The sequence below is a fragment of the Pseudomonas sp. 2835 genome, from assembly GCF_050435905.1.
GTDB lineage: Bacteria > Pseudomonadota > Gammaproteobacteria > Pseudomonadales > Pseudomonadaceae > Aquipseudomonas.
This window is the reverse complement of the sequence record NZ_JBNDLE010000021.1, coordinates 1-91,127: the sequence shown is the minus strand read 5'-3', so window position 1 is coordinate 91,127 and position 91,127 is coordinate 1. Positions and strand designations below refer to the sequence as shown.

Below are 91,127 nucleotides of genomic sequence, written 5' to 3'. Positions count from 1 at the left end.
CGTAGGTGCCTGTAGGGGCGGTGCGCAGCACCTTCGGCGGCAGCCGAAGACGCGAGATGTAGACTTGCGAAGCAAGTCGTAGGCCGCGATGCCCCTGGAAGGTGCCGTAGTGAGGGGACCCGAAGCGCAGCGTAGGGCCGTATGCAGGAGCAAGCGGTTTTGCCTACTTTTTCCCAAGAGAAAAGTAGGCCGCCGTAAAGGCGGAAGGGGCCGGCAGCCGCACCACAACGAATGGATAAGCTCGCGACCGCGACCGGTCCCTCACACACAACAAAAAGCCCCACCCGAAGGTGAGGCCCTTGTCTCGCAATCTTGTTTACAGGAACACAAACTTGGCAATGAAGATCGCCGTCAGCACCCACAGGCTTGCCGAGATCTCCTTGTAGCGCCCGGTTCCGGCCTTGAGCACCACATAGGTGATAAAGCCCAGGGCGATGCCGTCGGCGACCGAGAAGGTCAGCGGCATCATGATCGCGGTGACGATCGCCGGGATGCTGTCGGTGGCTTCATCCCAGTTGATGTGCGCCATGCTGCCCATCATCAGCATCGCCACGTAGATCAGCGCGCCAGCTGTGGCGTAGGCAGGAATCATCCCGGCCAGCGGGGCGAAGAACATCGCAGCGATGAAGAACAGGCCGACCACCACCGCCGTCAGCCCTGTACGGCCACCGGCGGCGACACCTGCCGCACTTTCTACATAACTGGTCACTGGCGGTACGCCGACCACGGCACCGAACACGCTCGAGGCGCTGTCTGCTTTAAGCGCCCGCGACAGGTTTTCGATGCGCCCGTCGGCATTCACCAGATTCGCCCGTTGTGCCACGCCCATCAGGGTGCCGGCGGTATCGAACATGTGCACGAAGAGGAAGGCAAACACCACGGCGATCATGCTGACGTTGAACACCCCGGCGACATCCATGGCCATCCAGGTCGGCGCCAGACTCGGCGGCAGCGAGAACAAGCCGCCGTACTCGACCAGGCCCAGCCCCCAGCCGGCGAGGGTGACGCTGATGATGCTGATCAGGATCGCGCCGAACACCCGGTGGTAGCTGAGCACTGCGATCATCAAAAAGCAGATCGCCGCCAGCAGCGGGCCGGGCTCGTGCAACGAGCCGAGCTTGATCAGGGTCGCCGGGCTGTCGACGACAATCCCTGCGGTTTTAAGACCGATCAGTCCGAGGAACAATCCGACGCCGGCACCCATGGCATGGCGCAGGCTGACTGGAATGCTGTTAAGCAGCCATTCGCGCACCCGCGACAAGGTCAGCAGCATGAACAGCACCCCGGAGACGAACACCGCGCCCAGCGCAGCTTCCCAGGTGTAGCCCATGGTCCCGACCACGGTGTAGGTAAAGAAGGCGTTCAGGCCCATGCCCGGTGCCAGGCCGACCGGCCAGTTGGCGTACAGGCCCATCAACAGGCAGCCGAGGGCGGCAGCGATGCAGGTGGCGACGAACGCCGCGCCGTGATCGATGCCGGCATCGGCCATGATGTTGGGGTTGACGAAGATGATGTAGGCCATGGTGATGAAGGTGGTCAACCCGGCGATCATCTCGGTTTTGACGGTGGTGCCATGTAGCTTGAGTTTGAAAATCCGCTCCAGCCAGCTCGTTTCGAGCGGTGGGGCAAGATCCAGCGTAGGGGCGTCGGATTTGCGGCTTTCCACAGCGTGTACTCCTCAAGTCTTTTCTTGTTTTCCAGAACCAGTCCTGCGCACGCACTGGGGGGCTCTGTGAGGCGGATGGGATGGCAGGCCACCGGACCGTTTGTTGACTTCTGGGTCAGGAAGTTGCACGGATGGATTATGCGTTTGTATACAAAGAATGCAAATAATGTTTTCGTTGTTGTGGCCAGATAATTTGCAGGGGTAGCTATAAAGGCTATCGGCACCTGCAGAAATCCCTGCGGCTGTGTACAATGTGCCAATACCTTAATCGTTTAATTTTCTTACCAGGACTTGCCATCGCCCCACTGGCTGGTATTACAGTCAGGGTCCGACTGGCGGATCTCCGTGCTCGAGTGCCCATGAACGAACAGCTGCAACCTCTCAAGAAACCAGTGCGCACCGGCAAGGCCGGTCGTAGCGGAACCCAGGACGATATCGTCTACGCGCACATTTTCGAGGCTATCCTCGAGCAGCGTCTGGCGCCGGGTACCAAGTTGAGCGAGGAAGCCCTGGGCGAGATCTTCGGCGTCAGCCGCACCATCATCCGTCGCGCGCTGTCGCGCCTGGCCCACGAAAGCGTGGTGCTGCTGCGGCCCAACCGCGGTGCGGTCGTGGCCAGCCCGACGGTCGAAGAGGCCCGCCAGGTGTTCTTCTCGCGGCGCATGGTCGAGCGCGCCATCACCGAGCTTGCGGTCGAGCACGCCACCGCCGAGCAACTCAACGAACTGCGCCAGATGGTCCGCGAGGAGCGCGACAGCTTCTCCCGTGGCGATCGCGGTGCCGGTATTCGCCTGTCCGGCGAGTTCCACCTGAAACTGGCGGAAGCGGCGGGCAATGCGCCCTTGATCAGCTTCCAGCGCAGCCTGGTATCGCAGACCTCGTTGATCATCGCCCAGTACGAAAGCGGCAACCGCTCGCACTGCTCCTACGACGAGCACATGCAACTGATCGACGCCATCGAGGCCCGTGACGTCAACCAGGCGGTGAGCCTGATGATGCACCACATGGACCACATCGACAGCAAGCTCAACCTCGACGAAGACAGCGCTTCGGATGACCTGCACGCGGTGTTCTCGCACCTGCTGCAAACCAAGAAGCGTGGTGGGGTTGCACCGCTCAAGGGTTGAAGGCCAGTAACATCAAATCGCGGGGCAAGCCCGCTCCCACAGAGCTCCTGTGGGAGCGGGCTTGCCCCGCGATGCGTTTCAGGCCACTGGCAGGTTATCCAGCCTCTGCTAGATTCTCACCTGATCCACCGCAAACCTTCATCAAGCAGTTGGGCTTGCGCGCTACGCGTAGAACTTCAACTACTTGAGGACAGGTATATGTCGATGCCCCTGAGCAAGCGCATGGGTGCTGAACTGATCGGGACGTTCTGGCTGGTGGTGGGTGGCTGCGGCAGTGCGGTGATCGCCGCCTCGTTCCCTATCGGCATCGGCCTGGTCGGGGTGGCCATGGCCTTCGGCCTGACCGTACTGACCATGGCATTCGCCATCGGCCACATTTCCGGATGCCACCTGAACCCCGCGGTGTCGCTCGGGCTGGTGGTGGGTGGGCGGTTTCCGCTCAAGGACCTGCTGCCCTACGTCATTGCCCAGGTGATCGGGGCGATTCTCGGTGCGGCGGTAATCTACTTCATTGCCAGCGGCAAGGCCGGTTTCGAGTTGTCGGCGGGGCTTGCGTCCAACGGCTATGCCGATCACTCTCCCGGTGGCTACTCATTGGCGGCAGGTTTTGCCAGCGAAGTGGTGATGACCGCGATGTTCATCCTGATCATCATGGGCGCCACCGACAGCCGTGCCCCGGCGGGCTTTGCGCCGATTGCCATCGGCCTGGCCCTGACCCTGATCCACCTGATATCGATTCCGGTCACCAACACTTCGGTGAACCCTGCGCGCAGCACCGGGCCGGCGCTATTTGTCGGTGGCTGGGCGCTGCAGCAGCTGTGGCTGTTCTGGGTGGCGCCGCTGATCGGGGCGGTGATCGGCGGCGCGCTGTACAAGGGGCTGTTCCGCGAGCCTTAGCGCTGATGCACGCAGCGCCCGGCAGCGAAGGTCTGCTTGACGGTGCGGTCATCGCCCAGGGTCATCAGCACGAACAGCGTCTCGTCGATGCTGTTCGACTGTTGGATGCGATAGTCCATCAGCGCCGTGGCCTTGTAGTCGAGGACCACGAAGTCGGCATCGTTGCCCGGTTGCAGGCTGCCGATACGATCGTCCAGGCTCAGTGCTCGAGCGCCGCCCAGGGTTGCCAGGTACAGTGACTTGAACGGGCTCAGGCGCGCGCCCTGCAACTGCATGACCTTGTAGGCTTCGTTCAGGGTGTTGAGCAGCGAGAAGCTGGTGCCGGCGCCGACGTCGGTGCCCAGGCCCACCTTGACCTTGAATTTCTCGGCCTGCGGCAGGTTGAACAGGCCGCTGCCGAGGAACAGGTTGGAGGTCGGGCAGAAGGCCACGGCCGAGCCGGTCTCGGCCAGGCGCTGGCATTCGTCGTCGCACAGGTGCACGCCGTGGGCGAACACCGAGCGTTGGCCGAGCAGCTTGTAGTGATCGTAGACGTCGAGGTAGCCCTTGCGTTCCGGGAAAAGCGCCTTGACCCAGTCGATTTCCTTGAGGTTTTCGCTCAGGTGGGTGTGCATGTACAGGTCGGGGTATTCGCCCAGCAACTGGCCGGCCAGGGTCAGTTGCTCCGGGGTGCTGGTTGGTGCAAAACGCGGGGTCACTGCGTAGTGCAGGCGGCCCTTGCCATGCCAGCGCTCGATCAGCGCCTTGCTCTCGACGTAGCCGGATTCGGCGGTGTCGGTCAGGTAGTCCGGGGCGTTGCGGTCCATCATCACCTTGCCGGCGATCATCCGCAGGTCCAGGCGCTCGGCTTCTTCGAAGAAGGCATTGACCGATTCCGGGTGCACGCTGCCGAACACCAGGGCGGTGGTGGTGCCGTTGCGCAGTAGTTCCTCGACGAAGATTTTCGCGACCTTGTCGGCATGCGCCTTGTCGGCGAACTGCTTCTCGCAGGGGAAGGTGTAGGTGTTGAGCCAGTCCAGCAACTGCTCACCGTAGGAACCGATCATGCCGGTCTGCGGGAAATGGATATGGGTGTCGATAAAGCCCGGGGTGATCAGGGCATCCTGGTAATGCTCGACCTCGATGTCGGCGGCCAGGGTCGGCAACAGGTCGCGGGCATGGCCCAGGGCGCTGATCTTGCCGTTGTCGATTAGCAGCAGGCCGTCTTCGAAATACTCATAGGAGGCTTCGACGCCCACGTCGGCAGGGTCGGCGATGCTGTGCAGGATGGCGGCACGGTAGGCTTTGCGGGTTGCGCTCATAGGGCTCTCGTCATATGGCTTGGCTGCGCCGTGATGGCGGCAGCAATTGGGCAATGGGGCCGGCGTTGGCAGCGTTGTTGTGCTGGCCAAAGCTTGCGTTGTAGGTGGCAATGATTTCTGCGGCGATCGACACGGCAATCTCGATCGGCAGCTTGCCCTTGACCTCGGCGATACCCATCGGGCAACGCATGCGCTGCAGGCGCTCCTCGGCAAAGCCGCGCTCACGCAGGCGGTGCTCGAACTTGACGCGTTTGGTCTTCGAGCCGATCAGGCCGAACCAGGTGAAGTCATTGCGCTTGAGGATCGCTGCGGTCAGTTCCAGATCCAGTTGATGGTTATGGGTCATGACGATGCAGTAGCTGCCAGCGGGCAGCTCATCGACTTCATCCACCGGCTCTTCACTGACGATCTTGCTGACCCCGGCGGGAATGCGCTCGGGGAATTCCTGCTCGCGCGAATCAATCCAGCGCACCTTGCAGGGCAGGGCGGCGAGCAAGGGTACCAGAGCGCGGCCGACATGGCCTGCGCCGAACACGGCAATCTGCGCCTGTACCTGGCCCATCGGCTCGAACAGCAGCACGGTGGCACCGCCGCAGCACTGGCCGAGGCTGGCGCCGAGACTGAAGCGTTCCAGGTGCGGCGCTTCACGGCGCTCGGCGAGCATCTGCCGGGCGATGTGCATGGCCTTGTATTCCAGGTGGCCGCCGCCGATGGTGTCGAACAGTTGCTCGGCGCTGACGACCATTTTCGAGCCGGCGTTGCGCGGCGTCGAGCCGCGCTCTTCGATGATCGTCACCAGTACGCAGGGCTCGCCGCGGGACTGCAGGTCGGACAGGGCGTTGATCCAGGTGTGCATGTTCAGTTACCTATGTGGTGCCTGTTCTGGCCTCATCGCTGGCAAGCCAGCTCCCACAGGTCCGGTGTACACAGATCCTGTGGGAGCTGGCTTGCCAGCGATAGCGGACTCACGGTGTCACTGTCTCAACCTCGGCAGCAGCCTGTTGCGCCGCCAGCGCCTTGCGCATCTGCTCGCAACCCCAGAGCACCCGCTCCGGCGTCGCCGGCGCATCGATCAGCGGATGCACGCGGTAGTCGCCAAGGCTCGCCACGGCATCCTTGATCGCACACCAGGCGGCGATGCCGAGCATGAACGGCGGCTCGCCCACGGCCTTGGAATGGAACACCGTGTCTTCCGGGTTCTTGCGGTTTTCCACCAGCTTGACGCGCAGATCCACCGGCATGTCGGCCACCGCCGGGATCTTGTAGCTGGCCGGGCCGTTGGTCATCAGCTTGCCCTTGGCGTTCCACACCAGCTCTTCGGTGGTCAGCCAGCCCATGCCCTGGATAAAACCGCCCTCGACCTGGCCGATGTCGATGGCCGGGTTCAGCGAGGCGCCGACGTCGTGCAGGATGTCGGTGCGCAGCATCTTGTACTCGCCGGTCAGGGTGTCGACGATCACTTCGGCGCAGGCCGCGCCAAAGGCGAAGTAGTAGAACGGTCGGCCACGCGCCTGGCTGCGGTCGTAGTAGATCTTCGGGGTCTTGTAGAAACCGGTGCTCGACAGCGACACCTGGGCGAAATACGCCTGCTGTACCAGCGCTTCGAAGCTGAGGATTTCATCGCGCACGCGCACATGACCGTTGCGGAACTCGACGTCCTCTTCGCTGACCTTGTACTGGCGCGCGGCAAATTCGGTCAGGCGCTGCTTGAGGATCTCGGCGGCATTCTGCGCTGCCTTGCCGTTCAGGTCGGCGCCGCTGGAGGCCGCGGTCGGCGAGGTGTTGGGCACCTTGTCGGTGTTGGTCGCGGTGATCTGGATGCGCTGAAAATCCACCTGGAACACTTCGGCCACCACCTGCGCGACCTTGGTGTTCAGGCCCTGGCCCATTTCGGTGCCACCGTGGTTCAGGTGAATGCTGCCATCGGTATAAATATGCACCAGGGCGCCGGCCTGGTTGAGGAAGCTGGCGGTGAACGAGATGCCGAATTTTACCGGGGTCAGCGCCAGGCCTTTCTTGAGGATCGGGCTGTTGGCGTTGAAGCGGCGGATCGATTCGCGGCGCTCGGCATAGTCACTGCTGGCTTCGAGCTCGGCGGTGATCTCTTCGAGCATGTTGTGCTCGACGGTCTGGTAGTAGTGGGTGACGTTGCGCTCGGTCTTGCCGTAGTAGTTGGCCTTGCGCACTGCCAGCGGGTCAAGGGCCAGGTGGCGGGCGATATGGTCCATGACCTCTTCGATGGCGACCATGCCTTGCGGGCCGCCGAAGCCACGGTAGGCAGTATTGGAGGCGGTATTGGTCTTGCAGCGGTGGCCGTGGATGGTGGCATCGCCGAGGTAATAGGCGTTGTCGGCGTGGAACATTGCACGGTCGACGATCGAGGCCGAGAGGTCCGGCGAGCAGCCGCAGTTGCCGGCCAGGTCGAAATTGATGCCATGCAGGCGGCCGTTGTCATCGAAACCGACGTCGTACTCGATATAGAACGGGTGGCGCTTGCCGGTCATCAGCATGTCCTCGACCCGTGGCAGGCGCATCTTGGTCGGTTGGCCGGTGAGGTGGGCGATGACCGCGCACAGGCAGGCGGGGCTGGCCGCCTGGGTTTCCTTGCCGCCAAAACCGCCGCCCATGCGACGCATGTCGACGACGATGTTGTTCATCGGCACGTCGAGCACTTCGGCCACCAGCTTCTGCACTTCGGTGGGGTTCTGGGTCGAGCAGTAGACGATCATCCCGCCGTCTTCGGTGGGCATCACCGAGGAGATCTGGGTTTCCAGGTAGAAGTGCTCCTGGCCGCCGATGTGCAGGGTGCCTTGCAGGCGGTGCGGGGCGCTGGCCAGGGCGCTGACCGAATCGCCGCGCTGGTGGGTGTGGCTGTCGAGCACGAAGTGCTTCTTGCGCAGCGCCTCGACCACGTCCAGCACCGGCTCCAGGTCTTCGTACTCGATGATCGCGGCCATGGCCGCGCGGCGCGCGGTATCCAGGTCACGGGCAGCGACGGCAACCACCGGCTGGCCGACGAATTCGACGGTGTCGATCGCCAGTAGCGGGTCGCCGGGCAGCAGCGGGCCGATGTCCTTGAGGCCCGGCACATCTTCATGGGTGATGGCGATGCGCACGCCCTCGAAGGCGTAACAGGGGCGGGTGTCGATGCTCAACACCCGGGCGTGGGCGCGATCTGACAGGCGCGCATACACATGCAGCTGGTTGGGAAATTCCAGACGGTCATCGATGTACACCGCTTCGCCGGACACATGTTTGTCGGCACTGTCGTGCTTGAGGCTGCGGCCGACTCCGGTGGTCAGGTCCTGGCTGAACAGTTCTGCCATTTCGGCCTGGCTTTTGGCGACGTGATGGTTAGACATAAGCGGTCACCCGAGTTTCGATGTGCGGCGTTTGCAGTTCGATGAAGTATTTGCGCAGCAGGTTCTGCGCGCTGAGCAGGCGGTACTCCTTGCTCGCGCGAAAATCCGAGAGCGGCGTGAAGTCCTCGGCCAGGGCCTGGCAGGCGCGTTCGACGCTGGCCTGGTTCCAGGCCTTGCCGACCAGCGCCGCTTCGCAGGCGCGGGCGCGCTTGGGGATCGCCGCCATGCCGCCGAAGGCGATGCGCGCCGCCGCGACAACACCGTTCTCGATACGCAGGTTGAACGCCGCGCAGACTGCCGAGATGTCGTCGTCCAGGCGCTTGGACACCTTGTAGGCGCGAAACGCCCAGTCGGCGCGGGCCCGTGGCACGATGATCTTCTCGATGAACTCACTTTCCTGGCGCGCCGTGATGCGGTAATCGATGAAGTAGTCTTCCAGGGCCAGGGTGCGGGTGTTGTCACCTTTGCGCAGGACGATCTGCGCATCCAGGGCAATCAGCAGGGGCGGCGAGTCGCCGATTGGCGAGGCATTGCCGATGTTGCCGCCCAGGGTGCCCTGGTTGCGGATCTGCAGCGAGGCGAAGCGGTGCAGCAGCTCGCCGAAGTCCGGGTATTCGCGGCTCAGGGCGTCGTAGCAGTCGGTCAGCGGCGTGGCCGCGCCGATTTCCAGGTGCTCGGCTTGAGTGTCGATGCGCTTGAGTTCGGCGACGTTGCCGACATAGATCATCACCGGCAGGGTCTTGTGGAACTGGGTGACTTCCAGCGCCAGGTCGGTGCCGCCGGCGAGCAAGCGGGCTTCGGGGTGCGAGCCGTACAGCTCGGCCAGGTCGGCCACGGTCAGCGGCACCAGGCAGCGCTTGTCGCCGCTGTTGAGCTCGCCGGTTTCGCTCGGGGCGATGGCGTTGAGGCGGGCGATGGTCTGGGCTTCGCTGCTATCGAACTGATCAGGCCTGGCCTGGCAGCAGGACTGCTCGGCAGCGGCGAGGATAGGCCGGTAACCGGTGCAACGGCAAAGGTTGCCGGCCAGGGCTTCCTGGGCTTTGTGCAAATCGGGTGCATCGCTGTTCTTTTGCAGGGCGAACAGCGACATGACAAAGCCCGGAGTACAGAAGCCGCATTGCGAGCCGTGGCAATCGGCCATGGCCTGCTGCACGCTGTGCAGCTTGCCCTGGTGCTTGAGGCCTTCGACGCTGATCAACTGTTTGCCGTGCAGCGAGGAGACAAAAGTCAGGCAGGAGTTGAGACTGCGGTAGCGAATGTGCTCGCGGCCGTCCTCGCCCTGGGCCAGCTCGCCGACCACTACGGTGCAAGCGCCACAATCGCCGCTGGCGCAGCCTTCCTTGGTACCGGACTTGCCCAGGTGTTCACGAAGATACTCAAGCACGGTCAGGTTGGGGTCCAGGGCATGCTCACTGCGCAGCTCCTGGTTAAGTAGAAACTGGATCACGGGAAGGCCTCACAAGCGACTTATTGTTGTTGAGCGGACTGTAAGCAGACTTGATTTTTAGGTCAACAATTTTCTGACCTTTGGGTCAGGAAATTTCTCGTGGCGCTTCCGCCCTTTCACAGGTGCTCTGTTATGAGCATAGTTGGCCCTGCGTGATCCGAATCTTTTGCGCCAATCGTGCCAACTTCTGCTGCATGGCCACTGCGCGGCGCGGGGGCAAGTGCGCTACAATTCGGCGCTTGTGCACAGTTCAATGATTTTGAAGGAAAACCATGACGTTCAAGGCGCCGGACAGCCTCTCCGAGCAAATTGCCCATTACCTGGCCGAGCGGATCATCCGCGGCGAGCTCAAGCCCGCCGAGCGGATCCAGGAGCAGAAGGTCACCCAGGCATTGAATGTCAGCCGTGGGTCGGTGCGCGAGGCGCTGCTGATCCTCGAACGCCGCCACCTGGTGACCATCCTGCCGCGTCGTGGCGCCCATGTGACCGAGCTCAATGAGCATAATGTGCGCAGCCTGTGCACGCTGATGGGTGAGTTGTACAACCTGCTCGGCAATGCCGTGGCCCTGAACTGGCGTAACGATGGCGACCTGCTGCCGTTCCTCAAGATCCAGCAGCGCCTGACCGGCGCGTTCGAGCGCCAGGACATCCGCGCCTTCGTCGACGAAAGCTTCGCGGTGATGCGCGCCGCCTATCCGTTTGCCAACAACCCCTACCTGCAGGAAACCGTCGAGAACCTGCAGCCGGCCATGAGTCGTACCTATTACCTGGCGCTGGACCAGCGCAAGGCCAACATGAACGACTTCCTGGTGCTGTTTGCCAACCTGCTCGAAGCTGTGGTGGCCCGAGACCAGCTGCGCATCCGCACGGTGCTGGCCGAGTACTGCCAGCGCAGCTGCGAGCTGGTGCTGGCGGCGCTGGCGACTGCCTGAGCATGCGCTTAAAGTGCATTCGCCTGGCCGGGTTCAAGTCGTTCGTCGACCCGACCACGGTCAACTTCCCCAGCAACATGGCCGCCGTGGTTGGCCCCAATGGCTGCGGCAAGTCCAACATCATCGATGCGGTGCGCTGGGTGATGGGCGAAAGTTCGGCAAAAAACCTGCGTGGCGAGTCGATGACCGACGTCATCTTCAATGGCTCGACCAGCCGCAAGCCGGTGAGCCAGGCCAGCATCGAACTGGTCTTCGACAACTCCGACAGTACCCTGGTCGGTGAATACGCGGCGTATGCGGAAATCTCCATTCGCCGCAAGGTGACCCGCGACGGGCAGAACACCTATTACCTCAACGGCGCCAAATGCCGGCGCCGGGACATTACCGATATCTTCCTCGGCACCGGCCTGGGCCCGCGCAGTTATTCGATCATCGAGCAGGGGATGATCTCCAAGCTGATCGAAGCCAAGCCCGAAGACCTGCGCAATTTCATCGAAGAAGCGGCGGGCATCTCCAAGTACAAGGAGCGCCGGCGCGAGACCGAGAACCGCATCCGCCGTACCCACGAGAACCTCGAACGCCTGACCGACCTGCGCGAAGAGCTTGAGCGCCAGCTCGAACGCCTGCACCGCCAGGCCCAGGCGGCCGAGAAGTACAAGGAATATAAAGCCGAGGAACGTCAGCTCAAGGCGCAACTGGCCGCGCTGCGCTGGCAGGCCCTGAACGATCAGGTGGCCCAGCGCGAAGCGGTGATCGGTGACCAGGAAGTGGCCTTCGAGGCCCTGGTGGCCGAACAGCGCAATGCTGATGCCAGCATCGAGCGCCTGCGTGATGGCCATCATGAGCTGTCCGAGCGCTTCAACCTGGTGCAGGGGCGTTTCTATTCGGTTGGCGGCGATATCGCCCGGGTCGAGCAGAGCATCCAGCACGGCCAGCAGCGCTTGCGCCAGTTGCAGGATGACTTCAAGGAAGCCGAGCGCGCGCGTCTGGAGACCGAGTCGCACCTGGGCCACGACCGCACCATGCTCGCCACCCTGGGCGAAGAGCTGCAGATGCTCGAACCCGAGCAGGAACTGACCCTGGCTGCCGCCGAAGAGGCCGCCGCCACCCTGGAAGACGCCGAAACCACCATGCACGGCTGGCAGGAGCAGTGGGACAGCTTCAACACCCGCTCGGCCGAGCCGCGGCGCCAGGCCGAAGTGCAGCAGGCGCGCATCCAGCAGCTGGAAACCAGCCTCGAGCGCCTGGCCGAGCGCCAGCGCAAGCTCGGCGAAGAGCGCGACCAGCTCAGCGCCGACCCGGAAGACGCAGCCATCCTTGAGCTGGGTGAGCAGGTGGCGACCAGCGAGTTGCTGCTCGAAGAACTTCAGATAGAAGAGCTGCAGGTGGTCGAGCAGCTCGAAGCCCTGCGCGAAGAGCTACAGCAGGCGGTGCAGGCCCAGCAGCAAGCCCAGGGTGAATTGCAGCGCCTGGGCGGCCGCCTGGCCTCACTCGAAGCCTTGCAACAGGCAGCGCTCGACCCCGGCACCGGCACCGCGCAATGGCTGCGCGAGCAGGGTCTGGACCAGCGTCCGCGCCTGGCCGAAGGCTTGCGCGTTGAGCCGGGTTGGGAGCTTGCGGTGGAAACCGTACTGGGCGCCGATCTGCAGGCGGTGCTGGTCGACGATTTCAGCGCCCTGGACCTGGGCGCCTTCGAGCAGGGCGAGCTGCGCCTGCTCGACAGCCGTGGCGAAGGATTGCGCATTGCCGGTAGCCTGCTCGACAAGGTCGAGGGACGCATCGATCTGGCGCCCTGGCTCGGCCAGGTCAAACCGGTCGAGAGCCTCGAACAGGCTCTGGCCTTGCGTGCTCAACTGGCTGATGGGCAAAGCCTGATCAGCCGCGACGGTTACTGGGTTGGCCGGCACTTTTTGCGCGTCAGCCGTGCCAGCGACGCCCAGGGCGGCGTGCTCGCCCGTGGCCAGGAGCTGGAGCGCCTGGGCCAGGAGCTGCAAGCGCATGAAGCGGCGCTGGAACTGCTGGAAACCAGATTGCAGGAACTGCGCGAGCAGCAACAAGAACTGGAAGAGCGCCGTGAGCAATTGCGTCGCCGCGCCCAGGACGAAGCCCGTCAGCAAAGCGAGCTCAACGCCAGGCTCTCGGCCGGCAAGGCTCGCGCTGAGCAGTTGAGCTTGCGCCGTCGCCGGCTGGAAGAAGAGCTTGCCGAGCTGCTCGAACAGCGCAGCCTCGAACACGAAAACCTTGGCGAGTCGCGCCTGCAACTGCAGGAAGCCCTCGATCTGATGGCCCAGGACACCGAGCAGCGCGAATTGCTGCTGGCCCAGCGCGACAGCCTGCGCGAGCGCCTCGACCGGGTGCGCCAGGAGGCCCGCCAGCACAAGGATCACGGCCATCAGTTGGCCGTACGCCTGGGTTCGCTGCGCGCCCAGCATGATTCCACCCGCCAGGCCCTGGAGCGCCTGGAGCTGCAATCGGAGCGCCTGAGCGAGAAGCGCGAACAGCTCACTCTGAACCTGGAGGAGGGCGAGGCGCCGCTGGAAGAGCTGCGCCTCAAGCTTGAAGAGCTGCTGGAAAAGCGCATGAGCGTCGACGACGAGATGCGACAGGCACGCCTGCACATGGACGAAGCCGACCGCGAGCTGCGTGACGCCGAAAAACGCCGCACCCAGGCCGAACAGCAATCGCAGCTGCTGCGTGGCCAGCTCGAGCAGCACCGCCTGGAGTGGCAAGGCTTGAGCGTGCGGCGCAAGACTTTGCAGGAGCAACTGCATGCCGACGGTTACGATCTGGACGGAGTGCTGGCGACTCTGGGCGAGCAGGCCAGCGAGCAGGAAGCCGAACAGGAGCTCGAGCGCATCGATGCGCGCATCCAACGCCTGGGCGCGATCAACCTGGCGGCCATCGACGAGTACCAGCAGCAGTCCGAACGCAAGCGCTACCTGGATGCCCAGGACGCCGATCTGGTCGAAGCCCTGGACACCCTCGAGAACGTCATTCGCAAGATCGACAAGGAAACCCGCAACCGCTTCAAGGATACCTTTGATCAGATAAATGCCGGATTACAGGCACTTTTCCCAAAAGTTTTCGGTGGCGGCAGCGCTTATCTGGAACTGACGGGCGAAGATCTACTCGATACAGGGGTGACAATCATGGCGCGGCCACCGGGCAAGAAGAACAGCACCATTCACCTGCTCTCGGGCGGTGAGAAAGCGCTGACCGCCCTGGCCCTGGTATTTGCCATTTTCAAGTTGAACCCGGCACCGTTCTGCATGCTCGATGAAGTCGATGCGCCACTGGACGATGCCAACGTCGGGCGTTACGCCCGGCTGGTGAAAGAGATGAGCCAGACGGTGCAGTTCATCTACATCACCCACAACAAGATCGCCATGGAGATGGCCGATCAACTGATGGGCGTGACCATGCATGAACCGGGTTGTTCACGGCTGGTGGCGGTGGATGTGGAGGAGGCGATGGCCATGGTCGACGCCTGATTCGAGGCAATAAGGCGCGAACTTGCGGTAAATGGCCCTGTCAGTTGCGACAGACGGTGTAAAGTTATCTTTGGTCGTGCTAGCTTAATGTCACTTATTTTTTTGCGTGGGTAAAACGCCTGTCAGAACATAGAGTTGGCGCCACGTTTTAAAGGGGTTTAAACCCTTTATTTTTCAGCATTTTTTACAGAGGCACGGGATTACATGGAAATCGGTCTGCGCGAGTGGCTGATCGTCATCGGCATTATTGTCATTGCCGGTATTCTTTTCGACGGCTGGCGCCGCATGCGCGGCGGCAAGGGCAAGTTGAAATTCCGTCTGGACCGCAGCTTTTCCAACCTGCCGGACGATGACAGCACACCTGAAGTGATCGGCGAGCCACGCGTGCTCGACACCCACAAGGAGCCGGCGCTGGACGAGCACGACCTGCCGTCGATGAGTGCCGGGCGTGACCGTGAGCGTGAACCCAAGGTTGGCAAGAACAAGCGCAACAAGCGCGGCAACGAGCCCCAGCAGGGCGACCTGAACCTGGCCGCCGAGCCGCGAGAGCCTGATCTGTTCGGCAATGCAGACGATGACTTCCCGGACGAAAGCCCGAAAACCAGCGGCTATGGTTCGATTGCCGACAAAGACCTGCCGCCGGTTGAAGAAGTGCTGGTGATCAGCGTGATTTCCCGCGATGAAGGCGGCTTCAAAGGCCCGGCATTGCTGCAGAACATTCTCGAAAGCGGCCTGCGTTTCGGTGAAATGGACATCTTCCACCGTCACGAAAGCATGGCCGGTAATGGCGAAGTGCTGTTCTCGATGGCCAACGCGGTCAAGCCAGGCGTGTTCGACCTCGACGACATCGATCACTTCAGCACCCGCGCGGTGAGCTTCTTCCTCGGCCTGCCAGGCCCGCGTCATCCCAAGCAGGCCTTCGACGTGATGGTGGCGGCAGCGCGCAAGCTGGCCCACGAACTCAATGGCGAGCTCAAGGATGACCAGCGCAGCGTGATGACCGCGCAGACCATCGAGCATTACCGCCAGCGAATCGTCGAGTTCGAGCGCCGTGCGCTGACCCAGAAGCGCTAAGAGCATCGCCGGCAAGGCCGGCTCCCACTGTGGGAGCCGGCCTTGCCGGCGATGAAGACGCAACCGATAGTAGAGACATGCCCCAAAGAGCAGCCAAGGCTGCTCTTTTGCTTTGCAAGAGACGACACACCATGACCGCCGAATCCCGAATCCTTGAACTGCGTGCCGAACTCGACCAGCACAACTATCGCTACTACGTGCTTGATGAGCCGAGCGTGCCGGACGCCGAATACGACCGCCTGTTCAATGAACTCAAGACCCTGGAAGCCGAACACCCGGATCTTGTGACTGCTGACTCGCCGACCCAGCGCGTCGGTGGTTCGGCGCTGTCGGCGTTCAGCCAGGTGCGTCATGAGGTGCCGATGCTCAGCCTCGGTAACGCTTTTGAAGAAAACGACCTGCGCGAGTTCGATCGTCGCGTGGTGGAGGGCTTGGACCTGCCGACCGCTGATCTGCTGGGCGATGGTGAGGCAGTCGATTACAGCTGCGAACCCAAGCTCGACGGCCTGGCAGTCAGCCTGCTGTACCGTGATGGGCAGCTGGTGCAGGGTGCCACCCGTGGCGACGGCACCACCGGCGAAGACATCAGTGTCAACGTGCGCACCGTGCGCAACATTCCGCTCAAGTTGCAGGGCGAGGGCTGGCCGGCGGTGCTGGAAGTGCGCGGCGAAGTGTTCATGTCCAAGGCCGGTTTCGAACGCCTGAACCAGGCGCAGATCGAAGTCGGCGGCAAGACCTTCGCCAACCCGCGCAACGCCGCTGCCGGCAGCCTGCGTCAGCTTGATTCGAAGATCACCGCCAGCCGTCCGCTGGAATTCTGCTGCTACGGCGTCGGCCAGGTGTCGGCGCAGATCGCCGACACCCATATCGGCACCCTGGAGCAGCTCAAGGCCTGGGGCATGCCGATCAGCCGCGAGCTGCGCCATGCCGCCGGCGTCGCTGAGTGCCTGGAGTATTACCGCGATATCGGCGCCCGGCGCAACGACCTGCCTTACGAGATCGATGGCGTGGTGTTCAAGGTCAACAGCCTGGCTTCCCAGCGCGAACTGGGTTTCCGTGCCCGAGAACCACGCTGGGCGATTGCCCACAAGTTCCCGGCCATGGAAGAGCTGACCGAAGTGCTGGATGTCGAGTTCCAGGTCGGCCGTACTGGCGCGGTAACCCCCGTCGCCCGGCTCAAGCCGGTCAAGGTGGCGGGCGTGACGGTGTCCAACGCCACCTTGCACAACATGGACGAGGTGGCGCGCCTGGGCCTGATGATCGGTGACACGGTGATCATCCGCCGTGCTGGCGATGTGATCCCGCAGGTGATGCAGGTGGTCACCGAGCGCCGTCCCGAAGACGCCCGCCCGGTGCATATTCCTACCGAGTGCCCGGTATGCGGCTCGCAGGTCGAGCGCACCCAGCTGGTCAAGCGCAGCAAGGGCAAAGAGACCGTCAGCGAGGGCGCTGTGTACCGTTGCGTCGGCCGCCTGGCCTGCGCCGCGCAGCTCAAGCAGGCGATCATCCACTATGTATCGCGCCGGGCCATGGACATCGAAGGCCTGGGCGAGAAGAGCGTCGAGCAACTGGTGGATGAAGGCCTGATCCGTTCGCCAGCCGACCTCTACCAGCTGACGTTCGAGCAGATCGTCGATCTCGAGGGCTTCGCCGAGCTGTCGAGCAAGAACCTGCTGGCGGCGATCGAGGCGAGCAAGCAGCCGGGTCTTGCGCGTTTCATCTATGCGCTGGGCATCCCTGACGTGGGCGAAGAGACCGCCAAGGTCCTGGCGCGCTCGCTGGGTTCGTTGCAGCGGGTCATGGCAGCGTTGCCGCAGGTGCTGACCTACCTGCCGGATATCGGCCTGGAAGTCGCCCACGAGATCCACAGCTTCTTCGAAGATGAACACAACCGCACGGTGATCGCCCAGTTGCTTGAGCGCGGCCTGCAATTGCAAGATGAAGGTGAACTGGGGGCCGAGTTCGCGGCCAGCACCACCCTGGCCGGGCTGATTGCCAAGCTGGATATTCCCTCGGTCGGGCCCACCGGTGCCGAGAAGCTGGTAGCCAAGCTCGACAGCCTGGAAAAAATCATCGCTGCCGACGGCATCGACCTGCGCCAGGCCCTGGCGGCCAAGCCGGCCGAAGCGGTTCGCGCATTCTTCCAGGTGCCTGAGAACGCTGCCCTGGCCCTGGCCATCGAAGCGCAATTGCGCGACTTCGGCATGCACTGGTCGAGCGAGAAGAAAGTCGCCGAAGGCTTGCCTCTGGCCGGCCAGACCTGGGTGCTGACCGGTTCGCTGGAGCGCATGAGCCGCGATGTGGCCAAGGACAAGCTGGAAAGCCTCGGGGCCAAGGTCGCAGGCTCGGTGTCGGCCAAGACCCACTGCGTGGTCGCCGGCCCCGGCGCCGGCTCCAAGCTGGCCAAAGCCAATGAGCTGGGCCTGAAGGTGCTGGATGAAGATGCCTTTGTCAGCTTCCTGGCCGGGCACGGTATCGAGATATAAGCGCGGCACTCGCGGCGATCACCATGGTCTAGTCTTGGCAGGCAGCCAGGAGGGATCGCCATGTACCGTTTTTTCGAACAGCTGGGCGCCAGGATCGCGGCGCCCTTCGTCACCCAGCAACAACGCCCGGATCGGGTCTGGCAATGCCAGTGCGGGCAGTCGGTGTTCTTTCGCAACAGCCAGTGCCTGGCCTGCCAGTCGGCACTGGGCTACTGGCCGTCGGGCAACCGTGTCGCCAGCCTCTTGCCCGGGCCTGCAGAGGGGCTGTGGCTGCTCGATGGCGCGCCTGAAGCCGGACCGCTGCGCCGCTGTGCCAATCTCGATACCCCGGCGGCCTGCAACTGGCTGCTGGCCGGGGAGGAGTCCGAAAGCCTGTGCCTGGCCTGTCGCCTGAACCGCACCATCCCCGACCTTTCCATCACCGACAACCACCCACGCTGGCGCAAGCTGGAAACCGCCAAGCGTCGTCTGACCGCGCAGTTGTTGCACCTGGGCTTGCCGGTGGAGCCGAAAGGCGCGGAGGGCGGCCCGGGCCTGGCCTTTGATTTCATTGGCGTCGATCTTGAGGGCAACGCGCCCATCACCGGCCATGCCAATGGCCTGATCACCCTCGATGTACGCGAGGCCGATGATGACTGGCGCGAGCGGGTGCGGGTGCAACTGCACGAACCCTATCGCACCCTGCTGGGCCATCTGCGCCATGAAGTCGGTCACTACTACTGGGACCGTCTGATTGCGGGCAGCCATTGGCTCGACGGCTTTCGCGACCTCTTTGGAGACGAGCGCGAAAGCTACAGCGAGGCGCTCGACCGTCACTACCAGCTGGGGGCGCCAAGTGATTGGGCGGCTGCCCATGTCAGTGCCTACGCGACCATGCACCCCTGGGAAGACTGGGCCGAAACCTGGGCGCATTACCTGCACATGACCGATGCGGTCGACACCGCGCTGGCATTGGGCATGAATGCCAGTAGCCTGGAGCTGGACTTCCCGCCCTTCACCCGCGAGGACCTGTATCGCCCGGATGACCCCGGGGCAAAAGACTTTCTCGCCTTCATCAATGCCTGGGTCGAGCTGTCAGCGATGCTCAATGAGCTGTCGCGCAGCATGGGGCAGGTGGATTTCTATCCGTTCGTGCTGGGCAAGCCAGTGGTTGCCAAGCTGCACTTTATCCATCTGCGGGTCACCCAGCCAACGCCACCGATGCTCGACCAAGCGGGCGCCGCGCTCCCGTGAAGCAATGCCAAGTCATTGAGTGGTGATGGTTTTTTTAAATTTAGTGGTTGTATCTTGAGTTGATGCCGGTACAATGGCGCGGCTCGTCGCCAGATGAGCATGCGTAATGGTGACCCCATCGGTCCCCCCGCAACGATTACCCGTGAACCTGGTCAGATCCGGAAGGAAGCAGCCACAGCGGGAACATTGTGTGCCGGGGTGTGGCTGGTGGGGTTGCCACCCATCTTGCCTATTGGCGCTCTGTTTTACCTTCTCACCAAACACCTTCCTGATCGCACTGGCCTACCGCTGGGCGTTGCCGGTATTTTCATGCCTGGCGATAAGCTTGTAGTGCCGTGGCTGTCCGACAACCCCGTAGTGTCTTTGACCTGGACCTACAGGGAGAATGTTCATGTCAGCACCCGAGCAAGCACAAGCGTCTTCAGCCCCCACACCGCCCGCGGATTTCTCCGCAGCCAGTTTCAATCTCGAATTCCTTCGCCAACAGCTACCTGCCTGGTTGCGTTCTGCTCCGCCAGCACTGTTGGCAAAGCTGAGTGTCAGCATGCGTGCCTGCGAGGCCAGCCGTGCGGCGCGGGCGCGCTTGCTGGCGCCGCTGCAAACGGTCCAGGCGTTTACCCAAACACGATTCAACGAGGCGTTGCACCGATACTTTGCTTCAAGACTGAGGCCAGTCGGGGACCGCTTCATCCGCACCAGCCAGCAGATTGCTGGCTGGTATCCGTCTGGCTTCGGCTGGTACAGGAAGCGGAACTATATCGAGCAAGGGCTCCTTCAGGCGGCGCTGCACAATTTCACTGCCGCTCAGGAACAGAGTGATAGCACCTTGGTAAGGCTGTCATCGTTTCGGCGTGCGGGTACGCGTGTTCAGGGGGTCGGTGTCCTGGAATTCGTCAGGTTCTGTCGTGAGCTGGATCTGGGCGGCCAGTATCAGAAACACATTGAGTCGGTGTTTGACCCCGACGGGGTCGTCGGTATTCCCCGATCGACACGTGAGCTGTTTCGCGAGTGCGATCGTTACGCCCTGCAGGTCGATGCTCATGTGGCGCTGATGCGTGGCGCAATCAGCGTGGCAATGTATCAGCACATGCTTGGGGTCAGTGAGCTGAAGGCCGGTATCAAGGAACAAGGGGTACCGTTGCAGTACAAGCGCTTGAAGATGGCGGGAATCGAACTCGGGGGCATCACTGTATTCGAGTTCAGGTTTCAGCCGCTGGGGCATCTGGCAGCGATTCAGCGGCCCTGGGGCAGGCTGTTGGTCCACATCCCGGAAGATCCGTTTTCACCGCTCAAGGAATACGCCGGTTGGGACGAGTTCGAGCAGGACCTGGCTGGCAAGCTGTCCAGAGACAGCTATCGGCAATTCTTTTTGCGCTTTGCCCTGCGCCGCCAGTGGCCTGCGTTGCAGGCTCAGCTGCAAAGCCGTTTGTTCGAGCAGCGCAATGGTAAACAGGTGGCGCTCTCCAGCCCATCTTTGGCGCTGGATGCAGTCCTGCGACCGACGGCCTTGTTCGAGGATCTGTTCAACCAGCGCCTGGACCAGCTCAAGGATGACGCGCGTTTTATCGCGGTGCCGACCGCAACACTGGATGCCAGCGAGCGCCAGTCCACCCTGGACAAGGCGCTGGAGCTCGGCCTGGATGTGTTGGGCCTGGCGGCTTTTGTGGTGCCGGGCGTGGGCGAGGTGCTGTTCGGGGTGGTAGCCAGTCAATTAATGAACGAGGTATTCACAGGCCTGGAGGATTGGGCCGAAGGTGATCGTCATGAGGCATTCAATTGCCTGACCCATGTCGTAGGGGAGGTCGCCGGGCTGGCGGCCGGGGCGGTGGTTATCGGTACTGCGGCCACGCTGGTGCGCAACTCGGCGCTGTTCAAGGCGTTGGCGCTGGTGAACAAGGAGGGGGGCGGGCAGCGTCTTTGTCTTCCGGACCTGGCGCCTTATGCCCTTGACCTGGATCCGGCGACCGTGGGCACCGCATCCGAGCAGGGTATTTACCTGGCAGGCGAGCAGCAGGTCGTGCGTATCGAAGAGCGCTTCTATCATGTCGAGCAGGATCCCGGGAGCGGTTCCTGGCGAATTCGCCACCCTGTGCGCAATGGCGCCTGGGCGCCTGCGCTTGAACACAATGGCGAGGGCGCCTGGCGCAGCCGTTTTGACAGCCCGCATCGGTGGCAGGGTAGTCAGTACCTGTTTCGTCGCCTGGGCCCCGGTGTCGACGATTTCAGCGATGAGGAAATAGCCTCTGTCCTGGCAGTCAGCGGCACCGATGAAGCGCAGTTGCGGCAACTGCACGTGCAACAGCGCGCGGCACACGGAGCCCTGATGGATGCTTGTAGCCGTGCGCGCTTGCAGCGCCGTTTGCAGCGTTTCAGTGAACAACTGCAAAGCCCCTCTGCCACGGTCGATGACCAGTTGGCCACGCGTGTGTTGCAGCTGATGTCTTCGCCGGATGATGCGTCGGTCCTGCCGATGCAAATGCACGAGTGGTTGCATGCAAACTGGCGCAGATTTTTCGAGCATTGCCTGGCAATCGAGCAACCGCCGCCCGTTTCACTGGTGGCGCGTGATTTTCCCGGGCTGGGGCGGGCTGTCGTCGAGGAAATCGACGCCAAGGCCAGCAGCGCTGAACGCTTGCGCATGAGCCGTGCCCCGCGTTTGCCGCTGCGCCTGGCCAGGCAGGCGCGGCAAGCCCTGCGTGAGGCACGTCTGGCGCAGGCGCTGGAGGGGTTTTTCTGGCCGCAAATGGCCAATACTGATTGTGACCGGCTACTGCTGCACATGTTGATGCAGGACCCGCGCTGGCCAGCGGCGCTGCAGCTCGGTATCGAAGGGGTGGGCCCGGTCGGGCAAGGCCGAACCCTGATCCGCCGGGGTGACCTGTATGTCGACAGCCAGCACCCGGAGGCGGAGCCCCGCGACCTGCTTGCGCTGGCCTGGGAGCTGGCCGGCCTTGAGGCGCAGGAAGACTTGACCGCAGTGCGTCGTCAGCTTGGGGAGCTAGCCAGCGTGCACCGGCAAATGGCCCGTCGTGTTCTGGGAGAGGTACAGGAGCAGTGGTGGGCGCCGCTGCAGCGCTTTGCCGATGGTCGTCTCGGCTACGCCTTGAGTGGTGGCAGTGCCCGGCTACCGGTGTCGCCCCGCTCTATTGAAGAGGAAATCCTCGAGCTTTACCCTGACTATTCGGCTGAAGATATAGCGGCCTACCTTGAGCCCTATCGCGCTCGCCCGATTGAGGCGCGTGCGGTGTTGCAGCGCCGCCGCGAAGAGCTGCAGAGGCTGCAATCGGTGCTGCAGCGCTGGCAGGGGGCCTCAACGGGTGACGAGCAGGTGCTCAGTCGGCAACAGTTCAGCGAGCGTCTGATCCAGGCCTGGCGTCACCAGTCGCCAAGTATACGCACGCCGCTGGGACGTACCCTGGGTTATCGCCTGGATCTCGGTGGCCTGGCGGTTGGCGAGTTGCCCGGGTTGCGCACCGTAGACCTGCATCATGTGCTGGAGCTGGATATGGCCGGCATGAACCTGGCACAAGTGCCGGCGGAGTTTCTTGCCCACTTTGGCCGGCTTCGCTACCTGGATCTTTCCGGGAACGAGCTGACCGTAATACCTGCCGGTATCGAAAATCGCCTGAGCCTGCAGAATCTGCGCATGAGCAACAACCGAATCGTGCTTGATGCCCGGGATGCCGCGCGAATTGGGCATTTGCTGAATCTGGACAGCCTTCATCTGGAGGGCAACCCCTTGGGCAATCCGCCTGATGTGAGCAGATTGCCCCAGTTACGCATCCTGACCTTGAGCAGCACTGAGATCACCCGCATCCCGGAGGGGCTACATGACCGTCCAAGGCTGGAGTGGGTCGACCTGAGCGACAACCAGATCAGCCAGTTGCCCGAACACTTCCTCGAAGAACCACGCAGCTTTTTGCGCCGGGTCGAGCTGGAAGGCAATTTGCTGTCCGATGAGCAGTATCGACGCTTACGCCGGCTGCAGGCGCCGCCAACGCCAGTTCGGGTTGTGGCTGGTGATGACGCGCAACAGTTCTGGACTGCTCCGGCCTCTGCCAACCGGCAACGAGTCGAGTACTGGCAACGATTGCGCAATGAGCCCCGGGCGAACCCGTTGATGACGGTGCTGGAGCGCCTGGCGCAAACTGTCGAGGCGCAGGAGCAGGTCGAGACGATGCGCGCGCGGGTAGGGGCCCTATTGCACTACGCAATCGAAGGGCCGATGGCCGAAGACTTGTTCAGCTTTGCCAGCGACCCGCAGCAGGGCATCGGTCATCCATTGCTGGCGTTCGAGAACCTGGAAATCAGGGTTCAGGGGTATCGTGCCTTGGTGGAGGCCTTGCAGGAGCATGGGCCCCGGCAGTTGCTGGATTTTGCCCAGGCATCTTTCAATCGCGCTGAACTGCGGCGCTTCGTGATTGACCAGGTGTTGCTGCAACCCGAGCTGTTTGCCCGTCGAGACGAACTGCAGTTGCTCTATCAGCAAGAACTGCATGGACGGCTTGCGTTGCCCAGCGATGCCCGGGACCTGATCCTCTCCGATCTCACCCTTGATGCTGAGCAACTGGATGCGGCAGTGGCTCATGTGCAAGGAGAGTCGGTGCAGGCAGGGTTGCCTCGGTTCATGGTGGCCCAGCCGTACTGGGTCGAGTATCTGCACCAGCGACGTGCGTCGGCATGGCTGGAACTGGACGCCCGCTTTCAGCGGATCAGCGATGGGCAACGCCTGCGTGAGGCTGGAATGCCCGAGGCCGAGCGCCTGCAGCTTGAGCATGGGCGGCAATTGCAACAGGCGATGGATGAAACGGCGCTGATGCTGCGACTGACCCGCGAGGCGTTGGGCTTGTCGGTTGCGCCCGGAGGGTAATGGCTCATGAAGGCGCAGAGGCTGGCTGCATCGATTGCTTTTGCCCCTGGGTGTAGCGCTCGATCATGCGCTGGATCTCCCCGGATGCCTTCATTCGCAGCAAGGCGCGCAAGATACCCTGCACCGGCAAGGCCGGGTCATTGCGCACCAGACAGGCCAGGGCCTGGTCCTCCACCACTGCCAACGGGCGCAACTGCTGTTCAGGGGGGAGTTGGCGGTTGAACCAGTCGAGCGACAGCTGGTTGCTGATGGCGTAGTGGTAACGGCGGGCATGCAACTTGTTCAACACCAGCAGTTGATTGCGGCTGTCCTCGCGATGCAGTTGGCCGCTGGCGAACAAGGGCTCGATGGTCGAGTAGGTGTAGCCAAGCACGGTGCCAACGGCCTGGGGCGCCAACTGCGCGGGCGTCAGCGGCTGCAGCTGCTCTGGCTGGCCGATCAGCCAGTCGCGCTGCTGGAACAGCGGCAGGCTCCACAGGTAGGCATCCGAGGCAGTCTTTAGCCAGGACTGGGCTACATAACAGCGTACATCGATCTCGCCGTTGTTCATGGCCTGCTGCAGGCGCAGGCGCGGTAGTACGTGAAACTCGGGACGATGCCCGACCTCTCGGGCAATACCCAGCATCAATTCATGCAGGATGCCTTCGACCGGCTGCTCCTGCTCCACCCGGATCAGCGGCATGGCCCAGCTTTCGGCCACCGAAAAGCGCAGCACCGGTTGCTGCGCGAAGCTGGCAGTGCTGATCAGCAGCAGTGCACCCACGATTCGCCACATGCTGCATCCTCCTTGATGCCGGCCCGCCTGACAGCTTAGCCGAGATCGGCAGGGTGCAATTTTGCCCCCGCTCCGCTACGATTAGCGGTCTTCAGCTTGCAGTCGCGACGGTTTTCGATGAGTTATCAGGTTCTTGCACGTAAATGGCGTCCGCGCTCGTTCCGCGAAATGGTCGGCCAGACCCATGTGCTCAAGGCCTTGATCAACGCGCTGGACAACCAGCGCCTGCACCATGCCTACCTGTTCACCGGCACCCGCGGCGTGGGCAAGACCACTATCGCGCGGATTATTGCCAAGTGCCTTAACTGCGAAACCGGTATCACCTCGACGCCCTGCGGTACCTGCTCGGTGTGCCGGGAGATCGACGAGGGGCGCTTTGTCGACCTGATCGAGATCGACGCCGCCAGCCGCACCAAGGTCGAAGACACCCGCGAGCTGCTCGACAACGTGCAGTACGCACCGAGCCGCGGGCGTTTCAAGGTCTACCTGATCGACGAAGTGCACATGCTCTCCAGCCATTCGTTCAACGCCTTGCTGAAGACGCTGGAAGAGCCGCCGCCCTACGTCAAGTTCATCCTCGCCACCACCGACCCGCAGAAGCTGCCGGCGACCATCCTCTCGCGTTGCCTGCAGTTCTCGCTGAAGAACATGACCCCCGAGCGGGTGGTAGAACACCTGAGCCATGTGCTCGGTGCCGAAAACGTACCCTTTGAAGACGACGCCCTGTGGCTGCTCGGACGCGCGGCCGATGGCTCGATGCGCGACGCCATGAGCCTGACCGACCAGGCCATCGCCTTTGGTGAAGGCAAGGTGCTGGCCGCGGATGTGCGGGCGATGCTCGGCACCCTCGACCATGGCCAGGTATACGGCGTGCTGCAGGCCCTGCTCGAAGGCGACGCCCGGGCCTTGCTCGAAGCCGTTCGCCATCTGGCCGAACAGGGCCCTGACTGGAATGGCGTGCTGGCCGAAATGCTCAACGTGCTGCACCGCGTGGCTATTGCCCAGGCGCTGCCGGAGGCTGTGGACAACGGTCAGGGCGATCGTGACCGGGTCCTGGCCCTGGCCCAGGCACTGCCGGCCGAAGACGTGCAGTTCTATTACCAGATGGGCCTGATCGGCCGTCGCGACCTGCCCTTGGCACCAGATCCGCGTGGCGGCTTTGAAATGGTCCTGCTGCGCATGCTGGCGTTCCGCCCCGCCGATAGCGACGATGCACCGAAACCGGTGCTAAAGCCAGTGGGGATCAGCCAGGCCACAGCTGATTCAGCGAGTACGGTGGCAGCAGCCCCCCAGGCTGCGCCGGTCGTGGCGGTTGCGCCAGAACCGCCACCTGCCGAACCTGAACCCGCTGTACAGCCTGAGCCTGAGCCTGAACCGCAGGTGGTCCACGCGCCCGAGCCGGTTGTCGATCTGCCCTGGAACGACCCCGTCGGTACTGAGCCTGAGCCCGCGCCGCTCGCCGTCGAGCCGGCTCCCGCGCCTGCGCCGGTTCAGCAGGCCGCGCCGCAGGACGTCCCGCCGCCCGACGATGGCATCGGCTACAGCCCGGCCGGCATGGACCGCGACGACGAACCGCCGCTGGACGAAGATTATTACGAGCCGGAATTGGACCCGGCCAGCTACAGTTATCTGGACGAACTGGCCATCGAGCATGCCCACGAAGTCGACGCACCACCGGCCGAGCCGTTGCCGGCCGCGCAACCGGCGACGGGCCTGGCGCTGAAATGGCTGGAATTGTTCCCGCAGTTGCCGATTTCCGGGATGACCGGCAATATCGCCGCCAACTGTACGCTGATCAGCGCCGAAGGCGACGATTGGCTGCTGCACCTGGACCCGGCCCACAGCGCCCTGTTCAACAGCACTCAGCAGCGGCGACTGAACGATGCGTTGAACCAGCACCTGGGCCGTACGCTCAAACTGACCATCGAGCTGATACGCCCGGAACAGGAAACCCCCGCCCAGGCCGCAGCCCGCAAGCGGGCGGAGCGCCAGGGCCAGGCCGAGGCCTCGATCGAGGATGATCCGCTGATCAAGCAGATGATCCAGCAGTTCGGCGCCATGGTCCGCCACGATACGATTGAACCTGTCGACGCCCCGGTAGCCCAGGGCGAGTAACGGAAAAACAGCAGCGGCCCGGGCCTGACCCACGCCGCACCCCGTAAGCTAATAGTTGAGGTGATCCCCATGATGAAAGGTGGCATGGCCGGCCTGATGAAGCAGGCCCAGCAGATGCAGGAAAAAATGGCCAAGATGCAGGAAGAACTGGCCAACGCCGAAGTAACCGGCCAATCGGGCGCTGGCCTGGTCAGCGTGGTGATGACCGGTCGTCACGACGTCAAGCGCATCAGCCTGGACGACAGCCTGATGCAGGAAGACAAGGAAGTGCTCGAAGACCTGATCGCCGCCGCCGTCAACGACGCGGTGCGCAAGGTCGAAGCCAACAGCCAGGAAAAAATGGGCGGCATGACCGCCGGCATGCAGCTGCCGCCGGGTTTCAAGATGCCGTTCTGAGGCAGTCGCGAAGTACAGAAGCCAGGCTATTGCCTGGCTTTTTTGTGTTCAGTCATAACTCATCAGAAACATCGCCCGGCCTGGCGCGGAGCCTGGAGTTACCCGAGCAGTGGTCTGCACGTATTGCGCGAGCAGAGGGATGCGGTGTGTCACCGGGCCTGCTCCGACCGTACCGCCTGGTTGCCGGGTGCCCAGCATGATTGGGGTGTTGTCGCTACGCAGCAAGCGAATGCCGATGCCGCGTGCACTGGCGTTGCTGGCCAGGCTGATAATGGAAGTCTGGTTGCCCGGGTTGCTGGCATCGCTGACGGTATAGCTGACGTTGAGGCGGCTGCCGCTACTGCCGCCGACACAGTTGAGGCGGATTTCAAGTGGCTGGGGTGCGGTGACCTTGCCAACAGCGTCGAAGAACCCTGCTGGATGATCCCGTAGATTGACGGGGATGGTTTTCGAACCGGGGTCGACGGCGCAGGTGGGATCGGCCGAAACAACCTCTACTCGGGTTTGCACCATCGTCAGCCTGGCGGTATTGGCCTGGGTATACGGCTCAAAGGAATGGCGAATGATTGTCTGCGGGAAGAACAGCACCCCACTGGTTACCGGTCCGGTCTTGATCAACTGCAGTCTGTACCAAGGCGTTACATCGATAGTGCCGAGCGGATGCGTGATCGTGGGGACCGGCCAGCTGAAATAACGACTGGCGTCGGTTTCGGAACCGGTGATCTTGATGCCGATTCCCTCCAGATTGGTTCGATGAATGCCCTCGCCGATGTGGGGGAAACTCTGGGTAAAGCCAGCGCGCTGCCCATGGGCGGCTGAGCAACGGTAGGCCATGCGCGTTGCGTGCCGAATACCGCTGTCATAAATCACCGTGCCTATCGGGTCTGCGGCAGACACCGTCAGTCTCGAGTCTACGGTGATGTAAGCCTCGGACGGACTTGCGCCGGTATGCACGCAACTGGCGGTACTGATTCCGCTGTGCAACAGCAGCAACAATCCTGTCGCGCCGGCGAGGCGCGCGGGTAGAGAACAAAACATGGGCAGGTCTCGACGGTTCAAGGGTGGGCTGGGTTTGCAAGGCAAACGGAGTGAATGTTCTGTGGCGCGGAGTTCGCCGCTTTTTTCGCGGCGGCGGGCAGGGCATAGGTAATTCGGCAGTTGCCTGCCAGGCCGCTGTCCCAGCGCACGATCAACTCACCTGCGTCCTGCAGGCCGCGGGCAAATAATTGGCTGCCCTGGCCCACCGCGCCCAGTTCGTTGCCTTGGCTATCCAGCACTGCGGCACCAAACGGCAACGGCTGGCCATCGGCCTGGCGGGCATGGATGACGGCTGAACGTCCGGAACGGGTCTGGAACACCAGCAAGGCAATGGCGCCGGCGCGCGGAACGGTCTGCTGGCTGCTCGATTGCAGCTCGACATCGGTCGACAAGCCCTTGGGGTCAATGGCAACCGTATTGCGTTGGTAAGGCGTAAGGTTCGGGACGACTGCGTAGCCACTGCTGTCGACCTTCAGCGCGGAAGCCGAGGTCACCCGAGCGCCATCGGCATCTTTGGCCTGAATCAACCCGAAGGTTTCACTCAAGGGTTGCGACAAGGTCATGCCATCGGCGTGGGCGACCATGGCGCCGCGCAGGCCGAGCGAGGCTTGTGAGGTATGCCGGCCCTGACTGATCGATGCACTGAGTTCGGCGGCAGAGCCGCGGTACAGTACGTTGCTGCTCAGCGTATGGTTGTTCAGGCCATCGGAGCGATCCTGGCTGGCGGTGATGCCATAGTCGATCTGCTGATCGGCACTGAGGGCGCCTGTGAGCGTGGCCTGGGCCCGGCTGTTGCCTCGGCCGTCCCTGGAAATACTGCTGCTGAGGCTGCGTGCGCGTTCGCCGCCCAGGGGCAGGGACAAGCTCAGGTAAAAGGTGTTGTCGGCGCGCCCGAAGCGGTCACGTTCCCGCGTGCTGCTGAGGGTGTACCCCAGGGTCTTGTAGTGATTGCTGTAGCCGATCGAATAGTTGATGTCGCTGCCGGCATGGTCCCAGTAGCTCGATGCCGAGGCACTCAGGTGCAACTGTCCATAGTGCTCGGCCAGTGGTTGCGCCAGCGACAGGGTAGTGCGGTTGCGATGACGCTGGTGGCGCTGATCGCCAGCATCGCGCAGGAACTGGCGGCTCAACTGGGCGTCTTCCAGGCCATAAAAGCCGCGGGTCGAATAGCGATAGGTCGCCAGGGCGATTTGGGTGTCGGTTTCGCTCAGGGTCTTTGCGTAGCTCAGGCGCAGGCTCTGGCCTTGCTGGCTACCGAGCCCGGGCAGGTGGGTGCGGGCCTGGGTAAGGTCGGCGCCGAATGCACCGAGCTCAGTGTTCAGGCTGCCACCGAACAAGGCCGAGCCATACCCGGATGCCAGGGTCATGCCGGTGTAGGTGCTGACCAGGTTGTTCAGGCCATATTGCCAGGTACCTTCGACAAATACCGGATCACTGTCCAGTGCCTGGTTACGCAGGGTACCCAGGGTTGCACTGAAGCGGCTGGCGCCCGCGCGCAAGGATAACGGAACAGCGGCGTAAGGCACGGAAAAGCTGTGTTCGCGGCCGTCGGCCTCGGTGACCGTGACCTCCAGATCGCCACCGTAGCCGGTTGCATACAAATCATCGATTTCGAAGGCGCCTGGCGCCACGGTGGTTTCATGCAGGGTTACACCGCGTTGGCGGACCACTACCCGGGCATTACTGCTGGCAATCCCGCGGACTACGGGGGCATAGCCGCGCTGCGAGGCGGGGAGCATACGATTGTCACTGGCCAGGCGTATGCCGGTGAAACTCAAAGAGTCGAACAATTCACCCGAGGTGTAGCTTTCACCCAGGGTCAGTTGCGAGCGCCAGGGCGTGATATCGCGCTGGGCATAGCTGGCAATGCTCTGATAGCGCTGCTGGCCCTGGTCGCTCCAGTTCACCGAACCATCATGGCGCAGGCGCCATGGCCCGATGTTGAGCCCGGCGCCCAGGCCCAGGTAGGTCTGGCGCGAATTGTCCTGGTTGCGGTACCGGGTGCTGTAGGTGTTGAGGTTGTAGTTGAGAAAACCCGCCGTTATGCCCTCATCCCATTGCGCCGGGTCTACTGCTTCACGCGCGCTGCGCTTGATCGCGATTTGCGGTACCGACAGGTACAAGCGTTGGCTGGCAAAATCCAGGCGGCTGCTGGCATCGTCAAGTGCACCGTCCAGGGGGATGCAGGTATCGACGGCAAGCAGTTGCTGTTGCGCCTGCGGGCTGAACTTGCTGGTATTCAGGCCGAGGCGCTCGAGCTGGGCACCATCGAAGCAGGCCAGGGCTTCTTCTTTGCCAGGCCAGGCTTTGAAGTTGAGGTTGAAGCGGCCATGCCAGTTGTCGTTGACCAGCACATCCACGCTGTAAAAACCGGGGCTTGCGACGTTGCGTCGTTCGAAGCGCGAGAGGTCTACCGGCGTGCTGCTACCATTGCCCAGAAACGCCGGTTCAAATTCGACGAGGGCGGGTGAAGGTGTATCGGCCATGGCCTGTACGGGCCATAACATCAAACAGGCAAGGCCAACAGGTAATCGGCTTACTAAAGAAGCTGAGCTTTTTCGATGCGAGCGAAGGTGCAATAACATAATCGTCATTTTCAGAAGTGCCAATAGTAAACCTGGGCCCGCACGAAAACTTCGAGACCGCCCGTAGTGTCGAGGAAAGAGAAGGGCTATGGGCGGGGTTCGATAGCCACAGATAAACTTAGCGGGTGGTTATTGCTATGGCCTGCGCCATAATCATTGATGCTGGTGAAGTTGATGGTGGCGCCTGGATTAATAGGCGCCGAAGTGCTGAAGTGCGCCAGCGAATAAGGTGCAATATAGCCGGTGCCCAAGGACGTGGACTGGCCGTTGAATTCGATTTTTATTCCACCGAGATTGACGAAGTAGGCCGTTGGGTTGCGGCCAACCAGCGAGTGCGGCTTGCCGTCCTGGCCAGGCGCTCGGTGCCAGGTTACCAGCGCAGGTGCGTCCTCGGGCTTGCCTGGCAGGCCTTGTGGACGGTACAGCAGCTTGATGCGGGTACGAAAAGCCAGTTGCAGGACGTTGCTGTCTTTGGCTTTTGGGGGGACTTCTAGCATGTTGAACCAGAATATTGATTCCCGATCACTGGCCATCGGGCTGCCGGTGTGCAACAGGCGAATACTCTGCCCTTGTGCCGCTTCGATACGGGCCAGCACCGGTGTCACGGTGAACGGCACTTGAATGGTCTCGGGCGCTGCGCGGGTATCGCCATCGTCTACCCAGACCTGGACCAGGCTGGGGTCTTTGCCATTGTTGAGGAGGTTGACGGTAGCCTCGCGCTCTTGAGCCGCAAAAATGACGCGGGTACCGGTAATTACAACGCTGGCATGCGCGGGTGCGCTGGCCGCCAGTAGCGCGAGGGCAGCCAGCAGGAAGGAAGAAAAGCGAGTCATGAAAGCGATATCCGACCTGATTGGAGGTAGCAGGCGCGCAGGGCGCGCCTGCTGCTTTATTACGGCAGATTGATCACGTACTGAACGCGGGAGTTGGCGGCACCCGGGGTGACCGTTGCGGCGGAAGCGTAGTACTGGCTGGTGTAGCGCAGGGTCGCAGCGCCATCTACCAGATCTACGGGGACAGTGTTTTGGCCACCGCCTACCCCGCCGATATTGATCGCAATGCCCGCCTGGTTGAGCAGTTGGTACTGCACGCCAGTTGCGCTGTTAGGACCGGCATCCATGTTCAGTCGGCCGTTCTCCACATTGGCGCCGCCCAGGAACTGGATGTCCACCTGGCCGCTGTTGCCAGCGACACAGTTGGTCAGGGAGATCTCGAAGGGGCGAGGTTTGGCAATACTGCCGGCAACAGCGAAATCACTGGTATGCGCCGTGTCCATGCGGACGGTGAAGTCCTGGCCGCCAGGGCCGCCGTTGACGGTACAGGTGGTGCCCGAGATTCTGCCGGTGAAATCGATCAGGCCATCAGTTGCCTGGGCATTGAGGGTGATGCCAGCCAACAGCGGTAAGGACAGTGCAAGAGCGAAAATGCGTTTGTTCATTTAATTTCCAGCCAGATAGATTAAAGTTTTGCGTCGATAAGTAAAATGAGGTGTTGCATAGGCATGTTTACTTGCTTTTGAACGCCGGGAAATTATGCGGTTTATTTGTTTTGCTGGATGTGGGAAGAGGTGTGGAGGTGGCAGAGGTATTTAGCCGGGTGTTGTGCGAATGGGCGTTTATAGGTGGGTGTGCGACAAGAAATGTTAGAAGGGGGTTTTATGCTTAATGCGGCGTAGGTAATATCACTGGTAAGATCAATTAAACTTTAACTTCTTACGATGCTATTCTTAATGTCTGTAAGATTTGACGTTGGTCAGTCAGGCAGGTATAAACCGCCTTCACTTGCATCAAGGCCTTTTCCTATGAGTTTCAGCCCACTTATCCGACAGCTGATTGACGCATTGCGCATCTTGCCTGGCGTCGGACAGAAAACCGCCCAGCGCATGGCCTTGCAGCTACTCGAGCGTGATCGCAGTGGCGGTACCCGGCTGGCCCAGGCCTTGAGCCAGGCCATGGAAGGGGTGGGGCATTGCCGACAGTGCCGGACCCTGACCGAGCAGGAGCTCTGTCCGCAGTGCTCCGACACGCGGCGAGACGACACGCTGCTGTGCGTGGTGGAAGGGCCCATGGATGTCTATGCCGTCGAGCAGACCGGCTATCGTGGCCGTTACTTCGTGCTCAAGGGGCACCTTTCGCCGCTTGATGGCCTGGGCCCGGAAGCTATCGGCATTCCGCAACTGATGGCGAGAATTGAAGAGCAGGGCAGCTTCACCGAAGTGATCCTGGCCACCAACCCGACGGTGGAAGGTGAAGCGACCGCCCACTACATCGCCCAGTTGCTGGCCGACAAAGGTCTGGTCGCTTCCCGCATCGCCCACGGCGTGCCGTTGGGCGGTGAGCTGGAGCTGGTCGATGGTGGCACCCTGGCGCATTCGTTCGCCGGGCGTAAACCCATCTCGCTGTAACCCTGGGTCTTTAATCGCGGGGCAAGCCCGCTCCCACAGAACCTCAGCCTGTAGGAGCGGGCTTGCCCCGCGATGCTGTCAATACTCGCTCAGCGAGAAGTCAGTCAGGCAAAAGGTCGGCACACCCGCCTCATTCAGCCGCTGCGAGCCACCCAGCTCCGGCAGGTCGATGATCGCCGCCGCTTCGAATACCTGCGCGCCCATGCGCCGTACCAGTTTGGTGGCGGCCAGCAGGGTGCCGCCCGTGGCAATCAGGTCATCGAAAATCAGCACCGAGTCGCCTTCGCAAAGGCTGTCGGCGTGCACTTCGAGGAAGGCTTCGCCGTACTCGGTCTGGTAGCCCTCAGCGAGCACGTCGGCCGGCAGCTTGCCTTGCTTGCGAAACAAAATCAGCGGCTTGTTCAATTGGTGGGCGATGATCGAGCCGATCAGAAAGCCGCGCGCATCCATGGCGCCGATATGGCTGAACTCGGTTTCCACGTAGCGTTCGATAAAGGCATCGGCGACATGGCGCAGGCCCCGCGGCGACTGGAACAACGGGGTAATGTCGCGAAAGATCACACCCGGCTTGGGGAAGTCCGGTACCGGGCGGATCAGGGCTTTGAGGTCGAAAGTGTCGCTGGGCATAGGGCGGGTATCCTGAAAACGAATGCCCGCCAGTATACCTGTTATCCGTGGGGTCAGCTTTCCAGCGATCCGCCGGCCAGGGCGCACAGCTGGATCGGGTCAAGGATATGGATTTCCTTGCCTTCGGCCTGGATCAGGCCGTTTTGCTGGAAGCGCGTGAATACCCGCGAGACGGTTTCGACCGCCAGGCCCAGGTAGTTGCCGATCTCGTTGCGCGACATGCTCAGGCGGAACTGGTTGGCCGAGTAACCACGGGCACGGAAACGTGCCGAGAGGTTGACCAGGAAAGTGGCGATGCGCTCATCGGCGGTCTTTTTCGACAGCAGCAGCATCATTTGTTGATCGTCGCGGATCTCGCGGCTCATCACCCGCATCAACTGGCGACGCAGCTGTGGCAGTTGCACCGACAGCTCATCGAGGCGCTCGAAGGGGATTTCGCACACCGAAGTGGTTTCCTGGGCCTGGGCCGACACCGGGTAGGCTTCGGTGTCCATGCCGGACAGGCCGACCAGTTCGCTGGGCAGGTGGAAGCCGGTGATCTGCTCTTCGCCGCTGTCGCTCAGGCTGAAGGTTTTCAGGGCGCCGGAGCGCACCGCATAGACCGAGCCGAAATTGTCGCCCTGGCGGAACAGAAACTCGCCTTTTTTCAGCGGACGCCCGCGTTTGACGATTTCATCCAGTGCATCCATGTCTTCCAAGTTCAATGACAAGGGCAGGCACAGAGGCGCCAGGCTGCAATCCTTGCAATGGGCCTGGTTGTGGGGGCGCAGTTTAACTGGCTCGGACATTTCTTCAATCCTTGTGGGAAAGCACACATAAGCCGTAAGGGTAACCCAGGCTAGGGTGTTTCGGCCAGCTTGGACGATTGTATCGAGGCCAGACGGGACAAGGCTGCGACAAAAAACCTCAGATAACCCGGGAAAACCGCTGGCGATTGTGCAGGTCCAGGTAGGCATCGAACACCATGCACACCGAGCGCACCAGCAGTCGCCCAGCGGGTAGTACTTTGATGCCCTGGTTATCCAGCTCGATCAGACCGTCCTTGTGCATGGCCTGCAGGGCGGGCCACTGGTCCTTGAAGTAACCGCGAAAATCGATGGTGAACGCCTGTTCGATGCTTTCGAAGTCCAGTTCGAAATGGCAGATCAATTGCTGGATCACCGCCCGGCGCAGGCGATCATCGTCATTGCAGATCAAGCCGCGGCTGGTGGCCAGCTGGGCGGTGGACAAGGTGTCCTGGTAGGTGTTGAGGTCGCTGCTGTTCTGGCAATAGAGGTCGCCGATCTGGCTGATGGCCGAAACCCCAAGGCCGATCAGGTCGCAATGGCCGTGGGTAGTGTAGCCCTGGAAGTTGCGCTGCAGGGTCGACTCTTCCTGGGCAATCGCCAGTTCGTCATCCGGCAGGGCGAAGTGGTCCATGCCGATGTACAAGTAACCTGCGGCGGTCAGTTGCTCGATGGTGTTGTGGAGCATTTCCAGCTTTGCCGCCGGGGCTGGCAAATCGGCGCTGTCGATACGCCGCTGGGGCATAAAGCGCTCCGGCAGGTGGGCGTAGTTGAATACCGAAAGGCGGTCCGGTTGCAGCTTGATCACTTCTTCGACGGTACGGGCAAAACCTTCCGGCGTCTGCTTGGGCAGGCCGTAGATCAGGTCGAGGTTGATCGAGCGAAATTGCAGGGTGCGCGCCGCCTCGATGATCGCGCGGGTTTGCTCCAGGCTCTGCAGGCGGTTGATCGCCCGCTGCACAACCGGGTCGAGGTCCTGCACGCCGAGGCTGACGCGGTTGAAGCCCAGCTCACGGAGCAGGCCCATGGTCGACCAGTCGGCCTCGCGCGGGTCGATTTCGATGCCGTAGTCACCGGAGTCGTCATCCAGCAGGTTGAAATGCTGGCGCAGATGGGCCATCAATTGGCGCAGTTCGACATGGCTGAGGAAGGTCGGGGTGCCGCCGCCAAAGTGCAACTGCTCGACGGTCTGCCTGGGGTCCAGGTGGCAGGCGATCAGCTGGATTTCCTGCTCCAGGCGCTGCAGGTAGGGCGCAGCGCGGCCACGGTCCTTGGTGATGACCTTGTTGCATGCACAGTAGTAGCAGATGTTGGCGCAGAACGGCACATGCACATAGATCGACAGTGGGCGAACGGCACGACGGCTGTCACGCAGGGCGTGCAGCAGGTCGAAGGAGCCGACTTCGCTGTGCAGTTGCACCGCAGTCGGGTAGGAGGTGTAGCGTGGGCCGGCCAGGTCGTAGCGGCGAATCAGGTCGGAGTCCCAACGAAGAACGTCGAGCATGCGGGCAGTCCCCAGAAAGAGCAGCAGTGTCCGGAGTCTAGGGAGTGCCGGGCAAACCCGTGTTGATTTGCATCAACGCCGCTTCAGTGGCCCATCAGCCAGTGCTGGTGTGGCCCTGGCAGGGTCCACAGGCCAAAAAGCATCACCAGCACACCGCCGGCGATACGCACCCCTCGCTGGCGCAGCAGGGCGCTGGTGCGTTCGGCGGCAAGGCCGGTGGCCAGCAGCACCGGCCAGGTGCCCAGGCCGAAGGCCAGCATCAGCAGCGCGCTGTCGGCGGCATTGCCCTGGCTCGCGGCCCAAAGCAGGGTGCTGTACACCAGCCCGCACGGCAGCCAGCCCCACAGGGCGCCCAGCAGCAGGGCGCGTGGCAGGCTGGAGACCGGCAGCAGGCGGTTGGCCAGCGGCTGGATATGCCGCCACAGGCCCCGCCCCAGGCCTTCAATGCGGGTCAGGCCACTCCACCAGCCGGCCAGGTACAGGCCCATGCTGATCAGCAGCAGCGCTGCCAGTACGCGCATGGCCGTGGCTACCGGGCTGTTGGCCACGGCCCAGCCGGCCAGGCCGAGCAACAGGCCGGCCAGGGCATAACTGAGGATGCGCCCCAGGTTATAGGCCAGCAGCAGGCGAAAACGCCGGCTGCGTTGCTCCTTGGGGATGGCCAGGGTCAACGCGCCCATCAGCCCGCCGCACATGCCCAGGCAATGGCCGCCGCCGAGCAGACCAAGGATCAACGCCGAGCTGAGCAGGGGCAGAAGTTCAGTCACGGGGTGGCGTACCGTCTTCTGGTTTCTTGCCGTCGGCTTCGTCCATGGCCGCCTGGTGCTGCGGGTCCTGGTCGTCGAACAGGATGCTGTGGGCCGGGCCGTCGAGGTCGTCGTACTGGCCGCTGTCCACCGCCCAGAAGAAAATGTAGATGGCGATGGCGACGATCAGCAGGGCGGCCGGGATCATGATGTAAAGCGCGGGCATGGGGGCTCCTGGTCAGGCCGTCGCGGGGTGCGTGGCGGTGGCTGGCGCATGGCTGGCCGGCAGGCCGCTGACGCGGGTCAGGCGCAGGGCATTGAGGACCACGATCAGCGAACTGACCGACATGCCGACCGCCGCCCAGATTGGCGTGATCCAGCCCAGTGCGGCAAACGGCAGCATGACGCCATTATACGCCGAGGCCCACAGCAGGTTCTCAATAATGATGCGCCGGGTGCGGCGGGCCAGGCTGAAGGCCTGGACCAGGGCGTCCAGGCGGTTGGACAGCAGCACCGCATCGGCGCTGGTCTTGGCCAGGTCGGTGGCCGAACCCATGGCAATGCTGATGTCCGCTGCCGCCAGGATCGGCACATCGTTGACCCCGTCACCGAGCATCAGCACCTTGCGCCCTTGTTGTTGCAGGGCCTTGAGTTTTTCCAGCTTGTCGTCCGGGCGCAGGCCGCCAATGGCCTGGTCGATCTGCAACTCGACGGCCACGCTCTGGACCATCGGCGAGCTGTCGCCGGACAGCAGCAGGGTTTGCCAGCCACGGGCGCGGCAGGCCGCCAGCAAGTCGGCGGCATCGCCGCGCAGGCGGTCGTCGAGGACGAACCAGGCCAGCGGCCCCTGCTGGTCGCCGAGCAGTAGCCATTGCCCAGCTTCGTCCGGCATGGGCGGTGCCTGGGTACCACTGAGGGCGCAGACGAAACCTGCTTCGCCGATGCGCAGCCGCTGCTGGCCAACCGTGCCTTCCAGGCCCAGGCCAGGCATTGCCTGAACTTCGTCGGCAGCCTGGCTGGCACGGCCGAAGGCACGGGCGATGGGGTGTTCGGAGCGGTTTTCGAGGGCGGCGGCGAGCATCAGGCAGCGGTCGGCATCGGTGTCGCGCAAGGGGCGGATTGCCCGCAGGGTCAGGCGCCCTTCGGTGAGGGTGCCGGTCTTGTCGAATATCACCGTGTCGATCTGGTTCAGGCCTTCCAGTACATGGCCACGGGTCAGCAGCAGGCCGAGCTTGTGCAGCGTGCCGGTGGCGGCGGTCAGCGCCGTCGGGGTGGCCAGCGACAGGGCGCAGGGGCAGGTAGCGACCAGCATCGCCAGGACGATCCAGAACGCCCGCGACGGATCGATCTGCCACCACAGCAGGCCGATGGCGGCGGAGGCGATCAGGGTAAACAGCAAGAACCATTGCGAGGCGCGGTCGGCGATTTCCGCCAGGCGCGGTTTTTCCGACTGTGCCCGCTCCAGCAGGCGCACGATCGCCGACAGCCGGGTGTCCTGGCCCAGGGCCTGGACTTCGACGGTCAGCGCGCTCTCGACGTTGAGGGTTCCGGCGGTGACCGCGTCGCCGGCGCTACGGGGTTGCGGCAGGTACTCACCGGTCAGCAGCGATTCGTCGATGCTCGACTGGCCGCTGACGATACGCCCGTCGGCGGGAATTACATGGCCTGGCTGGATCAGCACGCAGTCTTTGAGGCGCAGCTCGCTGAGCAGAATCCGCTCGCTCTGCCCGGCCGCGCCCAGGCGCAGGCACGACGCCGGCAGCAGGTTGACCAGTTGCGCGGTGGCGGCGGCAGTGCGCTCGCGGGCGCGGCGCTCAAGGTAGCGCCCGGCCAGCAGGAACAGGGCAAACATGCCCACGGCGTCGAAGTACAGCTCGCCGCTGCCGGTGATTGCGGTCCAGATCCCGGCGCCGTAGGCCAGGCCGATGGCCAGCGATACCGAGACGTCCATGGTCAGGTGGCGCGTGCGCAGGTCGCGGGCGGCGCCGCGAAAAAACGGTGCGCAGCTGTAGAACACGATCGGCGTGGTAAGGAACATCGCCACCCAGCGCAGGATGGTGTGCAGCTCGGGGCTGAGGTCGATGTTGAATTCCGGCCAGGTGGCCATGGTCGCCATCATCGCCTGGAACCACAGCAGCCCGGCCACGCCCAGTTGGCGCAGGGCCGTGCGGTTTTCGCTGGCCAGTTGCTCGGCGGCGCGATCGGCCTGGTAGGGGTGGGCGGCGTAGCCGATGTGGCGCAGCTCGGCGAGCAGCTTGGACAGCGGCAACTGGCTGTCGGCCCAGCTCACCTGCAGGCGGTGGTTGGACAGATTAAGTCGCGCCTCGGCCACCGCCGGCAGGTTGCGCAGGTGCTTTTCGATCAGCCAGCCACAGGCCGCGCAACTGATGCCTTCGATCAGCAGGGTGGTTTCGGCCAGCTCGCCGCTGTGGCGCACGAAGGGCTTTTGCACATCGGCGCGGTCGTACAGGGCCAGCTCGTCGACCAGTTGCTGGGGCAGGGCATCGGGGTTGGCGCTGGCTTCACTGCGGTGCTGGTAATAGCTTTCCAGGTTGCCGGCGACGATGGCTTCGGCCACCGCCTGGCAGCCCGGACAGCAGAACGCCCGTGGCTGGCCAAGCACCACGGCGGTGAAGTGGCTGCCGGCGGGCACGGGCAGGGCGCAGTGGTAGCAGGGCGTGGGGCTGGTCATGGTGTCAGTCGCAAGGTGTGGTGTTGGGCTTATCGCGGGTCAAGCCCGCTCCCACAGGTGCAGTGAACCTCTGTGGGAGCGGGCTTGGCCCGCGATAAGCAACGACTCATTTCTCGAGGTGTTCAGCCCCTTGCAGCGCCTCGTCACCGAGTACCAGGGTCTTGTCGTGAGCGACTTCTTCTTCCTCGAACAGGCGCCAGACATGCTCATCCTGGCTGCCCAGCAGCTCGACGAAACGCCGGCCCTCGACCTTGTCGCTGAGCTGGCCAAGGTAGCGGCCGGCTTCGCTGTCGCTGCGGGTCAGGACGATCTTGCGGTCCTTCTGCGGCTGGGTCGGCGAGATCAGGTTCAGCTCCAGGGTCTGCGGCTGGCTGTTGCCGGTCAGGCGCAGGTCGACTTCGCCGGTCAGCGCGTCCAGGTGCACGCTGGCCTTGAGGTTGAGGGTCTGGGCCAGCAGCTCGCGGTCCAGCGAGCGGTTGATGCCTTTGCCGGCCTCGTAGTAGTTGTCGTTGACCAGGTTGTCCGGGTTGTTCACCGCGATGGTCACCATGGTCAGGCTGAGGGTCACCGAGGTGGCCAGTACACCGATGATGATCCACGGCCAGAGGTGCTTGTACCAGGGGCTTGCGGCGGTTGCAGAAAGCATGGGCTGAGTCTCTTATCGAATTTGCGGGCCGATGAAACGGCTCTTGGCTTCAACCTGGGAGGCGCTGTCGTCAGCGTCCTTGAGGGTGAAGATGACTTCGTTGGTGGTTGACGGCAGTTGCTCCGGGGCCATCGACAGTTGTACCGGCAGGCTGACGATGTCGCCGGCGGCGACGCGGATTTCCCGTGCGCCCTCAAGCTTGAGGTCTGGCAGGCCACCGGCTTCGAGTACGTAGACGTGGTCACGCTGGTCCTTGTTCATGACCTTCAGGCTGTAGACGTTCTCAATCCGCCCCTGGGCGTTCTCGCGGTACAGCACGCGGTCCTTGCTGACGTCGAAGCCGACCAGCGGACGCATGACGAAGGCGGTAGCCAGCAGGCCGATCATTGCCAGCAGCACCACCGCATAGCCGATCAGGCGTGGGCGCACCATGTGGGTCTTCTGCCCCGACAGGTTGTGCTCGGTGGTATAGCTGATCAGGCCTTTGGGGTAGTTCATCTTGTCCATGATGGTGTCGCAGGCGTCGATGCAGGCGGCGCAGCCAATGCATTCGATCTGCAGGCCGTCGCGGATGTCGATGCCGGTCGGGCACACCTGTACGCACATGGTGCAGTCGATACAGTCACCCAGGCCCTTGGCCTTGTAGTCCAGGTCTTTCTTGCGCGGGCCACGGGTTTCGCCGCGGCGTGGGTCGTAGGAAACGATCAGGGTGTCTTTGTCGAACATCACGCTCTGGAAGCGTGCATACGGGCACATGTATACGCACACCTGCTCGCGCAGCCAGCCGGCGTTGCCGTAGGTGGCCAGGGTGAAAAAACCAACCCAGAAGTAAGCCCAGCCGTCGGCCTGGCCGGTGAAGAATTCGATCACCAGTTCGCGGATCGGCGAGAAGTAGCCGACGAAGGTCATACCGGTGACGAAGCCGATGCTCAGCCACAGGCTGTGCTTGGCCAGCTTGCGCAGGAACTTGTTGCCGCTCATCGGCGCCTTGTCGAGCTTCATGCGCTGGTTGCGGTCACCTTCGGTGACTTTCTCGCACCACATGAAGATCCAGGTCCACACGCTTTGCGGGCAGGTGTAGCCGCACCAGACGCGGCCGGCATAGACGGTGATGAAGAACAGGCCAAAGGCGGCGACGATCAGCAGGCCCGAGAGCAGGATGAAGTCCTGGGGCCAGATGGTGGTGCCGAAGATGTAGAACTTGCGCTCCGGCAGGTTCCACCAGACGGCCTGGTGGCCACCCCAGTTCAGCCAGACCGTACCGAAGTACAACAGGAACAGGACGGCGCCGCCGACCATGCGCAAATTGCGGAACACGCCGGTGAAGGCGCGGGTGTAGATCTTTTCTCGCGAGGCATAGAGATCGACGCTGCTGTTGTCTTTACTGGCAGGCGGGGTGACGTCATGTACCGGAATCTGCTTGCTCATCATTGAGTCCCACGGCAGTGGAGAAGTGCCGCGGCCAGTACATGCCGGCCGCAGTCGGAAGCTTGCTGCTCTAGGGCGCATGATACGCCTGTGTTGCGAGTAGGGGGGAGGGGTGCGACCTTTGGCCGCGTTGGGGAATTGCGGGTAATAGTGTATCGGCCCGTGTCAATTGACGCAGGTCATGGGTCGGGACAGGGTCTATAAAAAAGCCCCGGCAGTTTCACTGACGGGGCTTTGGCTAGCCGGGCGAATTACTTCGCTTCAGCGGTTTTCTCAGGCTGGTGCGACAGGCTGTAGACATAGGCCGCCAGCAGGTGAACCTTGTCGTTGCCCTGGATCGCTTCCTGGGCAGGCATCTGGCCCTGGCGGCCGTAACGGATGGTCTGCTGCAGTTGGGCGAAGCTCGAACCGTAGATGAACGCGGTCGGGTGGGTCAGGTCTGGTGCGCCCATGGCCGGGGTGCCCTTGCCTTCAGGGCCGTGGCAGGCCACGCAGTTGGCGGCAAACAGCTTCTGGCCGTTGGCCGGATCCGCCTTGGCATCCTTGGGCAGGGTGCGGCCATCGAGGTTGGTCAGCACGTAGGCAGCAACGTCGGCAACGCCTTGTTCGCCAATGACTTCGGCCCAGGCCGGCATCACCCCGTGACGACCGCCCATGATGGTGGTCTTGATGGTTTCCGGCTCGCCACCCCAACGCCAGTCGTTGTCGGTGAGGTTGGGGAAGCCGTAGGAGCCCTTGGCGTCGGAGCCGTGGCATACCGCGCAGTTGGAGGCAAACAGGCGACCGCCCATCTTCAGCGCTTGTGGGTCCTTGGCAACTTCTTCAATAGGCATCGACGCGAATTTGGCGAAGATCGGCCCGAACTTGGCGTCCGAGCGGGCCATTTCCTTCTCCCACTCGTGCACGCCGGTCCAGCCGGCCTGGCCGTTGGCAAACTCGGTTTTCTTGTCGTTGTCCAGGTACTGGTAGCCAGGCAGGATGCCTTTCCAGTTACCCAGGCCCGGGTACAGCACCAGATAGCCGAGGGCGAAAACGATGGTGCCGACGAACAGCATGAACCACCATTTTGGCAACGGGTTGTCGTATTCCTCGATGCCGTCGTAGGCGTGGCCCACGGTTTCTTCAGTGGTTTCGCTGCGCTGGCCCTTGCGGGTGGACAGCAGCAGCCAGGTCAGGGCGAAGATGGTGCCCAGACTCAAAACGGTGACGTACAGACTCCAGAAGGTAGTCATTCGTTGTTACTCCTAGACGCTTTCGCTTGCGCTTGCTCGACGTGCTTGCTGGCTTCGGGATCATCCGCGAAGGGCAGCATGGTCGCTTCGTCGAACTCGGACTTGCGCCGAGAACTGAACACCCACAACGCCAGGCCGATAAAGGCCACCATCACCACGACGGTGCCCAGGCCACGAATCATCCCGATATCCATCAATGTCACCGTTTGCTTTTGATGATGGTGCCCAGGCCTTGCAGGTAGGCAACCAGGGCGTCCATTTCAGTCTTGCCCTTGACCGCGTCGCGGGCACCGGCGATGTCTTCATCGGTGTACGGCGTGCCGAGGGTGCGCAGGACTTCCATCTTCTTCACCGTGTCCTTGCCATCGAGCTTGTTCTCCACCAGCCATGGGTAGGCCGGCATCTTCGACTCGGGCACGACGTTGCGCGGGTTGTACAGGTGAGCACGGTGCCAGTCGTCGGAGTAACGACCGCCGACGCGGGCCAGGTCCGGGCCGGTACGCTTGGAACCCCAGAGGAACGGGTGGTCCCAGACGCTTTCACCGGCGACCGAGTAGTGGCCGTAGCGTTCGGTTTCGGCGCGGAACGGACGGATCATCTGCGAGTGGCACTGCACGCAGCCTTCGCGGATATAGATGTCGCGGCCTTCGAGCTCAAGCGCGGTACGCGGCTTCATGCCCTCGACCGGCTTGTTGGTGACGTCCTGAAAGAACAGCGGGACGATCTGGGTCAGGCCGCCGATGCTCACGGCGATGACCATGAAGAAGGCCAGCAGGCCGATGTTCTTCTCGACTACTTCGTGCTTCATCAGTGAGCTCCAACTACAGCGATCTGAGCGGCGGCTTCAGCTTCGGCCGGCTTCGAGGCGCGCACGGTACGCAAGACGTTGTACGCCATCAGCAGCATGCCGGAGGCGAAGAACGCACCGCCCAGGGCGCGGACGATGAAGCCCGGGTGGCTGGCCTGCAGGGCTTCGACGAAGGAGTAGGTGAGGGTGCCGTCGTCGTTGATTGCACGCCACATCAGGCCCTGGGTGATGCCGTTGACCCACATCGAGGAGATGTACAGCACGGTACCGATGGTCGCCAGCCAGAAGTGCGCGTTGATCAGGCCGGTGCTGTGCATTTGCTCGCGGCCGTAGACCTTCGGAATCATGTGGTACAGGGCGCCGATCGAGATCATCGCTACCCAGCCAAGGGCACCGGCGTGTACGTGGCCAACGGTCCAGTCGGTGTAGTGCGACAGCGAGTTGACGGTCTTGATCGCCATCATCGGGCCTTCGAAGGTCGACATGCCGTAGAACGCCAGCGACACCACCAGGAAGCGCAGGATCGGGTCGGTGCGCAGCTTATGCCAGGCGCCCGAGAGGGTCATCATGCCGTTGATCATGCCGCCCCAGCTTGGCGCCAGGAGGATGATCGACATGGCCATGCCCAGCGACTGCGCCCAGTCTGGCAGGGCGGTGTAGTGCAGGTGGTGGGGACCTGCCCAGATGTACAGGGTGATCAGTGCCCAGAAGTGCACGATCGACAGGCGATAGGAGTAGATCGGACGCTCGGCCTGTTTCGGTACGAAGTAGTACATCATGCCGAGGAAGCCGGTGGTCAGGAAGAAGCCTACGGCGTTGTGGCCATACCACCACTGGATCATCGCGTCGGTGGCACCCGAGTACGCCGAGTAGGACTTGAACAGGCTGACCGGCAACGAGGCGTGGTTGACGATGTGCAGCATCGCGGTGACCACGATGAAGGCACCGTAGAACCAGTTACCGACATAAATGTGCTTGGTCTTGCGCTTGACGATGGTGCCGAAGAACACCACGCCATAGGTGACCCAGACAATGGCCAGCAAAATGGCGATCGGCCATTCCAGCTCGGCATATTCCTTGGTCGTGGTGTAGCCCAGCGGCAAGGTAATGAGCGCACCGACGATCACCGCTTGCCAACCCCAGAAGGTGAAGGCCGCGAGGCTGTCGGAAATCAGTCGCGTCTGGCAGGTTCGCTGCACGACATAGTAGGAAGTGGCAAACAGTGCACAACCACCGAAGGCGAAGATCACCAGGTTGGTGTGCAATGGGCGGAGGCGTCCGAAGCTCGTCCACGGCAGGTCCAGGTTCAGCTGGGGCCAGACCAGTTGCGAGGCGATGAAGACACCAAGCCCCATGCCAAGGATCCCCCAGACCACCGTCATGATGGCGAACTGGCGGACGACCTTATAGTTATAAGCAGTCGGACTGATTGCTGTGCTCATTCTAAGGTTCCACGGTTTGGGTGTTTTTATAGGGTAAAAATCGGCGCAAGTATGTATAAACCGTGTGGTTATTGCAACGCGATGGCGCCCGCGCCGATCCTTGCCAAAGCCTGTTCCACGGCGGTTTCGAGCCTTTGTGGCGGGCAAATTGTACACAATTAATTATCAGATATGTGTACCAAAATTTCATTTTTCGTCTATGGCAAAGACTTCTGATGAGTGCTTGCTCAGTACCGCTCATCACGCCATTCGGCGCTTGAGTCGGCCCCATCAGCCTTTGCGCAGAACTGCAGGCGAAAAATGCCCCAAAAAGGTGCAAACACACCGGCTGTTTCAGTCGCTGTGGCAACAAGCTTAGTTGTGATCGAGGGGGGTGCAAGGCGGGGGAAGGGCGGGGTGCGACACTTGGTCGCAAGGGGTGAAGGGAACCGCCGCATCGGGTGCCGATGCGGCGGTTTGAGTCAAGGCTCAGTTACGCAATCGTTTTACTTGGCAGACAGGGTTTCGCCTTGTGCCGGTTCATCCTGGGACAGGCTGTAGACATAGGCGGCCAGCAAGTGAACCTTGTCGTTGCCCTGGATCGCTTCCTGGGCAGGCATCTGACCCTGGCGGCCGTAACGGATGGTCTGCTGCAGTTGGGCGAAACTCGAACCGTAGATGAACGCGGTCGGGTGGGTCAGGTCCGGTGCGCCCATGGCCGGGGTACCCTTGCCATCAGGACCGTGGCAGGCGACGCAGGTGGTGGCGAAGAGTTTCTCGCCATTGGCTGGGTCGGCCTTGGCTTCCTGTGGCAGGGTGCGGCCATTGAGGCTGGTCAGCACGTAGGCGGCAACGTCGGCAACGCCTTGTTCACCAATCACGTCAGCCCAGGCCGGCATCACCCCGTGACGACCGCCCATGATCGAGGCCTTGATGGTCTCCGGCTCGCCGCCCCAGCGCCAGTCTTTGTCGGTGAGGTTGGGGAAACCGTAGGCACCCTTGGCGTCCGAGCCATGGCACACCGCGCAGTTGGAGGCGAACAGACGGCCGCCCATTTTCAGCGCTTGTGGGTCCTTGGCCACTTCTTCCACCGGCATGGCGGCGAACTTGGCAAAGATCGGTCCGAACTTGGCGTCGGCCTTGTTCATTTCCTTTTGCCATTCGTTGGTCTGCGTCCAGCCGTCTTCATAGCCCGGCAGGATGCCTTTCCAGTTGCCCAGGCCCGGGTAGAGGATCAGGTAGCCGACCGAAAACACCAGGGTGCCGACGAACAGCCAGAACCACCACTTGGGCAGCGGGTTGTCGTACTCCTCGATGCCGTCGAAGCTGTGGCCCATGGTCTGGTCGGTGGTGCCTTTGGTTTCGCCCTTGCGGGTGCCCAGCAGCAGCCAGGTCAGGCCGATCAGGCTACCGATGGTCAGTACGCAGATGTACGTACTCCAGAAGGTGGTCATTGCCCGTTACTCCTCGGTTCGGGTTCGTTGGCGGCAGGTGCCAGGCGGTCGTCGGCGAACGGCAGCAGGCTGGCTTCGGCGAATTCACGGTCACGCCGGCCGTTGAACACCCACAGCGACAGGCCAATGAAGGCGATGGCCACCAGCAGCGTGCCCAGGCCTCGCAATTGGCCGATATCCAGTGTGAAGTCCATGGCCCTTACCTCTTGTTCTTGATCGCGGTGCCAAGCACCTGCAGGTAGGCGACCAGCGCGTCCATTTCGGTCTTGCCCTTGAGCGACTCCACCGCACCACTGATGTCGGCATCGGTGTACGGCACGCCGAGGGTGCGCATGGTGCTCAGCTTGGTCTCGGTGTGGCTGCTGTCGACCGGGTTGGCGACCAGCCATGGGTAGGCCGGCATCTTCGACTCGGGCACCACGTTGCGCGGGTTGTACAGGTGCGCACGGTGCCAGTCGTCGGAGTAGCGGCCGCCGACGCGGGCCAGGTCCGGGCCGGTACGCTTGGAGCCCCAGAGGAACGGGTGGTCCCAGACGCTTTCACCGGCTACCGAGTAGTGGCCATAGCGTTCGGTCTCGGCGCGGAACGGACGGATCATCTGCGAGTGGCACTGTACGCAGCCTTCGCGGATGTAGATGTCGCGCCCTTCCAGCTGCAGCGCGGTGTACGGCTTCATGCCTTCCACCGGCTTGTTGGTGACGTCCTGGAAGAACAGCGGAACGATCTGGGTCAGGCCGCCGATGCTGACGGCAAACACCATCAACAGCACCAGCAGGAAGACGTTCTTCTCGATTACTTCGTGTTTCATCAGGGTCTCCTCAGGCCAGCTGCGCGGCGGCAGGGGCGGTCGCGGCCACCGGGGCACGCACGGTGCGCCAGGTGTTGTAGGCCATCAGCAACATGCCGGTGAGGAAGATCGCCCCGCCGACGAAGCGCACGATGAAGCCTGGGTGGCTGGCCACCAGGGTTTCGACGAAGGAGTAGGTCAGCGTGCCGTCTTCGTTGACTGCGCGCCACATCAGGCCCTGGGCGATGCCGTTGACCCACATCGAGGCGATGTAGAGCACGGTGCCGATGGTGGCCAGCCAGAAGTGCGCGTTGATCAGGCCGAGGCTGTACATCTGCTCGCGGCCAAACACTTTCGGGATCATGTGGTACAGGGCGCCGATCGAGATCATCGCTACCCAGCCAAGGGCGCCGGCGTGAACGTGGCCGATGGTCCAGTCGGTGTAGTGCGACAGGGCGTTGACGGTCTTGATCGCCATCATCGGGCCTTCGAAGGTCGACATGCCATAGAACGCCAGCGATACCACGAGGAAGCGCAGGATCGGGTCGCTGCGCAGCTTATGCCAGGCACCGGAGAGGGTCATCATGCCGTTGATCATGCCGCCCCAGCTTGGCGCCAGGAGGATCAGCGACATGATCATGCCCAGCGACTGCGCCCAGTCGGGCAGGGCGGTGTAGTGCAGGTGGTGGGGACCTGCCCAGATGTACAGGGTGATCAGTGCCCAGAAGTGCACGATCGACAGGCGATAGGAATACACCGGACGCTCGGCCTGTTTCGGCACGAAGTAGTACATCATGCCGAGGAAGCCTGCGGTCAGGAAGAAGCCTACGGCGTTGTGGCCGTACCACCACTGGACCATGGCGTCGGTTGCGCCACCGTACAGCGAGTAGGACTTGGTCAGGCTGACCGGAATTTCCAGGTTGTTGACGATGTGCAGGATCGCCACGGTGATGATGAACGCACCGAAGAACCAGTTACCCACATAAATGTGCTTGGTGGTGCGCTTCATCAGGGTGCCGAAGAACACCACGGCATAGGCGACCCAGACAATGGTGATGAGGATGTCGATCGGCCATTCCAGTTCGGCGTATTCCTTGGAACTGGTATAACCCAGCGGCAGGCTGATGGCAGCCAGCAGGATCACCAATTGCCAGGCCCAGAAGGTGAAAGCTGCCAGGCGTGGCGAGAACAGGGTGGTCTGGCAGGTGCGCTGGACCGAGTAGTAGGAGGCGGCGAACAGTGCGCAACCACCGAAGGCGAAGATCACCGCGTTGGTGTGCAGCGGTCGCAGGCGGCCGAAGCTGGTCCAGGGGAGATCGAAGTTGAGCGAAGGCCAGACGAGTTGCGCGGCGAGAAAAACGCCGAGCCCCATCCCGACGATTCCCCACACCACCGTCATAATGGCGAATTGGCGGACCACCTTGTAGTTGTAGGCGGTACTGCTGGTTGTGTTCATGTATGGGTTCCCATCCACGGTTATAGGCAGACTAAACAGCGAGGCAAGCATGAGTAATGGGCAACTGGCCGGTATTGACGGGGATCAATGGGCGCGGCTGGTCAAAAGCCGCGGCTGGCTGTGGAATGCCCCGCAAAATCAGGGGGATGGCCAGCATTGGGGCTGCCTGATCCTGGCTCATGGCGCAGGTGCGCCGATGGATAGCGGGTTCATGGAGGAAATGGCGCAAAGGCTGGCGGAGCAAGGGCTGGGAGTGCTGCGCTTCGAGTTTCCCTACATGGCCCAGCGACGCATCGATGGTGGCAAAAGGCCGCCAAATCCGCAGGCCAAACTGCTTCAATCCTGGCGTGAGGTGTATCAGCAGGTGCGACCATTGGTCACTGGGCCGCTGGCGATCGGCGGCAAGTCCATGGGCGGGCGCATGGCCAGTCTCGTGGCCGACGAACTGGGCGCCGATGCACTGGTGTGCCTGGGCTATCCGTTCTATGCCGCGGGCAAACCGGAAAAGCCGCGGGTGGCGCACCTGGCCGAGTTGCAGACAGCGACCCTGATTGTTCAGGGCGAGCGCGATGCCCTGGGCAATCGGCAGACGGTGGAGGGCTATCAGCTTTCGTCAGCGATCGAGCTGTGCTGGTTGCAGGCGGGGGATCATGACCTGAAGCCGCTGAAGGCTTCCGGGTTCAGCCATGGCGATCATCTGGCGACGGCGGCGCAGCGGATCATAGGTTTTTTGCACTGATGGTAGGAGCGGGCTTGCCCGCAATGACGGCGGTGTGGCCACTCGCTGATCGCGGGGCAAGCCCGCTCCTACAGCGGCTTAACCGCGATACTCGCACAGGTAAGCCGTATCGACCGCTACCTTGAGCTGGAACTTGCTGTCGGCCGGGACATTGAACTGGCTGCCAGCGGTGAAGGTTTCCCAGTTGTCGCTATCAGGCAGTTTGACCGTCAGCGCACCCGAGACCACGTGCATGATTTCGCGCTGGGCAGTGCCGAACTCGTATTCGCCCGGGGCCATTACGCCAACTGTGGCCGGACCTTCAGCGGTGCCGAAAGCGATCGACTTGACCGTGCCATCAAAGTACTCGTTGACTTTAAACATGGGCGACTCCTGAACAGGGGCTAAAAAGGCAGGCCAGTATGCCCAAGGCCCGCAGTGTCGTCATCCGCTTTCAGGTGCCATTGGCCGGCAGTGTCAGGGGCAACAGGCGGGCAGTGTTGCGCGCATCCTCCAGGGCGCGGTGCTGCTGCCCGCTGAACTGCAGGCCGGCCAGCTGCAGCGCGCCGTTGAGGCCCAGCGGGCGCTGCAACTGGCGGGCCTTGGCGAAGCGTTGCTTGAGGTTGATGTGCGGCAAGGTCTGCAGCAGGCTGGCGAGCTGATACTGCTGCCATTCCTGCAGCAGTTGCTTGCGGTCATAGTCGCCCCAGCTGACCCAGGCTTGCAGATGCTTGGCATGATGCCCGAGCCAGCGTTCGAACTGCGTCCAGACCTCGGTAAAGGTTGCCGCCGTGTCGACATTGGCCTGGCTGATGTGGGTGAGTTCACGGCAGAACGGGGTCAGTTGCGGGCGCCGGCGCGGGCGCACGAACCGCTGAAAATGTCCGACTTCGCGGCCCTGGCGATCCACCAGGGTCGCGCCGATTTCGATGATTTCCATCTCCGTGACCGGCCAGCCGCCATCGTCTGTGGTTGCTTCAAGGTCGATCACCAGCCAATGGCCCATAGTAGGCTCCCATGCAAGACTGGGTAGAGCGTAGCCAAACTCGCGTGCGGCGGGTATCCCCTGGCGTTTTGCCTGCTGCGCTTGGCGTAACCGACAGTTGTGCAACGCCCGGAAAACGCCTAGCTTAGGCAGATTCCGGTTCCAACCCGCAAAGAGTGTGTTGCTTTGAGTTCAACGCCCATGCCACAGGCCGTGTCCTTGCTGTTCATGCTTGCCGCGACGTGGCTGGCGCCCTCGGCCTGGGCGGCCGAGGAAATCGAGGTCAAGGTGGGTGCCGCCCATTTCCCGCCCTATACCGTACGGCCCGAGCAGGGCGCCGATACCGGGCTGTTGCCGCAATTGGTCGAGGCGCTCAACAACACCCAGCAACGTTATCGTTTCGTCCTCGTGCCGACTTCGATCCCACGTCGTTTTGGTGATTTCCAGCAAGGTCGCACCGACATGGCGATCTTCGAGAATCCCGAGTGGGGCTGGCAGCAGATCCCCCATGAAAGTGTCGACATGGGTCTGGAAGACGCCGAAGTCTTCGTCGCCCACCGACAGCCCGGCCGCGACCAGCACTACTTCAGCGACCTCAAGGGCAAGCGTCTGGCGCTGTACAGTGGCTATCACTATGCATTCGCCAATTTCAACGCCGACCCCAAGTACCTGGCCGACACCTACCACGCGACCCTGACCTATTCACATGACAGCAACCTGCTGATGGTTCAGCGCGACCGTGCCGATGTGGCGCTGGTTACGCGTTCATATTTCAGTGACTTTCTTGTTCGCAATCCACAAAGCGCCGACCAATTGCTGGCGTCCGACCGGGTCGATCAGGTCTACCATCACTACGCACTGTTGCGCCCGGGCGCGCCGATCAGTGCTGCGGCCTTTGCCAGGTTGTTGCAGTCCCTGCGTGACAACGGCGCGTTGCTGAAAATATTCCAGCCCTATCGCATCAGCGTCAGCGCCGCCAAGGCCGACTAAATTTGCCTGCACAGGCAACGTTCACAAGGGTGAGCCGATCATTCCCTCCGTGAGCCAAGATCATGCCATTCGATTCCGCTTCGCCGACTTTGTCCTTGCCGCGCTGGCGTAGCCTCAGTGCCGATGAAGGTGATTGCCACCTGAGCCTGGTACTAGAAGGCAGCCCGTTGGTGCGTGTGCGCCTGCAACGTGGCGAAACCTTGCAGGTTCAGCTTGAAGATTACGCTCGCGACCGCGCGCAGCAAGCCCTGTGGGCCGTGTGTTACTGGTTGTTCGCCCGCGACCCTGGCTGTCAGCGCCTGACCTGGCAACTGGAGCAGCCGCCGCAGCATGCCTTGAACAGCGGGCTGCTGGTCAGCACGCCGAGCCCGGGCCAGTACCTGTGCGAACGCAGCCTGTTCTGGCAGTTGCCACAACCCTGGCTTGGCCAGCCGTTTGAAGGCGTCTACCCGCAACAGATGCAGATCAGTGACGGCAAGCGTCACCCCCGCCGCGCGCCAAAGCCGCGTGGTGAGGTGTACCGGCGCTTCGATGCGCGCCTGGGCGCCTGGGTATCGTTGCGAACCCTGGAAATCGATCAGGACCTGGAACGTTTCAACCGCTGGCAGAACAACCCGCGGGTGCTCAACTTCTGGCAGGAGGGTGGCAGCCTCGAACAGCATCGTGACTACCTGAGCAAGCTCGACGCCGACCCGCACAGCCTGACTCTGATCGGTTGTTTCGATGACCAGCCGTTCGCCTACTTCGAAGCCTACTGGGCCAAGGAAGACCGCATCGCGCCGTTCTATGCGGTGGACGACTACGATCGCGGCATCCACATGCTGGTGGGCGAAGAGCAGCATCGCGGCCCGCACAAGGTCGCCAGCTGGCTGTCAGCGCTGGTCCACTATCTGTTTCTGGACGACCCGCGCACCCAGCGAGTGGTGGCCGAGCCGCGCGCCGACAACGGCAAGATGATCGGCTACATGCATGACCAGTGTTTTCACTGCGAGAAGGAATTCGACTTTCCACACAAGCGTGCGGCATTGATGATTCTGGGGCGGGAGCGGTTTTTCGAAGGTTGCAAGTTGGCCTGACCTTCAAGCGGCAAGCGGCATCACCAGCCACTTGCCGCTTGAAGCTTGCAGCTTGTCGCTCTCAAGCCCTCTGGCTTGAGACTTTCCGACAATGCACCAGGGCATCGCGAATCATGAAGTTGACCAGGGTTGGCGAGACGCCCAGTTCCTTGGCGATGTCTTTTTGTGGCACGCCGTGCAGACGGTACATTTCGAACGCGTAGCGGGTGCGTTGCGGCAGGTCGTTCAAGGCATCGGCGATGTGTTCAAGGGTCGCGAAGTTGATGTGCGTGGTTTCTGGCGAAGCGCCCTGGATGACCACATTCAGGCCTTCCTCTTCGCTGCCGGAGTACTTCAGCTCCATGGCCTGCTTGCGATAGTGGTCGATGGCCAGGTTGCGCACGATCTGGAACAGGTAGCTAAGCTGGGCCTTGAACGAGGAGGTGATCTGCGGCGCTGAACTGAGCCGGAAGAATGCGTCCTGGACTACATCTTCGGCACGGGAGCGGCAGCCGGTAATGCGCGCAGCAATCTTGACCAGAATGCTGCGGTTGTCGACAAACGCCTGGAGTAACGGTGAATCGCACTTACTTGTGGATGTTTGTTCCGCCATGGAAATCACCTTATCTCTAAGAGGGAAGTGGAGCACTCCTGATTCGGAGGCTTCCTACGACGTGCGACAAACTATTCGTAATGATAATTATTGTCAAATGCGAAAGTTAATAAGTCTCTATGGCTTTTGGTTCTAAGCTTGCGCTTTGTGACCTGCTTCAAACTCCGGCATTTCTTCCCCTCACCAGCGCTGTGCCGGCGGCTTAATTATTTGCCTCGGCTATCCGTTCCACTCTGTACATCCTCGGCTCTGGCAAGGCGCACTTCGCTGCCTGCAAGCATGCCCGGCGCGCCAACCGAGACCTGATTTCACGTACAGACTCTGGCAGGAACCCCCATGACGGACGCCTTCGAACTCCCGGTTACGCTGGTCCAGGCATTGGCCCAACGCGCAGCGCTTAGCCCTGACCGGGTTGCCCTGCGCTTTCTGGCTGAAGACCCGCGCGATGAAGCCGTGCTTTCCTATCGCGACCTCGACCAGCGCGCGCGGACCATTGCCGCCGCCTTGCAGGCGCGCACCGAAGTGGGGGACCGGGCGATCTTGCTGTTCCCCAGCGGCCCGGATTACGTCGCGGCGTTCTTTGGCTGCCTGTATGCCGGGGTGATCGCCGTGCCGGCCTATCCGCCAGAGTCATCGCGCCGTCACCACCAGGAACGCCTGCTGTCGATCATCGACGATGCCGAGCCGCGCCTGCTGCTAACCATCAGTGCCTTGCATGACAGCCTGCAGGCTCTCGAGGTGCTGGCCGAACCTGGCGCGCCCCAACTGCTGGCGGTCGATACCCTGGCGGCGGACCAGGCTGACACCTGGCAGGGGCCGCCCCTGCAAAGCGACGACATCGCCTTCCTGCAGTACACCTCCGGTTCCACCGCATTGCCCAAGGGCGTGCAGGTCAGCCATGGCAACCTGGTGGCCAACGAAGTGCTGATCCGCCAGGGTTTCGGCATTGATGTGAACCCCGACGACGTCATTGTCAGCTGGCTGCCGCTGTACCACGACATGGGCCTGATCGGCGGCCTGCTGCAACCGATCTTCAGTGGCGTGCCGTGCGTGCTGATGGCCCCGGCGTATTTCCTCGCCCGTCCGCAGCGCTGGTTGCAGGCGATCAGCGATCATGGCGGCACCATCAGTGGCGGGCCGGATTTTGCCTATCGGCTGTGCAGCGAACGGGTCAGCGCCGCGGCAATGGCCAGCCTCGACCTGAGTAAATGGCGGGTGGCGTATTCCGGCTCCGAACCGATCCGCCAGGACAGCCTGCAGGCATTCGCCGACAAGTTTGCGGCCTGCGGTTTTGTGCCGGAAAACTTCTTTGCCAGTTACGGCCTGGCCGAAGCCACCTTGTTCGTCAGCGGCAGCACCCGCGGGCAAGGCATTGGCGCGCTGGAGCTGGATAGCCAGGCGCTGGCGCGCAACAGCGCCGAAACGGGCCAGGGCACGGTGCAGATGAGTTGCGGGCGCAGCCAGCCCAGGCATGCCGTGCAGATCGTCGAGCCGCAGCGCCTGACGTTGCTGGCCGACAACCAGGTCGGTGAAATCTGGGCCGCTGGCCCGAGCATCGCCAAGGGTTACTGGCGCAACCCCGAAGCGTCGGCGCGCACCTTCGTCGAGCAGGGCGGGCGCACCTGGCTGCGCACCGGCGACCTGGGCTTTTTGCGCGATGGCGAGCTGTTCGTCACCGGTCGGCTCAAGGACCTGTTGATCGTACGCGGGCACAACCTCTACCCGCAGGACCTGGAAAAGACCCTGGAGCGTGAAGTCGAGGTGCTGCGCAAAGGCCGGGTGGCGGTGTTTGCGGTCGATGACCGCGGCGAGGAGGGCATCGGCGTAGCCGTCGAGATCAGCCGCAACGTACAGAAAATCGTCACCCCGGCGAGCCTGATCAAGACCCTGCGCCAGGTAATCGCCGATGCCTGCCAGCAGGCGCCAGCGGTGGTGTTGCTGCTCAACCCTGGCGCCTTGCCGAAAACCTCCAGCGGCAAACTGCAGCGCTCGGCCTGCCGTTTGCGCATGGATGACGCCAGCCTCGACTGCTATGCGCGTTTTCCCGATCAGCAAGCACAACTGGCAGCCAGTCAGGATGCTTCGGCGACCGGCCTGCAAGCCCGGATTGCCCGCCTGTGGTGCGAGCTGCTGAGCCTTGAGCAGGTAGCCGCTGACGACCACTTCTTCCTGCTTGGCGGCAACTCCATCGCTGCCACCCAGGCCTGCGCGCGGCTGGCGGATGAGCTGGGCCTCGAGCTGGGTGTGCGGGTGCTGTTCGAGGCGCCGACCCTGGCCGACTTCAGCGCAGCAGTGGCGGCGCTGCAAAACGATGGCGGTGTCGTCCGTGGCGCCATTTGCCGCCTCGACCGCGCGCAGGCCCTGCCGCAGTCGCTGGCACAAAACCGCCTGTGGCTGACCTGGCTACTGGAGCCGCACAGTGCGGCATACAACATTCCCGGTGCCCTGCGCCTGCGTGGCGAGCTGGACGAGGGGGCGCTGCAGAGCAGCTTCCAGGCCCTGGTCGTGCGTCACGAAGCCTTGCGCACGGTGTTCGCCGAAGAGGACGGCCAGGCCCTGCAGCGCATCCTGGCGAGCCAGGCGTTTAACCTGCAGCGCCTGGACCTGACTGGCGCCAGCGCGCACGCGGTGCTGGCGCAGCGTGAAGCCGAAGCCCTGCAGCCCTTCGACCTGCAACAGGGCCCGCTGCTGCGCGTGACCCTGGTGCGGCTGGACAGCGAAGACCATCAGCTGTGGGTGACCCTGCACCACATCATCGCCGACGGCTGGTCGATGAACATCCTCATCGACGAATTCTCGCGCCTGTACGCTGCCCATTGCCAGGGCCGACCGGCCCAGTTGCCGGCCTTGAGCCTGGGCTATGCCGACTACGGCAGCTGGCAACGCCAGTGGCTGGCCGAGGGTGAAAGCGCGCGGCAACTGGCGTACTGGAAAGCCCGCCTCGGCGAGCAGCACAGCGTGCTGGACCTGGCCACCGACCGCCCGCGTGCCAATCGCCAAAGCAACGCCGCCGCGCGCCTGAGCGTGCGCCTGCAGCCGACCTTGGCCGAAGCTTTGCGCAGCCTTGCCCGTGCTCATGACGCGACGCTGTTCATGGTTTTGCTGGCAGGTTTGCAGAGCCTGCTGCACCGCTACAGCGGGCAGACCGACATCCGTGTCGGGGTGCCCAACGCCAACCGTCCGCGTCTGGAAACCCAAGGCCTGGTGGGCTTTTTCATCAACACCCAGGTACTGCGCGCAGCGCTTGATTCACGCCTGCCGTTCAACCAGCTGCTGGCCCAGGTGCGCGTGAGCACCCTGGAGGCCCAGGCGCATCAGGACCTGCCGTTCGAACAACTGCTCGAAGCCTTCCCGCAAGCCCGCGAACAGGGCCTGTTCCAGGTCATGTTCAACCATCAGCAGCGCGACCTCGGCGCCTTGCGCCGGCTTCCGGGGTTGCTGGCCGACGAGCTGCCGTGGCACAGCCGTGAAGCCAAGTTCGACCTGCAACTGCACAGTGAAGAAGACCATCAGGGCCGCCTGACCCTGTCGTTCGACTACGCCGTCGAGCTGTTCGATGCCGCGACCGTTGCACGTATCAGCGCACAGCTGGTCGGCTTGCTGGAGCAGGTCTGCGCGCAACCGCAGGTTGCCATCGGCGCGGTGCAACTGCTTGATGCCGACGGCCGCGAGCAATTGCATGCCTGGGGCCAGGCGTCAGCAGCGCCGGCACAACAGTGGCTGGTCGAACAGCTCAACGAACAAGCCCGCCAGACCCCGGAACGCACCGCCCTGGTGTGGCAGGGCGGCAGCCTCGATTACGCCAGCCTGCACCAGCAGGCCAACCGCCTGGCCCATTACCTGCGCGACAAGGGGGTCGGCCCGGATGTGTGCGTGGCCATCGCCGCCGAGCGATCGCCGCAACTGCTGATCGGCCTGCTGGCCATCCTCAAGGCCGGTGGTGCCTATGTGCCGCTGGACGTCGATTACCCGGCCGAGCGCCTGGCCTACATGCTCGCCGACAGCGGTGCCAGCCTGCTGCTGAGCCACAGCGACGTGCTCGAACGCCTGAGCCTGCCAGCGGACGTCAGCGCCATCGCCATGGACCGCCTCAAGCTCGACAGCTGGCCGTGCCAGTCACCGGGCCTGCACCTGCACGGCGATAACCTTGCCTATGTGATCTACACCTCCGGCTCCACCGGTCAGCCCAAAGGCGTCGGTAATACCCACGCCGCGCTGGCCGAACGCCTGCAGTGGATGCAGGACCGCTATCAACTTAACGACAGCGACGTGCTGATGCAGAAGGCGCCGATCAGCTTCGACGTGTCGGTGTGGGAGTGCTTCTGGCCGCTGGTTAACGGTTGCCAACTGTTGCTGGCCGGCCCAGGCGAGCATCGCGACCCGCAACGCATCGCCGAGCTGGTGCGCGAGCATGGCGTGACCACCTTGCATTTCGTCCCGGCCTTGCTCCAGGTGTTTGTCCAGGAGCCGCTGGCCGCGCAGTGCAGCAGCCTGCGCCGGGTGTTCTGCGGCGGCGAAGCGCTGTCGGCGAACCTGCGTGAGCGGGTGCTGCAGGTGCTGCCGCAGGTGGCCCTGCATAACCGTTACGGCCCGACCGAAACCGCCATCAACGTTACCCACTGGCAGTGCAGCGATGCCGACGGCACGCGCTCGCCGATCGGCCGGCCGCTGGCCAACGTGCTGTGCCGGGTGCTCGATGATGAGCTTGAATTGACGCCGCCCGGCGTGCCGGGTGAGTTGTACCTGGGGGGCGCGGGCCTGGCCCGGGGTTACCTGGGGCGGGCGGGGCTTACCGCCGAACGTTTCGTGCCGCAGCCCGATGGCGACGGCCAGCGCCTGTATCGTAGTGGTGACCGGGCGCGCTGGCTGGCTGACCTGGGGGCGCTGGAGTACCTGGGGCGCCTTGATCAGCAGGTCAAGCTGCGCGGCTTTCGGGTCGAGCCCGAAGAGGTCGAGGCTTGCCTGCTTAAACAGCCCGGCGTCGAGCAGGCGCTGGTGATGATTCGCGACACCGCCGCCGGCGCGCAACTGGTCGGTTACTACAGCGGTGTTGAGGCAAGCACGCAATTGCTGGCAGCACTGGCGATGCAGTTGCCCGCCTACATGGTGCCGGCGCAACTGGTGCACCTGGCGCAGATGCCGCTGGGCCCCAGCGGCAAGATCGAGCGCAAGGCATTGCCCGAGCCGCACTGGCAATCGCGTGAGCACATCGAGCCGGGCAGTGCCCTGCAGCAACAGATCGCCGCAATCTGGCGCGAGGTGCTGGGTATCCAGCGGGTCGGTCTGCAGGATGACTTCTTTGCCCTCGGCGGTCATTCGTTGCTGGCCACCCAGATCATTTCCCGCACCCGCCAGGCCTGCAACGTCGAGTTGCCGCTGCGCACGCTGTTCGAGGCCAGCGAGCTGGGTGCCTTTGCCGCTGCGGTCGAGGCGATCCAGCACCGTGGCGCGCGCAACCTGCAGGGCGAGATCCAGCGCATCGACCGTCGCCAGGCGGTGCCGCTGTCCTACTCCCAGCAGCGCATGTGGTTCCTCTGGCAGATGGAGCCCGACAGTCCGGCCTATAACGTCGGCGGCATGGCGCGCCTGAGCGGGGTGCTGGATGTCAGCCGTTTCGAGCAGGCGTTGCAGGCGCTGATCGTGCGCCACGAAACCCTGCGCACCACCTTCCCGAGCATCGACGGCGTGCCGTATCAGTGCGTCGCTGAAGACAGCAACCTGCAGATGAGCTGGCTTGATTTCTCCAGTAACAGCGTGGCGGATCGTCAGCAACGCTTGCAGGCCTTTGCCGATGAGCAGGCGCACCAGCCGTTTGACCTGGAGCGCGGGCCGCTGCTGCGCGCCTGCCTGGTCAAGGCCGGCGAGCGTGAGCACTACTTCGTCCTGACCTTGCACCATATCGTTACCGAAGGCTGGGCCATGGACATCTTTGCCCGCGAACTGGGCGAGTTGTACGAGGCCTTTGTCGACGAGCGCGAGTCGCCATTGCAACCCTTGCCGGTGCAGTACCTGGACTACAGCGTCTGGCAGCGCCAGTGGCTGGAAAACGGCGAGCGCCAGCGCCAGCTCGACTACTGGCGGGCCAAGCTGGGCGATGAGCACCCGGTGCTGGAACTGCCTGCCGACCGCCCGCGTCCGGCGGTGCAAAGCCACCGTGGCGAGCTCTATCGTTTCGACCTGAGCCCGGAGCTGGCAGCGCGAGTGCGCGCCTTCAATGCCGAGCGCGGCCTGACTTTGTTCATGACCATGACCGCCACCCTGGCGGCGCTGCTGTACCGCTACAGCGGCCAGAGCGACCTGCGCATTGGTGCGCCGGTGGCCAACCGCATTCGTCCGGAAAGCGAAGGCCTGATCGGCGCCTTCCTCAACACCCAGGTGCTGCGTTGCCAGCTCAACGGGCAGATGCGCGTCGGCGAGCTGATCGAGCAGGTACGCCAGACTGTGATCGATGGCCAGTCCCATCAGGACCTGCCTTTCGATCAATTGGTCGAGGCCCTGCAGCCGCCCCGCAGCAGTGCCTACAACCCGCTGTTCCAGGTGATGTGCAACGTCCAGCGCTGGGAGTTCCAGCAAAGCCGGGAGCTGGCCGGCATGCAGGTCGAGTACCTGGTCAACGACGCCCGCGCGACCAAGTTCGACCTCAACCTGGAAGTCACCGACCTCGACCGCCGCCTGGGTTGCTGCCTGACTTACAGCCGCGACCTGTTCGACGCGCCGCGCATCGCACAAATGGCCGGCCACTGGCAGAATCTGCTGGTGGCGCTGCTGGGTGATCCCGAGCAGCGCCTGGGCGAGTTGCCGTTGCTGGCGGGGGCAGAGCAACAGGCATTGTGCGACTCGCTCAAGGGCGACAACAGCCTGGCGCTGGATCAGACTCTTCAGCAGCTGTTCAGCGAGCAAGCTGCGCGCCAGCCTGAGGCCCTGGCTCTGACCTTTGCCGGTGAGCATCTGAGCTATGCCGAGCTCGATGCCCGCGCTAACCAGTTGGCCCGGGTGCTGCGCGAGCGCGGCGTCGGCCCGCAGGTGCGTGTCGGCCTGGCCCTGGAGCGTTCGCTGGAACTGGTGGTGGGCTTGCTGGCGATCCTCAAGGCCGGCGGCGCCTATGTGCCGCTCGACCCGCAATACCCGCTGGAGCGCCTGCACTACATGATCGAGGACAGCGGTATCGCCCTGCTGCTGGGCCAGCGTACGCTGTTCGAAGCCCTCGGCGAGTTGCCGGTCAAGGTCGGCCGCTGGTGCCTGGAAGACGACCGTGAAGGCCTCGCCGCGTATAGCCGCGAAGCTTTGCCGTCGCTGACCCTGCCGGCCCATCAGGCCTACCTGATCTACACCTCCGGCTCCACCGGCAAGCCCAAAGGCGTGGTGGTCAGCCATGGCGAAATCGCCATGCACTGCCAGGCGGTGATCGAGCGCTTCGGCATGCGCAGCGACGATTGCGAGCTGCATTTTTATTCGATCAATTTCGACGCAGCCACCGAGCGCCTGCTGGTGCCGCTGCTCTGTGGCGCGCGGGTCGTCCTGCGTGCCCAGGGGCAGTGGGATGCGGAAGAAATCTGCACGCTGATCCGCGAGCAGCAGGTGTCGGTCCTCGGCTTTACCCCAAGCTACGGCAGCCAACTGGCGCAATGGCTGGCCAGCCGCAACGAAGACCTGCCGGTGCGCCTGGTGATCACTGGCGGTGAAGCACTGACCGGCGAGCACCTGCAGCGCATTCGCCAGGCCTTCGCCCCGCAGCAGTTCTTCAACGCCTATGGCCCGACCGAAACCGTGGTCATGCCCCTGGCGAGCCTTGCGCCCGAGCAACTTGAAGCCGGCGCCGGCAGCGTGCCGATCGGCAGTGTGGTCGGTGCGCGCACGGCGTACATCCTCGATGCCGACCTGGCCCTGTTGCCGCAAGGTGGCATTGGCGAGCTGTACGTCGGTGGCGCGGGCCTGGCCCAGGGTTACCACGAGCGCCCGGGCTTGAGCGCCGAGCGTTTTGTCGCTGACCCGTTCAGCGCCAGTGGCGGGCGCCTGTACCGTACCGGCGACCTGGTGCGCCAGCGTGCTGACGGGCTGGTGGAGTATGTCGGGCGTATCGACCATCAGGTGAAGATTCGTGGCTTTCGTATCGAGCTGGGCGAGATCGAAACCCGCCTGCTCGAACACCCGGCGGTGCGCGAGGCCGTGGTGCTGGCCCTGGATATGCCCGGTGGCAAGCAACTGGCGGGTTATCTCGTCTGCGACCAGGCCCTGGCGGATGCCGCCGAACAGGCCGCGTTGCGTGATGCACTGAAGGCGCAACTGCGCCTGCACCTGCCGGACTACATGGTGCCGACTCACCTGGTACTGCTTGAGCAGATGCCGCTGATGGGCAATGGCAAGCTCGACCGCCGCGCCTTGCCGGCGCCGGACCTGGAGCAGGGCCGCCAGCGTTATGAAGCGCCGCGCAGCGAGCTGGAGCAGCAACTGGCGACGATCTGGCGCGAAGTATTGAACGTGCAGCAGGTCGGCCTGCAGGACAACTTCTTCGAACTGGGCGGCGACTCGATCCTGTCGATCCAGGTGGTCAGCCGTGGGCGCCAGGCGGGGTTGCACTTCACCCCGCGCGACCTGTTCCAGCACCAGACCATCCAGACCCTGGCGACCGTGGTCAGCCGCAGCGAAACCAGCCAGATCGACCAGGGCCCGCTGAGCGGCCGCGCGGCGTTGACGCCGATCCAGCACTGGTTCTTCGACAGCGATGTGCCGCAGCCCCAGCATTGGAACCAGGCGGTACTGCTGGCGCCGGCCGAGCGTTTGCACGGCAAGACCCTGGAGCAGGCGTTGCAGCAGTTGCTGCAACAGCATGATGCCCTGCGCTTGCGCTTCACTCAGGCAGGCGGTCAGTGGCACGGCGAATACGCCCAGGCCGACCAGCGCGAGTTGCTCTGGCAGGCTTCGGTAGCCGACTTGGGCGACTGCCAGGCGCTGTACAGCGATGTCCAGCGCAGCCTCGACCTGGCAGACGGGCCGCTGCTGCGCGCCTTGCTGGTCGAAGACGGCGAGGGCGGCCAGCGCCTGTTGCTGGCCATCCATCACCTGGTGGTCGACGGCGTGTCGTGGCGGGTGCTGCTGGAAGATCTGCAAGCGCTGTACCGCGGCCAGCCGCTGGCGGCCAAGACGCGCGCCATGAGCGACTGGGCGGTGCGCCTGCAGGCCTATGCCGGCAGCGATTCGCTGCGTGAGGAGCAAGGCTGGTGGCAAGCGCAACTGAGCAGCGCCAGCCGCGAATTGCCTTGCGATCACCCGCAAGGGGCGAACCTGCACCAGCAGGCCCAGACCCTCAGCGTCCGGCTGGACGCGACCCATACCCGGCAACTGCTGCAGGAAGCGCCCACGGCCTATCGCACCCAGGTCAACGACCTGCTGCTGACCGCCCTGGCTCGCGTGCTATGCCGCTGGAGCGGCGACAGCTCGGTGCTGGTGCAACTGGAAGGCCACGGTCGCGAGAACCTGTTCGAGAACATGGACCTGACCCGCAGTGTCGGCTGGTTCACCAGCGCCTATCCGCTGAGCCTGCGCCCGCATAACGTCGAAGAAGCCGCCGGGCAGGGCGCTTCGATCAAGGCCATCAAGGAGCAATTGCGCTCGGTGCCGCACAAGGGCCTGGGCTACGGTGTGCTGCGCTACCTGGCCGATGCGCCGGTGCGCGAAGCCATGGCAGCGTTGCCCCAGGCGCGTATCACCTTCAACTACCTGGGACAGTTCGACCAGCAGTTCCAGGCCGGCGCGCTGTACCAGCCGGTGGATGAAAGCGTCGGGCTTGCCCATGCGCTGGAGGCGCCGCTGCCCAACTGGCTGAGCGTTGATGGCCAGGTTTACGGAGGTGAGTTGCAGTTGCGCTGGACCTTCAGCCGTGAGCGCTACGACCAGCAGACCATCGAAACCCTGGTCGAGGCCTACCGGCTCGAACTGATCGCCCTGATCGAGCATTGCCTGGCCCCGGGCAACGGCAGCTTCACACCCTCGGACTTCCCGCTGGCGCAACTGAGCCAGGAGCAGATCGATGCCTTGCCGGTCGCCGCTGCACAAATCGAGGACGTCTATCCGCTGACGCCGATGCAGGAGGGCCTGCTGCTGCATACCCTGCTGGAGCCGGGCACCGGCATCTACTACATGCAGGACCGCTACCGGATCAACAGCGCGCTGGACCCGCAGCGCTTTGCCCAGGCCTGGCAAGCGGTGGTCGGCCGTCACGAAGCCTTGCGCGCCTCGTTCTGCTGGAACGCCGGCGAGGCCATGCTGCAGATCATCCACAAGCCCGGGGCGACACCGGTCGACTATCAGGACTGGTCAGCCATCCCTGAAGCCGAACAGGAAGCGCGCCTGCAAGCACTGCACAAGCAGGAGCGCGAAGCCGGTTTCGACTTACTCCGGCAGGCGCCGTTCCAGCTACGCCTGGTGCGGGTGGGTGAGGACCGCTACTGGTTCATGATGAGCAACCACCACATCCTCATCGATGCCTGGTGCCGTTCGCTGCTGATGAATGACTTCTTCGAGATCTACCTGGCCCTGGGCGAGGGCCGTCAGGCGCAACTGCCGGTGCCGCCGCGCTACCGCGACTACATCAGCTGGCTGCAGCATCAGGACCTGGATGAGGCGCGTCAGTGGTGGCGCAACAACCTCGAAGGTTTCGAACGCAGCACCGCAGTGCCCACTGACCGGCCATTGCTGCGTGACCATGCGGTGGAAAATGCCGGGATGGTCGTCGGTGATTGCTACACGCGCCTCGATGTCGCCGATGGCGCCCGCTTGCGCGAGCTGGCCCAGGCCCATCAGTTGACCATCAACACTTTTGCCCAAGCTGCCTGGGCGCTGGTGCTGAGCCGTTACAGCGGTGAACGCGACGTGGTCTTCGGCGTTACCGTGGCCGGCCGGCCGGTGAGCATGCCGCAGATGCAGCGCACGGTCGGGCTGTTCATCAACAGCATCGCCCTGCGGGTGCAGCTGCCGGCTGCGGGCGAGCGCTGCAGCGTGCGCCAGTGGCTGCAAGGCCTGCTGGAGCGCAACATGGAACTGCGCGAGTATGAATACCTGCCGCTGGTGAGCATCCAGGAATGCAGCGAACTGCCCAAGGGCCAGCCGCTGTTCGACAGCCTGTTCGTGTTCGAGAACGCGCCGGTGGAGGTTGCCGTGCTTGACCGAGCGCAGAGCCTCAACGCCAGTTCCGATTCCGGGCGCACCCACACCAACTTCCCGTTAACCGCCGTCTGCTATCCGGGCGATGATCTGGGCCTGCACTTGTCGTTCGACCAGCGCTACTTCGACACTGCCACGGTCGAGCGCTTGCTGGCCGAGTTCAAGCGCCTGCTGCTGGCCCTGGCCGACGGCTTCCAGGGCGAGGTCAGTGAGTTGCCGTTGCTCGGTGAAGCCGAGCGCAGCTTCTTGCTCGACGACTGCAACCGCAGCGAGCAGGCCTACAGCCTTGAGCAAAGCTACGTCGAACTGTTTGAGGCGCGGGTCGCCGCGCATCCGCAACGCACTGCCGCGCGCTGCCTGGAACACTCGCTGAGTTACGTCGAGCTCAACCGCCAGGCCAACCGCCTGGGCCATGCGCTGGTGGCCGCCGGTGTTGCAATCGACCAGCCTGTGGCCCTGCTGGCCGAACGCGACTTGCCGCTGCTGGGCATGATCGTCGGCAGCTTCAAGGCCGGCGCCGGCTACCTGCCGCTGGACCCGGGCCTGCCCGGTGCACGCCTGCAGCGGATCATCGAGCTGAGCCGTACTCCGGTGCTGGTGTGCAGCGCAGCCTGTGCCGAGCAGGGCCGAGCCCTGCTTGACGAGCTCAGCTGTGCCGGGCGGCCGAAGTTGCTGGTCTGGGAGCAGATCCAGGCGGCCGCCGGTCCGGACGGCAACCCGGGTATCTACAGCGGGCCGGACAACCTCGCCTATGTAATCTACACCTCAGGCTCCACCGGCCTGCCCAAGGGGGTGATGGTCGAGCAGCGCGGCATGCTCAACAACCAGCTGAGCAAGGTGCCGTACCTGCAACTGGACGAGCAGGACGTGATTGCCCAGACCGCCTCGCAAAGCTTCGATATCTCGGTCTGGCAGTTCCTTGCCGCGCCGTTGTTCGGTGCCCAGGTGGCCATTGTGCCGAACGCCATTGCCCACGACCCGCAGGGGTTGCTGGCCCACGTGCAGGCAACCGGCATTACCGTACTGGAAAGCGTGCCGTCGCTGATCCAGGGCATGCTGGCCAGCGAGCAGCAACAGCTCGATGGCTTGCGCTGGATGTTGCCGACCGGTGAGGCGATGCCGCCGGAACTGGCCTCGCAATGGCTGCAGCGCTACCCGCAGGTTGGCCTGGTGAATGCCTATGGCCCGGCCGAGTGCTCGGATGACGTGGCGTTCTTCCGCGTCGATGCTGCCTCGACCCGGGGCAGCTACCTGCCGATCGGTACGCCGACCGACAACAACCGTCTGTACCTGATTGGCGACGATCAGCAACTGGTGCCGCTAGGCGCCGTCGGTGAGTTGTGCGTTGCCGGCACCGGCGTCGGCCGTGGCTATGTCGGCGACCCGGTGCGCACTGCGCAAGCCTTCATCCCGCATCCTTTCGGAGCGCCGGGTGAGCGTCTGTATCGCACCGGCGACCTGGCGCGCCGGCGCATCGACGGCGTGCTCGAATACGTCGGGCGTATCGACCATCAGGTGAAGATCCGCGGCTACCGCATCGAGCTGGGCGAGATCGAAGCGCGCCTGCATGAGCAAAGCGAGATTCGCGATGCGGCGGTCGGCGTGCAGGACGGGGTCAATGGCAAGCATCTGGTCGGCTATCTGGTGGCCAGCACTGCGGGTGTCGATACCAGCGTGCTGCTGGAGCAAATCAAGCAGCGCCTGCGTGCCGAGTTGCCGGAGTACATGGTGCCGCTGCACTGGGCCTGGCTCCAGCAACTGCCGCTCAATGCCAACGGCAAGCTCGACCGCAAGGCCTTGCCGGCCATCGACATCGGCGCCCAGCACAGCCAGGCCTACCTGGCGCCGCGCAGCGAACTGGAGAGTACCCTGGCCGGGATCTGGGCCGAGGTGCTCAAGGTCGAGCGGGTCGGGGTGCGCGACAACTTCTTCGAGTTGGGCGGGCATTCGCTGCTGGCCACCCAGATCGCCTCGCGGGTGCAAAAGGTGCTGCAACTGAACGTCCCGCTGCGGGCGATGTTCGAGTGCAGCACGGTCGAGGAGCTGGCGACCTATGTCGAGAGTCTGAAGGCCAGTGAGCTGAGCGACGACAAGGTCGACCGGCTCAGTGACCTGATGGCCGAGCTGGAAGCGCTGTAGGGCTTCAGGCCGTGGTGGGGCTGCTGCGCTGCAGGTCGTGCTTGAGCAAGGCGACTGAGGCGGCCAGCAGTACGGCGTCCTTGATCAGGAAGGACGTTGCCCCGCCCATGGCCGGAAAGCCGCCGGCGCTGTTCTCCCAGCCGCCTGGAGTGGTAACGATCAGGGTCAGGGTGGTGGCGTAGGTGAGCACCGAGCCCAGTGCGCCGATCACCGCCAGGCGTGGTTGCCAGATGCCGGCGAGCAGCGCCGCGCCGATCGCCCATTCCGCAACGCCCAGCGCATAGCTGGCGCCGTGGATGCCGAAGGCCAGGTGCAACCAGTACAGCAGCGGGCTGTTGTCGATCAGCGGGATCAGGGCCTGGGCTTCGTAATCGAACCACTTGGCATAGCCAAAGCCGAAGAAAATCAGGATCAGGCTCCAACGCAGCAGCTGGATGTCGAGGGAGGAACGGATGAAACGATCAAGGTAGGCAGGGCGGGTCATGGCGAGGTCCTGTAGTGGGATGAGGCAGGTATCCTCAAGACGCCGTGACCGCCCTGTTGTTACATCAATCGCTTGCTCAACGCTTGCCGAGAATCTTGCCCAGCATCTCCGGTCGTGGAGCGCCTTGCTGGGTTTGCAGCTGCTGTTGGTCGTCGAGGTAGAAGATCGCCGGTGTCGCTGACAGGCCCAGTTCTTCCATGACTGCGAGGTTGGCGTCGAGCTTGGCCTGGACCGCTTCGGGAACCTTGTCCAGGGCCTTGAGGGTGCTGGCCTTGCCGGCTTTCTCATGTTGCGCGAGAGCCTTGGCCGGGTCTTTGCTGGCCAGCAAGGCGGCCGATTTGCCCGGGCTGTCTTCGCGGATGATGCCGACCATGATGTGGCGCAGTTGCACCTTGCCCGACTCGACCCAGGGCCGCGCCTGCTGCCAGAACATATTGCAGTACGGGCAGTTGGGGTCGCTGAACAGGTAGACGATGCGCGGTGCGTCGGCCTTGCCGTCGGCGATCCAGGCGGTTTTTTCCATCTTCGCCCAGACCTCCTTGGCCAGGGGGGCGTACACCAGTTTTTCCAGCGGCGCCTGGCTCAGGTCCTTGCCCTGTTCGTCGAACAGGCTGCCCACCAGCACATGCTTGCCATCGGCGGTCAGGTACAGCGCCAGGCCGCGGTTCTGGTACTCGGCAGCGTAACCGCGCAGGCCATCGGGGGCGTCGAAGCTGCCTTTGATTTTTGCGCCTTTGGCCTCCAGTTGCTGGATGGCCTTGGGCAGGTCTTCAGCCTGTACCAGTTGGCTGGTCATCAGGCCCAGGGCCAGGGTGAGGGGCAGTTTCAGCAGAGATCGCATGCGACGTTCCTTGTGGGGGATGGGGCGGCAGGCGCGGGCGCGCGCTCGATAGATTGCAGGGCATGGCTGAGGCTGGCCCGCGACAGCTCGCCGAGGTGGCTGCCGACCAGGCGGCCCTCGGCGTTGTAGAACAGGGTGGTGGGCAGGGCCATGGAGCCGACCTTTTGCGCCAATTGGCCGCCGCTGTCGAACAATACGTGGGACAGGTTCAGGCCGGTGGTGGCGAGGAAGGTGACCACGGTCTGCGGCGCCTCGCCCTGGTTGACGAACAGGAAGGTGATGTCCGGGTAATCACCCTGGGCCTGCTGCAACACCGGCATCTCGCGCCGGCAAGGCGGGCACCAGGTGGCCCAGAGGTTGATCACCAGCGGCTTGCCGCGGTAGTCGGTGAGCTCGACGGACTGGCCGCTGGCTTTACGCAGGCTCATTTCCGGCAGTTGGGTGCCCTGGTCATACAGGTGGCTGGCCAGGCTGCCGAGCAGCCAGAACAGGCCGCCACTGAGCAGCCCCCAGCCCAGCGGCCGACGCAGGGCCGGCCGGCGATAACCCAGGCAGAGGGCGCCAATGGCCACCGCCAGCAGGCCAGGCCAGAGCAGAAAACCGCCATCGCGCAGGTCGATGACTTGCAGCAGGTCTTCGCGGTACATCGCCCAGTACTGGATGACAAAGCCCAGGCGTGCACTGAGCAGGCCGAGCAGGAACAGGCCGAACAGCACCGACTCCGGGTTGTCGCCGCCGCGCTTGGCGACGCGCCAACCGACAAGGCTGGCCAGGGCCAGGGCGCAGATCAGCAGCAGGTGGTTCAGGGCCATGGTCAGTGGCCCGAGTGCGACGGTCAGCATCATCCTTGGCTCCGGGTAGCGGCCCAGTGTTGGAGGAAGTTCGCCGCATCGATTTCGCCGGTGATGCGCCGGGCCCGGCGCTCGTTGCCCTCCGGGCCGATCCAGATCAGGCTGGGCGGGCCCGGGACCTGGTAGCGCTGCAGCAACTCGCGACTGGACGGTGCGTCGGCGGTCACATCCAGGCGCAGCAAGCGCACGCCGCCAAGCGCCGCCAGTACGTCGGCGCGGGCGAACACCTGTTTTTCCATGACCTTGCACGACACGCACCAGTCAGCATAGTAGTCGAGCATCACCCACTGGCCCTGGGCCTTGGCCGTCTCCAGCTCGCGCTGCAGCTCGGCCGGCTGGCTGACAGTGGTGAAGGCGTCGCGATGCTCGGCGAGGGTTGCCGGGCCGTTGCCGGCGGTGAACGGCTGCAATGGTTGCCAGGGGTCATTGCCACCGGCCGCCGCGCCGACGATCAACAGGCTGCCCCAGAAACCCAGCAGCAACGACAGTGCCCGTAACGGCCGCAAGGCCTGCAAAGCCGGCCACGCGGCCCAGGCCAGGGCGATCAGCCAGGCGCCGGCAAGGCCCAGCCACAGCGAAGGCTCCAGCACCGCGCGCAAGGTATACAGGGCCATGGCCAGGAACACGAAGCCGAACAGGCCCTTGACCCGGTTCATCCAGGCGCCCGGGCGCGGCAGGTAGCGGTTGCCGAGGGTGACCAGCAACAACAGCGGCAGGCCCATGCCGATGCCGAGGGTGAACAGCACCAGGCCGCCATGCACGGCGTTGCCGCTCTGGGCGATATACAACAGGGCACCGGCCAGCGGTGCGGTCATGCACGGGCCCATCAGCAGGCCCGACAAGGCACCGAGCAAGGCCGCGCCATACAGGTTGCCGCCACGGGTGCCGTGGCCGGCGCGTTCCAGTCGGTCGCGGATCCACACCGGTAGCTGCAGCTCGAAGGCGCCGAACATCGGCAGGGCCAGCAGCACGAACAGCCCGGCCAGGGTGCCCAGCAGCCAGGGTTGCTGCAGCCAGGCCTGAAAGCTTGCCCCCAGCAGCGCGGCAACCACGCCCAGGGCGGCATACACCAGGGCCATGCTCAGCACGTAGACGCTGGCCAGCAACCCGCCACGGCGGGTACTGGCACCGCTGCCCAGTACCAGCCCGGCGAGAATCGGCAGCATCGGCAAGGAGCACGGAGTAAAGGCTAGCAGCAAGCCCAGGCCAAGGAAGGCCAGCAGGCTCCAGGCCAGGCTGGACTGCTGCAGGCCACCGGCCAGGGCCTGGTCGCTGGCCTGCGTAGCGGCGCTGGTACCGCCGAGGCTGACCAGGCTGGTTTGAGGCGGGTAGCACAGCCCGGCGTCGGCGCAGCCCTGCCAGCCCATGCGCAGTTCACCGCTGGCGCTGGCGGGCAGGATCAGCTCCAGTTCGCCACGGTACACCTGGGTTTCACCAAAATACTCATCGCTGTGGGGCAGGGCGGGCGGCAGTTGCGGTTGCTGCTCGGGTGCCAGGCCGTCGAATTTCAGGCGTTTCTGGTACAGGTAATAGCCGTCGGTGATCTGCCAGTGCAGGCGCACCTGTCCCGATTCCAGGCGTTCGCTGCTGAACATGAAGGCCTTGTTGACCGGCAGGAAATCGCTCTGGGCAAAGGGGTTGGCCTGGCTCAGGCCGCTTAGCAGGAACATCAGGGCAAACAGGAAAACGCGCATGTCGAAGCCTTGGCAATGCGATGAGGGGCCCAGCTTGGCCCAGCCCGATTAACCGAAAGTTAACCCGATGGCCAACGGCTGTCGCCAAGGCCGCGACGGCTGTGGCCTGGCGCGGCATAATCCTGGGTTAATCCGCCTGGGCTTGAATAAGGCCTTTTAAGATCGAGACCCCACCATGCACGTACTGCTCTGCGAGGATGATGACCTGATCGCCAGCGGCATCAGCGCCGGCCTGGGCGCCCAGGGCATGACCGTCGACCGGGTGGCCAGCGCCGCTGCGGCCCAGGCCATGCTGCAGGCAGCAGCGTTCGACGTCATGGTGCTCGACCTCGGCCTGCCCGATGAAGACGGCCTCAAGCTGCTGCAGCGCCTGCGCCAGCAAGGCCATGAACTGCCGGTACTGATCCTCACTGCCCGCGATGCGGTCACCGATCGGGTCGATGGCCTGCAGGCCGGCGGCGACGATTACCTGCTCAAGCCGTTCGACCTGCGCGAACTGGCTGCGCGCCTGCACACCTTGCTGCGCCGCGCCGCCGGGCGGGCGGTGAACATCATCGAGCATGGTCCGCTGCGCTACGACCCCAGCAGCCGCGAAACCTGCCTGGGTGGCCGTCCGGTCGACCTGTCGCGGCGCGAACAGGCGCTGTTGCAGGCACTGCTGCACAACCGCGGCCGGGTGCTTTCCAGCGAGCAGCTCAAGGACAGCGTCTACGGCTTCGGCGACGAGGTCGAGAGCAACGCCCTGAACGTGCATATCCATCACTTGCGGCGCAAGCTGGGCAACGGCATCGTCGAAACCGTGCGCGGCCTGGGTTATCGCCTGGGACCGGCGCAATTGCCGGAGGAGCCGCGAGCATGACCCTGCGTTTGCGCCTGACCCTGATCCTGGGCACCGCCTTTATAGTCATCTGGGTGCTGGCCGCGGCGTGGATGCTGCGCGACCTGCGCATGCAGATGATGTTTTCCCTCGACCAGCGCCTGGTGGCCTCGGCGCGTATGGTCGCAGGTCTCGTCGACCAGTTGCCGCAGCCACTGTCGAGCAAGGGCGAGGGTACGCGCCTGAGCGCTGATCAGTTGAGCGTTGACGGCATGGCTTGCCAGGTCAGCTCGCTGCGGGGTGAAATCCTCGCCCGCAGCCACAACAACGAGCAGCCCCTTGATGATCAGCGCAGCGGTTTCCACGACCAGACCATCGACGGCGCCCGCTGGCGCAGTTTTACCTATGCCCATGGCGATGTGCGTATTACCACCGCCGACCGCCACCAGGAGCGCGAGGCCCTCAACCGCTCGATCTTGCTGGCGGCCTCGGCGCCGGTGCTGATGGCCTTGCTCGGCAGCCTCGGCTTGCTGTGGATGGGCGTTGGCAAGGGCCTGGCGCCGCTCAACCGGATGCGTGACGCCTTGCGCCGGCGCAGCCCGGATTCCCTCGAGCCGTTGCAGGTGCGCGGCCTGCCCAGTGAGCTGCAACCCTTGCTGGAAACCCAGAACCAGCTGTTTTTGCGCATCGGCCAGACCATTGAGCGTGAGCGGCGCCTGACCGACGATGCCGCCCATGAGTTACGCAGCCCGCTGACCGCGATCAAGACCCACCTGCAGGTGGCACGGATGACCGACGGCGAGGTGCGCGAGCAGGCCCTTGAGCATGCCGAGCAGGGCGCTGATCGCTTGCACCGGACCCTTGAGCAACTGTTGTTGCTGGCCCGGGTGGAGGGCCGCCTGTCGTTTGAAGACGGCCTGCAATGCAATGCCGAGCAGATCGCCCGCCAGGCAATCCAGGACACCGGCGTCGACAATGCCCGGCGTATCGATCTGCAATTGGCGCCCGGCGCCGCCCAGGTCTACCTCGGCATGCCCACGCCACTGGCGGTCACGGCGCTGCGCAACCTGCTCGACAATGCTCTGCGTCATACCCGCGGCAGCGAACCGGTGGAGCTGGCGGTGCAAATGGACCAGGATCGTGTGGCATTTTTGGTGCGTGATCACGGCCCCGGTATTCCCGAGCAGGATATCGAGCACCTGACCGAGCGCTTCTGGCGCCATAGCCAGAGTGGCGGCTGCGGGTTGGGTCTGGCGATTGTCCAGGCGATCGTCCAGCGCTGCGCCGGCAGCTTGCGCTTTGACAGCCGCAGCGATGGCTTACGGGTGTTATTGCATATTCCGCTGCGTGCAAACCCGTCATGACAGCCCGCTGCAACGCTGCAGATGAAAAAATCCGCAGCGAGGGGCGGCAGCGGCTAAATCCTCAGGGCGCTGGAGCGTTTTTCAAGCGATAACAACCCGCACTCATCTGGCAACAGGCGCGTGACGGGCACATCCGCTTGCTTGCGAGGGTTTTCCCAGATGTCAGTCGCTATCAGCCTTGCCCAGGCGCTGCCGGTGTCTTCAACCGCAGACGCTCCTGAAACACTTTACGCATTCGATGAGTCGCCGTTGCTGGCACGCCAGAGCCAGCAGGAGTCCAATGCCCGTAGTTACCCACGGCGTATTCCCCTGGCGCTTAAACGCGCCCGTGGCATTTATGTCGAAGACGTCGAAGGGCGTCAGTTCATCGACTGCCTGGCCGGTGCCGGCACCCTGGCGCTGGGGCATAACCACCCGGTGGTGATCGAGGCGATCCAGCAGGTGCTGGCTGATGAGCTGCCGTTGCACACCCTGGACCTGACCACGCCGGTCAAGGACCAGTTCGTCCAGGACCTGTTCAGCCTGCTGCCGGAGCAACTGCGCAGCGAAGCGAAGATCCAGTTCTGCGGGCCGACCGGCACCGATGCAGTGGAAGCAGCGCTCAAACTGGTGCGCACCACCACCGGGCGCAACACTGTGCTGTCGTTCCAGGGCGGCTACCACGGCATGTCCCAGGGCGCACTGAGCCTGATGGGCAGCCTGGGGCCGAAAAAGCCGCTGGCCGCCTTGCTGGCCAATGGCGTGCAATTTCTGCCGTACCCTTATGACTACCGCTGCCCCTTCGGGCTGGGCGGCGAAGAGGGCGTGAAGGTCAACCTGCACTACCTGGAAAACCTGCTCAGCGACCCGGAGAGTGGCGTGCAGCTGCCGGCAGCGGTGATCGTCGAAGTGGTCCAGGGCGAAGGCGGGGTGATCCCGGCGGATATCGAATGGCTGCGCGGTGTGCGGCGTATTACTGAAAAAGCCGGTGTGGCGCTGATCGTCGACGAGATCCAGAGTGGTTTTGCCCGAACCGGCAAGATGTTTGCCTTTGAGCATGCAGGCATCACCCCGGATGTGGTGGTGCTGTCCAAGGCCATCGGTGGCAGCCTGCCGCTGGCGGTGGTGGTTTATCGCCAGTGGCTCGACACCTGGCAGCCTGGCGCCCACGCCGGCACCTTCCGCGGTAACCAGATGGCCATGGCTGCAGGTTCGGCGGTGATCAATTACCTCAAGCGACATGACCTGTGCGCTCACGCCCAGGCCATGGGCGAGCGCCTGGTGGCTCACTTGCGCCGCTTGCAGGAGGATTTTCCGCAGTTGGGTGATATCCGTGGGCGTGGCCTGATGCTGGGGGTCGAGTTGGTCGATCCAAAAGGGCAGGTCGATGCCCAAGGGCATCCAGCCGTCTGCCCGCGTCTGGCGCCGCTGGTGCAGCGCGAATGCCTCAAGCGTGGGCTGATTCTGGAGCTGGGCGGGCGTCAGGGCGCAGTGGTGCGTTTCCTGCCGCCGCTGATCATTACTGCTGAGCAGGTTGATGAGGTGGCGGCGCGCTTTGCTCGGGCGGTTGCTGCGGCGGTGGCCAGCCTGTAGGCAGCCTTGGCATGCACAAGCCCGGTGCACTGCACTGGGCTTTTTTTTGGTTCTTCACGGAATTCAGGGTTGGGTTGTTGAGGCTGCGAGTTTATCCATTCAGTGTGGGGCTGCTGCTGGCCCCTTCCGCCTTTACGGCGGCCTACTTTTCTCTTGGGAAGAAGTAGGCAAAACCGCTTGCTCCTGCATACGGCCCTACGCTGCGCTTCGGGTCCCCTCGCTACGGCACCTTCCGGGGCATCGCGGCCTACGACTTGCTTCGCAAGTCTACATCTCGCGTCTTCGGCTGCCGCCGAAGGTGCTGCGCACCGCCCCTACAGGCACCTACGCTCGGCCTCCTGAAGTCGCTTTTCGCGGCGCCTGGAAGTACGTGCATGAACATCAAGATCAAGACCAAACAAGTTGGTGCTCGTTTTATCAGCGGGCTTGTCCCGCTCCTGTGTCAGCGATGTCTCCGGTCCATACACAAGAACAAAAGGGACCCGCCGTAAGGGCGGAAGGGGCCAACAGCGGCGCCACACCGAATGGATAAGCCCGCAACCCAACCCAAGAATCATAGCCCCGGGGATTCCGTGAAGAACCTTTTTTTGCGCTTCAGTCGAAGCTGCGACCCGCGCGCCAGTAGCCCATCAGCGTCAGGGCGCTGCGATCCAGCCCGCGCTCGGTGATCAGGTAGCGACGGATATTCATCACCGCTGCAGACTCGCCGGCGATCCAGGCATAGAAGTCACCGTTGCCGGGTTGAGCCAGTTCCCAGAGGATCTGCCGGTCGATATCGACCTCCTCCAGGGCGACCTTCGCACCTGTGCCCCCTGCGGCTGCCGGCAGGCGCGCCAGCTCGCGGATGGCATGGATCATCGCTTCGCCATGGGTGCAGTGCAGCACTTCGCGTGGCAGCCAGTTCAGTTCGGTGGCGCGGCTGCAGGTCAGGTCGAGGCAATCGGCTTCGCAGGGGACTTCGATGAACGCCTGCACCGGGACTTCGGGCAGGTCTGCGGCCATCTGTTCGAGGATGCCGGCAATCGCCGGCAGGGCGGTCTCATCGCCGATCAGCAGCAGGTTGCGCAGGTTCTTCGGGGGGCGCCATTCGTAGCCGCCGGGGTCGGCGTCGAAGGCCAGGTTCGGGGCAACTATCTGCAAACGGTCACCGATGCGCGCCTGGGTCGCCCAGGTCGATGCCGGGCCGTTGACGCCGTGCAGGACGAAGTCGACATCCACTTCCAGTGCCTCGCGGCGCAGGTCGCGAATGGTGTAGGTGCGCATCGGCGGGCTCTGCTCGGCGCTCAGGCCGCGACGCGCTTGCTGCCAGGAACCTTGCTTGGGCAGGTTCGGGTATTGGCCATCGGCAGAGGGGAAAAAGATCTTGATGCGCTGGTCGGCCGCCAGGGTACGCATCTGCCCGACATCCTCACCGCTGAACACAAAACGGGTGAGTGACGGGCTGAGGGCAATGATGGCTTTGAGCTGGACATCGAACAGCCCGTAGGCACTGGTTCTGGCAGGTTTGCCGACCAGCTTGCGCAGACCGTTGCCCAAGGCGTTGGTCAAGGAGGTGGAGGCTGACATGGGCGGTACCTTTTCCAAGGGAGGTACCTTGAAAACGAAATAGCCGTTCATTGAATTAGCACGGGGCGGCAGTGGTTAAATTTCCCTCTCCAGGATACGTCCTAGCTTGGATAAAGCCTGCTTCATGGCTGATACGGGTAGGACGATGACGATTTCGCGACGAGGATTCATAGCGGGCCTGGCAGTGGCGGGCGCGACCGTGCCAGCCGTCTATTACGCGCACAAGCAACTGACCCATGATCCAGAGGATGACATCGTCACCCCGGGCGAGGCCAGCGTCGAATTGGCTGATGCTGCTGGCCAACAACTGGCCGATCAACTGCGTGGCGTCTGGGACTTGCGCTTGAGCGGCGCCGATGGCGGGCTCGCCGGGCTGCCTGTGGAAGGCTTGCAGATGTACCTGGACGTCGCCGCCAAAGGTCGGGGCTTGCGGGGCTTTGTCGACACCGAAAGGGTTTTGCGTAGCGATGCCCCGGCCGCTTACCGGGTGCTGGGCGACCTGGTCGGGGCGTCCACTGCCACGGTGCGCTGGCGGCTGATGAGCACCCAGGGTGGGCCGGGCTATGAATGCAGCGCCAGCCTGGATGAAGTCTGGGGCAGTTTTGGCAACGCTGGCAGCGGTACCCTCAGTGGCCGCTTGCAACCGCTGGATCGCTCGATGGCCTTGCCCTTGGCCGACAGTCACTTCGTTGCCGTCAAGCGCCTGTTTCCCGAAGCCCGTGAGCGGCTGCCCTACACCCCACAGTTGCAAGCCTGGTTGATCAGCGCCGAGCACCGCTTGTTCCATCAGCTCTGGCATGCGACCCGCGACAAGTGGCATCGGCTGTCTGAAGAAAAACACGGTGCCTTGCGTGGCCTGGGCTGGCAGCCCGGCCCGCGTGACAAGGAACGTGATGCCCGTGGCCCGCGCAAGCATCGCAACGGCTCGGGGGTGGACTTCCTGTTCATGCACCGGCATATGCTGGGTACCGCCCGCTCGATGCAGGACCTGCCGTCATGGACGCACTTCCCGCTGCCGCAACCCAGTGTCGAGCAGAACCGGCGGGGCTTCGCCCGTTATTACGATAACCACGATGGCTACTGCGTGCCGCCCGGCTGGCGGGCACCGGGCGATGAGGCTTATGGCGTATGGGTCTCGGCGATCAAAGCCAGTGAGACGTTCTGCAGTAACTTCCAGGTCTGGGAATCGCAGTACCAGGACCCGCTGTACCTGTCGAAGCTGACCCTCGGTGCATTCGGTTCGGAGCTGGAAATGAACCTGCACGACTGGCTGCACATGTGCTGGGCGTCGGTGCCGCGCGATCCGGTCAACGGTGCGCCGGTGCCGTTTGCCCGTGATCCGGCTGATTTTGCCGGGCGTTGGTTCGGGGCGGAAAACGACTTTCTCGGCGATCCGTTTTCATCCCATGTCAACCCGGTGTTCTGGGGCTTCCATGGCTGGATCGATGATCGTATCGAAGACTGGTACCGTGCCCATGAGCGCTATAACCCGGGGCAGGTACGGCGCCTTGAGGTCAATGGCGTGCAGTGGTTTGCTCCGGGGCGCTGGGTCGAGGTCGATGACCCGTGGTTGGGGCCGGTGACCCATGGTTGCAGCACTACGCCAGGGATGTTCCCGGGCAAATCGGTGGAAATGGATGTCGAGACCATGAAGCTGGCCCTGCGCATTACCTTTGGCGACGACGACAAGATCGGCGACCTGGTGCGCCGGGTGCCGCAGCGGCCCTGGTATGCACGGCATCTGTCGTTGCGCGGGATTGTTTCCTGATTCGTTGTAGTGGGCCTGCTTTGCAGGCCATCGCCGGCAAGGCCGGCTCTTACAGGGTTTGTGCAGGCAGGTCAGCGCATTAGCGAACCACCTGCCATCCGCCACCCAATGCCTTGTACAGTGCCACGCTGCCTTGCAGCCGGGCCAGGCGCAGTTGTACCTGCTGGTCCTGGGCTTGATACAGCGTGCGTTGGGTTTCCAGTACGGTCAGCAGGGTCTCGGCACCCGCCTGGTAGCGGCGCTCGGAGAGGGTGAAAGCGATCTGCGCCTGCTGCACTTCCTCATCCTGCGACTGGCGCTGCTGTTCGACGCCACTGATGCCATTGAGGGCCTTTTCGACATCGGCAAAGCCGTTGATGATGCTGCTGCGGTAATCCTCCAGCAGTTCATCCTGCTTGGCGCGGGCTTTGTCGCGTTCGGCGCGCAAGCGGCCGTTGTTGAAGATCGGCGCAGCCAACCCGGCACTCAAGGTGTAGTAGGGGCTGCGAAGCACCTGGGCAAAGGTGTCGGCGCCCGAGCCCAGGTCGGCGCCCAGGGTCAGGCTCGGCAGCATCGCCGCGCGGGCGACCCGCACGTCTGCCTGGGCGGCGGCCAGGCTGGCTTCGGCGGTGGCGATATCCGGACGGCGGCTAAGCAGCTCGCTGGGCACGCCACTGCCGATTTGCGGCCAGTTCAGGTGGGTGATCGATTCTTCAAAGGCGGGCAGCGCCTGCACCGGCTCGCCGAGCAAGGTCGCCAGGGTGATGCGCGCCTCCTGCAACTGCTGCTCGAACAGTGGCACCTGGCGTTGCTGGCCGGCGACCAGGCTGCGTTGCTGGGCCAGTTCCAGGGCGGTGGCGGAGCCAGATTGGTAGCGGGTTTCGACCAGGCGCAGGACATCCTCGGCATTACTCAGGTTGAGGCGGGCGATACGCACCTGTTCTCGCAGGGCCAGGCTCTGCAGGTAGCTGTTGGCAACGCCGCTGAGCAGGGTCAGCTCGACGGTCTGGCGATCGAAACGGCTGGCATCCAGGTTGAACAGGGCGCTGTCGCGTGTGGCAGTCTTGGCGCCCCAGAAGTCCACTTCATAGCTGGCGCTCAGTCGGGTGCCGAACGAGGTGCTGGTGCGTTCACGACTGCTGGCATCGAGCTGGTCGAAGCCGTTGCCATGCAGCAGGCGTTGGCGTCTGGCATCGAGGCCGAACTTGAGCTCGGGCAACAACGGCGCGCCGGCAATGACCGCCGAAGCCTGGGCCTGGCGAATACGCGCGGCGGCAGCGGCCAGGTCGAAGCTGTTGTGCCTGGCCTGTTCGATCAGTTGATCAAGCGCGGGGCTGGAGAACTGCCGCCACCAGTTCTCGTGGGGCAGCGGGGTGCTGGTCGCCTGACCTTGCCACTGCGCTGGCGCCTGCAGGCCGCTCGAAAGTGTAGGGGCGGTCGACGTGCAGGCGGCAAGCACCAAACTGATCGACAGGAAACTGAGACGGCTGGGCAGGTTCATGGATTATTCGCTGGTAAGGGCTTTGACCGGGTCGAGGCGGGCGGCTTTGCGCGCGGGCATGAAGCCGAACACCACGCCAGTAACCACTGCGCAGGCAAAGGCGCCAAGCACGGCGGGCAAGGAGAAGGCCACGGCAATGTCGGCCAGTAACAGCACCCCGCCGATCAGCAGGGCCAGGGCAATGCCGGTGACCCCGCCGACCATCGACAGCAGCACCGCCTCACTGAGGAACTGACGCAGGATGTCGCGCTGGCGGGCACCTGTGGCCATGCGGATACCGATCTCGCGGGTGCGTTCGCGCACCGTCATCAACATGATGTTCATCACCCCGATACCGCCGACCAGCAGCGAGATCGCGGCGATCGAGCCGAGCATCAGCGATAGCGTGTTCTGGGTACGCGCCTCGGCCTGGATCAGCGCCGCGTCGTTGGTCAGTTCATAGTCGTGCTTGCCGTTGTGAAGCTTGCGCATCAGGCGGTCGATGGCCGCTTCCGTGTCGGCTACGCGCCGTGAGTCGGCAGCGGCGATGGTCACGTACTCCGGATCGCGGCTGCCGAACAGACGGATGGCGGCGGCCGAGTAGGGCACCACGATGCGCTCGTCGCTGTCCTGATCGCCTGAACTTGCGCCTTTGCCGGCGAGAATCCCGACCACCTGGAAGGGCACGTTCTCGACCAGGATGTACTGGCCGATGGGGTCGTTGCCGGCACCGAAGAGTTTCTCCCGCACCTTCTGGCCGATGACGGCCACGGTTGCCGCGCTCTGTTCGTCGGCTTCGGTGAAGAAGCTGCCCTCAACCACCGGCCAGTTGAAGATCTCGGAAAAGTAAGTGTTGTTGCCGCCGACGTAGAACTGCTGGTTGTTGTTGCCGTAGCGCACCATCAGTTTGCTGCCGATCACTGGCATGATCATCTTTACCTGGGGCAGGCTCGCAACCGCGGCGACATCATCGAGGGTTACCACTCCGGCAGGTTCGCGCAGGGTCGGGGCGCTGCCGCTCAGATAGAGGATATTGGAGCCGAAAGCCGCCATCTGCGCCATGACCTGGCGCTTGCTGCCTTCGCCGACTGCCAGCATGACCACCACCGAGGCGACGCCGATGACGATCCCGAGCAGGGTCAGGGCGGTACGGAAGCGGTTGATCCACATGATCCGCCAGGCCGCCTGCAGCGCCTCGACCAGCTCGCCTTTCCAGGCGCCGCTTGCGGTGGCGCCGAGGTTAAGGCGTTGGCGCAGGTCTTCGGCTTGCAGACCGGGGGCGCTGGGGGCGGAGTCAGCAGATTGCTCTGCCGAATCACTGAGCACCAGGCCGTCACGAATCTCGATGATCCGCTTGGCCCGCGCCGCGACTTCGCGGTCGTGGGTAATCAGGATCACCACATGGCCCTGGCTGGCCAGTTCGTCGAGCAGGGCCATGACTTCGGCGCCGCTCTGGCTGTCCAGTGCCCCGGTTGGTTCGTCGGCGAGGATGATGTGCCCGCCGTTCATCAAGGCACGGGCAATCGACACCCGTTGTTGCTGGCCGCCGGACAACTGATGCGGACGGTTGCCGGTACGGCTGGCCAGGCCCAGGCGTTCAAGCAGGGCGGCGGCGCGGGCGTGGCGTTCGGCAGCGGGGGTGCCGGCATAGATCGCCGGCATCTCGACGTTTTCCTGGGCTGAGCCCGAGGCGATCAGGTGATAGCCCTGGAACACGAAACCGAAGGCTTCGCGGCGTAGCCAGGCCAGTTCATCGCTGTCGAGGTCGGCGACGTCCTTGCCGGCGAAGTAATAGTTGCCCGACGTCGGGCGGTCCAGGCAGCCGAGGATGTTCATCAGCGTCGATTTGCCGGAACCGGAGGCGCCGACAATGGCGACGAACTCACCGGGATGGATGGCCAGGCTGATGCCGCGGACCACCTCAACCTTGGGCGTGTCGACGCCACCGTAGGACTTGCGGATGTCGCGCAGTTCGATCAGGGGCGTGGACATTCAACCCCCGCTTGCGGCAGGCACGCCGATCAGCAGGCGATCGCCTTCGGCCAGGCCGTCGAGCACCTGCACCCGCAAGCGGTCGCTGAGGCCAGTACGAACCTGGCGCTGATTGACCTTGCCCTTACTGTCGAGCACCTGAGCAATGCGCAGGTCATTGCCATCGGCGTGATCATCCAGCGCCGCCACCGGCACGGTCAGCACCTTGCTGGCGCGCCCGGCAACGAAAAACACCTGGGTGGTCATTTCTGCCATCAAGGCGTTGTCCGGGTTATCGACATCGAGCAGTACGGTATAGAGCACCACTTTGCTGCTGGCGCCGCTACCACTGGCGCTGGCCGGGCTGCCGCCGCCCTGGCTGGATTGATCCAGAGGCTTGGGCGGCACCGGCAGAATTTGCCGCACACTGCTGGTCCAGCGGCGCTTGCCGCCGGCCAGAGTGGTGAAGTAGGCGCTCATGCCCGGTTTGACATGGCCGATGTCAGCCTCGGACACCTGGGCCCAGACGGTCATTGGCGACAACTTGGCGATGCGCAGGATCAGCGGGGTTTGCTGTTGGGCGTTAAGGGTCTGGCCTTCCCGGGCATCGACGGCGACCACGGTACCGGACATGGGGGCGTAGATACGCGTGTAACCCAGTTCGGCCTCATCGCTGCGCAGGCTCGCCTGGGCCTGGCGAATCTGCGCGCGGTACATGTCGATCCGCGCCTGGGTGACCTTCAACTGGGCCTGGGCGCTTTGCACGTCTTCCTCGCGGGTGGCGCCGCCGGCGGCCAGGTTGCGCTGGCGCTTGAACTGTTGCTCGGCCAGTTGGTACTGAGCCTTCTGCTCATCCAGCTGGGCCTTTAAGTTGTCGATCGAGAAACGCCCGGCATCAAGCTTTGCCTGCTGCGTGGAGGGGTCGATCTCAACCAGCAACTGACCTTCCTTGACCTGATCTCCGACCTCGACGTGCAATTTGCGGATCTGCCCGGAGGCCTGGGCACCTACGTCCACATAGCGTCGGGGCTGCAAGGTGCCCAGGGCCGTGACACTGCTTTCGATGTCGGTACGGGTCACGGTAACGGTGCTCAACGGGTCGCCACCGGCAGGCAGGGTTTTCCAGGCAAGCAGGGCGCCCAGGCTGAGCAGGCCGAGGCCGCAAAACAGCAGGCGACGAGTATTGGATGAGCGTTTCATGCAGGGTTCCAGCCGGATGGAATGGCCCGTGACATCTCACTGCCGAAGCGGCGCGGCAGACACGGGAGGCTCCCAGGTAAACGAGGTGAGGGCCGTGGAATTTACCGGGATCAAGGTCGATCTTGCTGAGAATAATTATAATTTGTATTATTGCATACTGCCATCATTCAGATCCGCTCAACCACGAGTCAGGGAACCCCCGCAGATGTCGCGGCCAGGTGTTGTGTTGGAAAACTACTATCGCGAACTGGTGAGTTTTCTCTGTGCCCGCCTGGGTAACCGGCAGGCAGCTGAAGACGTTGCCCACGATGCCTATATCCGCGTGCTCGAGCGCAGCGGTGAAGACGATATCGAGCATCCCCGGGCGTTCCTCTACCGCACCGCTCTGAATCTTGTGATCGATGGGCATCGACGTGGTTTGCTGCGCCAGTCCGAGCCGCTTGAAGTGCTCGACACTGATGAGCGTTTCTTTTCCCCGGCGCCGTCCCAGAATATGGACCTCAATCAGCGCCTGGACTTGATGCAGCGCGCCCTGGCCGAACTCAGCCAGCCCTGTCGCGAGAGTTTCCTGCTGCGCAAGCTCGATGGCCTGTCGCACCCACAGATCGCCGAGCGTCTGGGTATCTCGCGTAGCCTGGTAGAGAAACACATTGTTAACGCCATGAAACACTGCCGGCTGCGCATGCGCCAATGGGAGTCGCAGTAACCGGTCAACGTGGAAAAAATGTGAAAATTCCGTAATGGCGTTGCTTGATTTATGTCGATTTCCCGACAACTATCAGTAAAGACCCTTTATCTGGCGAAGTGCCCGCCAATAGCCTGCAATTGATGATCTGGCGCAGTATGGTCAAGGAACGTCTCTAACGCTCTCTGCCTTGGTCATAGACGATGCCGAACAAATCGATGCGGATCCTGATTGCCGATGAACACCCGACGCAGCTACTGCAACTGGAACGGATGCTCAATGGCATGGGCTATTACCGTATAGCCCCGGTCGAGAGCTTCGAGGATCTGCAACGCTTGGTACAGAGTGCGCTGCAACCGTTCAACCTGCTGCTGGGCAACATCGACCTGGCCAGCCATGCCGGCGTCGACCTGGAACGGTTCTGCCGGGTCAACCCGCTGATCCAGCACGCCTTGTTGTATGAATCGCAGCACTTGAAGATCCCCTCGATTCCCGACAACCAGCGCCGTGCCGTGAATGTCAGCCTGCCAAAGGTCCCCGACAACGAGACCATCCAGTCCTTCATGCATATCATTGACTCGCCGCAGGTGATCGGGCATTTGCCGGGCATCCCCGAACACACCGGCAGGCAGGCGTATACCCCACGGCGAATGGACTTCGCCCAGATCGCGTTTTGCCGCCAGTCCTGAAGCCGCGCTGGGTGTGGCCGGGCGGCTTTTGCTATCCTCTTGCGTTTGCCCTGGCGCCTGGTGCGCCGGCACTTGATCACTTGCGGATACCTTTATGACGGCCACTGACCCTGCGCGCGCCCTGCAGCTTTCGCGCAGCGACCACAAGACCCTGGGCCTGGCGGCCCTGGGCGGGGCGCTGGAGATCTACGACTTCATCATCTTCGTGTTCTTCGCCCTGACCCTGAGCCAGTTGTTCTTCCCACCGCAGATGCCCGAATGGCTGCGTTTGCTGCAGAGTTTCGGCATCTTCGTTACCGGCTACCTGGCGCGGCCGCTGGGCGGCATCCTGATGGCCCATTTTGCCGACCACCTGGGGCGCAAGCGGGTGTTCAGCCTGAGCATCCTGATGATGGCCTTGCCGTGCCTGCTGATCGGTGTGATGCCGACCTATGCCGATATCGGCTACGCGGCGCCGCTGATCCTGCTGGCGTTGCGCATCCTTCAGGGCGCAGCGGTAGGGGGCGAGGTGCCCAGCGCCTGGACCTTTGTCGCCGAGCACGCCCCGCCCGGGCGCCGCGGCTACGCCCTGGGCTTCCTGCAGGCGGGGCTGACCTTCGGTTACCTGCTCGGTGCCCTGACCGCCACGGCCCTGGCGCAGCTGTTCAGCCCCCAGGAGGTCCTCGATTACGCCTGGCGCTATCCGTTCCTGCTCGGCGGCGTATTCGGCGTCATTGGTGTGTGGTTGCGCCGCTGGTTGAGCGAGACTCCGGTGTTCCTGGCCTTGCGCGAGCGCCGCGAGCAGCCGCCGGCTTTCCCCTTGCGTACTGTGTTGCGTGAGCATCGCCGTGCGCTGATTCCGGCAGCGCTGCTCACCTGCGTACTGACCTCGGCGGTGGTGGTGTTGGTGGTAATCACCCCGACAGTGATGCAGCAACGCTTCGGCATGAGTGCCGGGCACACCTTCGCCTTGAGCAGCATGGGCATCGTCTTCCTCAATATCGGCTGCGTGCTGGCAGGCTTGCTGGTCGACCGTATCGGCGCCTGGCGTGCCTTGATGATCTACAGCCTGCTGCTGCCACTGGGTATTGCCGGCCTCTATGCCAGTCTGGTCGGTGGCTGGGGCTGGATCGGCATGGCCTACGCCTTGGCCGGACTGGCCTGCGGGGTGGTCGGGGTAGTGCCGTCGGTGATGGTCGGGTTGTTCCCGGCGCAGATTCGGGTGTCGGGCATTTCCTTCACCTACAACATTGCCTACGCCTTGTGGGCAAGTACCACTCCGTTGCTGCTGATTGCCCTGATGCCGTGGAGCCCATGGGTGTGCGTGGGCTTCTGTCTGATCATGGGGGCGGTGGGCTTGCTGACGGCGATGTACTTCGGTGCGCGAGAAGCGACTACCTTCGAAGACGAAGCTGTACGCTGCTGAATCGCGGCCATTGAAAAGCCCCCTGGCCACTACGGCGAGGGGGCTTTTTTATTTACCGGCAGACTTACATGTTCGGGTAAGTCGGGCCGCCGGCGCCTTCCGGGGTGACCCAGGTGATGTTCTGCGAAGGGTCCTTGATGTCACAGGTCTTGCAGTGCACGCAGTTCTGGGCGTTGATCTGGAAGCGCTTGCTGCCGTCTTCCTGGCTGACCACTTCGTACACGCCAGCCGGGCAATAACGCTGGGCCGGCTCGTCGTACAGCGGCAGGTTGGTGCCGATCGGGATGCTCGGGTCGGTGAGCTTGAGGTGGCACGGCTGCTCTTCTTCATGGTTGGTGCTGGAGAGGAACACCGAGCTCAGCTTGTCGAAGCTCAGCTTGCCATCCGGTTTTGGATAGTCGATTTTTTTCGAGTCGGCCGCCAGCTTCAGGCAAGCGTAGTCCGGCTTGGTGTCGTGCAGGGTGAACGGCAGCTTGCCGCCGAACCAGTTCTGGTCGACATAGTTGAACGCCGCACCGAAGATCGGACCGAACTTGTGCATGGCCGGGCCGAAGTTGCGGCTGGCGAACAGTTCTTCATGCAGCCAGCTGGCCTTGAATGCCTCGACATAGCTGTTGAGCTGGTCGCCGCCTTCGCTGCCGCCCAGCAGGGCATCGGCCACCGCATCGGCGGCGAGCATGCCGGACTTCATCGCGGTGTGGCTGCCCTTGATCTTGGCAAAGTTCAAGGTGCCCAGGTCGCAACCGATCAGCGCGCCGCCGTTGAAGACCATCTTCGGCAGCGAGTTCAGGCCGCCTTTGCTGATGGCACGGGCGCCGTAGCTGATGCGTTTGCCGCCTTCGAGGTACTTGCTGATCACCGGATGGTGTTTCAGGCGCTGGAACTCGTCGAACGGCGACAGGTAGGCGTTGCTGTAGGACAGATCGACAATCAGACCGACTACTACCTGGTTGTTCTCCAGGTGATAGAGGAACGAGCCGCCGGTGTTCTCGGCGCTCATTACGTCCAGCGGCCAGCCGGCGGTGTGTACCACCAGGCCTTGTTCATGCTTGGCCGGGTCGATTTCCCAAATTTCTTTCAGACCGATGCCGTAGTGCTGGACGTCGGACTCGCTGTCAAGGTTGAAGCGCTTGATCAACTGCTTGCCGATGTGGCCACGGCAGCCTTCGGCGAACAGCGTGTACTTGCCGCGCAGTTCCATGCCCGGGGTGTACAGGCCTTCCTTGGGATTGCCTTCACGGTCGACGCCGAGGTCACCGGTGATGATCCCGCGGACCACACCATTTTCGTCGAACAGCGCTTCCTGGGCGGCGAAGCCCGGGTAGATTTCCACACCCAGGTTCTCGGCCTGCTGGGCCAGCCAGCGGCACAGGTTACCCAGGGAGATAATGTAGTTGCCTTGGTTGTGCATGGTCTTGGGCACGAACAGGTCCGGGACCTTGATCGAGCTGCCAGCATCCTTGAGCACGTAGATGTCGTCGCGTTTGACTTCGGTGTTGAGCGGCGCGCCGAGCTCTTTCCAGTCCGGGAACAGTTCGTTCAGGGCGCGGGGTTCGAACACCGCACCGGAGAGGATGTGGGCGCCGACTTCCGAGCCTTTCTCGACCACGCAGACGCTGATTTCGTTACCGGCTTCGGCGGCCTTCTGCTTCAGTCGGCAGGCGGCGGACAGGCCAGCCGGGCCAGCGCCGACAATGACCACGTCGAATTCCATGTATTCGCGTTCCACAGGTTCTCTCCTACTCAAGGCTCATCGGTTTTTCTTTGTTGGCGGGTGTCAGGCGGTCATTTTTCAGACGCTCGGGCTGTAGCTCGAGCGATGACGGACTACACCGCTTTCTCTTGGCCGCGCATTATATCTACACCACTCGCGGGGTCCAATACAAACGTTTGTTTGAATTTGCCGCAGGCCAGTAAAATCAAAGAAGCGCGGCTTGAAGCTGACCGGTTTGCCGTATTGACCGGATTGGGCGTTACGGTCAAGATACGAGCGGTTTTGCGCTCGCCGTAGGCTGACCGCAGGATGCAGGAGCACCCCTAAAAACCAGGCGAAAAGCAGGGTAGTTACGCCATAACCCGCTTTGTAGTGGAGTTTACACGCCACGACAAATAATGACCCACGGGTTTTGCAACTGACAGGCCGAATCGAGACTGCTGGGTCAGGGTTAAATTCGTGCCCCTGTGATCGTTTTTAGAGGTGCCCTTGTACCCACGCGCAATCGCCGGGTTTGCCCCAGGCGACATTCTTTTCACCGGAGAGTAACGAGGAATCCATGAAGGTTCTTGTAGCTGTCAAACGAGTGGTCGACTATAACGTCAAGGTTCGCGTCAAGGCGGACAACTCCGGCGTCGACCTTGCTAACGTCAAGATGTCCATGAACCCCTTCTGCGAAATCGCCGTAGAAGAAGCCGTACGCCTGAAAGAGAAGGGTGTTGCGAGCGAGATCGTCGTCGTTACCGTCGGCCCGGCCACTGCCCAGGAGCAACTGCGTACTGCCCTGGCACTGGGTGCCGACCGCGCCATCCTGGTCGAATCGGCTGAAGAGCTGACTTCGCTGGCCGTGGCCAAGCTGCTCAAGGCAGTGGTCGACAAAGAACAACCGCAGCTGGTGATCCTTGGCAAGCAAGCCATCGACAGCGACAACAACCAGACTGGCCAGATGCTGGCTGCACTGAGCGGTTACGCCCAGGGCACCTTCGCTTCCAAGGTTGAGGTTGCTGGCGACAAGGTCAACGTCACCCGCGAAATCGACGGCGGCCTGCAGACTGTTGCGCTGAATCTGCCAGCCATCGTCACCACCGACCTGCGCCTGAACGAGCCGCGCTACGCGTCGCTGCCGAACATCATGAAGGCCAAGAAGAAGCCGCTGGAGACCGTTACTCCAGACGCGCTGGGCGTTTCCACCGCCTCTACCAACAAGACCCTGAAAGTCGAAGCGCCGGCTGCCCGCAGCGCCGGTATCAAGGTCAAGTCGGTTGCTGAACTGGTCGAGAAACTGAAGAACGAGGCGAAGGTAATCTAAATGACTATCCTGGTTATCGCTGAACACGAAAACGGTGCCGTTGCCCCGGCCACCCTGAACACTGTTGCTGCTGCCGCCAAGATCGGTGGCGACATCCACGTGCTGGTCGCAGGCCAGAACGTCGGTGGCGTCGCTGAAGCCGCGGCCAAGATCGCTGGCGTTGCCAAGGTCCTGGTTGCCGACAACGCCGCCTACGCTCACCAGCTGCCAGAAAACGTCGCGCCACTGGTAGCCGAGCTGGGCAAGGGCTACAGCCACGTGCTGGCACCTGCCACCTCCAACGGCAAGAACATCCTGCCGCGCGTTGCCGCGCTGCTGGACGTCGACCAGATCTCCGAGATCATCTCGGTTGAATCGGCTGACACCTTCAAGCGTCCGATCTATGCCGGTAACGCCATTGCCACCGTGCAATCGAACGCTGCCGTCAAAGTCATCACCGTGCGTGCCACCGGCTTTGACGCCGTTGCCGCCGAAGGTGGTTCGGCTGCTGTTGAAGCTGTCGCTGCTGCCCACGACGCAGGCAAATCGGCATTCGTTGGCGAAGAGCTGGCCAAGTCCGACCGCCCTGAGCTGACCGCTGCCAAAATCGTCGTTTCCGGCGGTCGCGGCATGCAGAACGGTGACAACTTCAAGCACCTGTACGCCCTGGCCGACAAGCTCGGCGCTGCCGTCGGTGCTTCGCGCGCTGCGGTCGACGCAGGTTTCGTACCCAACGACATGCAGGTCGGTCAGACCGGCAAGATCGTTGCACCACAGCTGTACATCGCCGTCGGTATTTCCGGCGCGATCCAGCACCTGGCCGGCATGAAAGACTCCAAAGTGATCGTTGCGATCAACAAGGACGAAGAAGCGCCGATCTTCCAGGTGGCCGACTACGGCCTGGTGGCTGACCTGTTCGAAGCCATCCCTGAGCTGGAGAAGCTGGTTTAATCCAGCCGCTTCACTTATAAAAGAGCCCGGTCCGTTCGGGCTGTGCAGGCCTGCCTTGCACAGCCCGGCAGATCGGGCTTTTTCATTCTGGCTAGAAAGTTGGGGAGTGGTTGCATGGGATGGCGTGGCCGGATAAACACGGCGCTGGTGTTCGCTGCGGTGCTGATGCCGTTGCAAGCCTGGGCAGTAGGCAAGTGCGAGCGGCTGGTGGCCACCGGCAGCCCTGATGCCCCGCCGTACTCGTGGCGCGATCCGCAAGATCCAAAGCACCTGATGGGGGCTAACGTCGACCTGTTCAGGCAGGTCGCCAGCGAGCTGGGCCTGAAGGTTGAAGTCCTCGACAGCGGCAGCCGCAGCCAGGCGCTGGAAGAGGTGCGCAGCGGGCGCGTCGACCTGCTGATCGATTCACCCTTTGCGGTGGCCGAACTGACCAGCGTCGACTTTGTCCATCCCTCGCTGCTGAGCAACGAATACGTGGTCTGGACTCGCCACGATTCGCCGCTGGTCTATAACACCCTGGCCGATTTGCATGAGCATCAGGGCAGCGTATCGGAAAAGGCGCGCATGACCCCGGAATTTACTGCCTACGCCAAGAGCCAGTTGCAGTTGGCAACTTCGCAGAATCTGACCCAGGCCTTCCAGAAGTTGCTGCTCGGTCAGGTCGACTATGTGCTGGCCGGCCGCTATGCCGGCATGGCCATGGCCCAGACCCTGGGCATGAGCAACGAGCTGATTGCCCGCGGCTTGCCCCTGGACCGCCCAGGGCTGTACCTGGCGCTGTCGCATAATTCGGCATGCAATGACGCCTGGTTGCGCGGACAACTGGCAAAAAAACTGACAGAATTGCCGGCCTCCGGCGTGTCCCAGGCGGTGCTGCAACGTAATGTCGAACGCTGGAAAGCGCAGATGCAGGCGCCGCTGGATGCCCCTAAACAGTAGGAAGATTGCGTGAGAACTCATCCATTATTCGCCGCTCTGGCACTGCTGGCCCTGGCCGGATGTGCCAATGACCCGGCCCCCAATGAACAGTTGCGCCTGTCCGAGCAGGCACTGGAGCAGGCCAAGGCGGTGGGTGCCACCGACGAAGTGGCAGAGCTGAAGCTTGCCGAAGAAAAACTGGCTCGGGCGCGAGTCAACATGACCAGCGAATCCTACCGTGACGCGCGCATGCGCGCCGAGCAGGCCGAGCTGGACGCGCGCCTGGCCGAAGCGCGGGTGCTGACGGTCAAGAGCAAGGAGCAGCTGGACTTGCTGCAGTCGCGGGTCAATCGCCTGCGTAAACAGTTGGGGGAGCAGCGGTGAGTTCGATCAAACCATTGGCAGCACTGTTGTTGGTCGGTGTTGTCGGCCTGCAGGGCTGCGCCAGCCAGCGTAGCGAGACGGCGCTGGACGAGGCCACGGCCAAGTTCCAGACGGTCAAGGACGATTCCAACGTTTTGCGCAGCGCGCCGCGTGACGTGATTCGTGCCGGTGAATCGCTGGCCCGTGCCGAGCGCCTGTCCAGTTATCTCGGGACCGGCGCCGATGTGCGCCATTACGCCTACCTGAGCCAGCGCTACAGCGACATCGCCCGCGAACACAGTAACCTGGTGCTCAACCAGGAACGCCTGGCCAAGCTTGAGCTTGAGCGTCAGCGCCTGCAACTGGCGTTGCGTGAGGCCAAGCTTGCCAGCGTCCAGCAGCAGGGCAAATGGCTGGAAGCGCAGATCGTCAGCCTGGCCACCGAGCAGAGCGACCGGGGGCTGGTCATGACCCTGGGTGACGTGCTGTTCGACACCGGGCATGCGGAGCTTAAAAACTCGGCCAGCCGCACGGTGCTCAAGCTGGTGCAGTTCCTCCAGCTCAACCCCAAGCGCATTATCCGTATCGAGGGTTTTACCGACAGCACGGGCGCGCCCGAGGATAACCTCAAGCTGTCCCGTGACCGGGCTCAGGCGGTAGCGGACATGCTGATCGACCTGGGTGTCGATGAAAAGCGCATCGAAGTCGAGGGCTATGGCGACCAGTATCCGGTCGAGGCCAATGCCTCGGAGCGGGGCAGGGCGCAGAATCGTCGGGTCGAGATCGTCTTTTCCGACGACAAGGGCAAGCTTGGCGCGGCGCGCTGAGTAATAGATGAAGAAACCCGGTGAGTGTTCCTCTCCGGGTTTTTTTATGGCTCTGCAGGGGCTTGGGTTGGGGTTTTGAAGTGCAGGTTTATCCATTCGGTGTGGTGCTGCTGCTGGCCCCTTCCGCCTTTACGGCGGCCTACTTTTCTCTTGGGAAGAAGTAGGCAAAACCGCTTGCTCCTGCATACGGCCCTACGCTGCGCTTCGGGTCCCCTCGCTACGGCACCTTCCGGGGCATCGCGGCCTACGACTTGC

Annotated in this window: 65 protein-coding genes and 1 other RNA gene; 28 read left to right on the top strand and 38 right to left on the bottom strand. The window is 63.2% G+C overall.

Annotated elements, in window-relative coordinates:
* Nucleotides 1-316: 316 nt before the first annotated feature.
* Nucleotides 317-1,666, bottom strand: a complete 1,350-nt coding sequence (locus ABIE20_RS23315; RefSeq protein ID WP_038996292.1) for an NCS2 family permease — start codon at nucleotides 1,664-1,666, stop codon at nucleotides 317-319.
* Between the two features lie 359 nt (nucleotides 1,667-2,025).
* On the opposite strand from ABIE20_RS23315, the gene ABIE20_RS23310 reads away from it, so the two are divergent.
* Together ABIE20_RS23310 and aqpZ are read left to right on the top strand one after the other, a co-directional pair.
* Entirely contained in the window at nucleotides 2,026-2,793 is a 768-nt protein-coding gene (locus ABIE20_RS23310; RefSeq protein ID WP_036994364.1) for a GntR family transcriptional regulator, read from the top strand.
* Nucleotides 2,794-2,991: 198 nt separating this feature from the next.
* Nucleotides 2,992-3,690 (top strand): aquaporin Z, encoded by a 699-nt coding sequence (aqpZ, locus tag ABIE20_RS23305; protein WP_429507609.1) that lies wholly within the window; start codon nucleotides 2,992-2,994, stop codon nucleotides 3,688-3,690.
* On the opposite strand, the gene guaD is transcribed toward aqpZ, so the two are convergent.
* From guaD to xdhA, 4 genes are all read right to left on the bottom strand, one after another.
* Entirely contained in the window at nucleotides 3,687-4,991 is a 1,305-nt protein-coding gene (gene guaD / locus ABIE20_RS23300) for a guanine deaminase (protein WP_429507608.1), read from the bottom strand. The genes aqpZ and guaD overlap by 4 nt on opposite strands.
* 10 nt (nucleotides 4,992-5,001) lie before the next feature.
* Entirely contained in the window at nucleotides 5,002-5,847 is an 846-nt protein-coding gene (gene xdhC, locus ABIE20_RS23295; protein ID WP_429507607.1) for a xanthine dehydrogenase accessory protein XdhC, read from the bottom strand.
* A gap of 109 nt (nucleotides 5,848-5,956) precedes the next feature.
* The gene (gene xdhB, locus ABIE20_RS23290; protein ID WP_429507606.1) at nucleotides 5,957-8,353 is read right to left on the bottom strand and encodes a xanthine dehydrogenase molybdopterin binding subunit; all 2,397 of its coding nucleotides are present in this window, start codon (nucleotides 8,351-8,353) and stop codon (nucleotides 5,957-5,959) included.
* Nucleotides 8,346-9,800: a xanthine dehydrogenase small subunit gene (xdhA, locus tag ABIE20_RS23285; RefSeq protein ID WP_429507604.1), complete on the bottom strand. Its 1,455-nt coding sequence runs from the start codon at nucleotides 9,798-9,800 to the stop codon at nucleotides 8,346-8,348. Before xdhA ends, xdhB begins: the two co-directional genes overlap by 8 nt.
* A 272-nt stretch (nucleotides 9,801-10,072) precedes the next feature.
* Here xdhA and ABIE20_RS23280 point away from each other — a divergent pair, with 272 nt between their 5' ends.
* The 7 genes from ABIE20_RS23280 (at nucleotide 10,073) to ABIE20_RS23250 (ending at nucleotide 23,886) form a co-directional block, all read left to right on the top strand.
* Entirely contained in the window at nucleotides 10,073-10,732 is a 660-nt protein-coding gene (locus ABIE20_RS23280) for a GntR family transcriptional regulator (protein WP_429507602.1), read from the top strand.
* Nucleotides 10,733-10,734: 2 nt separating this feature from the next.
* Nucleotides 10,735-14,223: a chromosome segregation protein SMC gene (smc, locus tag ABIE20_RS23275; protein WP_429507600.1), complete on the top strand. Its 3,489-nt coding sequence runs from the start codon at nucleotides 10,735-10,737 to the stop codon at nucleotides 14,221-14,223.
* A 204-nt stretch (nucleotides 14,224-14,427) separates the two neighbouring features.
* The gene (gene zipA / locus ABIE20_RS23270) at nucleotides 14,428-15,297 is read left to right on the top strand and encodes a cell division protein ZipA (protein ID WP_429507598.1); all 870 of its coding nucleotides are present in this window, start codon (nucleotides 14,428-14,430) and stop codon (nucleotides 15,295-15,297) included.
* A 131-nt stretch (nucleotides 15,298-15,428) separates the two neighbouring features.
* Nucleotides 15,429-17,783, top strand: coding sequence for an NAD-dependent DNA ligase LigA (gene ligA, locus ABIE20_RS23265; RefSeq protein WP_429507597.1), 2,355 nt, complete (start codon nucleotides 15,429-15,431; stop codon nucleotides 17,781-17,783).
* A 60-nt stretch (nucleotides 17,784-17,843) separates the two neighbouring features.
* Entirely contained in the window at nucleotides 17,844-19,016 is a 1,173-nt protein-coding gene (locus ABIE20_RS23260) for a zinc-binding metallopeptidase family protein (protein ID WP_429507596.1), read from the top strand.
* Nucleotides 19,017-19,132: 116 nt separating this feature from the next.
* An RNA gene (gene ffs, locus ABIE20_RS23255) (signal recognition particle sRNA small type) lies at nucleotides 19,133-19,229 on the top strand.
* Nucleotides 19,230-19,401: 172 nt separating this feature from the next.
* Nucleotides 19,402-23,886: a dermonecrotic toxin domain-containing protein gene (locus ABIE20_RS23250; RefSeq protein ID WP_429507594.1), complete on the top strand. Its 4,485-nt coding sequence runs from the start codon at nucleotides 19,402-19,404 to the stop codon at nucleotides 23,884-23,886.
* Between the two features lie 4 nt (nucleotides 23,887-23,890).
* On the opposite strand, the gene ABIE20_RS23245 is transcribed toward ABIE20_RS23250, so the two are convergent.
* Entirely contained in the window at nucleotides 23,891-24,661 is a 771-nt protein-coding gene (locus tag ABIE20_RS23245) for a substrate-binding periplasmic protein (RefSeq protein WP_429507592.1), read from the bottom strand.
* A gap of 117 nt (nucleotides 24,662-24,778) precedes the next feature.
* Here ABIE20_RS23245 and dnaX point away from each other — a divergent pair, with 117 nt between their 5' ends.
* Both dnaX and ABIE20_RS23235 read left to right on the top strand, forming a co-directional pair.
* Nucleotides 24,779-26,776, top strand: coding sequence for a DNA polymerase III subunit gamma/tau (gene dnaX / locus ABIE20_RS23240; protein ID WP_429507590.1), 1,998 nt, complete (start codon nucleotides 24,779-24,781; stop codon nucleotides 26,774-26,776).
* Between the two features lie 69 nt (nucleotides 26,777-26,845).
* The gene (locus tag ABIE20_RS23235; RefSeq protein ID WP_010226011.1) at nucleotides 26,846-27,172 is read left to right on the top strand and encodes a YbaB/EbfC family nucleoid-associated protein; all 327 of its coding nucleotides are present in this window, start codon (nucleotides 26,846-26,848) and stop codon (nucleotides 27,170-27,172) included.
* Nucleotides 27,173-27,220: 48 nt separating this feature from the next.
* Here ABIE20_RS23235 and ABIE20_RS23230 read toward each other — a convergent pair whose 3' ends face one another.
* The 4 genes from ABIE20_RS23230 to ABIE20_RS23215 all read right to left on the bottom strand — a co-directional run bounded on the left by ABIE20_RS23230 (nucleotide 27,221) and on the right by ABIE20_RS23215 (nucleotide 32,233).
* Complete coding sequence (locus ABIE20_RS23230) at nucleotides 27,221-28,210, bottom strand: fimbrial protein (RefSeq protein ID WP_429507588.1); 990 nt, start codon at nucleotides 28,208-28,210, stop codon at nucleotides 27,221-27,223.
* A 17-nt stretch (nucleotides 28,211-28,227) separates the two neighbouring features.
* Nucleotides 28,228-30,696 (bottom strand): fimbria/pilus outer membrane usher protein, encoded by a 2,469-nt coding sequence (locus tag ABIE20_RS23225; protein WP_429507587.1) that lies wholly within the window; start codon nucleotides 30,694-30,696, stop codon nucleotides 28,228-28,230.
* A 185-nt stretch (nucleotides 30,697-30,881) separates the two neighbouring features.
* Nucleotides 30,882-31,628, bottom strand: coding sequence for a fimbria/pilus periplasmic chaperone (locus ABIE20_RS23220; protein WP_429507586.1), 747 nt, complete (start codon nucleotides 31,626-31,628; stop codon nucleotides 30,882-30,884).
* Nucleotides 31,629-31,687: 59 nt separating this feature from the next.
* On the bottom strand, nucleotides 31,688-32,233 hold the full coding sequence (locus ABIE20_RS23215) for a fimbrial protein (protein ID WP_429507584.1): 546 nt from the start codon (nucleotides 32,231-32,233) through the stop codon (nucleotides 31,688-31,690).
* A 363-nt stretch (nucleotides 32,234-32,596) separates the two neighbouring features.
* Here ABIE20_RS23215 and recR point away from each other — a divergent pair, with 363 nt between their 5' ends.
* On the top strand, nucleotides 32,597-33,199 hold the full coding sequence (recR, locus tag ABIE20_RS23210) for a recombination mediator RecR (RefSeq protein WP_429507583.1): 603 nt from the start codon (nucleotides 32,597-32,599) through the stop codon (nucleotides 33,197-33,199).
* A gap of 78 nt (nucleotides 33,200-33,277) precedes the next feature.
* Here the strand turns inward: recR and ABIE20_RS23205 are convergent, their stop codons facing one another.
* The 16 genes from ABIE20_RS23205 to ccoN (ABIE20_RS23130) all read right to left on the bottom strand — a co-directional run bounded on the left by ABIE20_RS23205 (nucleotide 33,278) and on the right by ccoN (ABIE20_RS23130) (nucleotide 48,785).
* Nucleotides 33,278-33,826, bottom strand: coding sequence for an adenine phosphoribosyltransferase (locus ABIE20_RS23205; RefSeq protein ID WP_429507582.1), 549 nt, complete (start codon nucleotides 33,824-33,826; stop codon nucleotides 33,278-33,280).
* A 53-nt stretch (nucleotides 33,827-33,879) separates the two neighbouring features.
* Nucleotides 33,880-34,614 (bottom strand): Crp/Fnr family transcriptional regulator FnrA, encoded by a 735-nt coding sequence (fnrA, locus tag ABIE20_RS23200; RefSeq protein ID WP_010226003.1) that lies wholly within the window; start codon nucleotides 34,612-34,614, stop codon nucleotides 33,880-33,882.
* A 118-nt stretch (nucleotides 34,615-34,732) separates the two neighbouring features.
* Nucleotides 34,733-36,115, bottom strand: coding sequence for an oxygen-independent coproporphyrinogen III oxidase (hemN, locus tag ABIE20_RS23195; RefSeq protein WP_429507580.1), 1,383 nt, complete (start codon nucleotides 36,113-36,115; stop codon nucleotides 34,733-34,735).
* A gap of 83 nt (nucleotides 36,116-36,198) precedes the next feature.
* Entirely contained in the window at nucleotides 36,199-36,882 is a 684-nt protein-coding gene (locus ABIE20_RS23190; protein ID WP_093385427.1) for a sulfite exporter TauE/SafE family protein, read from the bottom strand.
* Nucleotides 36,875-37,087 (bottom strand): cbb3-type cytochrome oxidase assembly protein CcoS, encoded by a 213-nt coding sequence (gene ccoS / locus ABIE20_RS23185; RefSeq protein WP_429507578.1) that lies wholly within the window; start codon nucleotides 37,085-37,087, stop codon nucleotides 36,875-36,877. Before ccoS ends, ABIE20_RS23190 begins: the two co-directional genes overlap by 8 nt.
* A 12-nt stretch (nucleotides 37,088-37,099) precedes the next feature.
* Nucleotides 37,100-39,553: a heavy metal translocating P-type ATPase gene (locus ABIE20_RS23180; protein ID WP_429507577.1), complete on the bottom strand. Its 2,454-nt coding sequence runs from the start codon at nucleotides 39,551-39,553 to the stop codon at nucleotides 37,100-37,102.
* A gap of 106 nt (nucleotides 39,554-39,659) precedes the next feature.
* Nucleotides 39,660-40,199, bottom strand: coding sequence for a FixH family protein (locus ABIE20_RS23175; protein ID WP_429507576.1), 540 nt, complete (start codon nucleotides 40,197-40,199; stop codon nucleotides 39,660-39,662).
* A 12-nt stretch (nucleotides 40,200-40,211) separates the two neighbouring features.
* Nucleotides 40,212-41,627, bottom strand: a complete 1,416-nt coding sequence (ccoG, locus tag ABIE20_RS23170; RefSeq protein WP_429507575.1) for a cytochrome c oxidase accessory protein CcoG — start codon at nucleotides 41,625-41,627, stop codon at nucleotides 40,212-40,214.
* Between the two features lie 251 nt (nucleotides 41,628-41,878).
* The gene (ccoP, locus tag ABIE20_RS23165; protein WP_429507573.1) at nucleotides 41,879-42,859 is read right to left on the bottom strand and encodes a cytochrome-c oxidase, cbb3-type subunit III; all 981 of its coding nucleotides are present in this window, start codon (nucleotides 42,857-42,859) and stop codon (nucleotides 41,879-41,881) included.
* Entirely contained in the window at nucleotides 42,856-43,053 is a 198-nt protein-coding gene (locus tag ABIE20_RS23160; RefSeq protein WP_010225992.1) for a CcoQ/FixQ family Cbb3-type cytochrome c oxidase assembly chaperone, read from the bottom strand. The genes ccoP (ABIE20_RS23165) and ABIE20_RS23160 overlap by 4 nt, the downstream gene beginning before the upstream one ends.
* A gap of 5 nt (nucleotides 43,054-43,058) precedes the next feature.
* Nucleotides 43,059-43,667, bottom strand: coding sequence for a cytochrome-c oxidase, cbb3-type subunit II (gene ccoO / locus ABIE20_RS23155; protein WP_036994387.1), 609 nt, complete (start codon nucleotides 43,665-43,667; stop codon nucleotides 43,059-43,061).
* The gene (gene ccoN, locus ABIE20_RS23150) at nucleotides 43,667-45,109 is read right to left on the bottom strand and encodes a cytochrome-c oxidase, cbb3-type subunit I (RefSeq protein WP_429507571.1); all 1,443 of its coding nucleotides are present in this window, start codon (nucleotides 45,107-45,109) and stop codon (nucleotides 43,667-43,669) included. The genes ccoO (ABIE20_RS23155) and ccoN (ABIE20_RS23150) overlap by 1 nt, the downstream gene beginning before the upstream one ends.
* Nucleotides 45,110-45,594: 485 nt before the next feature.
* Nucleotides 45,595-46,542 (bottom strand): cytochrome-c oxidase, cbb3-type subunit III, encoded by a 948-nt coding sequence (gene ccoP / locus ABIE20_RS23145; protein ID WP_429507569.1) that lies wholly within the window; start codon nucleotides 46,540-46,542, stop codon nucleotides 45,595-45,597.
* On the bottom strand, nucleotides 46,539-46,736 hold the full coding sequence (locus ABIE20_RS23140) for a cbb3-type cytochrome oxidase subunit 3 (protein WP_010225988.1): 198 nt from the start codon (nucleotides 46,734-46,736) through the stop codon (nucleotides 46,539-46,541). Before ABIE20_RS23140 ends, ccoP (ABIE20_RS23145) begins: the two co-directional genes overlap by 4 nt.
* Nucleotides 46,737-46,741: 5 nt before the next feature.
* Entirely contained in the window at nucleotides 46,742-47,350 is a 609-nt protein-coding gene (gene ccoO, locus ABIE20_RS23135; RefSeq protein ID WP_038996265.1) for a cytochrome-c oxidase, cbb3-type subunit II, read from the bottom strand.
* 10 nt (nucleotides 47,351-47,360) lie between these two features.
* On the bottom strand, nucleotides 47,361-48,785 hold the full coding sequence (ccoN, locus tag ABIE20_RS23130; protein ID WP_038996264.1) for a cytochrome-c oxidase, cbb3-type subunit I: 1,425 nt from the start codon (nucleotides 48,783-48,785) through the stop codon (nucleotides 47,361-47,363).
* A 49-nt stretch (nucleotides 48,786-48,834) separates the two neighbouring features.
* Here ccoN (ABIE20_RS23130) and ABIE20_RS23125 point away from each other — a divergent pair, with 49 nt between their 5' ends.
* Nucleotides 48,835-49,524: an alpha/beta family hydrolase gene (locus tag ABIE20_RS23125; protein WP_429507612.1), complete on the top strand. Its 690-nt coding sequence runs from the start codon at nucleotides 48,835-48,837 to the stop codon at nucleotides 49,522-49,524.
* 78 nt (nucleotides 49,525-49,602) lie between these two features.
* Here the strand turns inward: ABIE20_RS23125 and ABIE20_RS23120 are convergent, their stop codons facing one another.
* Together ABIE20_RS23120 and ABIE20_RS23115 are read right to left on the bottom strand one after the other, a co-directional pair.
* Complete coding sequence (locus ABIE20_RS23120) at nucleotides 49,603-49,887, bottom strand: pyrimidine/purine nucleoside phosphorylase (protein ID WP_429507567.1); 285 nt, start codon at nucleotides 49,885-49,887, stop codon at nucleotides 49,603-49,605.
* Between the two features lie 70 nt (nucleotides 49,888-49,957).
* Nucleotides 49,958-50,509: an exonuclease domain-containing protein gene (locus ABIE20_RS23115; protein WP_429507565.1), complete on the bottom strand. Its 552-nt coding sequence runs from the start codon at nucleotides 50,507-50,509 to the stop codon at nucleotides 49,958-49,960.
* Nucleotides 50,510-50,689: 180 nt separating this feature from the next.
* Here ABIE20_RS23115 and ABIE20_RS23110 point away from each other — a divergent pair, with 180 nt between their 5' ends.
* Nucleotides 50,690-51,478, top strand: coding sequence for a substrate-binding periplasmic protein (locus tag ABIE20_RS23110; RefSeq protein ID WP_429507563.1), 789 nt, complete (start codon nucleotides 50,690-50,692; stop codon nucleotides 51,476-51,478).
* Nucleotides 51,479-51,540: 62 nt separating this feature from the next.
* The gene (locus ABIE20_RS23105) at nucleotides 51,541-52,554 is read left to right on the top strand and encodes a GNAT family N-acetyltransferase (protein ID WP_429507562.1); all 1,014 of its coding nucleotides are present in this window, start codon (nucleotides 51,541-51,543) and stop codon (nucleotides 52,552-52,554) included.
* Between the two features lie 61 nt (nucleotides 52,555-52,615).
* Here the strand turns inward: ABIE20_RS23105 and ABIE20_RS23100 are convergent, their stop codons facing one another.
* Nucleotides 52,616-53,146 carry an RNA polymerase factor sigma-70 gene (locus tag ABIE20_RS23100; RefSeq protein WP_429507560.1) on the bottom strand — a complete coding sequence of 177 codons (531 nt, stop codon included), beginning with the start codon at nucleotides 53,144-53,146 and terminating at the stop codon, nucleotides 52,616-52,618.
* A gap of 336 nt (nucleotides 53,147-53,482) precedes the next feature.
* On the opposite strand from ABIE20_RS23100, the gene ABIE20_RS23095 reads away from it, so the two are divergent.
* Complete coding sequence (locus ABIE20_RS23095) at nucleotides 53,483-66,445, top strand: non-ribosomal peptide synthetase (RefSeq protein ID WP_429507559.1); 12,963 nt, start codon at nucleotides 53,483-53,485, stop codon at nucleotides 66,443-66,445.
* A 4-nt stretch (nucleotides 66,446-66,449) separates the two neighbouring features.
* Here the strand turns inward: ABIE20_RS23095 and ABIE20_RS23090 are convergent, their stop codons facing one another.
* The 4 genes from ABIE20_RS23090 to dsbD all read right to left on the bottom strand — a co-directional run bounded on the left by ABIE20_RS23090 (nucleotide 66,450) and on the right by dsbD (nucleotide 70,315).
* Nucleotides 66,450-66,929, bottom strand: a complete 480-nt coding sequence (locus tag ABIE20_RS23090) for a YkgB family protein (protein WP_429507557.1) — start codon at nucleotides 66,927-66,929, stop codon at nucleotides 66,450-66,452.
* A 76-nt stretch (nucleotides 66,930-67,005) separates the two neighbouring features.
* Entirely contained in the window at nucleotides 67,006-67,770 is a 765-nt protein-coding gene (gene dsbG / locus ABIE20_RS23085; protein WP_429507555.1) for a thiol:disulfide interchange protein DsbG, read from the bottom strand.
* On the bottom strand, nucleotides 67,755-68,612 hold the full coding sequence (locus ABIE20_RS23080; RefSeq protein ID WP_429507611.1) for a prolipoprotein diacylglyceryl transferase family protein: 858 nt from the start codon (nucleotides 68,610-68,612) through the stop codon (nucleotides 67,755-67,757). The genes dsbG and ABIE20_RS23080 overlap by 16 nt, the downstream gene beginning before the upstream one ends.
* Nucleotides 68,612-70,315, bottom strand: coding sequence for a protein-disulfide reductase DsbD (dsbD, locus tag ABIE20_RS23075; protein ID WP_429507554.1), 1,704 nt, complete (start codon nucleotides 70,313-70,315; stop codon nucleotides 68,612-68,614). The genes ABIE20_RS23080 and dsbD overlap by 1 nt, the downstream gene beginning before the upstream one ends.
* Before the next feature lie 175 nt (nucleotides 70,316-70,490).
* On the opposite strand from dsbD, the gene ABIE20_RS23070 reads away from it, so the two are divergent.
* The 3 genes from ABIE20_RS23070 to ABIE20_RS23060 all read left to right on the top strand — a co-directional run bounded on the left by ABIE20_RS23070 (nucleotide 70,491) and on the right by ABIE20_RS23060 (nucleotide 74,068).
* Nucleotides 70,491-71,174, top strand: a complete 684-nt coding sequence (locus ABIE20_RS23070; RefSeq protein ID WP_429507552.1) for a response regulator — start codon at nucleotides 70,491-70,493, stop codon at nucleotides 71,172-71,174.
* Nucleotides 71,171-72,496 (top strand): ATP-binding protein, encoded by a 1,326-nt coding sequence (locus tag ABIE20_RS23065; protein WP_429507550.1) that lies wholly within the window; start codon nucleotides 71,171-71,173, stop codon nucleotides 72,494-72,496. Before ABIE20_RS23070 ends, ABIE20_RS23065 begins: the two co-directional genes overlap by 4 nt.
* 159 nt (nucleotides 72,497-72,655) lie before the next feature.
* Nucleotides 72,656-74,068, top strand: coding sequence for an aspartate aminotransferase family protein (locus ABIE20_RS23060; protein WP_429507549.1), 1,413 nt, complete (start codon nucleotides 72,656-72,658; stop codon nucleotides 74,066-74,068).
* Nucleotides 74,069-74,662: 594 nt separating this feature from the next.
* Here ABIE20_RS23060 and ABIE20_RS23055 read toward each other — a convergent pair.
* Nucleotides 74,663-75,634, bottom strand: coding sequence for a siderophore-interacting protein (locus ABIE20_RS23055; protein ID WP_429507547.1), 972 nt, complete (start codon nucleotides 75,632-75,634; stop codon nucleotides 74,663-74,665).
* 145 nt (nucleotides 75,635-75,779) lie between these two features.
* Here ABIE20_RS23055 and ABIE20_RS23050 point away from each other — a divergent pair, with 145 nt between their 5' ends.
* The gene (locus ABIE20_RS23050; RefSeq protein ID WP_429507546.1) at nucleotides 75,780-77,402 is read left to right on the top strand and encodes a PvdJ/PvdD/PvdP-like protein; all 1,623 of its coding nucleotides are present in this window, start codon (nucleotides 75,780-75,782) and stop codon (nucleotides 77,400-77,402) included.
* 79 nt (nucleotides 77,403-77,481) lie between these two features.
* Here the strand turns inward: ABIE20_RS23050 and ABIE20_RS23045 are convergent, their stop codons facing one another.
* From ABIE20_RS23045 to ABIE20_RS23035, 3 genes are read right to left on the bottom strand one after another with little or no spacing between them, the layout of a single operon-like run.
* Nucleotides 77,482-78,882, bottom strand: coding sequence for an efflux transporter outer membrane subunit (locus tag ABIE20_RS23045; RefSeq protein WP_429507545.1), 1,401 nt, complete (start codon nucleotides 78,880-78,882; stop codon nucleotides 77,482-77,484).
* A gap of 3 nt (nucleotides 78,883-78,885) precedes the next feature.
* The gene (locus ABIE20_RS23040) at nucleotides 78,886-80,853 is read right to left on the bottom strand and encodes a MacB family efflux pump subunit (RefSeq protein WP_429507543.1); all 1,968 of its coding nucleotides are present in this window, start codon (nucleotides 80,851-80,853) and stop codon (nucleotides 78,886-78,888) included.
* On the bottom strand, nucleotides 80,854-82,032 hold the full coding sequence (locus ABIE20_RS23035) for an efflux RND transporter periplasmic adaptor subunit (protein ID WP_429507542.1): 1,179 nt from the start codon (nucleotides 82,030-82,032) through the stop codon (nucleotides 80,854-80,856).
* Between the two features lie 226 nt (nucleotides 82,033-82,258).
* On the opposite strand from ABIE20_RS23035, the gene ABIE20_RS23030 reads away from it, so the two are divergent.
* The 3 genes from ABIE20_RS23030 to ABIE20_RS23020 all read left to right on the top strand — a co-directional run bounded on the left by ABIE20_RS23030 (nucleotide 82,259) and on the right by ABIE20_RS23020 (nucleotide 84,811).
* Nucleotides 82,259-82,738, top strand: a complete 480-nt coding sequence (locus ABIE20_RS23030) for a sigma-70 family RNA polymerase sigma factor (protein WP_429507540.1) — start codon at nucleotides 82,259-82,261, stop codon at nucleotides 82,736-82,738.
* A gap of 182 nt (nucleotides 82,739-82,920) precedes the next feature.
* On the top strand, nucleotides 82,921-83,406 hold the full coding sequence (locus tag ABIE20_RS23025) for a histidine kinase (RefSeq protein ID WP_429507539.1): 486 nt from the start codon (nucleotides 82,921-82,923) through the stop codon (nucleotides 83,404-83,406).
* 94 nt (nucleotides 83,407-83,500) lie between these two features.
* Complete coding sequence (locus ABIE20_RS23020; protein ID WP_429507537.1) at nucleotides 83,501-84,811, top strand: MFS transporter; 1,311 nt, start codon at nucleotides 83,501-83,503, stop codon at nucleotides 84,809-84,811.
* A gap of 64 nt (nucleotides 84,812-84,875) precedes the next feature.
* Here ABIE20_RS23020 and ABIE20_RS23015 read toward each other — a convergent pair whose 3' ends face one another.
* On the bottom strand, nucleotides 84,876-86,540 hold the full coding sequence (locus tag ABIE20_RS23015; protein ID WP_429507536.1) for an electron transfer flavoprotein-ubiquinone oxidoreductase: 1,665 nt from the start codon (nucleotides 86,538-86,540) through the stop codon (nucleotides 84,876-84,878).
* Between the two features lie 544 nt (nucleotides 86,541-87,084).
* Here ABIE20_RS23015 and ABIE20_RS23010 point away from each other — a divergent pair.
* The 5 genes from ABIE20_RS23010 to ABIE20_RS22990 all read left to right on the top strand — a co-directional run bounded on the left by ABIE20_RS23010 (nucleotide 87,085) and on the right by ABIE20_RS22990 (nucleotide 90,872).
* Nucleotides 87,085-87,834 carry an electron transfer flavoprotein subunit beta/FixA family protein gene (locus ABIE20_RS23010; RefSeq protein ID WP_010224703.1) on the top strand — a complete coding sequence of 250 codons (750 nt, stop codon included), beginning with the start codon at nucleotides 87,085-87,087 and terminating at the stop codon, nucleotides 87,832-87,834.
* Entirely contained in the window at nucleotides 87,835-88,764 is a 930-nt protein-coding gene (locus ABIE20_RS23005) for an electron transfer flavoprotein subunit alpha/FixB family protein (protein WP_045200521.1), read from the top strand.
* 114 nt (nucleotides 88,765-88,878) lie between these two features.
* Nucleotides 88,879-89,703 carry a substrate-binding periplasmic protein gene (locus ABIE20_RS23000; protein WP_429507534.1) on the top strand — a complete coding sequence of 275 codons (825 nt, stop codon included), beginning with the start codon at nucleotides 88,879-88,881 and terminating at the stop codon, nucleotides 89,701-89,703.
* 9 nt (nucleotides 89,704-89,712) lie between these two features.
* Nucleotides 89,713-90,066: a DUF4398 domain-containing protein gene (locus ABIE20_RS22995; RefSeq protein WP_429507532.1), complete on the top strand. Its 354-nt coding sequence runs from the start codon at nucleotides 89,713-89,715 to the stop codon at nucleotides 90,064-90,066.
* Nucleotides 90,063-90,872 (top strand): OmpA family protein, encoded by an 810-nt coding sequence (locus ABIE20_RS22990; protein WP_429507531.1) that lies wholly within the window; start codon nucleotides 90,063-90,065, stop codon nucleotides 90,870-90,872. Before ABIE20_RS22995 ends, ABIE20_RS22990 begins: the two co-directional genes overlap by 4 nt.
* The last annotated feature ends 255 nt before the right edge of the window (nucleotides 90,873-91,127 follow it).

What these genes read in the sequence shown, in the direction of transcription:
- ABIE20_RS23310 (WP_036994364.1), top strand. Translation starts at nt 2,026, where the DNA reads ATGAACGAACAGCTGCAACCTCTCAAGAAACCAGTGCGCACCGGCAAG.
- aqpZ (WP_429507609.1), top strand. Translation starts at nt 2,992, where the DNA reads ATGTCGATGCCCCTGAGCAAGCGCATGGGTGCTGAACTGATCGGGACG.
- guaD (WP_429507608.1), bottom strand. Translation starts at nt 4,991, where the DNA reads ATGAGCGCAACCCGCAAAGCCTACCGTGCCGCCATCCTGCACAGCATC.
- xdhC (WP_429507607.1), bottom strand. Translation starts at nt 5,847, where the DNA reads ATGCACACCTGGATCAACGCCCTGTCCGACCTGCAGTCCCGCGGCGAG.
- xdhB (WP_429507606.1), bottom strand. Translation starts at nt 8,353, where the DNA reads ATGTCTAACCATCACGTCGCCAAAAGCCAGGCCGAAATGGCAGAACTG.
- ABIE20_RS23280 (WP_429507602.1), top strand. Translation starts at nt 10,073, where the DNA reads ATGACGTTCAAGGCGCCGGACAGCCTCTCCGAGCAAATTGCCCATTAC.
- smc (WP_429507600.1), top strand. Translation starts at nt 10,735, where the DNA reads ATGCGCTTAAAGTGCATTCGCCTGGCCGGGTTCAAGTCGTTCGTCGAC.
- zipA (WP_429507598.1), top strand. Translation starts at nt 14,428, where the DNA reads ATGGAAATCGGTCTGCGCGAGTGGCTGATCGTCATCGGCATTATTGTC.
- ligA (WP_429507597.1), top strand. Translation starts at nt 15,429, where the DNA reads ATGACCGCCGAATCCCGAATCCTTGAACTGCGTGCCGAACTCGACCAG.
- ABIE20_RS23260 (WP_429507596.1), top strand. Translation starts at nt 17,844, where the DNA reads ATGTACCGTTTTTTCGAACAGCTGGGCGCCAGGATCGCGGCGCCCTTC.
- ABIE20_RS23250 (WP_429507594.1), top strand. Translation starts at nt 19,402, where the DNA reads ATGTTCATGTCAGCACCCGAGCAAGCACAAGCGTCTTCAGCCCCCACA.
- ABIE20_RS23245 (WP_429507592.1), bottom strand. Translation starts at nt 24,661, where the DNA reads ATGTGGCGAATCGTGGGTGCACTGCTGCTGATCAGCACTGCCAGCTTC.
- dnaX (WP_429507590.1), top strand. Translation starts at nt 24,779, where the DNA reads ATGAGTTATCAGGTTCTTGCACGTAAATGGCGTCCGCGCTCGTTCCGC.
- ABIE20_RS23235 (WP_010226011.1), top strand. Translation starts at nt 26,846, where the DNA reads ATGATGAAAGGTGGCATGGCCGGCCTGATGAAGCAGGCCCAGCAGATG.
- ABIE20_RS23230 (WP_429507588.1), bottom strand. Translation starts at nt 28,210, where the DNA reads ATGTTTTGTTCTCTACCCGCGCGCCTCGCCGGCGCGACAGGATTGTTG.
- ABIE20_RS23225 (WP_429507587.1), bottom strand. Translation starts at nt 30,696, where the DNA reads ATGGCCGATACACCTTCACCCGCCCTCGTCGAATTTGAACCGGCGTTT.
- ABIE20_RS23220 (WP_429507586.1), bottom strand. Translation starts at nt 31,628, where the DNA reads ATGACTCGCTTTTCTTCCTTCCTGCTGGCTGCCCTCGCGCTACTGGCG.
- ABIE20_RS23215 (WP_429507584.1), bottom strand. Translation starts at nt 32,233, where the DNA reads ATGAACAAACGCATTTTCGCTCTTGCACTGTCCTTACCGCTGTTGGCT.
- recR (WP_429507583.1), top strand. Translation starts at nt 32,597, where the DNA reads ATGAGTTTCAGCCCACTTATCCGACAGCTGATTGACGCATTGCGCATC.
- ABIE20_RS23205 (WP_429507582.1), bottom strand. Translation starts at nt 33,826, where the DNA reads ATGCCCAGCGACACTTTCGACCTCAAAGCCCTGATCCGCCCGGTACCG.
- fnrA (WP_010226003.1), bottom strand. Translation starts at nt 34,614, where the DNA reads ATGTCCGAGCCAGTTAAACTGCGCCCCCACAACCAGGCCCATTGCAAG.
- hemN (WP_429507580.1), bottom strand. Translation starts at nt 36,115, where the DNA reads ATGCTCGACGTTCTTCGTTGGGACTCCGACCTGATTCGCCGCTACGAC.
- ccoS (WP_429507578.1), bottom strand. Translation starts at nt 37,087, where the DNA reads ATGCCCGCGCTTTACATCATGATCCCGGCCGCCCTGCTGATCGTCGCC.
- ABIE20_RS23180 (WP_429507577.1), bottom strand. Translation starts at nt 39,553, where the DNA reads ATGACCAGCCCCACGCCCTGCTACCACTGCGCCCTGCCCGTGCCCGCC.
- ABIE20_RS23175 (WP_429507576.1), bottom strand. Translation starts at nt 40,199, where the DNA reads ATGCTTTCTGCAACCGCCGCAAGCCCCTGGTACAAGCACCTCTGGCCG.
- ccoG (WP_429507575.1), bottom strand. Translation starts at nt 41,627, where the DNA reads ATGAGCAAGCAGATTCCGGTACATGACGTCACCCCGCCTGCCAGTAAA.
- ccoP (WP_429507573.1), bottom strand. Translation starts at nt 42,859, where the DNA reads ATGACTACCTTCTGGAGTCTGTACGTCACCGTTTTGAGTCTGGGCACC.
- ABIE20_RS23160 (WP_010225992.1), bottom strand. Translation starts at nt 43,053, where the DNA reads ATGGATATCGGGATGATTCGTGGCCTGGGCACCGTCGTGGTGATGGTG.
- ccoO (WP_036994387.1), bottom strand. Translation starts at nt 43,667, where the DNA reads ATGAAGCACGAAGTAGTCGAGAAGAACATCGGCCTGCTGGCCTTCTTC.
- ccoN (WP_429507571.1), bottom strand. Translation starts at nt 45,109, where the DNA reads ATGAGCACAGCAATCAGTCCGACTGCTTATAACTATAAGGTCGTCCGC.
- ccoP (WP_429507569.1), bottom strand. Translation starts at nt 46,542, where the DNA reads ATGACCACCTTCTGGAGTACGTACATCTGCGTACTGACCATCGGTAGC.
- ABIE20_RS23140 (WP_010225988.1), bottom strand. Translation starts at nt 46,736, where the DNA reads ATGGACTTCACACTGGATATCGGCCAATTGCGAGGCCTGGGCACGCTG.
- ccoO (WP_038996265.1), bottom strand. Translation starts at nt 47,350, where the DNA reads ATGAAACACGAAGTAATCGAGAAGAACGTCTTCCTGCTGGTGCTGTTG.
- ccoN (WP_038996264.1), bottom strand. Translation starts at nt 48,785, where the DNA reads ATGAACACAACCAGCAGTACCGCCTACAACTACAAGGTGGTCCGCCAA.
- ABIE20_RS23125 (WP_429507612.1), top strand. Translation starts at nt 48,835, where the DNA reads ATGAGTAATGGGCAACTGGCCGGTATTGACGGGGATCAATGGGCGCGG.
- ABIE20_RS23120 (WP_429507567.1), bottom strand. Translation starts at nt 49,887, where the DNA reads ATGTTTAAAGTCAACGAGTACTTTGATGGCACGGTCAAGTCGATCGCT.
- ABIE20_RS23115 (WP_429507565.1), bottom strand. Translation starts at nt 50,509, where the DNA reads ATGGGCCATTGGCTGGTGATCGACCTTGAAGCAACCACAGACGATGGC.
- ABIE20_RS23110 (WP_429507563.1), top strand. Translation starts at nt 50,690, where the DNA reads ATGCCACAGGCCGTGTCCTTGCTGTTCATGCTTGCCGCGACGTGGCTG.
- ABIE20_RS23105 (WP_429507562.1), top strand. Translation starts at nt 51,541, where the DNA reads ATGCCATTCGATTCCGCTTCGCCGACTTTGTCCTTGCCGCGCTGGCGT.
- ABIE20_RS23100 (WP_429507560.1), bottom strand. Translation starts at nt 53,146, where the DNA reads ATGGCGGAACAAACATCCACAAGTAAGTGCGATTCACCGTTACTCCAG.
- ABIE20_RS23095 (WP_429507559.1), top strand. Translation starts at nt 53,483, where the DNA reads ATGACGGACGCCTTCGAACTCCCGGTTACGCTGGTCCAGGCATTGGCC.
- ABIE20_RS23090 (WP_429507557.1), bottom strand. Translation starts at nt 66,929, where the DNA reads ATGACCCGCCCTGCCTACCTTGATCGTTTCATCCGTTCCTCCCTCGAC.
- dsbG (WP_429507555.1), bottom strand. Translation starts at nt 67,770, where the DNA reads ATGCGATCTCTGCTGAAACTGCCCCTCACCCTGGCCCTGGGCCTGATG.
- ABIE20_RS23080 (WP_429507611.1), bottom strand. Translation starts at nt 68,612, where the DNA reads ATGCTGACCGTCGCACTCGGGCCACTGACCATGGCCCTGAACCACCTG.
- dsbD (WP_429507554.1), bottom strand. Translation starts at nt 70,315, where the DNA reads ATGCGCGTTTTCCTGTTTGCCCTGATGTTCCTGCTAAGCGGCCTGAGC.
- ABIE20_RS23070 (WP_429507552.1), top strand. Translation starts at nt 70,491, where the DNA reads ATGCACGTACTGCTCTGCGAGGATGATGACCTGATCGCCAGCGGCATC.
- ABIE20_RS23065 (WP_429507550.1), top strand. Translation starts at nt 71,171, where the DNA reads ATGACCCTGCGTTTGCGCCTGACCCTGATCCTGGGCACCGCCTTTATA.
- ABIE20_RS23060 (WP_429507549.1), top strand. Translation starts at nt 72,656, where the DNA reads ATGTCAGTCGCTATCAGCCTTGCCCAGGCGCTGCCGGTGTCTTCAACC.
- ABIE20_RS23055 (WP_429507547.1), bottom strand. Translation starts at nt 75,634, where the DNA reads ATGTCAGCCTCCACCTCCTTGACCAACGCCTTGGGCAACGGTCTGCGC.
- ABIE20_RS23050 (WP_429507546.1), top strand. Translation starts at nt 75,780, where the DNA reads ATGACGATTTCGCGACGAGGATTCATAGCGGGCCTGGCAGTGGCGGGC.
- ABIE20_RS23045 (WP_429507545.1), bottom strand. Translation starts at nt 78,882, where the DNA reads ATGAACCTGCCCAGCCGTCTCAGTTTCCTGTCGATCAGTTTGGTGCTT.
- ABIE20_RS23040 (WP_429507543.1), bottom strand. Translation starts at nt 80,853, where the DNA reads ATGTCCACGCCCCTGATCGAACTGCGCGACATCCGCAAGTCCTACGGT.
- ABIE20_RS23035 (WP_429507542.1), bottom strand. Translation starts at nt 82,032, where the DNA reads ATGAAACGCTCATCCAATACTCGTCGCCTGCTGTTTTGCGGCCTCGGC.
- ABIE20_RS23025 (WP_429507539.1), top strand. Translation starts at nt 82,921, where the DNA reads ATGCCGAACAAATCGATGCGGATCCTGATTGCCGATGAACACCCGACG.
- ABIE20_RS23020 (WP_429507537.1), top strand. Translation starts at nt 83,501, where the DNA reads ATGACGGCCACTGACCCTGCGCGCGCCCTGCAGCTTTCGCGCAGCGAC.
- ABIE20_RS23010 (WP_010224703.1), top strand. Translation starts at nt 87,085, where the DNA reads ATGAAGGTTCTTGTAGCTGTCAAACGAGTGGTCGACTATAACGTCAAG.
- ABIE20_RS23005 (WP_045200521.1), top strand. Translation starts at nt 87,835, where the DNA reads ATGACTATCCTGGTTATCGCTGAACACGAAAACGGTGCCGTTGCCCCG.
- ABIE20_RS23000 (WP_429507534.1), top strand. Translation starts at nt 88,879, where the DNA reads ATGGGATGGCGTGGCCGGATAAACACGGCGCTGGTGTTCGCTGCGGTG.